The organism is Lacimicrobium alkaliphilum, from assembly GCF_001466725.1.
GTDB lineage: Bacteria > Pseudomonadota > Gammaproteobacteria > Enterobacterales > Alteromonadaceae > Lacimicrobium > Lacimicrobium alkaliphilum_B.
Genome location: NZ_CP013650.1, coordinates 3,512,977 through 3,628,319 on the forward strand (window position 1 = coordinate 3,512,977; position 115,343 = coordinate 3,628,319).

General features: G+C 50.7%; 100 protein-coding genes, 1 other RNA gene and 2 pseudogenes (1 of these 103 running past the window's edge). 36 read left to right on the forward strand and 67 right to left on the reverse strand.

The features are described from left to right. From AT746_RS15895 to AT746_RS15905, 3 genes are all read right to left on the reverse strand, one after another. Positions 1-600 carry the 5' end (the start) of a tetratricopeptide repeat-containing sulfotransferase family protein gene (locus tag AT746_RS15895; RefSeq protein WP_062482227.1) on the reverse strand. The gene continues 1,194 nt to the left of window position 1, outside the view, so 600 of the gene's 1,794 nt are visible here — the first part of the coding sequence; its start codon is at positions 598-600; the stop codon falls past the left edge of the window. Positions 601-614: 14 nt separating this feature from the next. Continuing rightward, complete coding sequence (gene yaaA / locus AT746_RS15900) at positions 615-1,388, reverse strand: peroxide stress protein YaaA (protein ID WP_062482230.1); 774 nt, start codon at positions 1,386-1,388, stop codon at positions 615-617. Positions 1,389-1,807: 419 nt separating this feature from the next. Further along, positions 1,808-2,329 (reverse strand): O-acetyl-ADP-ribose deacetylase, encoded by a 522-nt coding sequence (locus AT746_RS15905; protein ID WP_062482234.1) that lies wholly within the window; start codon positions 2,327-2,329, stop codon positions 1,808-1,810. A 171-nt stretch (positions 2,330-2,500) separates the two neighbouring features. Here AT746_RS15905 and tal point away from each other — a divergent pair, with 171 nt between their 5' ends. After that, the gene (tal, locus tag AT746_RS15910; RefSeq protein WP_062482237.1) at positions 2,501-3,454 is read left to right on the forward strand and encodes a transaldolase; all 954 of its coding nucleotides are present in this window, start codon (positions 2,501-2,503) and stop codon (positions 3,452-3,454) included. A gap of 24 nt (positions 3,455-3,478) precedes the next feature. Beyond that, positions 3,479-5,125 carry a glucose-6-phosphate isomerase gene (pgi, locus tag AT746_RS15915; protein WP_062482240.1) on the forward strand — a complete coding sequence of 549 codons (1,647 nt, stop codon included), beginning with the start codon at positions 3,479-3,481 and terminating at the stop codon, positions 5,123-5,125. Positions 5,126-5,174: 49 nt separating this feature from the next. On the opposite strand, the gene AT746_RS15920 is transcribed toward pgi, so the two are convergent. The 6 genes from AT746_RS15920 to AT746_RS15945 all read right to left on the reverse strand — a co-directional run bounded on the left by AT746_RS15920 (position 5,175) and on the right by AT746_RS15945 (position 10,989). After that, positions 5,175-5,846 carry a hypothetical protein gene (locus AT746_RS15920; protein ID WP_062482245.1) on the reverse strand — a complete coding sequence of 224 codons (672 nt, stop codon included), beginning with the start codon at positions 5,844-5,846 and terminating at the stop codon, positions 5,175-5,177. Between the two features lie 234 nt (positions 5,847-6,080). Beyond that, entirely contained in the window at positions 6,081-7,391 is a 1,311-nt protein-coding gene (locus tag AT746_RS15925; protein WP_062482248.1) for a hypothetical protein, read from the reverse strand. A 95-nt stretch (positions 7,392-7,486) separates the two neighbouring features. Beyond that, positions 7,487-8,323 (reverse strand): peptidylprolyl isomerase, encoded by an 837-nt coding sequence (locus AT746_RS15930; RefSeq protein WP_082633307.1) that lies wholly within the window; start codon positions 8,321-8,323, stop codon positions 7,487-7,489. Positions 8,324-8,646: 323 nt separating this feature from the next. Next, complete coding sequence (locus AT746_RS15935; protein ID WP_062482251.1) at positions 8,647-9,126, reverse strand: NYN domain-containing protein; 480 nt, start codon at positions 9,124-9,126, stop codon at positions 8,647-8,649. Continuing rightward, positions 9,126-9,539: a GNAT family N-acetyltransferase gene (locus AT746_RS15940; RefSeq protein WP_062482254.1), complete on the reverse strand. Its 414-nt coding sequence runs from the start codon at positions 9,537-9,539 to the stop codon at positions 9,126-9,128. The genes AT746_RS15935 and AT746_RS15940 overlap by 1 nt, the downstream gene beginning before the upstream one ends. A 64-nt stretch (positions 9,540-9,603) precedes the next feature. Next, a complete protein-coding gene (locus tag AT746_RS15945) occupies positions 9,604-10,989 on the reverse strand; it encodes an ATP-binding protein (protein WP_062482257.1) in 1,386 nt (461 codons plus the stop codon). Positions 10,990-11,341: 352 nt separating this feature from the next. Here AT746_RS15945 and AT746_RS19695 point away from each other — a divergent pair, with 352 nt between their 5' ends. Further along, positions 11,342-11,518 (forward strand): DUF3545 family protein, encoded by a 177-nt coding sequence (locus AT746_RS19695; RefSeq protein WP_082633308.1) that lies wholly within the window; start codon positions 11,342-11,344, stop codon positions 11,516-11,518. A gap of 157 nt (positions 11,519-11,675) precedes the next feature. Here AT746_RS19695 and ung read toward each other — a convergent pair whose 3' ends face one another. The 5 genes from ung to AT746_RS15970 form a co-directional block, all read right to left on the reverse strand. Then, entirely contained in the window at positions 11,676-12,335 is a 660-nt protein-coding gene (ung, locus tag AT746_RS15950; RefSeq protein WP_062482259.1) for a uracil-DNA glycosylase, read from the reverse strand. Then, a complete protein-coding gene (thrC, locus tag AT746_RS15955; protein ID WP_062482263.1) occupies positions 12,335-13,615 on the reverse strand; it encodes a threonine synthase in 1,281 nt (426 codons plus the stop codon). The genes ung and thrC overlap by 1 nt, the downstream gene beginning before the upstream one ends. Positions 13,616-13,617: 2 nt before the next feature. Next, positions 13,618-14,586, reverse strand: a complete 969-nt coding sequence (gene thrB, locus AT746_RS15960; RefSeq protein WP_062482266.1) for a homoserine kinase — start codon at positions 14,584-14,586, stop codon at positions 13,618-13,620. Then, the gene (thrA, locus tag AT746_RS15965; RefSeq protein WP_062482269.1) at positions 14,586-17,039 is read right to left on the reverse strand and encodes a bifunctional aspartate kinase/homoserine dehydrogenase I; all 2,454 of its coding nucleotides are present in this window, start codon (positions 17,037-17,039) and stop codon (positions 14,586-14,588) included. Before thrA ends, thrB begins: the two co-directional genes overlap by 1 nt. A gap of 195 nt (positions 17,040-17,234) precedes the next feature. Then, entirely contained in the window at positions 17,235-17,639 is a 405-nt protein-coding gene (locus AT746_RS15970) for a response regulator (RefSeq protein WP_062482272.1), read from the reverse strand. Positions 17,640-17,698: 59 nt separating this feature from the next. Between AT746_RS15970 and aceK the strand changes: the two genes are divergently transcribed. Beyond that, the gene (gene aceK / locus AT746_RS15975; RefSeq protein ID WP_420480317.1) at positions 17,699-19,423 is read left to right on the forward strand and encodes a bifunctional isocitrate dehydrogenase kinase/phosphatase; all 1,725 of its coding nucleotides are present in this window, start codon (positions 17,699-17,701) and stop codon (positions 19,421-19,423) included. On the opposite strand, the gene AT746_RS15980 is transcribed toward aceK, so the two are convergent. Further along, positions 19,388-19,783, reverse strand: a complete 396-nt coding sequence (locus tag AT746_RS15980; RefSeq protein ID WP_062482274.1) for an MAPEG family protein — start codon at positions 19,781-19,783, stop codon at positions 19,388-19,390. The two genes, aceK and AT746_RS15980, sit on opposite strands and share 36 nt — an antisense overlap. Before the next feature lie 34 nt (positions 19,784-19,817). Between AT746_RS15980 and AT746_RS15985 the strand changes: the two genes are divergently transcribed. Both AT746_RS15985 and AT746_RS15990 read left to right on the forward strand, forming a co-directional pair. Continuing rightward, positions 19,818-20,723 carry a 1-aminocyclopropane-1-carboxylate deaminase/D-cysteine desulfhydrase gene (locus tag AT746_RS15985; protein WP_062482277.1) on the forward strand — a complete coding sequence of 302 codons (906 nt, stop codon included), beginning with the start codon at positions 19,818-19,820 and terminating at the stop codon, positions 20,721-20,723. Between the two features lie 59 nt (positions 20,724-20,782). Continuing rightward, the gene (locus AT746_RS15990) at positions 20,783-21,580 is read left to right on the forward strand and encodes a hypothetical protein (RefSeq protein ID WP_062482280.1); all 798 of its coding nucleotides are present in this window, start codon (positions 20,783-20,785) and stop codon (positions 21,578-21,580) included. 51 nt (positions 21,581-21,631) lie between these two features. Here AT746_RS15990 and AT746_RS15995 read toward each other — a convergent pair whose 3' ends face one another. From AT746_RS15995 to acnB, 5 genes are all read right to left on the reverse strand, one after another. Further along, complete coding sequence (locus AT746_RS15995; protein ID WP_062482284.1) at positions 21,632-22,000, reverse strand: hypothetical protein; 369 nt, start codon at positions 21,998-22,000, stop codon at positions 21,632-21,634. A 9-nt stretch (positions 22,001-22,009) separates the two neighbouring features. Beyond that, complete coding sequence (locus tag AT746_RS16000; protein ID WP_062482287.1) at positions 22,010-22,360, reverse strand: DUF4870 domain-containing protein; 351 nt, start codon at positions 22,358-22,360, stop codon at positions 22,010-22,012. 145 nt (positions 22,361-22,505) lie between these two features. Further along, positions 22,506-22,940 carry a DUF192 domain-containing protein gene (locus AT746_RS16005; RefSeq protein WP_062482290.1) on the reverse strand — a complete coding sequence of 145 codons (435 nt, stop codon included), beginning with the start codon at positions 22,938-22,940 and terminating at the stop codon, positions 22,506-22,508. 34 nt (positions 22,941-22,974) lie between these two features. Next, a complete protein-coding gene (locus AT746_RS16010) occupies positions 22,975-24,156 on the reverse strand; it encodes a hydroxymethylglutaryl-CoA reductase (protein WP_062482293.1) in 1,182 nt (393 codons plus the stop codon). 362 nt (positions 24,157-24,518) lie between these two features. Next, positions 24,519-27,131 (reverse strand): bifunctional aconitate hydratase 2/2-methylisocitrate dehydratase, encoded by a 2,613-nt coding sequence (acnB, locus tag AT746_RS16015; protein ID WP_062482295.1) that lies wholly within the window; start codon positions 27,129-27,131, stop codon positions 24,519-24,521. Positions 27,132-27,623: 492 nt separating this feature from the next. Between acnB and AT746_RS16020 the strand changes: the two genes are divergently transcribed. The 4 genes from AT746_RS16020 to AT746_RS16035 all read left to right on the forward strand — a co-directional run bounded on the left by AT746_RS16020 (position 27,624) and on the right by AT746_RS16035 (position 32,654). Further along, positions 27,624-30,596 (forward strand): hybrid sensor histidine kinase/response regulator, encoded by a 2,973-nt coding sequence (locus AT746_RS16020; RefSeq protein ID WP_062482299.1) that lies wholly within the window; start codon positions 27,624-27,626, stop codon positions 30,594-30,596. Beyond that, on the forward strand, positions 30,545-31,195 hold the full coding sequence (locus AT746_RS16025) for a response regulator (protein WP_197414277.1): 651 nt from the start codon (positions 30,545-30,547) through the stop codon (positions 31,193-31,195). Before AT746_RS16020 ends, AT746_RS16025 begins: the two co-directional genes overlap by 52 nt. Before the next feature lie 142 nt (positions 31,196-31,337). Next, positions 31,338-32,282, forward strand: coding sequence for a response regulator (locus AT746_RS16030; RefSeq protein ID WP_062482305.1), 945 nt, complete (start codon positions 31,338-31,340; stop codon positions 32,280-32,282). A gap of 15 nt (positions 32,283-32,297) precedes the next feature. Further along, the gene (locus tag AT746_RS16035; protein WP_062482308.1) at positions 32,298-32,654 is read left to right on the forward strand and encodes an Hpt domain-containing protein; all 357 of its coding nucleotides are present in this window, start codon (positions 32,298-32,300) and stop codon (positions 32,652-32,654) included. A 6-nt stretch (positions 32,655-32,660) separates the two neighbouring features. Here AT746_RS16035 and AT746_RS16040 read toward each other — a convergent pair whose 3' ends face one another. The 4 genes from AT746_RS16040 to AT746_RS16055 form a co-directional block, all read right to left on the reverse strand. Beyond that, entirely contained in the window at positions 32,661-34,877 is a 2,217-nt protein-coding gene (locus AT746_RS16040) for an EAL domain-containing protein (RefSeq protein ID WP_062482311.1), read from the reverse strand. After that, positions 34,870-37,566: a PAS domain-containing protein gene (locus AT746_RS16045; protein WP_062482314.1), complete on the reverse strand. Its 2,697-nt coding sequence runs from the start codon at positions 37,564-37,566 to the stop codon at positions 34,870-34,872. Before AT746_RS16045 ends, AT746_RS16040 begins: the two co-directional genes overlap by 8 nt. Before the next feature lie 642 nt (positions 37,567-38,208). Beyond that, entirely contained in the window at positions 38,209-39,045 is an 837-nt protein-coding gene (locus tag AT746_RS16050) for an HDOD domain-containing protein (protein ID WP_062482318.1), read from the reverse strand. Next, positions 39,045-39,299: a DUF1289 domain-containing protein gene (locus AT746_RS16055; protein ID WP_062482321.1), complete on the reverse strand. Its 255-nt coding sequence runs from the start codon at positions 39,297-39,299 to the stop codon at positions 39,045-39,047. Before AT746_RS16055 ends, AT746_RS16050 begins: the two co-directional genes overlap by 1 nt. Before the next feature lie 180 nt (positions 39,300-39,479). Here AT746_RS16055 and AT746_RS16060 point away from each other — a divergent pair, with 180 nt between their 5' ends. Continuing rightward, complete coding sequence (locus AT746_RS16060) at positions 39,480-40,988, forward strand: thymidine phosphorylase family protein (RefSeq protein ID WP_062482324.1); 1,509 nt, start codon at positions 39,480-39,482, stop codon at positions 40,986-40,988. Next, positions 40,985-41,872 (forward strand): ribose-phosphate diphosphokinase, encoded by an 888-nt coding sequence (locus tag AT746_RS16065; protein WP_062482327.1) that lies wholly within the window; start codon positions 40,985-40,987, stop codon positions 41,870-41,872. Before AT746_RS16060 ends, AT746_RS16065 begins: the two co-directional genes overlap by 4 nt. A gap of 35 nt (positions 41,873-41,907) precedes the next feature. Here AT746_RS16065 and AT746_RS16070 read toward each other — a convergent pair whose 3' ends face one another. The 3 genes from AT746_RS16070 to AT746_RS16080 form a co-directional block, all read right to left on the reverse strand. Then, entirely contained in the window at positions 41,908-45,036 is a 3,129-nt protein-coding gene (locus AT746_RS16070) for an efflux RND transporter permease subunit (RefSeq protein WP_062482330.1), read from the reverse strand. Positions 45,037-45,045: 9 nt separating this feature from the next. After that, complete coding sequence (locus tag AT746_RS16075; RefSeq protein WP_062482333.1) at positions 45,046-46,272, reverse strand: efflux RND transporter periplasmic adaptor subunit; 1,227 nt, start codon at positions 46,270-46,272, stop codon at positions 45,046-45,048. Positions 46,273-46,623: 351 nt separating this feature from the next. Then, on the reverse strand, positions 46,624-47,316 hold the full coding sequence (locus AT746_RS16080; protein WP_062482336.1) for a hypothetical protein: 693 nt from the start codon (positions 47,314-47,316) through the stop codon (positions 46,624-46,626). Between the two features lie 193 nt (positions 47,317-47,509). On the opposite strand from AT746_RS16080, the gene AT746_RS16085 reads away from it, so the two are divergent. Next, a complete protein-coding gene (locus AT746_RS16085) occupies positions 47,510-47,908 on the forward strand; it encodes an ExbD/TolR family protein (RefSeq protein ID WP_062482340.1) in 399 nt (132 codons plus the stop codon). A 334-nt stretch (positions 47,909-48,242) separates the two neighbouring features. Here the strand turns inward: AT746_RS16085 and lpdA are convergent, their stop codons facing one another. The 6 genes from lpdA to ampD all read right to left on the reverse strand — a co-directional run bounded on the left by lpdA (position 48,243) and on the right by ampD (position 56,788). Beyond that, complete coding sequence (lpdA, locus tag AT746_RS16090; RefSeq protein ID WP_062482343.1) at positions 48,243-49,664, reverse strand: dihydrolipoyl dehydrogenase; 1,422 nt, start codon at positions 49,662-49,664, stop codon at positions 48,243-48,245. A gap of 235 nt (positions 49,665-49,899) precedes the next feature. Further along, positions 49,900-51,636 (reverse strand): dihydrolipoyllysine-residue acetyltransferase, encoded by a 1,737-nt coding sequence (aceF, locus tag AT746_RS16095; RefSeq protein ID WP_062482346.1) that lies wholly within the window; start codon positions 51,634-51,636, stop codon positions 49,900-49,902. A 20-nt stretch (positions 51,637-51,656) separates the two neighbouring features. Next, positions 51,657-54,329: a pyruvate dehydrogenase (acetyl-transferring), homodimeric type gene (aceE, locus tag AT746_RS16100; RefSeq protein ID WP_062482349.1), complete on the reverse strand. Its 2,673-nt coding sequence runs from the start codon at positions 54,327-54,329 to the stop codon at positions 51,657-51,659. Between the two features lie 86 nt (positions 54,330-54,415). Next, the gene (gene pdhR, locus AT746_RS16105; protein WP_062482352.1) at positions 54,416-55,177 is read right to left on the reverse strand and encodes a pyruvate dehydrogenase complex transcriptional repressor PdhR; all 762 of its coding nucleotides are present in this window, start codon (positions 55,175-55,177) and stop codon (positions 54,416-54,418) included. A gap of 241 nt (positions 55,178-55,418) precedes the next feature. After that, complete coding sequence (gene ampE / locus AT746_RS16110; protein WP_062482355.1) at positions 55,419-56,243, reverse strand: beta-lactamase regulator AmpE; 825 nt, start codon at positions 56,241-56,243, stop codon at positions 55,419-55,421. Then, entirely contained in the window at positions 56,240-56,788 is a 549-nt protein-coding gene (ampD, locus tag AT746_RS16115) for a 1,6-anhydro-N-acetylmuramyl-L-alanine amidase AmpD (protein ID WP_062482358.1), read from the reverse strand. Before ampD ends, ampE begins: the two co-directional genes overlap by 4 nt. A gap of 71 nt (positions 56,789-56,859) precedes the next feature. On the opposite strand from ampD, the gene AT746_RS16120 reads away from it, so the two are divergent. From AT746_RS16120 to yacG, 9 genes are all read left to right on the forward strand, one after another. Next, positions 56,860-57,393 carry a retropepsin-like aspartic protease family protein gene (locus AT746_RS16120; protein WP_231730956.1) on the forward strand — a complete coding sequence of 178 codons (534 nt, stop codon included), beginning with the start codon at positions 56,860-56,862 and terminating at the stop codon, positions 57,391-57,393. Between the two features lie 84 nt (positions 57,394-57,477). Continuing rightward, the gene (gene nadC, locus AT746_RS16125; protein WP_062482361.1) at positions 57,478-58,332 is read left to right on the forward strand and encodes a carboxylating nicotinate-nucleotide diphosphorylase; all 855 of its coding nucleotides are present in this window, start codon (positions 57,478-57,480) and stop codon (positions 58,330-58,332) included. Positions 58,333-58,529: 197 nt separating this feature from the next. After that, positions 58,530-58,943, forward strand: a complete 414-nt coding sequence (locus AT746_RS16130; protein WP_062482364.1) for a pilin — start codon at positions 58,530-58,532, stop codon at positions 58,941-58,943. Positions 58,944-59,033: 90 nt separating this feature from the next. Further along, positions 59,034-60,251: a type II secretion system F family protein gene (locus AT746_RS16135; protein ID WP_062482367.1), complete on the forward strand. Its 1,218-nt coding sequence runs from the start codon at positions 59,034-59,036 to the stop codon at positions 60,249-60,251. 47 nt (positions 60,252-60,298) lie between these two features. Beyond that, complete coding sequence (locus AT746_RS16140) at positions 60,299-60,883, forward strand: hypothetical protein (protein ID WP_062482370.1); 585 nt, start codon at positions 60,299-60,301, stop codon at positions 60,881-60,883. A 22-nt stretch (positions 60,884-60,905) separates the two neighbouring features. After that, entirely contained in the window at positions 60,906-61,778 is an 873-nt protein-coding gene (locus AT746_RS16145; RefSeq protein WP_062482373.1) for a prepilin peptidase, read from the forward strand. Next, complete coding sequence (gene coaE, locus AT746_RS16150; RefSeq protein ID WP_062482376.1) at positions 61,775-62,389, forward strand: dephospho-CoA kinase; 615 nt, start codon at positions 61,775-61,777, stop codon at positions 62,387-62,389. The genes AT746_RS16145 and coaE overlap by 4 nt, the downstream gene beginning before the upstream one ends. A 54-nt stretch (positions 62,390-62,443) precedes the next feature. Further along, positions 62,444-63,196, forward strand: coding sequence for a cell division protein ZapD (zapD, locus tag AT746_RS16155; RefSeq protein ID WP_062482379.1), 753 nt, complete (start codon positions 62,444-62,446; stop codon positions 63,194-63,196). Positions 63,197-63,221: 25 nt separating this feature from the next. Then, on the forward strand, positions 63,222-63,452 hold the full coding sequence (gene yacG / locus AT746_RS16160; RefSeq protein ID WP_062482382.1) for a DNA gyrase inhibitor YacG: 231 nt from the start codon (positions 63,222-63,224) through the stop codon (positions 63,450-63,452). A 985-nt stretch (positions 63,453-64,437) separates the two neighbouring features. Here yacG and dxs read toward each other — a convergent pair. The 3 genes from dxs to xseB are packed head-to-tail and all read right to left on the reverse strand — an operon-like array spanning position 64,438 to position 67,457. Beyond that, entirely contained in the window at positions 64,438-66,306 is a 1,869-nt protein-coding gene (dxs, locus tag AT746_RS16165) for a 1-deoxy-D-xylulose-5-phosphate synthase (RefSeq protein WP_062482384.1), read from the reverse strand. Between the two features lie 9 nt (positions 66,307-66,315). Next, on the reverse strand, positions 66,316-67,212 hold the full coding sequence (gene ispA / locus AT746_RS16170) for a (2E,6E)-farnesyl diphosphate synthase (RefSeq protein WP_062482385.1): 897 nt from the start codon (positions 67,210-67,212) through the stop codon (positions 66,316-66,318). Further along, positions 67,209-67,457 carry an exodeoxyribonuclease VII small subunit gene (xseB, locus tag AT746_RS16175; protein WP_062482387.1) on the reverse strand — a complete coding sequence of 83 codons (249 nt, stop codon included), beginning with the start codon at positions 67,455-67,457 and terminating at the stop codon, positions 67,209-67,211. The genes ispA and xseB overlap by 4 nt, the downstream gene beginning before the upstream one ends. A gap of 375 nt (positions 67,458-67,832) precedes the next feature. Here xseB and pomA point away from each other — a divergent pair, with 375 nt between their 5' ends. From pomA to AT746_RS16195, 4 genes are all read left to right on the forward strand, one after another. Further along, positions 67,833-68,597, forward strand: a complete 765-nt coding sequence (gene pomA, locus AT746_RS16180; RefSeq protein WP_062482388.1) for a flagellar motor protein PomA — start codon at positions 67,833-67,835, stop codon at positions 68,595-68,597. 5 nt (positions 68,598-68,602) lie between these two features. Continuing rightward, entirely contained in the window at positions 68,603-69,535 is a 933-nt protein-coding gene (locus AT746_RS16185) for a flagellar motor protein MotB (protein ID WP_062482390.1), read from the forward strand. A gap of 85 nt (positions 69,536-69,620) precedes the next feature. Continuing rightward, the gene (thiI, locus tag AT746_RS16190) at positions 69,621-71,081 is read left to right on the forward strand and encodes a tRNA uracil 4-sulfurtransferase ThiI (RefSeq protein WP_062482391.1); all 1,461 of its coding nucleotides are present in this window, start codon (positions 69,621-69,623) and stop codon (positions 71,079-71,081) included. Between the two features lie 280 nt (positions 71,082-71,361). After that, positions 71,362-72,420 (forward strand): hypothetical protein, encoded by a 1,059-nt coding sequence (locus tag AT746_RS16195; RefSeq protein WP_062482393.1) that lies wholly within the window; start codon positions 71,362-71,364, stop codon positions 72,418-72,420. Positions 72,421-72,635: 215 nt separating this feature from the next. Here AT746_RS16195 and mutT read toward each other — a convergent pair whose 3' ends face one another. From mutT to AT746_RS16295, 21 genes and pseudogenes are all read right to left on the reverse strand, one after another. Then, positions 72,636-73,046 (reverse strand): 8-oxo-dGTP diphosphatase MutT, encoded by a 411-nt coding sequence (mutT, locus tag AT746_RS16200; protein WP_062484319.1) that lies wholly within the window; start codon positions 73,044-73,046, stop codon positions 72,636-72,638. Between the two features lie 237 nt (positions 73,047-73,283). Then, a pseudogene (locus tag AT746_RS20305) lies at positions 73,284-73,379 on the reverse strand (SEC-C metal-binding domain-containing protein); the annotation flags it as partial. 62 nt (positions 73,380-73,441) lie between these two features. Beyond that, positions 73,442-75,980, reverse strand: a pseudogene (secA, locus tag AT746_RS16205) (preprotein translocase subunit SecA); the annotation flags it as partial. A gap of 275 nt (positions 75,981-76,255) precedes the next feature. Next, positions 76,256-77,164 carry a M23 family metallopeptidase gene (locus AT746_RS16210; protein ID WP_062482399.1) on the reverse strand — a complete coding sequence of 303 codons (909 nt, stop codon included), beginning with the start codon at positions 77,162-77,164 and terminating at the stop codon, positions 76,256-76,258. Between the two features lie 251 nt (positions 77,165-77,415). Further along, the gene (gene lpxC / locus AT746_RS16215) at positions 77,416-78,330 is read right to left on the reverse strand and encodes a UDP-3-O-acyl-N-acetylglucosamine deacetylase (protein WP_062482402.1); all 915 of its coding nucleotides are present in this window, start codon (positions 78,328-78,330) and stop codon (positions 77,416-77,418) included. Between the two features lie 163 nt (positions 78,331-78,493). Further along, on the reverse strand, positions 78,494-79,666 hold the full coding sequence (gene ftsZ / locus AT746_RS16220) for a cell division protein FtsZ (protein WP_062482404.1): 1,173 nt from the start codon (positions 79,664-79,666) through the stop codon (positions 78,494-78,496). 81 nt (positions 79,667-79,747) lie between these two features. After that, positions 79,748-80,977 carry a cell division protein FtsA gene (gene ftsA, locus AT746_RS16225; RefSeq protein WP_062482407.1) on the reverse strand — a complete coding sequence of 410 codons (1,230 nt, stop codon included), beginning with the start codon at positions 80,975-80,977 and terminating at the stop codon, positions 79,748-79,750. 60 nt (positions 80,978-81,037) lie between these two features. Further along, entirely contained in the window at positions 81,038-81,778 is a 741-nt protein-coding gene (locus AT746_RS16230; protein WP_062482409.1) for a cell division protein FtsQ/DivIB, read from the reverse strand. Further along, positions 81,775-82,707, reverse strand: coding sequence for a D-alanine--D-alanine ligase (locus AT746_RS16235; protein WP_062482413.1), 933 nt, complete (start codon positions 82,705-82,707; stop codon positions 81,775-81,777). Before AT746_RS16235 ends, AT746_RS16230 begins: the two co-directional genes overlap by 4 nt. After that, on the reverse strand, positions 82,707-84,158 hold the full coding sequence (gene murC, locus AT746_RS16240; RefSeq protein ID WP_062482415.1) for a UDP-N-acetylmuramate--L-alanine ligase: 1,452 nt from the start codon (positions 84,156-84,158) through the stop codon (positions 82,707-82,709). The genes AT746_RS16235 and murC overlap by 1 nt, the downstream gene beginning before the upstream one ends. Beyond that, positions 84,155-85,237: an undecaprenyldiphospho-muramoylpentapeptide beta-N-acetylglucosaminyltransferase gene (gene murG / locus AT746_RS16245; protein WP_062482418.1), complete on the reverse strand. Its 1,083-nt coding sequence runs from the start codon at positions 85,235-85,237 to the stop codon at positions 84,155-84,157. Before murG ends, murC begins: the two co-directional genes overlap by 4 nt. Beyond that, positions 85,234-86,439, reverse strand: a complete 1,206-nt coding sequence (ftsW, locus tag AT746_RS16250; RefSeq protein ID WP_082633312.1) for a cell division protein FtsW — start codon at positions 86,437-86,439, stop codon at positions 85,234-85,236. The genes murG and ftsW overlap by 4 nt, the downstream gene beginning before the upstream one ends. Then, complete coding sequence (gene murD, locus AT746_RS16255; protein ID WP_062482421.1) at positions 86,436-87,752, reverse strand: UDP-N-acetylmuramoyl-L-alanine--D-glutamate ligase; 1,317 nt, start codon at positions 87,750-87,752, stop codon at positions 86,436-86,438. The genes ftsW and murD overlap by 4 nt, the downstream gene beginning before the upstream one ends. 6 nt (positions 87,753-87,758) lie before the next feature. After that, positions 87,759-88,841, reverse strand: a complete 1,083-nt coding sequence (gene mraY / locus AT746_RS16260; RefSeq protein ID WP_062482423.1) for a phospho-N-acetylmuramoyl-pentapeptide-transferase — start codon at positions 88,839-88,841, stop codon at positions 87,759-87,761. Beyond that, the gene (gene murF, locus AT746_RS16265; protein ID WP_062482426.1) at positions 88,835-90,229 is read right to left on the reverse strand and encodes a UDP-N-acetylmuramoyl-tripeptide--D-alanyl-D-alanine ligase; all 1,395 of its coding nucleotides are present in this window, start codon (positions 90,227-90,229) and stop codon (positions 88,835-88,837) included. Before murF ends, mraY begins: the two co-directional genes overlap by 7 nt. Then, positions 90,226-91,728 carry a UDP-N-acetylmuramoyl-L-alanyl-D-glutamate--2,6-diaminopimelate ligase gene (gene murE, locus AT746_RS16270; protein ID WP_062482429.1) on the reverse strand — a complete coding sequence of 501 codons (1,503 nt, stop codon included), beginning with the start codon at positions 91,726-91,728 and terminating at the stop codon, positions 90,226-90,228. The genes murF and murE overlap by 4 nt, the downstream gene beginning before the upstream one ends. Then, positions 91,718-93,463, reverse strand: a complete 1,746-nt coding sequence (locus tag AT746_RS16275) for a peptidoglycan D,D-transpeptidase FtsI family protein (RefSeq protein ID WP_062482432.1) — start codon at positions 93,461-93,463, stop codon at positions 91,718-91,720. Before AT746_RS16275 ends, murE begins: the two co-directional genes overlap by 11 nt. Next, complete coding sequence (gene ftsL, locus AT746_RS16280; protein WP_062482434.1) at positions 93,460-93,780, reverse strand: cell division protein FtsL; 321 nt, start codon at positions 93,778-93,780, stop codon at positions 93,460-93,462. The genes AT746_RS16275 and ftsL overlap by 4 nt, the downstream gene beginning before the upstream one ends. After that, positions 93,777-94,712, reverse strand: a complete 936-nt coding sequence (rsmH, locus tag AT746_RS16285) for a 16S rRNA (cytosine(1402)-N(4))-methyltransferase RsmH (protein ID WP_062482437.1) — start codon at positions 94,710-94,712, stop codon at positions 93,777-93,779. Before rsmH ends, ftsL begins: the two co-directional genes overlap by 4 nt. Continuing rightward, the gene (gene mraZ / locus AT746_RS16290) at positions 94,712-95,170 is read right to left on the reverse strand and encodes a division/cell wall cluster transcriptional repressor MraZ (protein ID WP_062482440.1); all 459 of its coding nucleotides are present in this window, start codon (positions 95,168-95,170) and stop codon (positions 94,712-94,714) included. The genes rsmH and mraZ overlap by 1 nt, the downstream gene beginning before the upstream one ends. A gap of 320 nt (positions 95,171-95,490) precedes the next feature. Beyond that, positions 95,491-96,270 carry a SapC family protein gene (locus AT746_RS16295; protein ID WP_062482442.1) on the reverse strand — a complete coding sequence of 260 codons (780 nt, stop codon included), beginning with the start codon at positions 96,268-96,270 and terminating at the stop codon, positions 95,491-95,493. A 177-nt stretch (positions 96,271-96,447) separates the two neighbouring features. Here AT746_RS16295 and AT746_RS16300 point away from each other — a divergent pair, with 177 nt between their 5' ends. From AT746_RS16300 to msrQ, 3 genes are all read left to right on the forward strand, one after another. Then, entirely contained in the window at positions 96,448-97,497 is a 1,050-nt protein-coding gene (locus tag AT746_RS16300; protein ID WP_062482444.1) for a PLP-dependent cysteine synthase family protein, read from the forward strand. Between the two features lie 86 nt (positions 97,498-97,583). Further along, complete coding sequence (gene msrP / locus AT746_RS16305; protein WP_062482458.1) at positions 97,584-98,582, forward strand: protein-methionine-sulfoxide reductase catalytic subunit MsrP; 999 nt, start codon at positions 97,584-97,586, stop codon at positions 98,580-98,582. After that, complete coding sequence (gene msrQ / locus AT746_RS16310; RefSeq protein WP_062482461.1) at positions 98,582-99,220, forward strand: protein-methionine-sulfoxide reductase heme-binding subunit MsrQ; 639 nt, start codon at positions 98,582-98,584, stop codon at positions 99,218-99,220. The genes msrP and msrQ overlap by 1 nt, the downstream gene beginning before the upstream one ends. 213 nt (positions 99,221-99,433) lie before the next feature. Here msrQ and AT746_RS16315 read toward each other — a convergent pair whose 3' ends face one another. Together AT746_RS16315 and rnpB are read right to left on the reverse strand one after the other, a co-directional pair. Continuing rightward, positions 99,434-99,829 (reverse strand): DUF3718 domain-containing protein, encoded by a 396-nt coding sequence (locus AT746_RS16315; protein WP_062482464.1) that lies wholly within the window; start codon positions 99,827-99,829, stop codon positions 99,434-99,436. Between the two features lie 373 nt (positions 99,830-100,202). Next, positions 100,203-100,602, reverse strand: an RNA gene (gene rnpB / locus AT746_RS16320) — RNase P RNA component class A. Between the two features lie 164 nt (positions 100,603-100,766). On the opposite strand from rnpB, the gene AT746_RS16325 reads away from it, so the two are divergent. Next, positions 100,767-102,368, forward strand: coding sequence for a methyl-accepting chemotaxis protein (locus AT746_RS16325; RefSeq protein ID WP_062482467.1), 1,602 nt, complete (start codon positions 100,767-100,769; stop codon positions 102,366-102,368). A gap of 120 nt (positions 102,369-102,488) precedes the next feature. Beyond that, positions 102,489-103,940 carry a hypothetical protein gene (locus AT746_RS16330; RefSeq protein WP_062482469.1) on the forward strand — a complete coding sequence of 484 codons (1,452 nt, stop codon included), beginning with the start codon at positions 102,489-102,491 and terminating at the stop codon, positions 103,938-103,940. Between the two features lie 6 nt (positions 103,941-103,946). Here the strand turns inward: AT746_RS16330 and rsmI are convergent, their stop codons facing one another. Beyond that, complete coding sequence (gene rsmI / locus AT746_RS16335; RefSeq protein WP_062482471.1) at positions 103,947-104,804, reverse strand: 16S rRNA (cytidine(1402)-2'-O)-methyltransferase; 858 nt, start codon at positions 104,802-104,804, stop codon at positions 103,947-103,949. A gap of 93 nt (positions 104,805-104,897) precedes the next feature. Between rsmI and AT746_RS16340 the strand changes: the two genes are divergently transcribed. Genes AT746_RS16340 through dolP form a run of 4 tightly spaced genes read left to right on the forward strand, consistent with a single transcriptional unit; the run spans position 104,898 to position 108,198 of the window. Next, positions 104,898-106,685: a penicillin-binding protein activator gene (locus tag AT746_RS16340; protein WP_062482474.1), complete on the forward strand. Its 1,788-nt coding sequence runs from the start codon at positions 104,898-104,900 to the stop codon at positions 106,683-106,685. Next, on the forward strand, positions 106,672-107,031 hold the full coding sequence (locus AT746_RS16345) for a YraN family protein (protein WP_062482476.1): 360 nt from the start codon (positions 106,672-106,674) through the stop codon (positions 107,029-107,031). The genes AT746_RS16340 and AT746_RS16345 overlap by 14 nt, the downstream gene beginning before the upstream one ends. Continuing rightward, positions 107,028-107,624, forward strand: a complete 597-nt coding sequence (locus AT746_RS16350; protein ID WP_062482481.1) for a D-sedoheptulose-7-phosphate isomerase — start codon at positions 107,028-107,030, stop codon at positions 107,622-107,624. The genes AT746_RS16345 and AT746_RS16350 overlap by 4 nt, the downstream gene beginning before the upstream one ends. Position 107,625: 1 nt before the next feature. Further along, positions 107,626-108,198, forward strand: coding sequence for a division/outer membrane stress-associated lipid-binding lipoprotein (dolP, locus tag AT746_RS16355; protein ID WP_231730957.1), 573 nt, complete (start codon positions 107,626-107,628; stop codon positions 108,196-108,198). A gap of 267 nt (positions 108,199-108,465) precedes the next feature. On the opposite strand, the gene AT746_RS16360 is transcribed toward dolP, so the two are convergent. The 7 genes from AT746_RS16360 to rplM form a co-directional block, all read right to left on the reverse strand. Further along, positions 108,466-108,861 (reverse strand): ClpXP protease specificity-enhancing factor, encoded by a 396-nt coding sequence (locus AT746_RS16360; protein WP_197414278.1) that lies wholly within the window; start codon positions 108,859-108,861, stop codon positions 108,466-108,468. Continuing rightward, the gene (gene sspA / locus AT746_RS16365) at positions 108,861-109,493 is read right to left on the reverse strand and encodes a stringent starvation protein SspA (RefSeq protein WP_062482486.1); all 633 of its coding nucleotides are present in this window, start codon (positions 109,491-109,493) and stop codon (positions 108,861-108,863) included. The genes AT746_RS16360 and sspA overlap by 1 nt, the downstream gene beginning before the upstream one ends. A gap of 170 nt (positions 109,494-109,663) precedes the next feature. Continuing rightward, positions 109,664-110,398 carry a cytochrome c1 gene (locus tag AT746_RS16370; protein ID WP_062482490.1) on the reverse strand — a complete coding sequence of 245 codons (735 nt, stop codon included), beginning with the start codon at positions 110,396-110,398 and terminating at the stop codon, positions 109,664-109,666. Beyond that, positions 110,395-111,663 carry a cytochrome b gene (locus AT746_RS16375; RefSeq protein WP_062482493.1) on the reverse strand — a complete coding sequence of 423 codons (1,269 nt, stop codon included), beginning with the start codon at positions 111,661-111,663 and terminating at the stop codon, positions 110,395-110,397. The genes AT746_RS16370 and AT746_RS16375 overlap by 4 nt, the downstream gene beginning before the upstream one ends. 1 nt (position 111,664) lies before the next feature. Further along, the gene (gene petA, locus AT746_RS16380; protein WP_062482497.1) at positions 111,665-112,258 is read right to left on the reverse strand and encodes a ubiquinol-cytochrome c reductase iron-sulfur subunit; all 594 of its coding nucleotides are present in this window, start codon (positions 112,256-112,258) and stop codon (positions 111,665-111,667) included. A gap of 649 nt (positions 112,259-112,907) precedes the next feature. Continuing rightward, complete coding sequence (gene rpsI, locus AT746_RS16385; RefSeq protein ID WP_062482501.1) at positions 112,908-113,300, reverse strand: 30S ribosomal protein S9; 393 nt, start codon at positions 113,298-113,300, stop codon at positions 112,908-112,910. A 13-nt stretch (positions 113,301-113,313) separates the two neighbouring features. After that, positions 113,314-113,742: a 50S ribosomal protein L13 gene (rplM, locus tag AT746_RS16390; protein ID WP_062482505.1), complete on the reverse strand. Its 429-nt coding sequence runs from the start codon at positions 113,740-113,742 to the stop codon at positions 113,314-113,316. A gap of 733 nt (positions 113,743-114,475) precedes the next feature. Here rplM and AT746_RS16395 point away from each other — a divergent pair. Then, the gene (locus AT746_RS16395) at positions 114,476-115,297 is read left to right on the forward strand and encodes an SAM-dependent methyltransferase (protein WP_062482507.1); all 822 of its coding nucleotides are present in this window, start codon (positions 114,476-114,478) and stop codon (positions 115,295-115,297) included. Positions 115,298-115,343 lie beyond the last annotated feature (46 nt).

Genomic DNA, 115,343 nt, shown 5'->3' on the forward strand with positions numbered 1-115,343 from the left:
ACTGAAATGAAACTGTCCCTGCGCTTTCGCCAGCGTGGCCCTGGCCTGCTTTGGCCTGTTGGCCGCCACATCAATGGCCGCCTGCTCAACCAGTTTCTGGGCCTCATCGGCTATCTGATCGGCGACCACCATGGCTTGCTTAAAACGGCTGGCACTTTTGAGAGTGTCGATTTGGCGCACCAGCATGGCATCATCGTTAATACCGCCCTCAATAGCCTTGTGATAATGCTGTGCCGCCCGAATAAACAAGCCCAGCTCAAAATAACAGGTACCAAGATTTCGATGCCATTCCGGGTTGTCACCCTGTTTCAGCGCCTGTTGGAAGTAGCTTGCCGCTTTGCTGTGCTGATTCTGGAACAAATAACAACTGCCAAGATTATTCAGACAGTTGGCGTCATCAGGCTCTAGCTCCAGGGCTGTTTCGAAACACGCCTGAGCACGGGCGAACTCGCCGCGCTGAAACAGGCAGATACCCAGCATTTTATGCAACAGAGGATGTTGCGGGTTAGATTTGAGCTGTTCACTGGCGCCGGCCTCGACTTCAGCCAAACGCCCCTGGGAAAATAACTGCTTAAGCTGCTCCAGCGCCTGTTCGTCCATTGTGTTTCCTGTTGTTATTGTTCGTCACGAATAAAGACCGGGCTTTGTGCACTGGACTGCTCTTCGGCATAGCGATAACCAGCTGTATCAAAGCCCTGCAGATCTTTCACTTCAGTGATCTGATGCTGAATAATATAGCGGGCCATCATACCGCGGGCTTTCTTGGCATAAAAACTGATCACTTTATACTGACCGTTTTTCTGATCTTTAAATACAGGGGTCACAATCACACCATCCAGCTTTGCCGGACGTACGGATTTGAAATATTCATTAGAAGCAAGATTAACCAGTACATTGTCACCCTGAGCCTGTAATGACTGATTCAGTTTCTCGGTGATTTTGTCGCCCCAGAACTGATACAGATCCTTTCCTCTGGCGTTGTCCAGCTTCGTGCCCATTTCCAGCCGATAGGGCTGCATCAGATCAAGTGGCTTGAGCAATCCATATAGCCCGGAGAGAATGCGCAGGTGCTTCTGTGCATAGTCCAGCTGTTTTTCTGACAGACTCTGGGCCTCCAGTCCGGCATACACATCACCGTTAAAGGCCAACAGCGCCTGTTTGGCATTTTTTGCGGAAAAGGGGCGGCTCCAGCTGTGGTAGCGCTCCACATTCAGATGTGCCAGCTTGTCACTGATTTTCATCAGGCTGCCCACCTGCTGCGGTGACAGACCACGGCAGACCTGAATCAGCTCTGCCGCATCATCCAGCATCTCTGGCTGGCTGTGAGATTTAACCGGGGCAGGGGTGTCATAATCGAGATTCTTCGCCGGTGACAGAACAATCAGCATAGTCAAATGGCCTCAGTATCAAAAGCCGCCACTATAGCCAGTTGCAGGCCAGGGCTCAAATCAATTTAGCCGATTGAGGAGATAGTAAAAATATCGAATGAGGTGAGCGGCGATATTTACCGCGAATACGCCACGAACTCTGGCTACACCGTTGTTATCCCCGGTTTTTGATATCGGACATCCAACAGCCTCTGAGAAAAACAAAAATAACCACATAGCCACAGAGAACACGGAGGTATTAACAGTTTAATCCCCTTTACCTCTGTGTCTCTGTGGTGAATATGCTGTTTTCGTGTGGTTCGTGGCAAAAAAGCCTTCAACCGCGAAACTATAATTCCTCTCGCAGAGCCGCTGAGTCGCAGGGATTTTATAGCGTCAACTCTATTCCTCTGCTTCTTTGCGCCTTTGCGAGATCAAATTCAATGCAGTTTCTGGCTGTCCAGTGCCTGCATCAGTGCCTGGTGCACCGGCTTGTCAAAGGCGCAGAAAATCACTTTGCGAATAGACGAATCTTTGCTCAGAAATTGACTGGTAGCGTTTATTGCAATCTCACAGGCCTGTTGAACCGGATAGCCGTATACGCCACAGCTGATGGCGGGAAAGGCAACGGATTTAAGCCCCTGCTCTGCCGCCAGCTTTAATGATTCACGATAGCAACTGGCCAGCAGGTCCGCCTCGCCCTGATCACCACCGTGCCAGATTGGGCCAACGGTATGAATCACATAAGCCGCAGGCAGGTCAAAACCCGGGGTGATTTTTGCCTGCCCGGTTTCGCAGCCGTTAAGGGTACGACAATACTCCAGCAGTTTGGGTCCGGCGGCTCTGTGAATAGCACCATCCACGCCACCGCCGCCGAGCAGACTATTCTTGGCCGCGTTAACAATGGCATCCACTTTCAGTTCTGTAATATCACCCTGTAACAGGGTTATTTTGCCCGACATACGGCCCCCTTTTTGCGTTAAACTATTTGATCATAACAGTACCTGTATCATAACAGCCCCTGAGCCTTACCTTTAAAAGCAAAAATAACAATATCAAAAGCCGGGTTCGGAATAGAGATCGAGACAGTTTTGTAGTAAATTTACACCATTAATCAGGAGAAAATACCAACTATGGCCAACCAACTGGATTCTTTAAAGAAAATAACCACAGTTGTGGCGGATACAGGCGATATTGAGGCAATCAAAAAATATCAGCCAGTGGATGCCACCACTAACCCTTCCCTGTTGTTAAAAGCCGCCGAATTGCCCCAGTACCAGTCACTGATTGAATCTTCCGTGACCTGGGCCAAGCAGCAATCCGGTGATCCAGAGCAGCAGATTATTGATGCCGGCGACATGCTCTCGGTCAGTATCGGCAAGGAAATTGTGCAGATCGTGCCGGGGCGTATTTCCACTGAAGTAGATGCCCGCCTGTCCTTCGATACTCAGGCCACTATGGATAAGGCCCGTAAATTGATCGACCTGTACAGTCAGGCCGGTGTTGGAAAAGACCGTATTCTGATTAAAATTGCCTCCACCTGGGAGGGCATTCGTGCCGCCGAACAGCTGGAGAAAGAAGGCATCAATTGTAATCTGACCCTGCTGTTCAGTTTTGCTCAGGCCAGAGCCTGTGCCGAAGCAGGTGTGTATCTGATTTCGCCCTTTGTGGGCCGCATTCTGGACTGGTACAAAGCCAATACAGACAAAAAAGAATACGCCCCGGCTGAAGATCCCGGTGTGCAGTCGGTAACCGAAATCTATCGCTATTACAAAGACCATGGCTACAACACTGTAGTGATGGGTGCCAGTTTCCGCAATATAGGTGAGATCACAGAACTGGCCGGTTGTGATCGTCTGACCATCAGCCCGGATTTGCTCGGCCAGTTAGAACAGTCCGACGCACCCTTACCGGTAAAACTTCAGGATAAGGGCAAAGTCAAAGAGCCCGGCGAGCGGCTGACTGAAAACCAGTTCCGCTGGATGATGAATGAAGATGCCATGGCCACTGAGAAACTGGCCCACGGCATTCGCAACTTCGCCGCCGACCAGGTGAAACTGGAAACTAAACTGAAAGGCTTTTTTTAAAAGCACTAAAACCAAAGAGACATTATGAACAGCCTGACCCAATCTCCCAGCTGGAAAACACTCCAATCCCTGGCCGCCGAAATCAGCGGCCAGCATATGCGTAACTGGTTTGAACAGGATCCGAAACGGGCCGATAAATTCAGTATCGATGCCTGTGGTATCAGCCTGGATTACTCAAAAAACCTGATCAATCAGCAGGTGATGGAAGGGCTGTTAGCGCTGGCAGACCAGCAACAGGTTGCAACCAAACGTGATGCCATGTTCGCCGGTGAAATCATCAACCACACCGAAGAACGCGCGGTACTGCATACCGCATTGCGTAACTTTTCCGGTAAGCCGGTGATGGTGGAAGGTGTGAATGTGATGCCTGAAGTGCTGGCCACTCAGGATAAAATGCGTGACTTTGTAGAGCGAATTCACGCAGGCGTACACAAAGGCTATACCGGCAAGGCACTGACAGAGATCGTCTGTATCGGTATCGGCGGTTCTTTCCTTGGCCCCAAAATCATGTCGGAAGCCCTTAAACCTTACTGGCATCAGGGCGTGAATGTACATTTTGTGGCCAATGTCGACGGCTGCCATATTCATGATGTGCTTGCAAAGCTCAATCATGAACAAACCCTGGTGGTGATGTCATCCAAATCCTTTACCACTCAGGAAACCCTGCAAAATACTCTCACTGCTAAGGACTGGTTCCTTAAAGCCGGGGGCACACAGCAGGATATCGCCAGCCATTTTATCTGCGTGTCATCCAATATTAAGGCCGCCACTGAATTTGGTATCGCCGAAGAGAATATCTTCCCGATGTGGGACTGGGTTGGCGGGCGCTATTCGCTGTGGTCGGCCATTGGCCTGCCCATCGCCCTGCGCTTAGGTTATGAAAACTATCGGGCACTGCTTGAGGGTGCCTATGAAATGGACTGCCATTTCCAACAGGCACCTGCAGAGCAAAATCTGCCGATAATTATGGCTCTGCTCGGCGTCTGGTATACCAACTTTTTTGGCGCTCAGAGCCATGTATTACTGCCCTACTACCATTATCTGCGCGGCTTTCCTGCCTATGTGCAACAGCTGGATATGGAAAGTAACGGTAAATGTATCGCCGGTGATAAAGAGCAGATTGATTACGCCACCGGCCCTGTGATCTGGGGTAGTGAAGGCACTAATGGCCAGCACAGCTTCCACCAGTTGATTCATCAGGGCAAGGTACTGATCCCGGCTGATTTTATGCTGCCGCTGCGGGTACCGAATCAGGATGACACCCACCACGCCATGCTCGCCTCAAACTGTTTTGGCCAGACTCAGGCGCTGATGCAGGGTAAAACCTTCGAAGAAGCCTATGCCGATCTGGACGGACAGGGCCTCAGCGATGACAAACGCCAGTCTCTGGCCCATCATAAAACCATGCCTGGCAACAAACCCAGCAATACCCTGCTGTTTGAACAGCTGGATCCGAAAACCCTGGGTGCACTGGTAGCCCTTTATGAACACAAAGTCTTTGTACAGGGCGCTATCTGGGGCGTAAATTCCTTCGACCAGTGGGGTGTAGAGCTGGGCAAGGTACTGGGTAATCAGGTGCTGGATAAGATTCAGAACACCACAGAGCCACTGGACTCAGACGCCTCCACCAATGCACTGATTCAACGCTTCAGGCAGGCTCTGGAGAAGTAACCAAGAGATTCACAGAACAAGGGCACTAATCAGTGCCCTTTTTTGTGTATTAGTCAGGATGGTAATCGATATGGTATCCGGCTTTTCTTACAAAGGGACGTAACTGAGGCGACTCAGTGCCAGGTTCGCTCCCCGGCAGAACGATCCAGCCATCACTGGAGATATTCTCAGGGCGGCGCATGGCGTAAATCGTCCCCTGTTCAGATAATTTTCTCAGGGTCTCAGCCGTCAATGAGAGGGTATAGCGGGAATAAAAGCTGCGCTGCATGGCGGCATCGGCTTTAAAGTGACGCCAGGGGGAAACCTGCTGATTGTGATAAATATTACCCACCCGCAACAGAAGTTGTTCTCCATCGACTTCTATTACCCGCAAGCTGGTAAAGGGATACTTCAAATCTGTATCTGTTTTAAGCTCCCGCATATCGGCAAAGTAGAAATCATCCACCTTTGGCTGCGCCAGCATACGCTGCACCCGTTGTTCATCGCTGGCCTGCACTTGCCAGTACCAGAAACCGGCTAACAACAACAGCAGTAACCCCAGATTTTTACTCAGCCAATGCAGCAACCAGGGCACTAAAAATGCCCCCCGATACTGCCACGGCTGGCGCAATGCAAAATGCCAGTCACAGTCCCGGCAACGCCCTTCAGCGCTGAGTGACAGCGCAATTATTGGCAACTCAATCAGCCCAAGCATCACAAAAGGCGCGGTGCCCTTCGCCATCAATGAAGATCTATTACATTCAGGGCAATGGCGCGATGTGTACCAACAGATATTATGCTCTTGTTTGTGTATCAAAGGCACAACGATACTCCTTATGCGTTGTTCATCCCTTTTAGCAGGGCATGCTGCGTGTAGTGCTCTACGAATGTTTCTTGCATCAGAATCAGAAAACAGAAGCCCAGATAGTGCGGCTTCCGCGCAATCAGAAACAGGTTACTGATAACTTTATATAAATCATCTCCGGGGCTCGAAGGGATTTCTGATCTTTAATAATGTTTCTTTATAAGGAGAATTAGCTGCAAAGTCCTCTGCCTTGTCTGGGTTGTTCATCGTCAATCCACGATATACCGCTTTGGATGCTTCCAGCCTTTTTGCCTCATCCTGAATCTGCGCTATCTGACTAATAGCAAAGTCAGGATGCTGAAATACACTACGCCCGATCATAGTCTTCAGGGCGCTGTCTCTGTCACTGATATCAGACTTATCCAGCCAGTTAATACCAGCCTCAGGGTCATTAAAAGCAAAAGCTTCCATAACCTCGTTAATACGCTGCTGATAATCCGCAAGGGTAGTTTGATGAATGTACCAGTCCGCAGCCTCAGCCCTATCCGTCTGATTACCCCTCATCCAGTTCAGCATGACAGTTTGCTGCAGCCGCTCACTGTTTAAGGTACTCGCGGTCAACCAGTGACTTGCACTATGCGGATCCTCCCGTGTCCATTCTGCGAGAATATGCCGTGTGACTTCCTTGCGGTCCTGTAAACGAGCTACATCAATAAGCTCGATATATTCATGACCTTCACTCAGGTTACTGGTAATACCGTGTACGGCTCTTCCTATTTCATTGCGGGACAATGTGAGACTATCGAGCTTGTCCATAGCATCATATCGGTCCTGCGTTGCCAGCCCTTTGAACAAGCTGGAAACCAATCTTCCTCCATAACGGGAATAAGCCTCTTTATTCTTAACAAACCAGTCATAAGCTGACTGTGAGTCCTGTTCTGACCAATCAGACATAATTTCGACAGCGGGAGAGAGCCTAAACAGAGGGTTCTCGACATTTCGGTGCAGATAAGCCATCGCCTCCTGCGGATTGAATTTGCTGTACCGCACTAGTAACATCTCCAGTAAGGCCCGATTTTCACGCGTACCTGCCAGCGGTTCAAATCTCAGCAATGCCTCCAGCAACTGCGTTTCATTCAATTGGCTGATGGCATTGAAAGCTTCACCTAGCTGCCCGTAGTTCGCCTGCTCACCATCTTCAGAAGCAAGAACCTGCTGCAATCGATCAACCAGAGCCTGAACATTAAGATTATCGGCAGACGATTCGCCTTTTAATGTCAGCTGTTCGTTGTCAACCGACAAGATATCGAAAGCAACAACGCTGTCGTTCGCGGATTGTGCAGCAGGAGACCCGGCAAAATGTAACTCAGCGCCAGACTCAGCAGGGGATATGTTGTGACGATCAGGAAAGGGAAAAACTACACCCGCAGTATAAGCAGCAACCAGACTGACAGCCCAGAGAACAAGAGTACGTTTATTCACAACCAAAGACTCCGTTTCGGTATTTTAAACTACTATGACATGAGCTCCAGGCAGGTTCAAATTAGCTCACAAAGATGCCTGCACCGCGCAAATATCTAATGTCTGGCTAACCTGACTCTCGCCGGGTAATAGCAGATATCCAGTTTGCCGTTGCCTTTGTATTTAAAAAACGGGTTGTCCATGCTGCGGCCCTGATCCAGACGGGTTTGCATGGCCTCTGAATCTGTGTGCTGAACCTGCAGTTTTAGCCGCTCTGTTTCGGGGAGTTGACTGGCCAGCTGTGCCGTTAGAATTTTGCCCCGCTGTTCAGGGTTTTCAATCACACCGGAGTTCACCATGGCATCACCTCTTGGCAGTGCCTGAATATATTCCATACCATAAAGCACCCGGCCAAAAACACTCATGTTGCGATCCAGATGGCGCGGCGCCTGGCCAATTACTATGTAGAAATCTGTGGTGGCGCTGTCGGCCTCAATCGAGCGGGCCATGGCCACCGTGCCGGGGCAATGTATCAACCATTGCTGAGAGGTTTTTGGATCACGACCAGCAGCAAAGCCATTAATATAGCCTGTCTGCGGCGCAAAAAAATCCGGCTCCTGCAACAGCTGAAATCCGGAATCTGCAGAGGCTGAACGGGTAAACTCTGCCTTTAGCGGTGCTTTAAATTCAGAGGCCTTATTGCCGGCCATATCCCCGCCCTGGGCCACAAAACCCTCGATGACACGATAGAAATCCAGACCATCATAAAAGCCTTCATCCACCAGTTGCTTAAACTGCTTAACATGCTCGGGCGCCATAAAGGGAGCCAGCTCTATTACCACAGTGCCGGATTCAAGTTGCAGATAAACCAGATTCTCCGGCTCAGGGGTGCGCCATTCACTGGCCTGCGCCAGAGCAGAGAATAAAGAGTAAAGTAACAGGGCGTATTTCATATTGTTGGTCTTTATTGTTATTGACGGGCCATCATACAAAGGGCCTTGGATAAAAACCAGATAAGCACACAACAAACAAAAGGCACTGGATTCCGGCTAACTACATGCCGGAATGACCGTCTGTCATGCCCGAGCGTTGTTATCGGGCATCCAGTGATCTTGGAAGATGCGAAATTAACCACGGAGGCACAAAGAACACAGAGGTAAAATGGTTCAATGTCCTTTATTTCTCCGTGGTCTGTTTTTTTCCCAGAGGCGCAGGAATACCAACAACCTGCTTAGTTCTCCCTCTGCGACTTTGCGCCTCTGCGAGATCATGCTTTTCAGAGCAGCAACTCACCCTCAACAGGAATAAACTGAGTGGCGGCATTGATCAGTGCTGCAGCGGTCAGTTTGGGTACGCCATACACCTCAACCCTGCAGCCATATTTTTGCTGAATTCGCTCCGCTAGTATGGCAAAGTCACCATCGCCGGAGGCCAGCACCACCGTATCCACCTGGTCGGCATAATCCATGGCATCAAGAGTTATCCCCACATCCCAGTCACCTTTGGCGGAGCCGTCGGCGCGCTGGATAAAAGGTTTCAGGCGCAGCTCAAAACCAATGGCGCGCAGGATATTCTGGAACTGGCGCTGTTTTTGATCGCCCCTGTCAATGGCATAGGCAAAGGCCTTTACCACCTTCCGCCCTGCAGTGGCCTGAGCCCAGAACTGGTTGTAATCAAAGTTACGGGAACAGGCATCCCGGGTGGTGTAATACAGATTCTGTACATCGGCCAGAATCAGTACTTTTTCTTCAGCCATCAGAGTTCCTTAATCATAAAATGCTTAGCGCCGGTCAGAGGGTAATGTTGTTGAGTCCATTGCACCTTATAGCCAAGCTTTTCATAAAAGGGCTTAGCCTGAATATCGAGGGTGTCGAGCAGGCAGAACTTGCAGCCGCGGGCTTTGGCTTTACTTTCGATCGCTTTCAGGAGCTGACTGCCTAAGCGCTTGCCCCTCTGGCTTTCATCCACCCACAGGGTTTTAAGCTGCAGCCAGTTACCAAACGATTCACCAGCGGCACCGGCAATAATTTTATTCTGCTCATCACGTATAACCGCAGCAATACTCTGTCGCTGATTCAGCTCCCGGTGAGCGCGGTTAAAATCAACAATCTGTTGATGTAAAAAGTCTGTCAGTTCAGCAGAGGGAGAATCTTCGATTTCTATTTTCATCTTCAGGACTGGATAAAAGCGAGTGGCACAAGCCTAAGGCCTTAAGATAACAGGATGCAAGCAACTATTTATCCAGATGGCAGGGCAGGGTTAAGGTAAAAGTAGTGCCTTGTTGCGGCTGTGACTTGGCATCCAGCGAACCCTTCAGCTTGGCCGTGGCCAGATTGTAACTGATAGACAGACCCAGACCTGAGCCACCTTTACCACGGCGGGTAGTAAAAAAGGGCTGGAAAATATTTTTCAGTATCCCGGCAGACATGCCACTGCCATTGTCCTTAAAGGCAATCACTGCATGCTCATTATTCTGGTGCTGCTGGCGCTGTACTTCGATCAACAGTTCATTTTTGTCATTGTTTTCACTAAAAGCATGCAGGCAGGCGTTATTAGTCAGATTGGTGAGAATCTGGGCCAGGGCACCGGGATAGCTGTACATTGAGATCTTATCCTCAGCGCGCAACCAGTAATTTACCTGATTTTTTTTCAGCATTGGCAATAAGCTCGACATTACCACCTGAATATACTCACCCAACTCAAATCGGGTCAGCGCCAGGCTGTGCTGATCCACTGCGGTTTTCTTAAAGTTCTGCACCAGCTCTGCCGCTCTGTCCAGATTAAGCGTTACCAAGTCCAGGCTTTGATCCATGCTGTCCATATGCTGATCAAGCGCGCTGCGGGTGAGCCGGTTATCGCCTATTTTTGCCCTTAACTGGGTCAGCAAATGCTGACAATGACTGGCGCCGGTCACAGCGATACCTAAAGGCGTATTCACTTCATGGGCAACTCCGGATACCAGACTGCCGAGTGACGCCATTTTTTCATTTTCGATTAGCTGCTTCTGGGCCTGTTTCAGGGAGTCCAGAGTCTGTTCAAGGCTTGAGGTGCGCTCCTGTACCAGTTTTTCCAGTGAGGCATTGGTTTCTTCAAGTTGTCTGGCATAGTCGTTGCGTTCTTTGGCACTGATGGCCCGCCCTACTAAATCGGCCATGGCCGCAGCAAAGCTCTGTTCGTCCTGGCTCCAGATTTTCTCACCGCCTATATGCTCACAACAGACAATGCCCACCATTTTACCGCGGTGGCGTATGGGAACATCCAGCATGGCTCCTATCCCCATAGGCTTTAAGTACACATCAGCAAAGGCTTTTGTAGCAGGATCAGTCAGCGCATCGCAGGCGGCGATTGTACGCTCCGTATCCAGCGCCTTAAAATACTGCGGGAATTTCTTGCGGGTGAGAACGATATTTTCGTCGCGGGTCTGATGGAACAGATCAATGACCAGATTACAGCGAATACCTCCGGCCTGTTTATCCAGCATCCACACACCGGCCCGCTGGATCTGCAGGCCACGCAGCAGTGAGTTGATAATCAGCTCCTCTGCCTGCTGCATGTCACCCAAATCAATAAGCCTGGATTTTGATACTTCCAGTAACAGATTTTCCAGTTCTGTCTGCATCCCCTTGCCACTTCTGTTGTCAGTTCCGACTGGTTATAAGCCAGCCAACATTTTAATCCTAATGCATAGCGAACACTTTGGTAAGGATTTTGCTGTAATTACTACGGCTACATCCCCAAAAGGGTTCGGCAAAGGAGCAAATAATCCCGGATAAAGTGCTCAAACAGAAATAAAGAGTCAATGTCATAAAAGCTTCAAATTTTGTTAATAAAAAGTAAAGAAAGCTGTTCTACTTTAACTTTGCTTATGGTATATCTTGACTGTCGACATGGTGAATCCCGCACACAGAACAGTGCAAACAAGGGACAGCCTGTTGATGCTCGATGCGCTAAAACAACGAAGGAGATCTCACGTGGATCAGTCAGATTTGATGTCTATGCTCGACTTAGAGTCCCGTCCCGTTAAGAACAAAAGCAAAAAACGCAAATGGAGAGAGATCGAAGCCATACAGGATCAATACCGGCTTCGCAAAGAACTGGCAGATATGGACGTACTGCTGGATTATGAATTAAGCGAACTCGATGCCTGACCTTTAACAACGCCCTGCCATGCAGGGCGTTGTTGTTTGTGGTTATAGCCACCAGTCGATAACCGTTTTGTAGCCCGTGATGCAGCGCAGATGAATCCTGGGGATACCCGCAATCCGCTGCGCTCCTTGCAGGCTATGCTGCTGTGGTGACCCGCTTTTAGTCTAAGCGCCAGTCGATAGCAGCCTTACCCTGCTGTTGGAGATAGGTATTGGCCTGGGAAAAGTGCCCACAACCAAGAAAACCTCTGTGCGCAGATAAGGGAGAGGGATGGGGCGCACTGAGCACAAGATGCCGTTGACGGTCCACTATACTGCCCTTTTTTTGTGCATGGCTGCCCCATAAAAGGAATACCACGCCCTGTGTATGGCGGTTAATCTGTTCAATCACCTTATCGGTAAAGGTTTCCCAGCCAATTTTGGCATGAGAGTGGGCCTGCCCCTGCTCTACTGTCAGTACCGTGTTGAGTAGCAACACGCCCTGCTCCGCCCAATGTTGCAGGCAACCATGTTGGGGAACAGTAAATTCAGCAATGTCCCGGGCCAGTTCTTTGTAGATATTGACCAGCGACGGCGGCGGCTTGATACCGGGCTGCACCGAAAAGCACAGGCCATGGGCCTGATTCGGGCCATGGTAAGGGTCCTGGCCGAGAATGACCACTTTAAGATCGGCTAAGGCCGTGTATTTAAAGGCATTAAATACATCCTCACGGGGCGGATAAATGGTTTTACCCGCCTCACGCTCGGCCTGCACAAAACTTAAAATCTTCTGAAAATAGGGCTGCTGCTTTTCTTCACCCAGTAATACCTGCCAGTCCATCAGCCCAAAACCAGTTTATACAGATGCTGTTTCAGCAACTCGTAGTCACAGGCCAGGGTTTCAGACAAGCCTTCTTTACTGGCACATTCTGCCAGTTCAGGCGGCAGGCTGATGGGCTGGCCGAGCACATTTTCCACCGTATCGCGGAATTTGGCCGGATGAGCCGTACCCAGGAAGATGCCGGTCTGACCTGGCTCAAGTACTCTTTCCAGTGCTTTATAAGCCACACCGGCATGGGGTTCACTGACATAACCCAATGTCGCCAGCTGGCGCATAGCCAGTTGAGTATATTGCTCGTCCACAGTATCGGCACTGAGAATGGCCTTATCCAGATAACCAAATTCAAACAACGCCTCGATGCGGGGCCAGTTATTTGGCTGGCTCACATCCATGGCATTAGACAATGTCGCCACCGTCGGATTCGGCGCCCATTCACCGTTTTTAAGATAGCGCGGTACCGTATCGTTAAGATTGGTAGAAGCCACAAAGCGCTCAACCGGCAGGCCCAGTACTTTAGCGAACATGCCCGCAGTCAGATTACCGAAATTACCACTGGGCACAGAGAACACCAGATTAGAACGATCTTCAAGCTGGGCCACGGCTTCGAAGTAATAACAAATCTGCGCCATCAGGCGGCTGATATTAATCGAATTGGCCGAGTTTAAATGCAGTGCCTTGCGTGCCTCATCATCATTAAAGGTGCTCTTAACCAGTTGCTGACACTGATCGAAATCACCCTCAATAGCGACAGTGTGAATATTACCGCCTAAGGTGGTAAACAGCTTTTCCTGCAAGGTACTAATCTTGCCTTCAGGATAGAGGATCACCACCTGAATATTGTCCAGCCCGTGAAAGGCGTGAGCCACAGCGGCACCGGTATCACCTGAAGTCGCGGTCAGTATGGTGATTTTCTCACCCTTAGCCACCTGTGCCAGGCACTGGGCCATAAAGCGTGCACCAAAATCCTTAAACGCCAGTGTCGGGCCGTGGAACAACTCCAGGCAGTACACATTGTCATCGACCTTGGCCAGCGGTGCGGGGAAATTAAACGCCTCGGCGACCATTTCCCCCAGCCTGTCCAGCGGGATTTCGTCGCCAATCAGCCGGTGCAGGATCTGCGTGCTGCGCTCGGCCAGCGGCATTGCCAGTAAATCGTCAATATCGTCAAAGACCGGCAATTGAGCGGGGAAAAACAAGCCCTGATTCTGGCCCAGGCCTTGTTTAACGGCCTGGCTGAAACTGACCTTCTCATCAGGTTGCTTTAAATTGAAAAGTTGCAAACTTACACCTTTTTCGCTGTCGACCCTTGCGGATCCAGTTGACATATATGGCTGAAGCCATCCGCATTCTGAATATAATGCGCGCTCAGCCACTGATTGATTTTTTCAGCCCTGGCCAGATCATCGCAGACCGCGAAAACCGTTGGTCCTGAGCCGGAGATGCCAAAAGCCAGCGCCCCCTGTTGAATGGCGAAGGCTCTGGCCTCGTCAAAACCCGGCAGCAATTTTTTGCGATATGGCTCGGCAATTACGTCCTGCATCATGGCCGCAGCGAGTTTACGATCACCGCTATGCAGGGCGTGTACAAAAACGCCAAGCTGGCGGCCAAAAGTCAGCGTATCTTTAAGTGCCACCTGCTGCGGCAGTATACGGCGGGCTTCGGCGGTAGATACCTTGATGCCGGAATAACAGGCCACCCAGTACCAATCTTCAAATACCGGCAGATTAATGGCTATATTGTCTGCCTGTTCGGCCATCAATACCAGCCCGCCGAGATAACAGGGCGCCACATTATCATAATGCACCGAGCCACTGATCTGACCTTCCAGCTCTCCCATCATCAGCAACATCCGTTGTTGATCAAAGAGCTCGCCGTAAAAGGTGTTCAGCCCGTCCAGTGCCGCCACCACTGAGCTGGCACTGGAGCCAAGACCGCTGCCGATAGGCAGGTTTTTATACAACAGCATGGCGCAGGGCTCAAGCTGATGGCCCTGTTGTTCCGCCTGGTTGTGATAATGGCGATAACACTGGGTGAGTATATTTTCTTCTGAGTCTGCCGGCAGCTTATGAGCGAAAGTCCCTTTAACCTCAAGGCTGAAGGCGCCGGCCGGGTGAATTTTCACCTCATCGCCAAGGCGACTGCCATCTACAGGTTTGAGCGCGGCACCGAGCAAGTCAAAACCAAGGCTGACATTGCCGATGGATGCGGGTGCATAAGCCTGCACCGGGGCGTTGGGCATCGGGGTGTCCATTATTCCTGCTTCCAGGGCATAGTGCGCAGTACATCGGCGAAGACCCCAGCGGCAGTCACCGCCGCACCAGCACCGTAACCGCGGATCACAAAAGGAATAGGCTGATAATAATGGCTGTGAATAGCCAGCGCATTTTCACCGTCTTTTACCACATACAGCGGATGACTGTTATCCACCGCCTGAATCCCCACTTTACAGTGACCTTCTTCAATACTGCCTACATAGCGCAGTACTTTACCCGGATTTTGTTCCAGTTGCTGTTTATACAACTGGTCAAGTTGTGGTAATCGGGAAAGAAATTCCTCCACCGAGCCGGAATCATCAAAATCATCAGGCAGGATGGACTCAATCTCAATATCCTTGAGCTCCAGCTTCAGGCCCGATTCACGGGCCATAATCAGCAGCTTCCTGGCTACATCCATACCGCTTAAATCATCTCGGGGGTCGGGCTCAGTATAGCCTTTCTCCCGGGCAATTTTGGTGGCTTCAGACAGGCTTAACCCCTCTTCCAGCTTACCGAAAATATAGGACAGTGACCCGGACAGTATACCCTCAAAGCGGGTCAGTTCATCACCGGCGTAAAGCAGCTTTTGCAGGTTCTCAATAACCGGCAATCCGGCACCGACCGTGGTTTCATACAGAAACTGACGACGGGTGGACTGGGCTTTTTCTCTGAGCGCAGCGTAAAAATCCATGCCTGCGGTGTTGGCCTTTTTATTCGGCGTTACCACATGAAAGCCCGCTTCCATCATATCCAGATACTGATCGGCAATGGCGGTACTGGTGGTACAGTCAATAATCACCGGGTTGATCAGGCTGTTATCCTGCACAAAGTTTTCCATCACCGCCAGCGAAAAAGGTTGTTGGCGCTGTGCTAACTGATCGCGCCAGCCATTTTTCAGATCAATCCCGCCTGGTTGCAACAGCATGCCTTTACTGTTGGCGATACCGTAAACCTGCAGATTAATATTGCGGCCTAACAGTTGTTGCTGCTGGCGGGCAATCTGCTCAAGCAGTTCACTGCCTACAGTGCCACAACCCACCAGAAAAGCATCTATAGTATGTAAATTCGAGAAAAAATTCTGATGCACCACCTTAACGGCCTCCCTGGCTTTGCGACTTTCAATCACCGCAGAAATAGAACGTTCTGAAGAGCCCTGGGCAATCGCCACAATGTTGACCCGGGCCTGAGCGAGAGAGCTGAAGAAACGGGCAGCCAGCCCCTTAGCTTTGCGCATGCCATCACCGACCAGCGTAACGATGGCCACAGACTCACGCATTTCAATCGGTTCCAGCAACTGATTGGCCAGTTCCAGCACAAAGGCTTCTTCGAGCAGATGCTTGGCACGCTGGGCATCTTTTGCATGTACACAAAAGCTGATGCTGTACTCAGAGGATGACTGGGTGATCAGGCTGATAGAAATATTGGCATTGGAGATCACCTCAAACACCCTGCTGGCCATGCCCACCATGCCTTTCATGCCAGGGCCTGCCACGTTAAACATAGTGATGTCAGACAGGTGCGAAATACCTTTAACGCTGGTCCAGGTGTCACTGGCTTCGGTACTGATCAAGGTGCCCGGTGCTGAAGGATTCAGGGTATTACGGATCAGACAGGGAATATGATACTGAGCGATAGGGCCAATGGTCTTGGGGTGCAACACCTTGGCGCCGAAATAAGACAGCTCCATGGCTTCCTGATAGGTGAGTTTATCCAGCAGTACCGCGCCATCGACCTGGTTAGGGTCGGCGTTATACACCCCGTCCACATCAGTCCAGATCTCACAGCACTGCGCATCGATACAGGCCGCCAGAATAGCCGCCGAGTAATCTGAGCCATTACGTCCCAGCGTAACTTTTTCACCTTTTTCATTGGCCGCTACAAAACCAGGCATAATCAGCATCTGCTCGCCGTTTTTCGGCACATTAGTAAAGCGGGCGCGGCTGGCGGCCACATCGGCGATACTGTCAAGATAGTCGCCCTCTGCCAGCACATATTCCACCGGGTCGATAATCTGATTGCTGACGCCCATGGCGCTGATGATGCCACTGAAAATATTTACGCTGACATATTCACCAATGCTAAGCAGCTTGGCGGTTACGGCATCGGGGCTGCAATGAAGAAGATGAATGCCCTCAAGGCTTTGTTTAAGCTCCAGCAGCTTTTCATCAATCAGAGTGAGCAGGGGCTGATGGTCAAAATTGTCCAGCTCATTGGCGAGATCCTTAACAATGCCGGTCAGGGTCATATTCAGCTTCTCAAACAGCTCCTGCCAGGGGTCACCGGCAACAGCCTGCTCCACCAGCAGCGATAAGGCATTGGTGACTCCTTTGGGCGCCGAGAGGACCACCGCTGCACCTTTCTCAGTATGGGTGTGCAGCACAATGTCTCTGACCCTCAGATAGCGCTCGGCATCGGCTAAGGACGAGCCCCCAAATTTCATCACCTTCATATGCTGCTCCTGTTAGATAAAAAAAAGCCCGCTTCCTTTTGGGTCGCGGGCCTGGTGTTCTGTTCTTTACGCACTAGCCAGCGACCGCCTTAATAAAGGTGGTAATCATCATAATAATGGTGGTGCGGCTGATCGTTTTCATGGGCTTCAATTTGCCGTATAGACGTCTATATGTCAATACGCAATTTATCTGTTTCAGGCATAAGATAGATTTTCTTCCACTTTTTCCCCACAACGGTACAGGCCAAAATCCTGTAATATCTGCTTTAAATGCTGCCCGTTGACCGGCTTGGGAATAAACTCCAGCGCCCCTAATTGAATGACCCGCTCGCGCATCTGTGGCTGTATATCACCGGAGATGACCACCACAAAGACTTCCAGTTTTTCATGGCGGATGGCTTCAAGCACCTCAATCCCATCCATTTCTGGCATGGTCAGATCCAGCAACAACAACCCATAGTGCTGCTCTCTGAGGGCCGCCATAGCCTCGACACCGTTGGTGGCGAACGTCACGCTGGTATCCCAGTCATCAGGCAACGCCTTATTTGCTACCTTGCGTGCCAGCGATGAATCATCACAGATTAAAATTGGAAATCCCATCTGCCGCCTTCCCCTGTTATTCTTGTTTTTATATTGCCACTTGTTTTACTGCCGGAGTGATTTTGTCATCACCAAAGGTTTCTCATCTCGCTTATCAAATCCTCAAGGGCTTTGAAAAGAGCTTCCGCTGGTACAGCCGTATTACCGGTGCAGCCCAGCAGCGCTTTGAACAGGCGCAGTGGGAAGCCGGTCAACTGGCGGTAAAAGAACGCATTGCTATTTACGACCAGAGCCTGAGCGACGTAGTGGCGCAAATCTACCAACAACTGCACCCCCACTTACAGGATAAGCAGTTCTGGCACCAGTTAAAGCATCACTACCTTAAACAATTGGATGACCACCCGCAATTTGAATTAGCCGAAACTTTCTACAATTCTGTGATCGGGCGGCTGTTCCGTCATCAGCAAATCGACGACAATATGATGTTCGTATTACCCAGTCGCTGCTATCTGCCCGGACAGGTTCGTCATAATGTGATCAATACCTTTGATGCCCGGGGTACAATTCGCGCCACCCTGGAAGAAATCATCCGGGCCTATCCTTTTCATATTGAGTATGCCGATAAAGAACAGGACTTAAACCGTCTGGAGCGCTATCTGCGGGAAGCCTTCAGCCCCCGGCAACTGGCCCGTATTCACAGCATAGAAATACTGCAACCGGTATTTTATCGCAGTAAGGCCGCCTATCTGATTGGCCGCATGTGCAGTGACGGTGACGCCATCCCTTTTGTGATGGCATTAATGCTCAACTCCAGGCGACAGTTATATGTGGATACTCTGCTGACCGCCCGCCATGACTTAAGTGTGCTGTTTGGCTTTGCCCGTTCCTATTTTATGGCCGATACCCAATACCCCGCTGAGGTAGTGGCCTTTTTGCAGGAACTGATGCCGAATAAAAAGCACTTCGAGCTGTATATCTCACTGGGTTTTTACAAGCATGGTAAGACCGTATTTTATCGCAATTTCTTGCAGCACCTGAGCCACAGCGATGATCAGTTCGAGGCGGCGCCGGGCATACGCGGGCTGGTAATGGCGGTGTTTCATCTGCCTTCCTATGGCGTGGTATTTAAAGTAATTAAAGACGAATTCCCGGAGAGTAAAAAAATTACCCGCGAGCAGGTTAAAGCCTGCTACAAACTGGTAAAAATGCACGATCGGGTGGGCCGTATGGCGGACACCCATGAGTATGTCAATTTTCGACTGCCCCGGAACCGGGTCAGCCCGGCGCTGCTGGATGAATTGCTGGAGGTGGCAAACAGCAGTATTGAACTGACCGACGATGAGGTGATCATCAGGCACCTTTACATTGAACGTAAGATGACACCGCTGAATATCTATCTGGAGCAGGAGACAGACCCGGATAAAATTCGCCACGCCCTGGACGACCTTGGCCTGTGCATCAAGCAAATTGCCGCGGCCAATATCTTCCCCGGTGATATGCTGCACAAAAATTTTGGCATTACCCGTCACGGCCGGGTCATTTTCTATGACTACGATGAGATCTGCTATATGCACCAGCGGCAGTTCCGCGACTTACCCGTCTCTGATGATCCCTATGCTATAGATACTTTGTCGGTGGGGCCTGATGACGTCTTTCCGCAACAGTTTGAGCATTTTATTGTGGGTAAAAAGCACCTCAAAGAGCAGCTTAAGGCCCTGCATCCAGAGCTGATGGAACCCGATTACTGGCGCAGTATTCAGCGGGAAGTCGCCAGTGGCAAACTTAAAGATGTACTGCCCTACCCGGAATCACAGCGCTTTAATAAGCGCTTCGAACAACAATAATATCGAGCAGGCAAAGCCTGCCAGCCATACCAGACTGCGCAGCTTATCCCAATCCAGCAAATAGAAGATATGATACAGCACTCTGGCCACCACGAAGCTGATCGCCAGCCAGATTGTGTAAGTACTTACTGCCTGCATAACGATTACTAATATTGCGCCGGGGCTGAATAATATCAGTGCCTCAAAGGCGTTCTCATGACCGGCCCGGGCCCGTGCGCCAAGGCCGCTTAAGCTGGCCTGCTGCTGGCGGGGATTTTTATTGTCATATCCGCCGGCTTTAGCCTGCGCAACAGCCAGTGGCGCTTTGGACAGGATGGGTAGTAAGGTGGCAATAAACAGACAAAGCAAAATACTGTACATTGAACTTCCCCAAAAAGAACAGAACACCAGCTTAATGCCAGAACCGCAACAACACCAACTTGAAATTGAACAGATCCTGGATATCAGCCTGCCCTCTGCCGTGCAGCAGCTTAATCCTGACTGGCCGGGCAGTGAACAGGTAGAACTGTATATCAAACGGGATGACCTGATTCACCCTGTGATCAGCGGCAACAAGTGGCGCAAGCTTAAATATGCTCTGACTGAGACAATGGATAATGGCGTTGCTGAAATTATCAGTTTCGGTGGTGGCCACTCCAACCACCTGCATGCACTAGGCTATGCCTGTATGAAACTGAATATTCAGTTAATTGCCCTGGTCCGGGGTGATTACAGCCAGCACCCCACTGAGACGCTTAAGGATTTACAGCGCTGGGGCAGCCAGGTGCATTATCTGGATAAGCTCAGTTATCGCAAACGCAGCGATGCAGATTTTATCGGCAAGTGGCAGGCTGCTCATCCCAACGCTCTGATTATTCCCGAAGGAGGCAGCCAGACACTGGCACTGGCCGGTGTGGGCGAAATTTGCGCAGAACTGACACAACACTTTGATACCATTGTCACACCAGTAGGCAGTGGCGGCACGCTGGCCGGATTGGTCACAGCCAGACCTGAATCTTCACTACTGGGAATTGCGGTGCTTAAGGGCGAGGGTTACCTGGAGCAACTGGTTACAGAATTATTGCCGGAAGGTGCCTGTAATCCGTGGAAAATATTGCATCAGTTTCATTGCGGCGGCTATGCCAGAGTGACAACAGAGCTGACTGAATTTTGCCGGGATTTTCACCTTCAAAGTGGTATTGCGATTGAACCGGTGTACAGTGGCAAGCTGTTCTTTGCGCTGAAACAATTGCTGGCAGAAGGTTATTTCAAACCCGGCAGCAGGATCCTGGCACTGCATACCGGAGGCCTCAGAACCTGACAATTTGGGCTAACATAAGATACAGTCATTAACTTCAACCAAGATTAAAGGGAATCAAGATGAAAAAGCTACTGATCGGCATGGTAATCGTTATCGCATTAATCGCCGCTGGTGTGATGTATATGGCCTCCAATCTGGACGAGCTTATTCGCACACAGATGGAAACACAGGGCAGCAAAGCATTCCAGACCGAGGTAACGGTGGATTCGGTAGCGGTAGCGCTGCGTGAGGGCAGTATCACTATCGCGGGCTTTAATGTTCCTAACCCTCAGGGCTATTCAGATAACAGTGCCTTCAGCCTCGGAGAAATCAGCCTGGATTTGCAGGTTTCCACACAAGAGCCTTATACGGTGGAATCGCTGATAGTGGACAAACCCACGGTGTTGTATGAAGTGGACTCAGCTGGCAAAGCAAACCTGACGGTACTCAAAAATAACCTTCAGGCTATGTTGCCTGAACAACAGCAACGTACCGAAGAAACAGGTCCGTCACCTTTGGTTGCAGTAAAGAATATCAGCGTTCGCGATACCCGGCTTATCATCGATTTTGAGTCTATGGATCTGCAGGGGCTGAATATCGAGGAACTACAACTGGATAAAAAACGCTATGAAGTGACTTTACCTACCTTCAGCTCAGATCCTGTGGGCGTACCCAATGGCCTGCCAGCCGATCAGGTGGGGAAAGCCATCCTCGACAGTATGCTCAGCAACCTGACCCGTCAGGCCAAACAAAAAGCCAAAGACGTGCTGGAAGCCAAGGCTAAAGAAAAGCTGAAAGAAAAAGTGGATGAGAAAAAAGACGAGCTGACAGAGAAGGCCAAGGATAAAATTAAAGATCTGTTTAAAAAGGGCAGTTAAGGGCCAGATATATCTTAAGGCAATCACTCCGGTGGCGATGGCCACCGGATTTCACGACAACTCAGCAATAAACTCTTCCAGCTCACGTTCGTTATTACTGGCCAGCAGAGGAATATCCAGAAGAGGCCGGAAGCTCTGATTAATTCTGTCTTTAAACAAAGGGCCCACTTCACAGGCAATACCAATGCAGCCATGCTGACTGATCAGCTGATAGGTTTCACCCAATGCCTCCATGGCCTCATTGGTCACGGCAGCCACATTTTTTGGGTGCTCAAATAACACCCACCGGTCAAGGGGTTCGGTAGCGGCCAAGACACCACGCTGATATCTGAGTAAGCCCGGCCGGTTAAAACTGCCTACCGGCCAGGTATGTAGCACCTGCCCTTTCAGTTCGAGGCTGTATTCACCGTGTTCCAGCATGGCCGCACTTTATTTAATCAGCCTGAGGGCAAAGGGTACCCGGAAAAACTTACCATCGTGCACTGCAACCGCCCCCATAATGCAAAATACCAGATGGCAAATCGCGATAAGAGGAAACAACAGCGCGCCGACAAGTACAAAGGTCAGGATGGTGGCAGCGATATAAGCCAGCCCGGCGGTGATTGACCAGTTTAAAGACTCTTTAGCCTGATCAAATACATAGGCATCTTCTTTCTTAATCAAATACAGTACCAGACCGGGAATAAACCCAAAGAAAATGGTACCGATCCAGTTTAATAGTGCCAGGTTTTTAGAATCCTGACTGACACCGGCTTCGTCAATTTTCAGAGAATCAGACATATTCACTCCTTGTTATCATTGACACCAGATAATGGTGTTCATCAACTCTATCTGAGATTGCTAAAAAACACTAATAAGACCAGTATCTTGCTCAGAAAAACTTTGTGGCCGGCATAGCTTTTCTCACATTTCGAAGCGCCGCGATTCAGTGTTCGCTACCCGGATCCGGAATCACTTCGAAGCGATCGCCCACCTGAATATTATTGGCCTTAAACCAGCCCTGGTTCATTTCCCATGCATAAACGGCCGGTTGTTCTGAGCCCACCGGGGTCAAATCATGGGGCTGCATAGACTTGATCACCAGTATCTTTCCATCCGCATCGGCAAAGACCACATCCAATGGAATCAGCGTATTCTTCATCCACATAGACAATAGCCTGGGCTCCCGGTACACAAACAGCATGCCGCAGTTGTCGCATAAAGATTCTCTGTGCATCAGGCCTCTGGCTCTGGCCTGTGGGCTTTGTGCCAGTTCCAGGCTTAACTGCTTGTCTGCGACTTTAACCTGCACTTCACCAAATTCAGCGGCCGGTAATGACCACGCCAGCAAAGCAGATAATAACACCAGTATTCGAAACATTTTTGTTACTCGCTTAAATGCTGTACCAATTACATTAAGGCCTGTTGCGACCTAATCTGTCATGACTCGACACCCAATGCCCGGCAATCACCGCACTGGCCAGTGAAATATCGCCGGCCAGAACCGTAGCCGCAACGATCTCTGCCAGCTTGTTAGCCTTGCCTTTACCATAGCAGTCCATCAGATTGAGACATTCTTTTTGTGTCGGCAGACCGGTACCCCCACCATAAGTCGCGACAATCAGTGATGGCAGCGTCACCGACATATACAAATCATCATTGTCCAGCAATTCATGGGATAAATGCCCGGCGTGAGACTCCACTACATTGGCTTCGTCCTGCCCGGTGGCAATAAAGAGTGAGGCAATGCCGTTAGCCGAATGAGGTCCATTATAGGCCGCTCCTGCAATCCTGGCTCCGGTATTAGACATCACCGCCGCTTTGGCCATCAGTCTGGTGTCGGTATGCAACATACGCTTGACCACGTCTTTTTTGAGTACGGCCTCGGCTATCACCCTGCGGCCCCGGGAATGAATCATGTTCAGGTGGGAATGTTTTTTGTCGGTATCCATATTACCTGAGAGCAAATAGTCACAGGGAATCGGCGAATTTTCTTTGATCCACTCACTGGCAATCAGGGTGGCTTTACTGACCATATTCTGTCCCGCCGCATCGCCAGTAGTGTAGTTAAAGCGCAGGTAACGGCTGCGGGCTACTGACCACTGTTCGATATGCATCAGCTTAGCGATACTGCTGGTACTCTCTGCCACTGCTGCAATCTGGGCAAAGTTATCACTTACCCACTGACCAAAATCTCTCGCCTGACGGGCATTTTCAAATAAAAAGGCCGGCGCCCGTTGCATAAACTGCTCGACCACTGTGGTCGTCACCCCGCCACACTCATTTAATACCCGCATACCCCTGCTGTAACTGGCCACCAGCGTACCTTCAGTGGTTGCCAGTGGCACATAGAAGTCACCCTTTGCATGTTCACCATTGATATGCAAAGGCCCGGCAATGCCTACGGGCATCTGCACGATACCGATAAAGTTTTCGATATTACCGGGCAGAACCTGAGGGTCGATGCTGTACTGACCCGTCAGCTCAAGGGGTTCGCCTGTTTGCTGCTGCAGGAATTCACGGCGTTGTTGAGCCGATTCCTGGCTGTAGTCATTTTTTCGATCTCTTGGGATCCTGGGGGCGCGGGATTCATTCATCGTGTGTCCTTTTACTCTTGTGTATGGCAACGGTGACCAATATCTACCTTAGCAAGTTGCTCAGAAGATGCCTAAAGCTATTTGAACAAAGCTTAAGCATTTTCTGCGCCATTAGTATTACAGAGCAATACCAGGCACAAGCAGGGCAAAGAACCAGCCAGAGACAAAAGCAACAGTTCAGATTGCACAATAATAGTGCAAGGGAGGATGAGTGATAATACCAACAGGGTTAAATAATAAAGCCGGGATAAACCCGGCTTTTTCGTTTTCCCCAACTACCGGGGCTGTAGGTGGGGCTTTGGCCCGACAGCAAGATCAGGCATCAAAACCCCAGTCGGGATAAACCCCGACCTGCATAAGGATCAGGCTACGTTCAGCGTGGGAATAATATTTTCTTTAGCCGAGTTTTCCGCCTTCTTAAACTCATCCATGCGGTCGAAGTTCAGATAGCGATAGACATCTGCCGACATAGAGTCAATCTTGCTGGCGTACTGCAGGTACTCTTCGGCGGTTGGAATACGGCCAATAATCGCGCCCACTGCCGCCAGTTCCGCCGAAGTCAGGTATACATTGGCACCATCGCCAAGACGGTTGGGGAAGTTACGGGTCGAAGTGGACAATACCGTACTGCCTGCGGCCACCCGGGCCTGGTTACCCATACAGAGTGAACAACCGGGCATTTCGGTACGCACACCGGCACGGCCATAAATATTGTAGTAACCCTCTTCCATCAGCTGCGCCTGATCCATCTTGGTGGGGGGTGACATCCATAATCTGGTGTTGAGCGGATCTTTGTTCTGCTCCAGCAGTTTACCGGCGGCACGGAAGTGACCAATATTGGTCATACAGGAACCGATAAAGACTTCATCTACATTATCTCCGGCCACTTCAGACAGGGTTTTGGCGTCATCCGGATCATTCGGGCAACAGACGATAGGCTCTTTGATCTCATTCAGATCAATCTCAATCACTTCAGCGTACTCGGCGTCTTTATCGGCACGCATCAGCTGTGGATTGGCCAGCCACTCTTCCATCTTCTGGGCTCGACGCTCCAGCGTACGGGGATCACCGTAGCCTTCGTTGATCATCCAGCGCAACATGGTCACATTAGAGCGCAGGTATTCGGCCACGGATTCTTCCGACAGGTTAATAGTACAACCAGCCGCAGAACGCTCAGCAGAGGCATCCGACAGTTCAAAGGCCTGCTCGGCAGTCAGATGCTCCAGGCCTTCGATTTCCAGAATACGACCGGAAAAAGCGTTTTTCTTACCTTTTTTGGCCACCGTTAACAGGCCGTTTTTGATGCCGTAAAGGGGAATCGCATGCACCAGATCCCGCAAGGTAATGCCGGGCTGCATCTTGCCTTTAAAGCGCACCAGAATGGACTCCGGCATATCCAGCGGCATAACGCCGGTTGCCGCAGCAAAAGCCACCAGGCCGGAACCGGCCGGGAAAGAAATACCCAGCGGGAAGCGGGTGTGAGAATCACCACCTGTACCCACGGTATCGGGCAGCAGCATGCGATTCAGCCAGCTGTGGATAATGCCGTCACCGGGGCGCAGGGATACACCGCCACGGTTCATAATAAAATCGGGCAGCGTGTGCTGAGTATCGATATCCACCGGCTTGGGATAGGCGGCGGTATGACAGAAAGACTGCATGGTCAGATCGGCAGAAAAACCCAGACAGGCCAGATCTTTTAACTCGTCACGGGTCATGGGGCCGGTGGTATCCTGCGAGCCTACGGTGGTCATTCTTGGTTCACAGTAGGTACCGGGGCGAATACCCTCGACGCCACAGGCTTTACCCACCATTTTCTGTGCCAGGGTATAGCCTTTATCGGAATCAGCAGGCTGTTCGGGGGTGCGGAAAAAATCAGCCGGCGGCAAGCCCAGCGATTCACGGGCTTTTTCGGTCAGACCACGACCGATAATCATATTAATACGACCACCCACACGCACTTCATCCAGGATCACCTTGGAGTTGTACTTATACTCGGCCAGTACTTCGCCGGTTTCGTGATTCTTGATCACGCCTTCATGAGGGTAGATGTCGATCACATCGCCCATTTCCATTTTGTCCACATCGGCTTCAAAAACAAGAGCACCGGCATCTTCCATGGTATTGAAGAAAATCGGCGCCACTTTAGAGCCAAAACAGATACCGCCACTGCGTTTGTTCGGCACTCCGGGCATATCTTCACCGAAGTACCAGAGTACCGAGTTAGTGGCAGACTTACGGGAAGAACCGGTACCCACCACGTCGCCGATAAAGGCAACAGGATGGCCCTTGGCTTTTATCTCTTCGATCTGCTTAAGAGGACCGATTTCACCCTGTTTTTCCGGCTTCAGACCGTCACGTTCCATTTTGTACATGGCGCGGGCGTGCAGCGGTATATCAGGGCGCGACCAGGCATCGGGGGCCGGGCTTAAATCATCGGTATTGGTTTCACCTGTGACCTTAAACACAGAAACGGTAATTTTTTCTGCCAGCTCGGGTTTGCTGGTAAACCATTCGGCTTCCGCCCAGGACTGCATAATGTCCTTAGCGTATTGATTACCAGCCTTGGCTTTTTCTTCCACATCATGAAAGGCATCAAACATCAGCAATGTATGCTTGAGTTCTTCGGCTGCCTGTTCTGCCAGATCGTTATTATCCAGCAATTCCACCAGCGGCTCGATATTATAACCACCGTGCATATTGCCCAGCAGTTGCACTGCGGCATCTTTATCGATCAGCGGCGAACTGTCCTGGCCCCGCACGATAGCAGCCAGAAAACCGGCTTTAACATAGGCGGCTTCATCCACACCCGGTGGTACCCGCTCGGAAATCAATTCCAGCAGGAAGTCTTCTTCACCTGCGGGGGGATTTTTCAACAATTCAACCAGGCCGGTAACCTGCTCGGCGTTTAATGGCTTGGGGGGGACACCTTCAGCGGCACGTTCTGCAACGTGTTGACGATATGCTTCTAACACAATGTGGTCCTCTTGATTGGCTGCAACCGAGATCTCAGGTTTGAAATCTCTTTGCAGAGACAGATAACTTAAACCCGGGGATTATAAGTGTTTAAAACGCAAAGTTAAATTTAACCGACCTTTAGATCACTTATAGCCAATATAAATAGCAGTGATGTTGTTTAAAATTTGATAAAAATGGTGAATAAGATAAGAACTATTCTCAATTGTCTGAGAAGACAGGCAGGGATTACTCCCCTGAACCTTGCAAATTGTTGAGCTTCGCGTAGTAAAGATCCCGCTTTTCATCCCGGTATGTAACTTCTATGGCTTTTCCCATCGCTTTTCAGGCCTGCTGCAGCTCACCTTGTTTGTAATAGCTTATCCAATCAATAACACAGCACTGTATGAATTCATATAACAACTGCAATCTCAACAGCCCGGCAAATCTGAAATGGTGTTAGTCTCGGTACTACCTTCAGCTATGCTTTAAGTCTGAAATGCGGGGTAACGATGGACAATAGACAAAACACTGATGCAGAACTGATTCAGTTCCAGAGACTATTTGAGGCTCTTCCGGGTAAGTTCCTGGTGTTGAGTCCACAGCTGGAAATAGTCGCAGTCAGTGATGCCTATCTGAGCGCCACCTTGTCTGAGCGCGCACAGTTGCTGGGGCAGGAACTGTTCCAGGCATTCCCGCATAGCCCTGAAGATAAAGATGCCAGAGCTGTCACAGAGCTCAAAGCTTCTCTGGAGCGTGTCAAAAATTCAGGCACGACTGATGTAATGGCGGTGCAGCGCTATCCCATTCCGCGCCCCAGGGAGCAGGGGGGAGGCTTCGAAGAGCGCTACTGGAGTACGGTAAATAAGCCTGTTACCGATGCTGACGGCAAGCTGCTTTATATTGTCCATCGGGTAGAGGATGTCACCCATCTGGTCAATATGTCCATAACCTCCGGTACTGCATCTGCTGTATTTTCAACTGAGCAGGGGCAGTCGCAGCTTGATATTCTGGTGAACTCGAACGAGCGGAAAAAGGTAAATCTGCAATTAGCCGAGCAGCAGGCAAATCTGCGTATGGCTCAGCGTCTGCTGAATATTGGTATCTGGAAAATGGATCTGGATAACCAGCAATTCAGTTGGTCTGAAAATATTTACACTATGTTTGGCGTCGATCCCGGCAGTTTTAATCCGGACTATGAGTCCTATGTTGCTCTGGTTCATCCTGAAGACAGGCAAATTATGAGGGAGAGGTTCGAGGCCTTTCTGTCTTCAGATGAGAATGAGTTTGAATTCAGACACCGTATTCTCCGTGCTGATGACGCTGTTATTTATACACATGGTGCAGCTCAACTGTCTGTGCAAGACGGGCAACAAATTCTGACCGGCGTGGTGCAGGATATTACTGAGCAGGTCGAGTCCGAAGAGAAACTGCGCCATGCCACTGAATTACTGTGTATCGCCGGTGATAAAGCCAAATTGGGTGGCTGGCGCGTTCAGATCGGAAACGACAAGGTTGAATGGTCAGAGCAAACTGCGGCCATCCATGGGCTGGACGCCGAGCAAAGAATAAATGTTGAGACCGCACTCGACTTTTATGTTCCGGAGCACCGTCCACAAATGGAGCAGGCCTTTGTTCTTTGCATGAATGAAGGCAAACCATTTGATGAAATACTGCAGATTATCAATGCTCAGGGTGAACGAATATGGGTACGCAGTATTGGTGAAGCTGAGTTCGACAAAAAGGGCAATATTATTGCGGTCAGGGGCGCCTTTCAGGATATCTCCGATCTGATTCAGGCAAGGGAACAGGCGACAGAGATGCACAGACGACTCTACAGTACCCTTGAGCATATCAGTGACGCCTTTATCACTCTGGATAATGACTGGCGGTTGCGCTATATCAACGGTCAGGGAGAAAAATTGCTAAGACGCAGGCGTCAGGATCTCACTGGCAAACGCATCTGGGATGAATTCCCCGAAGCGGTCGGTTCAACCTTTCAGCAACAATATGAAAAAGCCCGCCGGGATAATGTCACCGTGCGCTTTATCGAGTTCTTTGCGCCACTGGATACCTGGTTTGAAGTGGTGGCTTACCCCAGCCAGGATGGCTTAGCCGTTTATTTCAGAGATATCACTCAGGAACGCCGCAGCCAGGAGCTATTGCGGCTGCTGGAAACGGCCGTCTCGATTCAGAATGATATTCTTCTTATTACCAGAGCCGAGCCCATTGACGGCCCGGATGGCCCGCAAATCGTCTATGTCAACCCGGCCTTTGAACGCCACACCGGTTACAGCAAAGAAGAAGCTATCGGCAATACGCCGCGCATGCTCCAGGGGCCTGGCACCAGCCGAAAAGAACTGGACAGGATAAAAAAAGCCCTGAGTCAGTGGCAGCCGGTTAAAGCTGAGCTGCTCAATTACAGTAAAAACGGAGAGCCTCTGTGGCTGGAACTGGACATTATGCCACTTGCTGATGAGAAGGGCCGGTATACCCATTGGATATCCGTGGAGCGCAATGTCACAGCCCGCAAAAAAACCGAAGAGCGCATGCGTATCAGTGAGGAGCGCTTCAATCTGATGGCTAAGGCCACCAATGACGTTATCTGGGACTGGGATCTCATCAACGATACAATCTGGTGGAATGAAGGATACCACTCCCTTTTTGGCTACAGCATCTCTGACGATGCCGGTATTGAGTCCTGGTCAGACTATATACACCCCGAAGACAAACAGGCTGTGCTCGACGATATTTATCAGGTTATCGACGGTAACGGAACGAAATGGCAAAGGGAATATCGCTTTGTCTGTGCAAAAAACAAGATTCGTACTGTAGTTGATCGTGGTTTTGTCATTCGGGATAACAAGGGTAAAGCGCTGCGGATGATTGGCAGTATGGTGGATATTACCGAGCGCAAAGAGCTGGACGAAAAATTACGCCAGTCTCAGAAGCTGGAAACCGTTGGCCAGCTTACCGGTGGCGTGGCCCATGACTTTAATAATCTGCTGACCGTGATACTTGGGAACAGCGAGCTGCTGATGGAACAGGTTGATAAGGACGATCCCCGCCATGCCCTTGCTGCCGTGAATGTGACAGCCGCTGAACGGGGTGCTGAACTGACAAATCGTTTGCTGGCTTTTGCCCGCCGCCAGGCGTTGCAGCCCAGGGTCATCAATCTTAATGACCTGATAGCGGGGATGGAAGGTCTGTTACGCCGAAGCCTGAAAGAAAATATCGATATTCAGTTTGTCTATTTTAACCCCTTGTGGCCGGTGGAAGTCGATCCCGGCCAGATGGAAATTGTGTTACTGAACCTGGCGATCAACGCCCGGGATGCAATGGAATGGGGGGCCGCCTTATCATTGAAACCAGCAATACATCCCTGGATCAGAACTATGCACAAGCTTATGAAGAGGTCGATGCCGGCGACTACGTGCTTATTTCGGTGTCAGACAATGGTACCGGCATGGACAAAGAAACCATAGAAAAGGCCTTTGAGCCATTCTTCACAACCAAGGCCATGGGTAAAGGCAGTGGCCTGGGATTAAGTATGGCGTATGGTTTTATCAAGCAATCCGGGGGTCATGCGAGGATCTATTCAGAGCCAGGAAGTGGTACTACCATCAGACTCTACCTGCCGAAAGCTGAATCTGCCATCTTTGCTGCTGCGCCCGATACCGAAGCAACCGAAGTGATTGGCGGAACAGAGCATATTCTGGTGGTAGAGGATGATGAGATGGTAAGAACCCATCTGATTTCGCAACTGCAAAAGCTGGGTTACAGGGTGAGCAGCGCAGAAGACGGCCAGCAGGCCCTGAATATGATTGAGCAAGGCAAAGTAAAAGACATTGATATGCTGTTCACGGACGTGATTATGCCCGGCGGCATCAATGGTGAGGTACTGGCACAGAAGGTCCAGGTGAAACAGCCGCAGATAAAGGTGCTGTTCACCTCTGGTTATACCGAGAATGCCATAGTGCACAATGGCAGGCTTGATAAAGGTGTACAGCTACTCAGTAAACCCTACCGGTTTGAGGAAATGGCAGCCAAGGTGCGCGCAGTGCTGGATGAATCAACTCACTGAAATCAAACCAGGTATATGTCTGCCGCAAAAGGTATGCCTGGACATACCATCGTTCAATTAGTGCTGTTGTCATTATGAGGGCAACAGGCCTACACTCTCACAAGTATTGATTACATCATCATTTAGGGAACCAGGGCGAAGGATGACTAAAACAGATTATCAGGTACTGGTTGTGGATGACGTATATCTTATGTGTCACTTCCTCTACGAGACCCTGACCAAAATAACAGGTTTCAGTTGCAGAACCGCAACTGAATTTGCCAAGGCTGAAGCCATATTAGGGGAAGCGCCCATTGATATGGCCATCATAGATATTCATCTTAAGAGCGAGTCAGGCCTGACCCTGGCAAAGAATATCCGCCGCGGTAAATATGCCTGCCGGCATGATATTCCTATTTTGATTTTTTCCGGCAACACCTTCAAAGAAGAAATTCAGCAATGCCTGGCTTTTGATGTGCAGGATATTCTTGCCAAGCCCTTTTCTGCCGCCTCGCTAAAAGAGCGGGTGAAAAAAAACCAGCTGAAAGAACCCAAAATCAAACCGGCCGAATACTATTGTAAGCTTGAGCCACAAGCCACAAAACATGATCAGAAAGAGGCCCGCAGAGTCAAAGCTGCCATTACCAAAAGTCAGGCCCAAACCAGTACATACCGGCCCAAAGGCGCAGTCAGCGCAACAGAAAGCATAACTGTGGAGACCAGCGTGTTTATTCGCTGGCCGGACGATGCCGAATCGGGTTACCACCAGATAGACAGGCGGCTGAAGTCCATCAGCTTTCAGCTTAGTGCACTGCATTGGGCGGTTTATAACAAAACCTCCTACAAGGATGCCGGCAAAGACATTAAACAGATTCGCCTGGCCTGTGACGATTTATTGCATGTATCCAAACAACTGCGCAGAAAACATGCCTCTGACAGGCTATGGCAGGAATTGGCTGACCGTCTTCAGCAGTTTAAAAAGATACTGTTGGAGAAAGTTGCTGACACAGAGCTCAGTACTGCGCAGCGGGATGACCTGTTCAAAAAAGTGCATGGCAGCTGGATTACTCTTCTCAGTAAACCCATACTGAAGAAAGAGCCGGTATAAAAAGAGGTATTATATATGGCTGATCAGCATGAACCGGTATTTAATATCTGTATATTGCAAAGCCAATATGAAGGCATGTCACCCGGCATGCAAGCCAAAGCACTGCAACTTTTTCTGACTCAGGGTACACAGTACTGTGACGGGATTAACGACTTCGCATCGCAGCCCCGGGATGAGGTGTTTCGCTGTTACCACAGTCTTAAAACCATGTGCGCCATGGTGGGCGCCATGGAACTAAGACAACTGTGCATCCGCTTCGAGAATGCATCGGAGGATGCAGAACGACGAGCCATCTGCGAACAACTGCAACAATCCTGGCTGCAAACAGAGCAGGCCATACAGCAAGCCCTGAAAGAATTTCCAGATAACTGAAATAAATCAGTCCCGCCCCGTCTCACCGCTGGGCTGTCTTTCACTGTCGTTAATCTGTCTTGCCCTTTTTTGGGCTTTGGCGTTTTTCAGACTCACTTCCGCCATTTCGAGCAGCGCGGGAAAATCTTCATCGTCACGGGTATCCGTTGACGCCACTCCCAATGAAAAACTCAGTTCATAGGTGCTGCTGAGTCGCTGATTAAATTCAGCAAGTTGATGGCTCAGACGCTGGATGACTTCTTTGAGCTGTTTCTCACCGGCATCAATAAGCAATATGGCAAATTCGTCTGCACCAAAACGGGCCAGAAGATCGGACTCTCTGACCACTTTACACAACAAACCGGCGAAAGACTGCAGTGCCTTATCCCCCTCTGCATGACCAAACTCGCGATTGATTTGTGTAAAGTTATCCAGATCCAGCAGCATCAGGCTCACCGGCAGACGCAGTTTACGGCACAACTGCAGAGATTCCTGCGCCTGAATCTCGAACCCGGAACGATCCGGAAAGCCTGTCAGATAATCCTGAGTCGCCCTGACATTGGTATGGATCTCTTTTTCCACCAACAGTCCGATATCCTGTAACAACTGCTGTTTTTCCTCTGCTAATTGGCGAGGCTGGGTATCAATAATACATAGCGTACCGATATGCTGGCCGTCACTGGCTCTGAGGGGGGTGCCCGCATAAAAGCGGATATCAGGCGCGCCGGTTACCAGTTCGTTGCTCGCGAACCTGTCATCCCTTTGCGCATCTTCAATCACCAGCGGTCTGTCAGATAAAATGGTATGGGTACAGAAGGATGAGGCTCGTGATGTTTGCCTGGCATCCAGCCCCTGATGTGATTTAAACCACTGTCGGTTCTTATCCACCAGAGAGACTAATGCAATAGGGACATTAAAAAGACGCTTAGCCAGACGGGTATGGCGATCAAACTGTTCTTCTTCGGCGGTGTCCAGCAGCCTGAGCTTGGTCAGCGCATCGGTACGGCGTAAATCCCACTGTTGCAGATGCCGGACAAACCAATCTGCCACATTGTATGATTCAATCGCCCGTGAAATGAAAAAGCCCTGCGCCTGCTGGCAACCAACCCTGTTGAGAAAATCCAGGGTTTGCTGATCCTCAACGCCCTCTGCCGTCACCTGCAAGTTCAGGCTTTGCCCCAGTTCTGCAATGGAGCGTGTCACGGCCCGGGACTCTTCGGAGATCGGCACCGTCATCACAAAAGACTTGTCAATTTTCATCTCTGAAAAGGGCAATCGCACTAACTGCACCATTGATGAAAACCCGGTACCAAAGTCATCAATAGACAGTTTGAAACCCTGCATTCGCAGACGGGTCAGAATATCCAGCGAATAAGATGGCTCTTCCATGGTGCTGGTCTCTGTAAGCTCAAAAATAATCCTGTTTGGCGATATGTCTGCCTGTTCACAGTCTGTGACCAGATTGTCGAACATTGTCCTGTTACCCAGTGAGCGTGCCGATATATTCACAGAAACCGTCAGCTCATTCAGCTTTGTGACTGCGCCAGGTAATGCCCCCCGCTGATAAACCTGCTCCGGCAGATCTTTGAGCCACTGCAAGGCACTGGTAAATACCTGCTCGGTCAGCGTGTCGATCAACTCATGTTGCTCGGCAAGAGGAATAAAGGTATCCGGAGGGATATTCCCCAGCCCCGGCATTTGCAGTCGGGCCAGCGCTTCAAAACCTGATACCAGCCCGCTCTGACAGTTAACCTTAGGCTGGTAGGCAACCCGTATTTGCCGGTCACTCAATGCCTGTCTCAAATCTGCAAGTTCAAACCGCCTGACACTCACTTTCTCAGAAAGATGACTTTTAATCCTGATACCCACCTTTGGGCAACGGTCTAACAGGCTGCGGAACATTTTTGGTGAGAAGGGCTTAGCAAGTGTGCCGACGATATTCAGCCCTTTGTCCTGAGCCGAACGGCTGGCGGCATCCAGTACCCGGCTGCCAACCCCGCTGGTAATAATAATACCGGCCTGACACCCCAGTTTGCCCAGCTCTGCCAGCACCTCCACGCCGTCCATCTGAGGCATGATCAGGTCCAGTGCAATAGCATCGGGGCTCCAGCTAAAGAAGAGATCAAAAAAGCGCTCTGGTGTTGTACAAAGCTCCACATTGAAATCGCAAAACTGAGCGATAGAGGTAATTGTTTGCCCAATAAGCGGATCGTCATCCAATACCAACAGCTTTTTGTCAGACATCTGCCTGCCCCTGCCCTGTTGAGCCTGACAAAGCCATTGCGACTTCTTCCAGCAACTTGTCTCGGCGGTAGGGTTTATGCAGTATCGGTTCTTCCATCTGCTCAGGGTTATTGTCAAAAGCTCCGTCAGCATAGCCTGTTGTTAACAACACACCTACTAGCGGACGAAGCGCTTTAGCGTGCTGCGCAAGCTCCCGGCCATTCATGCCGCCGGGCATCACCACATCGGTAAACAACAAGTCAACCTGAGGATTCTGCTCCAGCAATGTTAATGCTTGCGGGCCATTCTCAGCGGTAATCACCTGATATCCGGCCAGCCTAAGTTGGGCAGAGGCGAATTCCCTGACCAGTTGGTCGTCTTCTGCCAACAGAATCACTCCTTCAGTTTTGGGGCTGTCAGGCCTTAAGGCTTCTGCTTCCGGTTCATCGCGCTCTTCTTCCCTGCTGCGGGGCAAATACATCATAATTTTAGTGCCCTTTTCTGACTCTGATTCAACCGCCACATGGCCACCAGACTGCTTGGTAAAACCAAACACCATACTTAGCCCCAGTCCGGTGCCTTTACCCGCCCCTTTAGTGGTAAAAAAGGGTTCAAAAACCTGTTCCAATATACAGGGATCAATACCAACGCCGGTGTCTGCAACTTCCAGCATGACATAATCCCCTGCTGGCAGTTCATGGTATTTTGAGTTATCGAGGTTGCTGAACTGCAGATTGGTGGTCTTTAAGGTCAGCGTGCCGCCATCAGGCATGGCGTCACGGGCATTGATAACCAGATTAAGCAGTGCTCCTTCCAGTTGCCCCGGGTCAATAAGTGCAGGCCATAATTTATCGTCGAGATCGAAGCGGATATTGATGTGTTCACCCAATGTCCGGCTGATGAGCAATTTAGATTCAAGCAACAAACGATTTATATTGGTGGGCTCGGGCGTCAGTGTCTGTTTGCGCCCAAAAGCCAGCAGTTGCTGTGTCAGGCGACTCCCCTTCAACGATGCTTTTTGTATCAGTTCCGCTAAAGCCAGCAACTCAGGCTGACCATCCAGGACTTCCTGCAACAGATCGGCATTGCCCTGGATCACGGTCAGAAGATTATTAAAATCATGGGCCAGCCCTCCGGTAAGCTGGCCAACAGCTTCCATCCGCTGAGCGTGCTGCAGTTGCAAGGCCATATTGCGCTGCTCGGTAATGTCTCTGAGCATTAAATTAAATCTGTCACCGCTGGGATACAGACTGATACTCAGCCATTTTCCCATGTCATCAAAGTAATGCTCAAAACGAACCGGCTGGTCCATGGTTTCTGCTTCCAGCATATGGGCCTTGGCTTGTGTACCGTTCAATGAAGCGCAGACATTCCAGAGTACTCTGCCATTCATCTCTGCGCTTTGCTGTCCAAGAAGTGTTTCAGCTTCTTTGTTGATATAGGTAACCTGCCAGTTGTGGGTGAGGATCAGAAATCCATCGGGCAACTGATCCAGGGTCTGCTCAAAACGAGTGGCAAGATCCTGAATATTCTGCTGAATCTTTTTCTGAGCCTGAATATCAACCGCACTGCCAAACCATTTAATGGTCTTTCCTGAGGCATCTTTACTGGCGACACTGCGTGAAAGGTACCAGTGATATTCTCCGGATTTATAGCGGATCCTGAACTCATCCTGATATTGCGCGGCATTTTCAGCCACAGCCTGTTGCCATTTCTCTTCTGTTCTCTTCACATCATCAGGATGCACCAGTTGTATCCAGCCATCACCATAAAGCAGTTCATCCATACTGACTCCGGTGAGTTCAGTGACATCCTTACTGAAAAAATCTATTTGTCCTTTGCTATTGGCAGTCCAGACAATCATCGGCATGGCATCGGCCAGTTGCCTGAAGCGCATCTCGCTGGCCAGCAAATCCAGTTCCACATCTTTGTAGCGGCTGATATCCTGCACAGCCCCGTAGATATAGGCTGTGGCCCCCTGTGCTGCCAGCAGTTTCTGACCTGCCAGCCTTACCCATCTGGGTTCCTTGTCACTGCTAAGTATCCTGAGTTCAAGATCGAAGGGTTTGCCATGTTCCATGCATGCGCGGATAGCGTCATTGACCCTGGGTCTGTCCTGGCCATGAAAAAAATTGATCGCCTCTTCCAGAGAAGGACTGTGACCCTTAGGCAAGTTGAGAATTTCGGCTACTTCATCGGACCAGACAACCTGATGACTCTCCAGCGACAATGACCAGCCACCAAACAGAGCGACTTCACCGGCTATATTGAGCAACCTGAGATGGTCCCGCAGTTGATTACGGGAGCGCTGTATAGACTGTCTGACGTTCTGCATATGGGCGATATAACGCACAACCCGGATACTCTGCCAGCCGATAAAGGCCAGGGTGATTACCGCCAGCAGACGATTGGCCCAGATATATCCGATGCCGAAACTCTCCGGAGCCGGGGGGGAAATAAAAGTACCGGCCAGAGTCAGTGCAATCCCCAACGCTGCAGAATAAACAACGAATTTAGGGTTGAGCATCGTCACCGTCAGCAGTATCAACGGCGCATACAGCATCCCATGGGCAAAACCCAGTTGGGTATAGCTGTCCGCCGCAAAAACCACCAACATCAGCAGCAATATAAGCAGATGCCAGACCGGTGAGGCAAACAGCCCCGACCAATGAGAACGAGGTAACCAGGCAGCGGTTAATCTAGAGCCCATATCGCGCTCCCCTTACTGACAGTACATGGGATGGCGCGCATGAGACAGCCAAAACCAGGGTGATTCTCCCGATTATGAACATCTGCCTTACTCGTCCTTTCACACATTATCCTCTGACATTGAGCCATCTCGCCCGCGACCAATCCTTCGTTTGCTGCTGGTCTACAACAACCCCTTTCATCACAGTGCTCATTGATCACCCTGACAATGGATATCTGAGGCTGGACGGAATACCTTTTGATGCCGGCGACAACTCAATAATGATCAACTTGTTCAAACTGTCTGGAATGGACCAAATTATCGGTTCAATACCCGGATTGAATTGACTAAGGGTACTGTATAGCGCGGGACAATAGGCGCCAGCCGGTAAGAAAACAGGAATGTCTGGATATACCTGAGTATAAAAACCCATTCCTCTTCTGATATAAATGGATATGATTACTATAGCCCTTATAGAGGGGCGCAGATATACAGCAGGCGTTAATAAATGGCGGCAGAAACCGCTGGCAACAAATTGTAACACTTACCCTGATAGCAAGGTTTGCAGCAAGACATTAACAACGGTTAAACAAGCCACTTCCATCGGTCAGACCAGAGATCTTTACAAAGAGAAAAGTGGCTCGCTTTTATTGCGAATAGTCCTCAGAAAAGATCCGGATTCATCACTGAGAGGAGTTTATGGGCATCCATCTGGGTAAATTTGAGAATATCCTGTACATCGGCAGATTCAAGTTTCAGTTTTTTCAGCGCCACTGGCGAAAGCAGGTTATCCAGTTTATACCGAGCATCAAGCATATGCAGTGCCAGTCTGACGCAAAGATGACCAATGGCCAGATCTTTGCCACAGGCGGTTTTAACCTCATCGTGCATATGCTCAATGATATAGCTGAACTGATTGGGCAACTGCCATTGTTGCAGGATCATGGCCGAACACTGGGTGTAGGTAAAGCCAAGCAGGCGTTGCTGGCGCTGCCAGGGCAGTTCTTTCTTGTCATATTTGGCACATTCAGCCACCAGTTCAGGTTCCTGGGCTGCTAACACCAGTTCGCTGAGCTGGTGTAATAATCCCGCCACAAAATACTCATCACTGCCTCTGGCCTTACTGACCCGGGCCAATTGTTTAGCAGCAAGACCGGCAAACACACTCTGTTTCCAGAAGCGGCGAACATCCACCGCGTCATTGGCAAAGTGACGGAAAGCAGAACTGGCGGTTTCAGCCAGAGCCAGGTTGTACAGGGCCTCGCCCCCGATGACATTGACGGCCTTGGTGATAGAATTAACCTGCGCAGGAAAGCGGAATAATGCACTATTAGCCAGTTTTAATAACTTCGAGCTTAAGGAAGGGTCCAAAGCGATGACATCGGCAATATCGGCAGCATCGGCACTGGGATCATCAAGCAGACTGCGTATTTTCGAGCAGCTTTGTGGTAAAGCGAATGACTGCCCCGCATACCTGGCTACTTCTTGTGCACTGCGCATTATTCTTCCCCTCCCAAAAACAACCTTCTCTGCTGCATTTCTGCCTGCTCATTTTTTGGCTGTGCAGCCAGTTCTGCCTTGCGCTTACGTCTGTTGCAGGCTTTGATAATTCGCCTTTTTACTTCTGCATCCAGTTGATGCCAGTAAAGCCGTTCATCTCTGGAACGATAGCAACCCAGACAATACCCGGTCTTACCTGACTGGCAGACGCCAATACAGGGGCTGGGAATATCGAAAAACTCAAGTTGCTGCATCCGGATTCATCTGATTGCCAAAAGCCATGTCATTATACGACCTGACAGCGATAAGACATACCCTGTGAGAACAATTGGAATAAACCGGTTGATCCATATCAACCCCCTGATGACGAACAGAGCGCTATACTGCGTTATCAATATGTTAGTTACAGTATGGATTTATGATTATAAAAGCCAATGAAAAAGCGTAATACCCTCAAGGCCACAGATATGGGTATCAATACCCATCACGAGCCGGTCATCTACATGCGTGAAGACTGTGAAATCTGCCAATCGGAGGGTTTCAGCGCCAACTCCAGGTTGCTGCTTGAGTGCGACGGACAGTCGATTATCGCCACCCTTAACATTGTTGATAACCCGGTATTAGCCAAAGGCTATGCCGGATTATCAAAAATCGCCATGCAACGGCTAATGGTTAAAAAAGGAGACATCCTTGATATCAGCCAGGCCCCGGTGGTGTCATCATTAGCAGCGGTCAGGAAAAAGATCTTCGGTAACAGGCTCAGCCCACAGGATCTGCAGGCCATCATCATGGATATTGGTAATCATCGCTACAGCGATATAGAAATTGCCAGCTTTCTGAGTGTCTGTGCCGGCAGCCGCCTGAATATGGACGAGATAACAGGTCTGACCCTGGCCATGGTTAATTCAGGCAAACGCCTGCTCTGGCCGGATCATAAAGAGGTTTTCGATAAACATTGTATCGGAGGCCTGCCGGGTAACCGCACCACCCCTATAGTGGTATCTGTGGTCAGTGCTGGCGGACTGATTATTCCAAAAACATCCTCGCGTGCTATTACCTCTCCAGCCGGTACTGCCGACACCATGGAAACCCTTGCCAATGTAAATTTATCTTTGTCAGATATGCGACGCGTGGTGGCAGAGACAGGCGCCTGTCTCGCCTGGGGCGGTGCGGTTAATTTAAGCCCCACCGATGATTTACTGATCCGTATTGAACGAGCCCTGGATCTGGATGGCGAAGGCCAACTGATTGCCTCGGTGCTGTCAAAAAAGATCGCCGCCGGCTCCACCCATGTGGTTATCGATGTGCCGGTGGGGGAAACAGCTAAAGTCCGCACTCACACCGATGCCGAGCGCCTGATCAGTCTGTTTACCCGCATAGGGCAGGCCTGCGGTCTGACCGTGCGCTGTGTGTTAACCGATGGCAGTCAGCCCATAGGCCGGGGCATCGGCCCTGCACTGGAAGCCACAGACGTACTCGCCGTATTACAGAACGAGACCGATGCACCGCAGGATCTGCGTAACAGGGCCTTATTGTTATCAGCCCATCTGTTTGATCTGGCGCAGCAGTGCGGGCTCGAACAGGGGCTGAGAAAAGCCACTGAGCTGCTCGATAACGGTAATGCCTGGCAGCAATTTCAGCGTATTATCAATACGCAGGGAGAGCTGAAAAAGCCTGTAGCCGCGAAATACCGTCAAACAGAAAAGGCCCCGCGTAACGGCATGATTAATGCTATTGATAACCGCCAACTGGCCAGGCTGGCTAAACTGGCCGGCGCACCATCAAGCCCGGCGGCCGGTTTATACCTGCATACCAGGGTCGGGCAACTGGTTACCACCGACAGCCCGCTGTTTACCCTGCACAGCAACTCACGGGGCGAACTAGACTATGCCATGGCCTATTATCAACAGGCGGATATTTTCAGTATTAAGGAAACCCAATGATGTCATCAGCTCCTGTTTTATTCAGTCTCCCGTCGCACCCACTGGGAGGGGCTCTTTCTGAAGCCTTGCACGGCGAAACCGGCAAACTGGAAACCCGGTTATTCCCCGACGGCGAGAGTTATCTGCGGGTTTGTACCGAAGTGACACAACGGGACTGCATTGTGCTGGCCGATTTATGTCAGCCAAACGATAAATATCTGCCGCTGATATTTCTGACAGAAACATTAAGAGAAATGGGCTGCCGCTCTGTTGGCGTGGTGGTTCCCTATCTCAGCTATATGCGCCAGGATAAGCGTTTTAAACCCGGTGAAGCGGTTACCTCCGGAATCTTTGCCAGTGCCTTATCGGCACATACCGACTGGCTGGTGACCGTTGATCCCCATCTGCACCGTTATCACTCACTGGATCAGATTTACACTGTGCCCTCTGTGGTCGTGCAAGGGGCTCCGGCACTGGCTGACTGGCTAAAGCCACAATCTTCATTATTACTGGTGGGCCCCGATGAGGAGAGTGAGCAATGGGTTGAGGCCATTGCCAAACGCAGCAATCACCCTTATGTGATAGGCAGTAAGCAACGTTTCGGTGATCGGGATGTCAGCATCAGCCTGCCGGATCTGCAGCAGCACAGGCATAAGACTGCGGTGATTATTGATGATGTCATTTCCAGCGGCCAGACCATAATGCAAACCATCAAAGCCTTGCAGCAGCAAGGGTTCAGCAAGATTGAAGGGGCCGCTGTGCATGGCATCTTCTCCAGTCAGTCCGACCAGCTGCTGAAACAAGCCGGTCTTAGCAGGCTGGTCACCTGTAACACTATCCCTCATTCTTCCAATGGCGTGGATATCACGCCATTGTTGGTGCCCGCCATTCAAAGCTGCCTCTGAGCATATTGCCACCATTACTGATGGCAACATCAACATCAGTTGTTGCCATCAGCCACTAAGCGGCGCTCACTTAAATAAAACAACACCGGGATCACCAGCAAGGACACCAGTGGTGCCAGTATCATGCCGCCCAGCATAGGCGCGGCAATGCGCTGCATCACCTCATGGCCGGTGCCTGTGGTCAGCATGATGGGCAGCAGGCTGGCGATCACCGTCAGCACTGTCATGGCCTTAGGCCGGATCCGCTGCACCGCCCCCTCAATAATGGCCTCGTACAGACCACTTAAGGATTTCTGTTGCTGTTCCTGCCAGGCGTGATTCAGATACAGGTACATAATCACCCCGAATTCCGCCACCACACCGGCCAGGGCGATCATTCCCACCACCACCGCAACAGAGAGATTAAACTGCAGATACCAGAGTAACCACAGACTGCCGGTCAGCGCCATCGGCAGGGTCAGCATCACCACCAGGCTCTGCTTCCAGCTGGACAGAGTGATAAACAGCAGGATCAGAACGATCAGCAAGGTCAGCGGAATCAGTTTCGCCAGACTGGTCTCCACCCTTTGCAGTGATTCATACTGACCGGACCAGGATACCGTGTAGCGCGGCGGTAACTGCAACTCTTTATCCAGCAGCGCTCTGGCCTGTTGCAGGTATTCGCCGATGGACACATCCTGAATATCGATAAAGGTCCAGCCAACCGGCCGCGCGTTTTCGCTTTTGATCATCGCAGGGCCCTCCACTATCTCCAGTGCCGCCAGTTTCGACAGCGGAATATAGGCACCCTCCTGCGTGCTGACAGGAAGCTCTCTGAGCTTGTCCAGGTCATCACGCCAGTGCCTGGCAAAGCGCAGGTTGATGGGATAGCGCTCGTTGCCTTTGACCACCTGATCCACTTCCATACCGCCGATGGCATAGCGCACCAGATCATGCAGTTTACTGACACTCATGCCGTACTCTGCCAGGGCATTCAGATCAGGCTCCAGCTCCAGATAACGGCCACCGGCAACCCGTTCAGAATAGACCGATGCGGTGGCTGGCAATTGGTTTAACAGCTTCTCAACCTGCTGACCGATCTGTTCGATCTGCGCCATATCCGGGCCGGATATTTTCAGACCCAGTGGGGTCTTAATACCGGTGGAGAGCATATCAATGCGCGTCTTAATCGGCTGTACCCAGGCATTCGTCAGACCCGGGAACTGAACCTTATTTTGTAATTCCTGCTTCAGCTTTTCCAGCGTCATCCCCTCGCGCCACTGATCCCTGGGTTTAAGCTGGATCGTGGTTTCAAGCATGGTCAGCGGCGCCGGGTCGGTGGCGGTCTCTGCTCTGCCCACTTTGCCGAATACCGTTTTCACTTCCGGAAGTTGTTTGATCAACCTGTCTGTCTGCTGCAAAAGCTGAGCGGCTTTACCGGCACTCACCCCCGGCAGCGTGGTAGGCATATAGAGTAAATCACCCTCATCGATCTGCGGCATAAACTCTTTGCCCAGATGTGTCAGCGGATAATAACCGGAGGCCGTCAGCAGCACAGCAAGTAACAGGGTCAGTTTGGGAAAGGCCAGCGCCCCACGTAAAACCGGTCGGTACAGTGCAATCAGTGAGCGGGACAGCAGATTGCGGTGCTCAGGGACGATATTACCCCGTACCCAGTAGCCGAGCAGCACAGGTACCAGCGTGACCGCCAGCAAGGCCGAGGCGGCCATGGCGAATGATTTGGTCAGTGCCAGCGGGGTAAACAACCGGCCTTCCTGCCCTTGCAGAGCAAATACCGGGAAGAAACTGACCGTGATAATCAACAGGGTCAGAAACAACGCCGGGCCCACCTGTTGTGACGCCTGGATCACCAGTTGCCAGTGCTCCGGTTTATCCGGTTTGCGGCCGTGTTTTTCGGTAAATTTCTCCAGAGTCTTATGCAGGTTTTCGATCATCACAATGGCGGCATCCACCAGCGCACCGATGGCAATGGCAATGCCCCCAAGGCTCATGATATTGGCGCTGATACCCAGCATTTTCATCAGCAAGAACGCCATCAGCAAAGCCAGTGGCAGCACAATGATGGCTACCAGCGTCGAGCCCAGGTGCCATAAAAATACCAGTAACACCACCGATACAATGGCCATCTCCATGATCAGCTTGTCAGACAGGTTGTCTACCGAACGCTGGATAAAATCAGAGCGGTCATAGGTGGTCACTACCTCCACGCCTTCTGGCAGGGACGAAGAAAGCTGTTTCAGCTTGTCTTTGACTTTAGCAATCACCTCGCGGGCATTTTCGCCACTGCGCATCACCACAATGCCGCCGACTACCTCACCCTCACCATCGAGTTCGGCGATCCCCCGGCGCAGTGAGGGCCCCAGCCGAATCTCGGCCACATCCTTAAGTTGCAGCGGAATACGGGCGTTGTTTCGCTTGCCTAAAGGAATGTTTTCAAAATCCTCTAATTCGGTCAGATAGCCTTTGGCCCTGAGCATATATTCGGCTTCGGCCATCTCAATACTGGCGCCACCGGCCTCAGCGTTATTGCTACGTATGGCTTCAAGCACATCATTCACAGACAGCTGATAGCTGGCCAGCCTGAGCGGGTCCAGCACTATCTGGTAGGTCTGAGTCATGCCGCCTACCGTGGCCACTTCTGACACCCCGGCCACCGACTGCAGTTCCTGTTTTAAAAACCAGTCCTGCAGGCTCTTCAGTTGGGCCAGATTCAGACTATTACTGCTGTCTTTAAGGGCATACTGATACACCCAGCCCACACCGGAGGCATCTGGCCCCAATTGTGGCTGCACCGATGGGGGAAGCTGAGAAGCGGCCTGATTCAGGTACTCCAGTACCCGGGAGCGGGCCCAATAGATATCCGTACCGTCTTCAAAGATGAGATACAGATAAGAATCGCCGTAAAAGGAAAAACCGCGCACGGTTTTGGCCCCCGGCACCGCCATCATAATATTGGCCAGCGGATATGTGACCTGCTGTTCCACTAATTGCGGACTCTGACCGGGGTAAGGGGTCTTAATGATCACCTGTACATCGGACAGATCGGGGATCGCATCCACATTCAGGCTGCGCATGGCCTGCCAACCGGCAACCGCCAGTGCGGCCATCATCAGCAATACCAGTGCGCGCTGACGCACACAAAAAGCAATAAGCCTGGCTAACATATTGCCTCCTTAATGACCGGCATGAGGGTCGGCATCAATGCGACCCAGTCCACCAGCGAGACTGGCTTCGGAGTCCAGCAGGAACTGCCCGGAGGTGACCACCTGCTCACCTTCTGACAGTCCATGCAGAATTTCGGTTTTACCCTGGGCCTGCATACCGGTTTCTACCCTGCGCACCACAAACTCGTTATCATCGGTCTGCACCACCACCCGATCTGAATCTGCGCCGCGAATCACCGCCGATGAACTGACCACCAGCACATCTCTTAGTGGCCCGCCAAAAATCTCAACCCTGGCGGTCATTCCGGCCTTGATCCGTTTAAGGGGGTTATCCAGTTTCAGTCTGACTTTCAGGCTGCGGGTAACGGGATCCAGTTGTGGGTAGATATAATCGATGGTGGCCTCGGCATCATGTATGCCGATGCCGGAAAAGTGAATACTGGCAGGACGACCTTCTTCGAGCCAGTCAAACTGGTTCTCAAACACATCGGCAATCACCCACAGCTTGGTCAGATCGGCAATGGCGATCATTTCCATATCCGGGGTCACGTACATGCCATGGCGCACATTAAGTTCGGTGATCACGCCGGAGCGCTGGGCGTAAAAGGGCACGGTATACAGTGACTGCCTTGTTTTCTCGAGCTGCCTGATTACCTCATCATCAATACCGAGCAATTTCAGTCGCAGGCGCCCCTGTTGCAACATGCGCTGCTGACTCTGACCACCTCCATTATTCAGCACCTGCAGGTAATCATCCTGTGCCACCACCAGCTCAGGGGAGTACAAAGTAAATAACAGCTCGCCCTTTTCGACCGGCTCACCTACCGCATGAGGGGTCAGTGATTCCAGCCAGCCGGATACCCTGGGATGAATATGGCTGATATCAGCTTCATCGAAGGTGGCCGTGCCCAGGGTCTGGATATATTTCCATAAATCATCCCGACTAACGGACTCTGTCACCAGTGACATGGCCTGCTGCATCTCACCACTGACGCTAACCACCGGGTTATCACCGTCTGCTGCCGCGGAGCGGGTAACCGGCTCAAGATCCATACCACAAATGGGGCAACTGCCCGGGTGATCTTTAATGATATGACTGTGCATAGGGCAGACGTAAACCACCTGCCCGGTAACAGGGTCCTGTGTGGCAGTTTGCTCAGACTGAGCCGCAACCAACGGAACAGATTGTATTGTTAAGGCCAACACCCACAATAGTGCTGCGATGATAGATTTCATTTTTTACTCCTGAAAGAAAAACCACTGGAAAAGGGATTTACTTTCAGTGTCTGGGTGGCCGGAATGGTCCCGATGGAGTGGAATTTAATGGCAGATAGCCGGAGGGCTCATAACCTGATGAAGGGATTGATGGGAAAACCACGAACCCGGAGTGCAAAACGGCGGCACAGCTGATAGCACACTGACAACCGCTGTTATCACAACAACCAGTTTGTTTGTCAGAAGCATCGTCGTTATCACAGCAATCATGGGCCATCATCATGCTCTGACTATCGTCCACAGGCATAGCCTGACTGACCGGGGCGAACACACCCGATATCATAATCAGAGCAAGCAAATAGACCAATAGTTTCAACGGACCCGGTGCCTCAATTTACGCCAGTTAGGTTTAACCAGACTGTGATACAGCAATATAAACCCGCTCAGAGTAAACAACCAGGCCGCAATTGCCAAGCTAATCAGCAAAGGATTATTAAAATCAGTGCGATCTTCAAAGTCGAGTATATGCAGCATCCAGAAAAAATCGAATATCCGCCACAGATCCGAGCGCACTCTGAGCACGCCTGCTGAATAGGGCTGCAGGTAAAAGCTGGTGTTAATCCAGTCATCAAAATCCACCCGGTACAGCGGTCCTTGTAGCCCTCTTACCTCACCAGGTAACTGCTCCAGCAAGGTGACCGATTTCACTGCGCCCTGTCCCAGATACTGTTGTTGTGCACCTTCTTTGGCCTGCTCTTCAGTGATCATTGGCAATGGCTGACCGGTGCCCGGATGCAGAAAGTGCGTATTCCCTTCAAAATCACTCGCCTGCAAAGCCAGTTGATCCGGACGTTGTACCCATTGCCAGGCCCGCCACCGGGAAAAATCCAGGCTCACACTTTGGGGCTGCTCGCTTAAAGCTCCTTGTTGGCGTTCAATCAGATGATTGCCACGCACCAACTCCAGCGGAATGACACTCATCACTACACCACCGCTGATCCACAGCAATACCTGTACACCCAGAATAAGTCCTGCCCATTTATGCCATTTGCGCCAGAATTTCATCGCCTACCATCCGCCATTACATCGCAGTTTTTTCAGATCACCCTTGTCAATTAAGGACTAAAGGGGTATAAATCCCGATTATCTTTACGTTTAATTTACCTAAAGTCGATACTGATCCTGATTTTTGTTCAGGGTTGCTCTGTAAAACACACCAGAGACTGGCTTTAAACTGGTTATTGAAGGAAATCCAAGTATGAAGAAAAAGCACGGTTCAGAGTCAGAAGACGCAAGCATAGATATGACCCCGATGCTCGACATCGTATTCATCATGTTGATCTTCTTTATCGTGACCACCTCCTTCGTGAAGGAAAAGGGGCTTATCGTTAATCGTCCGGATGATCAGCAGCAAACCAATAAGCCAAGCAAGAACGTTTCTATCCGCATTGATGAGAACGGTTTTATCTATATGAATAACCGTCAAATTGATATTAAGCGTGTGGAAGCTAACGTGCAGACCTTTCTGGCCGAGAATAACACCGACTCTGCGGTAGTTCAGGCTGCAGAAAAAACCAAGCATGGTGTCGTGGTCGAAGTGTTGAATCAGATCACCAGAGCAGGCGTACCCAAACTTTCTGTAGTAGTAAAAAACTAGCACAACGCCATAAAGAACATCGATAGCCCGGGCACAGCCCGGGCTTTTTTATGCCTTTTCTAATTCTAACGCACTAGCAAAGCAAATAACCTAGCTGTCCCTGCAGATATGACACACCGTCCCTGGTGTGCCAGTTACCTTTGCATTGGCTCGAAGGGACGAGAGACATAAAAGACAGGGAGGTCGATGTCTCGTTTAGTAACTTACAATAGTCAGATATATTTAACTGACATGCATTAGTCATTGCCCAGGCTTTTTTATATGCGCATAAAAAATGCCAGTCAGTATTACCTGACTGGCATTAATAGTCTGCTCTGCTAAATCAGAGTTTGATTTACTTTTTCTTGGCCTTAGGGTTAGGCATATCAGTAATGCTGCCTTCGTAAATCTCAGAAGCCAGACCAATAGACTCATTCAATGTGGGGTGAGCATGAATGGTCAGCGCCACATCTTCGGCATCGGCACCCATTTCGATTGCCAGACCGATTTCACCCAGCATTTCACCAGCGTTAATGCCTATGATGGCTCCGCCAACTACACGACCGGTGTCTTTCTCAAAGATCATTTTGGTCATGCCCTCTGTGCGGCTCGACGCGATGGCACGGCCGGAAGCTGCCCAGGGGAAGGTGGCGGTTTCAACGTCCACGCCTTTTTCTTTGGCTTCTTTTTCGGTCAGTCCCACCCAGGCAATTTCCGGGTCGGTGTAGGCCACCGAAGGAATACCACGGGGATCAAAGTAATGCTTCTGACCGGCAATCACCTCGGCAGCTACATGGCCTTCATGCACCGCTTTGTGCGCCAGCATGGGCTGGCCGACCAGGTCGCCGATGGCATAAATATGCTCCACATTGGTCTTCATCTGTTTATCAACGCTGATAAAGCCTTTGTCATCGACCTTAACACCGGCTTTATCGGCATCGACCACACCACCATTAGGCTTACGGCCTACAGCTACCAATACTTTGTCGTAGCGTACCGGCTCATCAGGCGCCTGTTTGCCTTCAAAGGTGACATACAGGCCGTCTTTTTTGGCTTCTACATTGGTGACCTTGGTTTCCAGCATCACATTAAACTTGTCTTTGACGTATTTCTGGTAAATCTTGATCACATCTTTGTCTGCCGCCGGAATCAGCTGATCAAGAAACTCCACCACGTCAACCTGTGAGCCAAGGGCTTTATACACGGTGCCCATTTCCAGGCCGATAATACCGCCGCCCAGTACCAGCATCTTCTCAGGAATATCTTTCATTTCCAGCGCGCCGGTAGAATCGATAACTCTGTCATCATCTTTAGGAATAAAGGGCAGAGAAACCGGCTCTGAGCCCGCAGCAATAATGGCGTTATCAAACTTGATGGTGGTCTTGCCGTCTTTTCCATCCACTTCCAGGGTGTTGGCACCGGTAAACTTGCCATAGCCCTGAATGTGCTTAACTTTACGCATCTTTGACATGCCCGCCAGTCCTTTGGTCAACTGGCCAACAACGCTGTCTTTCCAGCTGCGGACTTTGTCCAGATCGATTTTCGGCTCACCGAAACTGACCCCATGATCGGCCATTTCTCTGGCGTCATCGATGACTTTGGCCACATGCAGCAAGGCCTTGGAAGGAATACAACCGACATTCAGACAAACGCCACCAAGGGTATCCCGGGCGTCAACGATGACGGTTTCAATGCCTAAATCCGCAGCGCGAAAAGCGGCGGAATACCCACCTGGTCCGGCTCCCAGCACCACCAGTTGTGTTTTAATTTCGCTCATTTGTGACCTCTATCATTCAGGGGTAAAAATTCGTTGTTTTGTTTTAGGATACAGACGGGCGAATTCTACCTAGCCCGCCGGGCAGAAGCAAAAAAACGACCGTAACCATTATATGCGTCTGTGGTTTATCCTCTCCCGCAATCCGTTTCACTCCTTGACGGGCTACGTAATCCCTATGGAAGAGGTAGCCCGGATGCAGCGAAGCGAAATCCGGGATCAGCATTATTTCTCGTGTCTACAACAGCATCTCTCTGATATCGCCCATTACACGGCTCAGATGCACCGCAAAGCGCGCTGCCACGGCACCGTCGATCACCCGGTGATCATAAGACAGCGACAAGGGCAACATTAGACGAGGCTCAAAGTCTTTACCATTCCACTTTGGTTTCATCTCGCTCTTGGATACACCAAGTATGGCTACATCCGGAGCATTGACGATAGGCGTAAAGGCGGTACCGCCTATGCCACCCAGGCTGGAGATAGTAAAACAGCTACCCTGCATATCGGCCGCCTTAAGCTTACCGTCGCGGGCCTTGCCGCTGATTTCCATCAACTCTTCAGACAGCTCATAAATGCCTTTCTTATCCACGTCCCGTACTACCGGTACAACAAGCCCCCCCGGGGTGTCTACGGCAATACCAATGTGGTAATACTTCTTCTGAATCAGGCTTTCACCGGACTCAGACAACGACGTATTAAATACCGGGTAGGCTTTCAGGGCATCGGCGGCGGCTTTCATAATAAACACCAGCGGCGTGATCTTGACCCCGAGTTTTTTCTTCTCAGCGATTTGATTCTGCTGTTTGCGGAACGCTTCCACCTCGGTGATATCCGCCTCTTCAAACTGGGTAACATGAGGGATGGTCACCCAGTTACGATGCAGATTGGGCCCGGAGATCTTCTGGATCCGGGTCAGTGGTACTTCTTCCACCTCACCAAATTTAGAGAAATCCACTTTAGGCGGTGCCAGTACCTGCAATCCGCCACTGCCACTACCGACAGAAGAGCCCGGCGTCATCTTCGGCCGCGACAGCTCATATTTCACATAAGACTGCACATCTTCCTTAACAATCCGTCCTTTGCGGCCGCTGCCGCTAACCTGACTCAGATCCACACCAAATTCCCGGGCCACTCGGCGCACCGCGGGCGAGGCATGTACTGTACCTGTTTTCGGCTTATCTCCGGCTGAAGGATGATGCGGCACCGGCGGTGGTTTTGGTGCGCCGGAAGAGGAGCTCTTCGGTGCAGATTCTGTTGCTTCAGAGCTGGCCGGTTCTTTCTCTTTGCTTTCAGTCTGTTCAGACTCTGGCTCTTCAGCAGTGGCATCATCACCGGCTTGCTGAGTTTCAATCAGGGCAATCAGTGTGCCCTGGCTGACCTTATCGCCGTTTGATACTTTAAGCTCTTTGACCACACCAGCAAAAGGCGCAGGCACATCCATAGTGGCCTTGTCGGTTTCCAGGGTAATCAGGCCGGTTTCTGCTTCTACCTCATCGCCCACAGCCACCAGCACATCGATAACATCCACTTCGCCGTCGTCACCGATATCCGGCACCTGCACTTCCTTGACGACTTTTTCGCCGCCGGAGGATTTTGGCTTGTCTTGCTTCTCAGCTTTTTCAGACTTATTGGCTTCGGTCTCGTTATCCTGGCTTTCCTCTGCTGAAGATTCAGAAGACGGTTGTTCTTCGTCAGTCTCTTTCTCATCGGCATCATCGGCGCTGCTGTCGCCATCACTGGCTTCAACTTTCAGAATAAGCTTATCCTGAGCCACCTTGTCACCCACCTGGACCAGGATTTCTGAGACTTTTCCGGAGAATGGCGCCGGAATATCCATGCTCGCCTTATCGCTCTCAACGGTGATCAGCGATTGCTCTGCTTCGATTTCATCACCGACCTCAACACAGAGCTCAATGACTTCAACTTCTTCCCCGCCTACATCGGGGACCAGTACATCTTTAATATTTGACATTCTGATTCTCTCCTCGCCGATCAGGCGTATAGCGGGTTGAGCTTATCGACATCGATAGAAAACATCTTAATGGCCTCAGCCACCCGTTTTTTATCGATGGCGCCGGATTTCGCCAGTTCATGCAAGCTGGCCACTACAATATAGCCGGCATCTACCTCGAAGTGACGGCGCAGATTCGCCCGACTGTCTGAACGGCCAAAGCCATCAGTACCCAGCACTTTATAGGGGCCGGGAACAAAGGCGCGAACCTGATCAGCATAGGATTTAATATAATCCGTGGCGGCGATAACAGGTCCGTCAACACCTTCACTCAGAACTTGTGTGATAAAGGGCACCTGTTCTTCTTTACCCGGATTGAGCATATTGTGACGCTCACAGTCCAGGCCATCACGGGCCAGCTCATTGAAAGAGGTCACGCTGTAAACTTCAGAGCTGATACCAAACTTGTCTTTAAGCAGTTTTGCCGCTTCACGAACCTGCAACAGGATAGTGCCTGAGCCCAGCAGCTTGACGCTTTGCTTGGTCTTAGTGGCCTTAACCTGATCCAGTTTGTAAATGCCCCTGATGATGCCTTCTTCAATACCTTTTGGCATTTGCGGCTGTACGTAGTTCTCGTTCATTACGGTGAGGTAATAGAACACATTCTCCTGCTCTTCGAACATCCGGCGCATGCCGTCCTGTACAATCACCGCGATTTCATAACCATAAGTGGGATCGTAGCTGACACAGTTAGGAATCAGCCCCGCCTGGCTGTGGCTGTGGCCATCCTGATGCTGCAGGCCCTCACCGTTGAGGGTGGTACGCCCTGCGGTACCGCCGACCAGAAAGCCCCGGCACTGACTATCGCCAGCGGCCCAGGCCAGATCGCCCACACGCTGAAAACCAAACATGGAGTAGTAGATATACACCGGTATCATCGGCAGATCATTGTTGGAATAAGAGGTTCCCGCAGCCAGCCATGAGGCCATGGCACCGAGTTCATTGATCCCTTCCTGCAACACCTGGCCTTTTTTGTCTTCACGGTAATAGGCCACCTGGTCGGCATCCTGTGGCTCATATTTCTGTCCGTGATGGGAATAGATCCCCACCTGGCGGAACAACCCTTCCATACCAAAGGTGCGAGCCTCATCTGGAATAATGGGTACCACGCGCTGGCCTACCTGCTTATCTTTAAGCATGGCGGTCAATACCCGCACAAAGGCCATTGTGGTGGAGATTTCCCGTTCACCAGAGCCCTTGGTGACCGCTTCAAAAGCCTTCATAGCCGGAGCCGGCAAGTTTTCAGTGGCCTTGGGGCGGCGCACAGGCATATAGCCTTTGAGGGCTTCGCGGCGTTCACGCAGGTACTTCATTTCCGAGCTGTCTTTATCAAAACGGAAATAAGGCAGCTCTTCCAGTTTGTCGTCACTGACAGGAATATTAAATCTGTCGCGGTATTGTTTTACCGCAGTCATATCCATTTTCTTGACCTGGTGGGCAATATTCTTACCTTCACCGGCGGCGCCCATACCATAGCCTTTTACGGTTTTGGCAAGAATGACCTGCGGGCGACCTTTGGTCTCAACCGCACGCTTATAGGCGGCATACACCTTAACCGGATCATGACCGCCACGGTTCAGGCGCCAGATGTCTTCATCGGACATATTGGCAACCATTTCTTTGAGTTCCGGGTACTTACCAAAGAAATTATCGCGGGTGTATTTGCCGCCCTTGGCTTTATAGTTCTGATACTCACCGTCCACGGTTTCATTCATCAGATCGATCAGCTTGCCTTTGGTATCGCGGGCCAGCAGTGGATCCCAGTAACGCCCCCAGATCACCTTAAACACTTCCCAGCCAGCGCCGCGGAAGGTACCTTCCAGTTCCTGGATAATCTTACCGTTACCCCTTACCGGGCCGTCCAGACGTTGCAGATTACAGTTGATCACAAAGGTCAGGTTATCCAGGCTTTCACGGGCGGCCAGACCAATAGCGCCGAGGCTTTCCGGCTCATCACATTCACCGTCACCGAGGAAACACCAGACCCGCTGATTGGAGCAATCTTTTATGCCTCGGTCTGTCAGGTACTTAAGAAAACGAGCAGTATAGATGGCCTGAATTGGCCCTAAGCCCATAGACACAGTAGGGAACTGCCAGAATTCCGGCATCAGCTTGGGATGTGGATACGAAGACAGGCCTTTGCCGTCTACTTCCTGACGAAATCCATCCAACTGATTTTCTGACAGACGGCCCTCAATGTAAGCCCGAGAGTATATGCCCGGAGACACATGGCCCTGGATATACAGAAAATCACCACCATCCTGCTCATTCGGCGCGCGGAAAAAATGATTGAAGCCCACATCGTAAAGCATGGCAGAAGAAGCAAAGCTGGAGATATGACCGCCCAGCTCAAGATTCTTTTTCGACGCCCGCAGCACCATCATCAGGGCGTTCCAGCGAATAGCACTGCGGATCCGGGCCTCAATGCTCTGATCCCCTGGCATAGTCGGCTCCTGACCGGCAGGAATAGTATTCACGTAGGCCGTAGTGGCGGTATAAGGTAAGTGGGCACCGTTACGACGAGCCTTCTCGATCAGGGATTCAAGCAGGAAATGGGCACGATCCGTACCTTCTGTTTCCAGTACCGCCTCGAGTGACTCGAGCCATTCTTGTGTTTCCTGTGGATCCACGTCTGGCTTCATCTGTTCTGCCATAGCGCTTTCCTTTATCTGGTTAGTGAATTCTGACTACGGATGCCTGTTTATCAGGGCTCCGCTACTGTTCTGTTTCTGTTTCATGATTACTGTGGCAATTCAATACGACGCAGCGAACGCTGCAAATTGCTGTTTTGCCGGTTTATGTTGAGCAAGGTTTCTTCAATAAAAGCCAGATGCTCGTTACTGGCCAGTCTGGCCTGTTCCGGATCACTGGCCACTATCGCATCCAGTATTCTTACCCTTTGCCTGTTCATCTGTTCACTGACATCCGGGTCAGCACATAAGACTTCAAGGTTTCGTCGAATGTTATCTTCCAATAAAGGTAACAAACCACGGAAAATATGCAGCATTACCATATTGTGTGAGGCCTGGATCATTTGCTGGTAAAAACTGCTTAAGGCCTTCGCCTGCGCCGCCTGATTCTCCGGCTCCTGCTGTTGCAGTTTCTGTACGGCTTTGTACGCCTGCTGAATCTCCTGCTTCTGCGACTCTGTGCCTCTGAGTGCTGCGTAATAGGCCGCCATTCCTTCAAGGGCCAGACGAAACTCAAGCAGATCAAACTGAGATTCAGGCCGCGAGGCAATCAGTTCCAGCAAAGGCGCATTTTCTAAAAGCGCCAGCTCCGATTGCACAAAGGTGCCACCTCCCTGCCTTCTGTAGACCAGACCTTTGGCTTCCAGCTTTTGAATCGCTTCGCGCAGAGACGGCCTTGATACCGCAAACTTCTCAGCCAGTTCACGCTCTGCGGGCAATCGTTGCCCGGCAGTCAGATTACCGTCGAGGATCATGGACTCAATTTGTTCCATAATCACATCGGACAACTTTTTAGCGCGAATTCGTTGCATTGACTGAACCTGAAGCCGAAAAAATCAAAATGGTAATACCAATTAACCTATTAGCTTAGTGCAAAATAATTCAAAGGTAAAATAAAGATTCAGTATAGAAAACAGCAACCACATTCCATCAACGCAGTGACCGAAGCTGCGAAGCGTCTCCGGAGCTGGTCAGACCAAATGCAGAAAAGCTGACTAATTATTCACGAGCCAGACATCAGCAGGGGAGAATACGGAGTCAGCACCCCGGGTATCAGCGCACCACCCCGGCCAGGGTCAGTACCGCAACAACGACCAACAACGCCATCATATTGCGTTTCACCAGCCTGACCATAGTGCAGGGCTCTTCTGTACATTCAATTCCCTCTGGTTCAACGTATTCGGCGGCCTGCGCCACTTCTGTAACTATTTTACGGGCCGGTGCATCGCCGCGCCCCAGGTATTCGAGCCAGATGTTCAGGCCTCTCGAAAAATGCCCCACCACCAGCAGACCCAGGGTATGAACACGGGCCGGCACCCAGTCAATAATCTCCATCACTTTTTGCCATTGAGATTGCTGAGCATGTTCGCGCTCAAGCAGATATCTGAGTACAGATGAAGATAAAACGTAAAGCAATGCACCCGCTGCACCAAACACCACAAACCAGATGGCCACAGCCGCGTAATGACGATAATTCACCCACACCAGACACTGCCCGAAGGTGTTGCCCGAATCACAGGGGTAACCCAGTTGCTCTGCATATAATACCGACGCTTCGGTGTCGCCCCGGGATGCTGCCTGCAAATAGCCTTTGTAACTCTGGCGCAGGCCCGGACAACCTATACAAACCATCAGTACCGCGGTATCGACGATAAAGGTAATAAAAAATGCATCCAGCTGGTAAAGAGCAAACCACAGCACCAGCGCAGGGATCAGTACAATGGCCAACAACAGTTGCAGAGAGATTTCCGCTGTAAGGATGTCTCGTTTCTCCAGCCACTTCGTATAACGGCTGATATAATAATCCGACTGCCAGTAAGACGTTTTACTGGTTGCTCTTTCAATGGCCAGCACCAGCAATAAACTGATCAGTGTCATAATATTTCCCTTAATTGCTTTCTGAAACCGGGCCAGTCAAAAGCCGGGCCGGGATCGGTTTTCCTGCCGGGTGCAATATCACAGTGGCCGATAATGCGCCCCAAAGTAATCTGAGGATAAGTCTGCATGATATCACCCGTCAATGTCAGTAAGGATCTGTACTGGTCGGTGCTGTATGGCTGTGTATCGGTGCCCTCAAGCTCTATACCTATGCTGAAGTCATTACAGGCGCTGCGCCCCTGAAAACAGGATAGCCCCGCATGCCATGCCCGCATACCGGTTGGTACATACTGAATCAGACTGCCGTCGCGGCGAATCAGAAAATGGCTGGAAACCTTAAGCCCCTCCAGCCCCCTGAAATAAGGATGAGCTGCACAATCCAGCGTACCGGTAAAAAGCTGATTGATATAAGGACCGCCAAACTCACCCGGCGGCAGGGAAATATTATGTATTACCAGCAGGCTCACTTCCCCATCCGGGCGCTGATCACAATGGAGTGAGGGGTGTTTCAGGGCTGAGCTATGCCAGCCGGGTGCATCAAACATACAATAGATGAACTTAATCAGTGATTTTGGATACTATATCAGCAGACATTCCTTTTTCAGATGGAAATCCCATGCCAGAGCCGACAAAAGACCCAACCAATCAGAAACTCGGTCGCTGGATGTGGGTAATGGCCTGGCTGTGCGCCCTGGTGCTGTTAACCCTGTTTTTCGACAAACAGCTTGCCAGGCAGTTTAACCCCAATCCCGAACCGATCAGTTATCAACAAGGCCAGGCCACTGAGGTTAAACTTAAACGCAACCGACAGGGCCATTACGTAGCCAGTGGCTTAATCAACCGCCAGCCTGTGGTGTTTTTGCTGGATACCGGTGCCACACAGGTGTCGGTGCCTATGCATCTGGCCGAGCGCCTGAATTTACAACCAGGTGCAGTGCAAAGGGTGATGACCGCTAACGGCAGTGTTAATGTGGCGAAAACCCGTATTGATACCTTGCAACTGGGGGATCTGACCTTGCGGGATCTGGATGCCAACCTGAATCCGGGAATGCAATCCGATGCCATATTGCTGGGCATGAGTGCACTGAAACAACTGGATTTTCGCCAATCCGGAGAATGGCTATATCTGACACCTGCCACTACCTATTAAAGCTCAACCTCAGCAGGCCAATCTGCCTCCGCTTAGGGTATACTCTGCCATCTATTGAGACTCAGCAAAATCGGTGGATAATCTATGCTGCAACTGGAACAAGAAATAAAGCGCGCCGTCGCCGCTGCGCTGGATGAAGATCTGGGCTATCAGACTGCGCTGCAGGGGGATATTACCGCTAACCTCATCCCTGAAACCCATAGGGTTAAGGCCAGGGTCATCTGCAGGCAGGATGCTGTGATTGCCGGTCAGGCCTGGGTTGATGAAGTGTTCCGTCAGTTAGGCGATAAGGTCCAGGTCAACTGGCAGGTAAAAGATGGTGACCGCGTCAAGGCAAACGCCACATTATTTGAATTGTGTGGGCCTGCCCGCACCCTGCTGACCGGTGAGCGCACCGCGCTGAATTTTTTGCAGACGCTTTCAGCCACGGCGACCACAGTGGCCGATTATGCCAAAGTGCTAAGCGGTACGAACACCAAAATACTGGATACCCGTAAAACCCTGCCCGGAATGCGCGCCGCACAAAAATACGCAGTGCGCTGTGGCGGTGGCGTCAATCATCGTATGGGTTTGTTCGACGCCTTTTTGATTAAAGAAAACCATATTCTTGCCTGTGGCTCTATTACCAAGGCTGTGGCCACCGCCCGTAAACAGCATCCCGACAAACAGGTGGAAGTGGAAGTAGAGAACCTTAATGAACTGGAGCAAGGTCTTGCCGCTGGTGCCGATATTCTGATGCTGGATAACTTTACCCTGGCGGATATCAAAGAAGCGGTTATACGTAACAAGGGCCAGGCGAAACTGGAAGTCTCCGGTAATGTGACCCTCGACACCCTGCCAGAACTGGCGCAAACCGGGGTGGACTATATCTCCTGTGGGGCATTGACCAAGGATATCCGCGCTATCGATCTGTCACTGCGTATTATCAACGACAACTGATGGGTGGCAGTGAGAGGCTGAGCGGACAGGTCTGGAATCAAGACTCAGGTATTAAACCCAATACTTGTCCCAAAGCAAAAGGGGCCTATACTGACTCTGGAGAAACAAATCAGGTCAGTACATTTTGTCATCTGGCTTGACTATGGTTCCTGTCAGCAAACTTTAAAGCATCAATAAAGATGCACTGGAGATAAACGATGAAAACTCAGATGACTAACAACAAGGGTTTTACCCTGATTGAATTGATGATTGTAGTGGCCATTATCGGTATTTTGGCTGCTATTGCTCTGCCCGCATATCAGAATTATACCGAGAAAGCCCGCTTTGCAGAAGTAACAAATGCGACTCAGGCCGCCAAATCAGCGGTAGAGATTTGCTTCCAAATGGGCAACCCTCTGGCTGATTGTAACGGTGGCGCCAATGGTATCCCAGCCGACATTGCTGCTGGTGCTGGTATTCCTGGCGTATCAACAGCAGCCGGTGTAGTTACAGGTGTAAAACCGACTGATTCAAATATTACTGGTACCGGCTCTTACGAGTTAACACCTAATCCCACTGGTAACGGTAATCTGCGTTGGGACATCGTATGTGACCCAGCTACTTTATGCTAAAACTTAATTAGCATAGTAATAAAAGCCCAGTCTATGCTGGGCTTTTTTGTCTGAGCTTAGGCAACAGGTTTAACTAGCGGAAATCGAATTATGGCAAAAGCAAAATCGCTGGATATTTTTGTCTGGCAGGGTAAAAACCGTAAAGGTCAGCAGGTAAAAGGCGAGATCAGCGCCAAGTCTATGACCGAGGCCCGCAATCTGCTAAGACGACAGGGGGTTTCCGCCACTAAGGTAAAAAAATTTTCCAAACCCTTATTTGGTAAAGGTTCGGCCAAAATCAATGCCGAAGATATCTGTATCGTTTCCCGTCAGATTGCCACCATGCTCGGCGCCGGTGTCACTCTGATCCAGACCATAGATATGATCGCCGAAGGCCACTCAAAGGCCAGTATGCGCAAGATGCTGACCGATATCGGCAATGAGGTCAAAGCCGGGAATCCGCTCTCTTATGCCCTGCGCAAACACCCGGATCATTTTGAGGATCTCTACTGCGACCTGGTGGAAACCGGTGAGCAGTCCGGTGCCCTGGAAACCATTTATGATCGTATCGCCACCTATAAAGAAAAAGCCGAGGCATTAAAATCCAAGATTAAAAAGGCCATGTTCTACCCTATCGCAGTCATTGTGGTGGCCTTTATCGTCACCACCGTACTATTGATATTTGTGGTACCCCAATTCGAGGAGATCTTCAGCAGCTTTGGCGCCGAGCTGCCGGCCTTTACTCAGTTTGTATTAGGTATCTCCCGTTTTGTACAGAACAACGGGTTGTATATTGCCGCCGCCATGTTTGTGGGCGCCATACTCTTTGCCCGGGCCTATAAAAAATCGCGGCCACTGAGAGATAAGATTGACAAGAAAATCCTTAAGGTTCCGGTTATCGGCGAGATCCTGAAAAAAGCCTCCATTGCCCGCTTTACCCGCACCCTGGCTACCACTTTTGCTGCCGGTGTGCCTTTGATTGGTGCGCTGGAGTCCGCCGCCGGTGCGGCCGGTAATGCGGTATTCAGAGATGCTATATTGCATATCCGCAAGGAAGTGGCCGGTGGTATGCCGATGAACGTGGCCATGCGTGCCACTGCGGTATTCCCGGATATGGTGACGCAGATGATTGCCATCGGCGAAGAATCCGGCGCCGTCGACGAGATGCTAAGCAAAATTGCCACTATCTATGAGCGTGAAGTGGACGATATGGTAGATGGCCTCACCAGCCTGCTCGAACCCATGATTATGGCAGTGCTCGGGGTGGTTATCGGTGGCCTGATCGTGGCCATGTACCTGCCTATCTTCCAGATGGGTAATGTGGTTTAATCTCCTGCACTTTTATCTGTAAGAGAATAAAAATGCTAAGAAAATTAATGGTCTTACTTGTATTAGCGGGTACGAGCGTGGGTCTGCAGGCCAATATAGTACAACCGGCACCGCTGGTGTCTATCCCAACCCAGGATGCGTTTTTTGACAAGCTTAAGGCCCATTGCGGTAAGGCCTATGCCGGTAAAGTTACCGTAGACACGCCATCACAGCCGGGCTTTGAAGGCCCGCTGATCATGCACGTGCGCAACTGTGAGGCGCACCAGTTACACATTCCTTTTCATGTGGGAGACGATCATTCCCGTACCTGGATTTTAACCAAAACCGGCTCTGGCATCAGTCTCAAGCACGACCATCGTAAGCAGGACGGCAGCCATGATACTTCGACCATGTACGGCGGACATACCACAGATGCCGGCTGGGACAATGTGCAGTCTTTTCCTGCCGATCAGTATTCCAAAGAGCTTTTTGTCACACAGGGTATACCCCAGTCCAACACCAATATCTGGCAGATGTATATTTATCCTGAGCGTTTTACCTACCGGCTTATCCGCGAAGGGCGTGAGTTCCGGGTTGACTTTGATCTGAGCAAACCTGTTGATTTGCCGCCGGTGCCCTGGGGCTACGAATAAGCGACCAACACAGGCTGATAATATGAACGATATGATGCTGTTGCTGGGCGATTCTCCCGCTGTTCTGATCGGTTTCACCCTGGTGCTGGGGTTGATGGTGGGCAGTTTTTTAAATGTGGTGATCCACAGACTGCCGATTATGATGGAGCGCAGCTGGAAGCAGGAATATCAAAGCTATTTTGATCCTGAAAAAAGTCCTGAACAAAGCCGTTTTAACCTGATTAAACCGGATTCACAATGTCCGGTATGCCAGCATAAGATAAGGGCCTGGGAAAATATCCCGCTGCTGAGCTGGATATGGCTTAAGGGTAAGTGCAGCCAGTGTAAAACGCCCATTTCTGCCCGTTATCCCCTGGTGGAATTACTGACTGGCCTTATCAGCGGCTTACTGGCATGGCATTTTGGCTTTGGCTGGCCTTTGCTGGCAGCACTGATATTCAGCTGGCTGCTTATAGCCATGACCTTTATCGATCTGGATCGCATGTTATTGCCGGATCAACTGACCCTGCCTCTGCTTTGGCTGGGGCTGCTATTAAGTACTCAGCATGTTTTTGTGTCCCCCGTTGAGGCGATTATCGGTGCTGCCGCCGGTTACCTGAGTCTGTGGTCGGTTTACTGGGGGTTTAAATTACTTACCGGTAAGGAGGGCATGGGCTATGGCGATTTTAAATTACTGGCGGCGCTGGGTGCCTGGGTGGGCTGGCAATATCTGCCAATGATTATTCTGTTGTCCTCTTTTGTCGGCGCGATTCTGGGTCTCATCCTGTTATCCGTGCAGGGCAAAGACAAAGGTCAGGCCATCCCCTTTGGTCCTTATCTGGCCGTGGCCGGATGGGTGACTTTCCTGTATGGAGAACAACTAAGCGACATATACTGGTCCTGGATGCTGGCATGAGCCACTTGTTGGTTGGGCTGACCGGCGGTATTGGCAGCGGCAAAACTCAGGTTTCCGACCTGTTTGCTGCACTGGGCGTCAGCGTGATTGACGCCGATATCCTCGCCCGTGAACTGGTAGCGCCCGGTATGCCGGCTTTAAAGGCGATCAGGCAAAAATTCGGCGACGCTGTGCTGGATAACAATGGGGAGCTTAATCGCCGCCAACTCAGAGAGAGGGTATTTTCTGATCCTGAGCAAAAAGCCTGGCTGGATAATCTGCTGCACCCGCTTATTCGCCACGAATTGATCAAACAAGCCAGAGAAGCCCCTTCTGAGTATGCTATCCTTGCCGTACCCTTGTTGGTTGAAAACCAACTGAATAAGCTGACAGACAGAACGCTGGTGATAGATGTAGAGCCACAAAGGCAGCTTGAAAGGGTTGTAAGCCGTGATCGGGTCAGTGAACAGCAGGTACGCAATATCATCAGTCATCAGGCCAGCCGCGAAGATCGCCTGGCTGTCGCTGACGATGTGATCGACAACAATGGTGAGATTAGCCAGTTAGCGCCTCAGGTGCAGAAATTACACGAAAAATACCTGAAACTGGCTAAAATCAATCTAAAAGCTTGAATTACTAAAGCTTTTACGTTGTAGTTCCTCTAATGGCATCAATGAGGTAATCGAATGAACCAGGCTGTTTTTGAATTTCCGCTCAACGAAAAGGTGCGCACCTATCTGCGTCTTGAGCAGCTATTCAGACAGCTTAGCCAGGCTGATAGCGCTCAGGAAGACTGGCAGTACGTTAAGTTTATTGAATCTCTGTTTACCCTGCTGGATCTGGCCGAACGTGTTGATGTACGCAATGATTTGCTGAAAGACATTGATTTACATGAGAAAAATCTCGATCACTGGGCGCAGCACCCGAATATCGATATGAACGCATTAAAACAGGCCAAAGACAACGTTGCAGGTCTGCGTGATGCATTAAAAAATGCCAAGAAGTTTGGTTCTGCACTCAAAGAAGAAAAGTTTCTGATGTCCATCCGCCAACGCTTTTTTATTCCCGGTGGCGCCTGCAGTTTTGATTTACCCAACCTGCATTATTGGCTGCGTCAGTCACAGCAGTATAAACAACAGATTTTACAGGGCTGGCTGAGTGAGTTTTCACTGATGAAGCGGGCCATTGAGCTGACCCTGTCATTCTTGCGCGAGCGTGGTCGCTTTGAGCAGGTAGAAGCTGAAAAAGGTTTCTATCAGGGTGTTGCCGATGATAAAAACGAAATGATTCGTGTCTATTGCCAGACCGATCAGGGTTACTTTCCTACCCTCAGCGGCAATAAATACCGCTATGCCATACGTTTTATGTTTTTCAATCCCGAAGAAGCCGGTCAGGTGGCCATGGAATCCATGGTCAGTTTTAAGCTGGCCTGTTGCTGATTTAATCCCGGATCGATAGAAGCCAATGAAAGTAAATTGTCCAACTTGTGAAAAAGCCGTGGAGTGGGGAGAAATGAGTCCCTACCGGCCCTTTTGCAGTAAAAAATGCCAGCTCATCGACCTTGGCGAATGGGCCAACGAAGAAAAGGCCATTCCGGTCAAAAGCCCACAGGACCAGGCCGCCGCCAATATGGATATTGAAGATATCGAGGCCATGCTGAGCGAGCAGGAACAAGACTTTTTTAAGCCCTCCTGAGCTCCCGCCTCTGCAGGAAAAGCCTTTTTACCACAGAGGCATAGAGAAGAGCAGTACCATGTAGGATCCAATTTATTGGACTAACTCAGGATATTTGTCGAATAAATTCGACACTACAATTCCGCGTCTAAGCGAAATTAAACAAACTAAAGCCCGGGATCTCGCAGAGGCGCGGAGGTCGCAAAGAAAAGCATAAGCCGGCTCTGTCTTTTTTTCGTGAGTTTAGTGTTCTTCGTGGTTGAAGCTTTTCACCACGGAGCCATAGGCGACAGGGCCTTATAGCCCCAACTCCGTGTCCCTCTGCGTCTTTGCGCCTCTGCGAGATGAAATTGATTCGGGAAGTATGGAAAACACGAAAAAGATACTTCTCACCGCGGGGACGCAGAGTTCAACAGATTAAATCCTTGCTAACACCTCCGTGTTCTCTGCGACTCTGCGGTAAAACTGCTTTTTGTTGATGTTTTGCGTGTGAGGCGAGAGTATCCCGGATTCCGCTTCGCTTCATCCAGGCTACATGACTTATGATCCGCAGAGGGTCATTCCCGCATGGTGTTAGCGGGAATCCAGTGCCTTTCTGTGAGCAATTGATTTTTTCAGTTTTCAACACCTCTGCGAAATCCAACAAAGAAAAGCCCGGGATCTCGCAGAGGCGCGGAGGTCGCAAAGGAAAGCATAAACCGGCTCTGTCTTTTTTTCGTGAGTTTAGTGTTCTTCGTGGTTGAAGCTTTTTTCTCACCAAAGGCAGGAACGTATATTTTTTTACCGAGGAGCCATTGAGGCGACAGGGCCCTATAGGGCCAACTCCGTGTCCCTCTGCGTCTTTGCGCCTCTGCGAGATGAAATTGATTCGGGAAGTATGGAAAACACGAAAAAGATACTTCTCACCGCGGGGACGCAGAGTTCAACAGATTAAATCCTTGCTAACACCTCCGTGTCCTTTGTGACTCTGTGGTGAATATTTCTTCTTGTGTGGCTGGGTGGGTGGTCAGGGCTTTTCCACAAAGTTGCGGATTTGCTCAATAATCCCCGCACCATCAATTTTCAGTTCTGCATACATCTGCTGCTGAGTGCCCTGCATAATAAACTGATCCGGCAGACCCAGGCAGAGCAACTGATTGTCCTGCTTCTGCCGGTGCAGAGATTCACCCACAGCACTGCCTGCCCCTCCCATAACAGCGCCGTCTTCCAGAGTCACCAGGGTAGTGTGATCTTTAGCTATCTGATGCAACAACTCTTCATCAAGGGGCTTAACAAATTTCATATCCACCAGGGTAGCGTCGATCTCTTCGGCCGCTTCCCTGGCACCGGGCAGTAAGGTGCCAAAATTAAGGATGGCGATATTGCTGCCCTTACGGACTATCTCGCCCTTGCCCAGTGGCAACGCGGTCATATCCTGCTGAACCTCGGCACCACAGCCCTGCCCGCGCGGATAGCGCACCGCAGCAGGCTGATTGAGTTGATAGCCTGTGTACAGCATTTGCCTGCACTGGTTCTCGTCGCTGGGGGTCATAATGACCATATTCGGCACACAGCGCATAAAAGGGATATCAAAGGCACCCTGATGTGTGGGGCCGTCTGCGCCGACTATTCCTGCGCGGTCAATGGCCAGCAACACTGGCAGGTTCTGCAGGGCGATATCATGGATAAGCTGGTCATAAGCCCGCTGCAAAAAGGTGGAGTAAATCGCCACCACGGGCTTGAGACCATCTTTGGCCAGACCTGCGGCAAAGGTCAGGGCATGTTGCTCAGCGATGGCCACATCGAAATATTGCGCAGGAAAGCGCTGGGAAAACTCTACCATCCCGGAGCCTTCACGCATGGCTGGCGTAATCGCCATAAGCTTTTTATCCTGCCCAGCCATATCACACAGCCAGTTACCGAATATTTTTGAAAAGGTCGGGCCGGATGCCTTGGCCTTCGGAAGGGTTTTTTCACTGGGGTCGAATTTCGGCACCGCGTGGTAATTTATCGGATCCTGTTCTGCACTCTCGTACCCTTTGCCCTTCTTAGTGACGATATGCAACAAATTTGGGCCGCTGAGTTTGCGCATGTTGCGCAGGGTGTCCACCAGACCATTCACATCATGGCCATCTATAGGGCCGATATAGTTGATCCCCAGTTCTTCAAAGATGGTACCAGGCACCACCATGCCCTTAATATGCTCCTCGGCACGGCTGGCAAACTCCTTGATCGGTGGCACATTGCTGAGCAGCTTTTTGCCTCCATCACGAATAGAGTTGAAGAAGCGTCCGGTAAGCAAACGGGCCAGATGGCTGTTCAGTGCACCGACATTTTCAGAAATAGACATTTCATTGTCATTAAGTACCAGCAACAGATCCTTGTCCATGTCACCGGCATGATTCATGGCCTCAAAGGCCATTCCCGCGGTTAGTGCACCATCGCCGATTACGGCAACAATTTTTCGATCTTTGCCCTCTTTCTCTGCCGCCACCGCCATCCCCAGGGCGGCACTGATAGAAGTAGAAGAGTGGCCCACTGCGAAGGTGTCATATTCACTTTCGGGTGGCCATGGAAAAGGGTGAAGACCATCCTTCTGGCGAATGCTGGACATCCGCTCTCGCCGACCGGTAACAATTTTATGGGGATAGGCCTGATGGCCCACATCCCAGATCAGGCGATCAAAAGGGGTGTTATACACATAATGTAAAGCCACGGTCAGCTCAACCGTACCCAGGCCAGAGGCAAAGTGACCACTGCTCTGACTGACACTGGCAAGCAGATACTGACGCAATTCATTGGCAAACTGACGTAATTTTTCCTGCGGTAATTTTCGCAACTGTGCAGGATCATCTGCCAGCGACAGCGTCGGGTAATGAGCTAAATCCAGAGTCATGTGGTTTTTCTAATGGTTACGATGAATGATGTAGTCCGCAAAGGACGCCAGTGAAGAGGTATTGTAGGGCAAAGCGTCTAAGGCTTGAAGTGCTTCTTGATAAAGACGCTCTGTCAGGGATTTAGCCCCTTCCAGTCCCAGTAACGCCGGGTAGGTACTCTTTTTCATCAATACATCTGAGCCCTGTGGCTTACCCAGGGTTTGGGTATCGGCTGTGATATCCAGAATATCGTCCTGTACCTGAAATGCCAGTCCTATGGCGCCGGCATATTCCGCCAGTCTCGCTACCTGATCAGGCTCGAGCTGAGCCATTGCCGCTGGCATCAATAATGCCGCCTCCAGTAAGGCTCCGGTTTTGCTCCTGTGCAGGGCTTCGAGCTCGGTGACCGACACAGCCTTGTCGGTCGCTGCCAGATCCAGAGCCTGACCACCACACATGCCTCTGTACCCCGATGCTTTAGCCAGAATGCTGATCACAGCAGACCGATAATCTGCCTTTCCCTGCTGTAGTGGCATACTGGCAAGAATTTCGAAAGCCATGGCCTGCAATGCATCCCCGGCCAGGATCGCTGACGCCTCATCAAAAGCCACGTGACAGGTTGGCTTTCCACGGCGCAGTTCGTCATTGTCCATGGCCGGCAAATCATCATGAATTAAGGAATAGGTATGGATACATTCCAGCGCCATGGCCGGGGCATCAAGCGCATCGGGCTTGAGTTCCAGCATTCGCCCGCAGGCATAAACCAGCGCCGGACGAACCCTTTTTCCGCCATTCAGCAACGCATAGGCCATGGCGTCTTTCAGCCTTGGGGCCAGCGCGGGTAGCTGCTGTAACTGGTGTTCGAGGCCAGTATTTACCCTTTGCTGGTATTGCTCAAACTCCTCGTGCCAGCCTGAATGCGTCACTTGGGCGGCTCTTCTGAGAAAGGTACCAGCTCAGATTGCCCCTGTTGTTGAAGTAACTGCTGAACTTTCTGTTCGGCCTGACGCAGACGGTTCTGACTGAGCCTGGTGAGTTCCACGCCCCGCTCAAATTGCTGCAAAGCCTGTTCCAGGGGCAGCTCGCCCTGCTCCATCTGCTCAACGATCTGCTCCAACTCTTTCAGAGCTTCTTCAAAGCTCAGATTTTCACTTTTTTTGCGGCTTGTCATAGGAAGAAGTTACTGTCATTACTGTGCTAAAAGGATTCCGCTCAAACGGGCCTGAGACGAGTCTGGCACCTTACCCGAGGGGATATGAAGGGTCAAACACTTTGTCATAGACACTAAGCCTGAGTAACGTAAATATGCGGGTTTAAGCGGGAGTTACCGGATACTTTAAGGCTACTCAGGTATAAACGCTTCAGGATTATTTCTGAGTGTCGATAAATTGGTGAAATAACTCAACTACTTATCCTGTCTGCAAAGGACAGAATAAGTGCTTGCCAGGCTTGTTGCCAGGCCATGAAATAAGGCAATATGTAATCTATAGCTGTTGTCTTACAGGTTCTGGAAGATTAGATAACCAGGGTTTTAGGGGAGAAAAGTGTGGATTTAGCAACCCTGATCGGCATGTTAGGGGCCATGGGCTTTATCGTTATGGCCATGGTGCTCGGTGGCGATATCATGATGTTTGTCAACGTGCCCTCCATTCTGATTGTGTTTGGCGGTTCCATTTTTGTGGTCATGAGCTCCTATACCCTGGGTCAGTTCTTCGCTGCCGGGAAAATTGCCGCCAAAGCTTTTATGTTCAGGATTGAATCACCGGAAGAGCTGATTGAGAAGATTGTTGAAATGGCCGATTCAGCCCGTAAAGGTGGCTTTCTGGCCCTTGAAGAAGCGGAAATCAACAACGGGTTTATGCAGAAAGGTGTGGATATGCTGGTGGATGGCCACGATGTAGATGTGGTCAGGGGGACGCTGGCAAAAGATATTTCCATGACCACAGAACGGCATGAATTCGGCGCTTCTATATTCAAAACACTGGGCGATGTGGCCCCCGCTATGGGCATGATCGGTACCCTCATCGGTCTGGTCGCCATGCTTTCGAATATGGATGATCCTAAAGCCATAGGCCCGGCGATGGCGGTCGCCCTGCTGACGACCCTTTACGGTGCCTTCTTCGCTAATGTCATTGCCATTCCTATTGCCAATAAACTGACCAACCGCGCAGAGCAGGAAAAACTCAACCAGAGCGTGGTACTGGATGGAATTCTCGGCATCGCCGATGGTCAGAACCCAAGAGTGATCGAAGGTCTTCTGAAGAACTATCTTGCCGCCAATAAGCGCAATGCCGGTGAACCGGATGAGTAAATAGCATGGCTGAACAACAGCAGGAATGTCCAAAATGTCCACCACCCGGGCTGCCGGCCTGGATGGCGACCTTTGCTGATCTGATGTCATTACTGATGTGCTTTTTCGTGCTATTGCTGGCCTTTTCCGAAATGGATGTTCTTAAGTTCAAACAGATTGCCGGTTCAATGAAGTTTGCCTTCGGTGTACAGAACAAAATTGAAGTCAAAGATATTCCCAAAGGCACCAGTGTGATAGCGATGGAGTTCCGTCCCGGCAAGCCTGACCCCACTCCGATTGAGAATATCCAGCAACAGACCATTGAGATGACCCAACAAATGCTGGAATTTGAAGCCGGTGAGGAAGACTCCGCCGGAGGCCGGCAGAAATTGCGCGGCACTCAGCGAGGCGGAAAATCGCAACAAACGGCACAAGCCACTCCAAGTGCAGCCGCGTCGCAGTCCGCCAGCGAACAGAGCAGCGAACAAATGAAGAAGATTGCCCAGGAACTAGAGCAGCAGATCATGGACGGCGCAATTGAAATGGAATCGCTGGGGCAACAGATAACCATCAGAATAAAAGAGAATGGTGCCTTCTCCGCAGGCTCTGCCTTTTTACAGCCCCAGTTTGTTCCGGTATTACGCAAAGTCGGCAGACTGTTGGTGGATATCCCTGGCACCATCGAAGTGTCCGGCCACAGCGATGATCAACAGATCTCCAACGAGCTTTACCGTTCCAACTGGGATCTCTCTGCCCAGAGGGCCGTTGCGGTCGCTGAAGCCATGCGCGGCGCAGAGGGCTTTGACGAGTCGCGCATGTCGGTGGTAGGGATGGCGGACACCCGTCCGCTTGGAGACAACAACACGGCACAAGGGCGAAGCCAGAACCGACGGGTGGAAATTACCATCAATCAGGGCGAAGCCATGGAGGCAGGGCCGATTTCTATTGTCGAACCCTGATCGTTAATACCCTATCCACCCTGATTGGGTATCCAGATCAGTTTTGCTATAATCCGCGCACTTTACTGTCCGGCCCATCATCGATATGAAGTTTATTCTCAAACTGCACCCCGAAATCACCATAAAAAGTGATTCGGTCAGGCGGCGCTTTACCCGCATTCTGGAATCCAATATCCGCAATCTTTTTAAGCCCTATGATTTCAGGATCGCCTTGTGGAATCGCTGGGACAAGCTGATTCTGGAAGCCAAAACCACTGCTCCTGATGAGCTGGCGCAGGTGCTGGACCAGCTCAAACGCATTCCGGGTATCGAACAATGCCTGCAGGTACAGCAAAGCGACTATCAGGATCTACATGATATCTATCTGCAGGTCAAAGCGGTCTGGGGCGATAAGCTCAGTGGTAAACGCTTTGCGGTAAAGGTTCGCCGCCGCGGTAAACACGAATTCACCTCCATGGATGTCGCCCGCTATGTGGGTGGCGGCCTGAATCAGCATTGCGACACCGCAGGCGTGGATCTGACCAATCCGCAAGTGCTGATAGAACTGGAAGTAGACAAAGATCAACTGCTAATCATCAATGACAGATTCAGGTGCCTTGGCGGTATGCCGCTGCCAACCCAGGAAGATGTGGTTTCACTGATTTCCGGAGGCTTCGACTCTGGCGTATCCAGCTATCAGATGATCCGTCGCGGTGCCCGCACCCATTACTGTTTCTTTAATCTGGGCGGTAGCGAACACGAAATTGCGGTAAAACAGGTGGCCTGCTATTTGTGGCAGCGCTTTGGCGCCTCCCACAAGGTTAAGTTTATCAGCGTTAACTTTGAGCCCGTGGTGGCGCAAATACTCGAGCGTGTTGATAACGGCCTGATGGGGGTGGTGTTAAAACGCCTGATGCTGCAGGCAGCCACCATAGTAGCTGACAACCTGGCGGTATCGACACTGGTTACCGGAGAAGCCATGGGGCAGGTGTCCAGTCAGACACTCTCTAATCTGGCCGTCATCGACCGGGCAACCGACAAACTGGTACTCAGACCCCTTATCTGTATGGATAAATCTGAAATCATTAGCCTGGCCAGAGACATCGGCACCGAGGATCTGAGCAAAAGCATCCCCGAATATTGCGGCGTGATTTCCAATCGCCCCACGGTAAAAGCAGATTTGGAACAAGTCGAGCAGCAACAGGCATTGATCGATCAGGGACTGATAGAGAGCGTTGTGCGAGCCGCAGACGTGCTGGATATTCGTCGTATCGTTAAAGAAGCCGATGAGGAAGTCAGGGAAGTGGAAACCACTCAGTCTCTGCCTGATGATGCAGTGATACTGGATATTCGCAGCCCTGAAGAAGAAGAGCGATCGCCCCTGCATGTTGAAGACTCAGAGGTTAAACGGCTGCCCTTCTACCGCCTTTCCAGCCAGTTTGCCGGCCTTGATCAGCAACGACACTACTACCTTTACTGTGACCGTGGCGTCATGAGCAGAATGCAGGCCTTGCTGCTGCATGAACAAGGCTATACGGATGTTAAGGTCTATCGGCCTAAGGCGTGAAGCAGTTCTGGCTCAATTGATATGGCAATTGCCATCGCTCACAGCGGTCCTGACGCTTTTAGCTTGTCGGGAGTAACCGAATCTAACCTTCAGCTTTGTGTCAGTTGCGGAATTTTAATTTGGATCGATCCTTTTTATTTTTAGGATCGTGATAGTTACTAAGGCTGTGCACTATGCAAGATCTGCCCACGAGTGACTTTGTTTACCTAATGCACTGTAAACTAGTGCGGTTTCTGGTATAAAAGATTTCACAAGTAGAAACTTTAGAGCCTGTGCCTACATGCAAATCAATGAAATTCATGAGTTATCTTTATGGTATCTAGATCAGATTCAAGGGCAGAAAATAGATACGTTGCTTCAAGCGTGTATGAATCGGTTAAAGAATAACGCCACTCCCAAAACTGCTTCCATTCCTGCATTTAACAAAGATAAAGATGCCGTACTGAGTGCTCTTAATAACGTAGACTACACCCCACTAACTAACAATCAGAGAAAATGTTTACGCCAGTTAAATGTAAGTTCAATCGTGTTGGAAGGGGCAACAAAAGAATTCACTTTACTTTTTAACATGCACGTCAATGACACAAATTTTGTAATTTCCACTTTAGACAGATATTTAAAGTCTTTGAAAACGGCGGCACAAGCATTTTCGCAAGCAAAAACTGCTCTCCCTGTTATTGTTCCTAGCGAGTTTATCAGGCCCTTTGAAGTTCCAGAGGGTAAAGTCTTAACTCGCTTAACTTTTCATAATGAAGCTTCAATAAATAATCTAGTTGAATTCAATGATTGGGCAAAGCGTTGGCACTTAATTGCTCGTGGATTTTCTATTGCTATAGACCAACCTGTAGAAGACTTTGAAGTTGTAAATGCTGATAGAGGTTCATTTATTCTGGACTTATTAGCAGGTGCTGCAGCTATGAAGTTAATTTGTGAATCTTTGAAGGCTTTGACTGATTTAGCAGTCTCTTTAACCGACTTAAAAACTAAGCTTGAAAACGTAAAAGATTGTAAAGAGTTATTCCCCAAAGAAGAGTTTGAAACTTTATTGGAAACTGCTGAAAGGCGCTTGGAGAAGAAAGAAGATGAAATAGTTGAGAGTGTAGTTAAGACCCTTCAAGAGAAAGGGTTTGTAAAAAATGACACTGCGATCAATGATTTATCTAGGGCGATAAAGGAAATACATAAATTCAATTCTTTGGGTGGCTCTATGACTTGTCTAGCAAGCAAAGATGATGAGTTTAGTGCGGAAACAGTACAACAACTCAATGAATCGTATAAGTTGTTGCAGGATGGTACAGAAATAAGGCTTTTAGAAGATAAGCAAGCGGACGAAGAGTAGTTGAAAATGAACACAGTCTCTCTTCGAAGGAATAAAAAGGGTCGGGAATAAAAAGGGTCGTATCCAAATAATAATTCCGCACTTTTCACCAGAGCGGCCGGGATGGTATATCGTAAGCTTTGAGTTTCAGGGACGAAACTAAAGAGCGCCCAGGGAAGGGTTCACAGCGTCTTGCGATATGCCATACCGGCAGCTGATGACCAACTGATATAAAGTTACTTTTCCTGACCTCTGCTGCCTGAGTTTATCAGCAGTTTTTCTATAATCGCCTGGTTGGCATCGGGGAAGGGGTAGTCTGGCAATGCGGTTAACGGCGCCCATTGTCCCTGCTGGCCTTCACGGCCATGAGGCTCTCCCGTAAAGTCCTTAACCAGAAATACCTCGAGACGAACAGCTTTATCACCATAGTCGTGCTCTATCTGCATAAAGGGTTCGCTGGCACTAACGGTGATGCCGGTTTCTTCATGCAGCTCACGAGCCAGTGCCTGTTGTGCGGTCTCGCCCTGCTCACATTTACCGCCGGGGAATTCCCACTTTCCGCCCTGATGCAGGTTCTCGTCTCTCAGGGTAATAAAGACCTTGTCCTTTTGAAGGATAACGCCAACGGCGACCCTTACGAGCTTGATTGTCATAGTCAAATCCCAAATATAGCCAGGTCAGCCACCCTCTCGCATTACAGCCGCAGCATACTCTGCTGTGAAAGTATTTGTAGCAGGGATGCTACAACTAATCCTCCGGGGAAGGATGCACGGCGTCTTTCACAGCAGGATATAATGCGGCTTTACGTATAGGGTCTTAGCAACTGAACATCCATAAGTAAAAATAAAGGCCGGATTTACCGGCCTTATACGAAATACACTTTGTTATGAAAGCTTACCGTGGCATTGCTTGTATTTTTTGCCCGAGCCACAAGGACAGGGGTCATTACGTCCTACTTTCTGCCCTTCGCGGAATTGCGTCTGTGGCGTACCGGCCTCACCCTGACTATCACCGGGGTGACGTTCAGTCTGATTTTCCTGGCTCTTACGGCGCTGTTCATCTACGGCTTCCACATCAGACTCGGCTCTGACCTGAACCTTACTCAGTACGCTGATCACCTCGATTTTCAGATTTTCCAGCATTTCCGTAAACAGCTCAAAGGACTCGCGCTTATATTCCTGCTTGGGATTTTTCTGGGCATAACCGCGAAGGTGAATACCCTGACGCAGATGATCCATGGCAGCCAGATGTTCTTTCCAGTGACTGTCCAGGCTCTGCAGCATAATGGCTTTTTCGAACTGGCGCAGTACAGGCGCTCCAACCATTTCTTCTTTAGCTTTGTAAGCCTTGGCGATCGACTCCTGAATACGTTCGCGCAACACCTCTTCATAGAGCTTATCGTCTTCATCCAGCCATTGCTGAATGGGCAGATCGACCAGAAAGTCTGACTTCAGACGCTCTTCCAGCCCTTGCACTTCCCACATTTCAGCCAGTGACTGCGGCGGAATATACTGACTGATCACCGTGTCCACCACATCATCACGAATCGCTTCTATGGTTTCACTGATATCAGACTCATTCAGCAAGTCGTTGCGCTGCTCGTAGATCACCTTACGCTGATCATTGGCAACATCATCAAATTCCAGTAATTGCTTACGAATATCGAAGTTACGGGCCTCAACCTTACGCTGAGCGTTTTCGATGGCCTTGGTCACCCAGGGATGTTCAATGGCTTCGCCCCGCTCCATCCCCAGACGCTTCATCATGTTAGCCATGCGATCGGAGGCAAAGATACGCATCAGCGAGTCTTCCAGTGACAGGTAAAAGCGGGATGAACCAGGATCACCCTGACGACCAGCACGACCACGCAACTGGTTATCAATACGACGGGATTCATGACGCTCGGTGCCGATAATATGCAGGCCACCGGCTTCAATCACTTTATCGTGCTCTTCCCGCCACTCTTTCTCAATACGCTCTACGGTACCGGGTTTGGGATCCTTGATCTTGTCCAGTTCAGCCTGCCAGTTACCACCAAGCACAATGTCTGTACCACGACCCGCCATGTTAGTCGCGATGGTCACAGCACCTGGCCGCCCGGCCTGAGCAATGATATCGGCTTCCTGCTCATGGAACTTGGCATTCAGTACCTTGTGAGGAATCTTGCTCTTTTTAAGCACTGTGGAGAGCAGCTCAGAGTTTTCAATAGAAATGGTACCCACCAATACCGGACGGCCCTTTTTCACACACTCTTTGATATCGTCAATAATAGCTTCGTACTTTTCTTCAGCCGTCAGGTAAATCAAATCTGCACGATCATCGCGGATCATAGGTTTGTTGGTGGGGATAACCACAGTTTCCAGACCGTAGATGGACTGAAATTCAAAGGCCTCGGTATCTGCGGTACCTGTCATTCCCGCCAGTTTGTCATACAGGCGGAAATAATTCTGGAAGGTAATAGAGGCCAGAGTCTGGTTTTCATGTTGGATCTTGACCCCTTCTTTGGCTTCAACGGCCTGGTGCAGGCCTTCAGACCAGCGACGGCCTTCCATGGTCCGGCCGGTGTGCTCATCAACAATGATGATCTCACCTTCCTTGACAATGTAATCGACGTCACGCTGAAACAGCTTATGCGCCCTTAAAGCCGCGTTGACATGGTGCATCAGCGAGATATTCGCGGCCGCATACAGAGATTCGCCTTCAGGCAACAGGCCATTCTTGTGCATGATTTCTTCCACGTGCACCTGGCCGCGCTCAGTCAGATGAATCTGCTTGGCTTTCTCATCGATAGTGAAATCACCGTCACCCTCTTTACCTTCCTCGTCTTCTTTTTCCTGCAATTGCAGTTCAGGAATAATGGCATTAACCCGTTGATACAATTCAGAGCTGTCATCGGCCTGACCGGAGATGATCAGCGGCGTTCTGGCCTCATCGATCAGAATAGAGTCAACCTCGTCCACAACTGCATAATGCAGAGGCCGCTGAACCCGGTCATCGGGACTGAACGCCATATTGTCACGCAGATAATCGAAGCCGAACTCATTATTGGTGCCGTAAGTAATATCCGCCGCATAAGCGGCTTTCTTCTGCTCATGAGACATACCAGGCACATTACAGCCCACCGTAAGACCCAGGAATTCAAATAAGGGACGATTCCACTCGGCGTCCCGGCGGGCCAGATAATCGTTGACTGTAATCACATGCACGCCTTTACCTGTAACGCCATTAAGATAGGCAGGTAAAGTCGCGGTCAGGGTCTTACCCTCACCGGTCCGCATCTCGGATATTTTGCCATCATGAAGCACCATGCCGCCAACCAGCTGTACATCAAAATGACGCATCTTGAACACACGTTTGCTGGCTTCGCGAACCACGGCAAAGGCTTCAGGAAGAATGTCTTCACTGCTTTGCCCCTGACTCAGGCGTTCTTTAAATTCGGTGGTTTTCTGTTTGAGTTGCTCATCGCTGAGCGCCTCGTATTCAGGCTCCATCTGATTGATGACTTCGACCACTTTACGCAGCTTTTTAATTGTTCTGTCGTTACGGCTACCAAATATCTTTGTAAAAATGCTCGAAAACATGGATTTACGGCTTCCAATTATCTAAATTCAATTATCGATTCTGCACTATGGATAGCGTCAAACAACAGTGCAAAACCCCTCATTTTCAGTTAGCCCGCATGCCGAATCTGCCTCACGGACGAGACAAACACCAGGAAACGCCCGGAGCGTTTCAGGACAGCTTTAGCTTCCCCCGCGCAGCGGGTTTGTCTCACGGATGAGACAAACAAAACAATCGGCCTTAAGCCGATTGTGCAAATATCAAACAGGAGTCAGACTCCGGGGATATCAGGTCATTAACCCTTTCGGTATACGAATGGCAATGGATCGATCTGCTTCCCTTTCTTTATTACCTCGTAATGTACATGGGGTCCTGTTGAGCGCCCGGTGGAGCCCATCACAGCAATGACCTGCCCTTTGGTCACCACATCCCCTACCTGTACCTCGATTTCTTTATTATGGGCATAGCGTGTGACAAGGCCATTGCCATGCTCCACTTCCACCAGATTGCCATAACCATAACGCTCACCGGCCCAGGTTACCAGCCCGGCACCGGTGACAACCACCGCATCTCCCTCACTGCCAGCAAAATCCACCCCTTTATGCATGGCCGGCATGCCTGAGAAGGGATCTTTCCTGACTCCATAATAGGAGGACAGCCAGCCAGATTGTATAGGGCGGCCAGCAATCGCGCTCTGCTCTTCTATATGGTGATGCCGTAATACAGATTCAAGCACCTGCAATTGCTTAGTTTTATTGTCCAGTTGCGCCAGCATCTCATCCATACGACGAATAAGGTTATCAGCAGAGGCCAAATCCAGATCGGCCACTTCATGGGTAGGGCCACCGGTTGCGGGCAGATCGGAAAAGTTGAATTCCTGTGCGTTAAGGCTGGATTCCGCCACCAGCTTTTCACCCAGAGCATTGAGTCTGAGCAGCTGGCCCTGCATTTCACCCATTTTGACCAGCATACCGGTCAATTGTTGTTCAGTGGTTTGCTTCAGTTGTTCCACTTCCTGTTTTTGCTGTTGCAGGCCAGTCTGAGTGTAAACAACCCGCTCGGCACCGTCAGACAGGGGATCGGTTGTTCTGGCTGCAATAAAGGTCAGTGCCAGCGTCACCACCAGAGCGGCAAGCATTTGCCGACGACTTAAGCTGAAGCGAAAGCGTGTTTTATTCGTTCTGATTACCAGCGTTAAACTCATTGCTACCCTTGATGTTACGCCCCAACAGCGCCGGAAATTACTTATCGCCCGTCATTCCGGGCCGTTCACATTGTTTTGATTCTAAACTGTGTTGATCCTAAAAAAAAGTTTGTCTGCAGTTTGAGTTCATAACCTTGTGCCTGGATCTATACGACCCGCTCTGTGGCTACTCTCTGTGCAATAACGTAACGCATATAATGTGCCAGAAACAATAATGCCGCTGTAAGCGGCATTATGAATCAGGATATGGGTTATCCGGCCATCACCGGTGAGCCAAACTGAATCGGCAGTTTGTCTTCAGACTCATAGCTGACATATTCCCAGCAATCCCGCTGAGCCAACAATTGATTGAGCAGTTTGTTATTCAGACCATGGCCTGACTTGTATGCACAGAGTTCGCCGATAATAGCGTGACCACCAAGATACAGATCACCGATGGCATCAAGGATCTTATGCTTGAGAAACTCATCTTCGTAGCGCAGACCTTCCTGATTTAAGACTCGGTAATCGTCCAGAGCTACAGCATTTTCCATGCTGCCGCCTAAGGCCAGATCATGGGCGTGCATATATTCCAGATCTTTCATAAAGCCAAAGGTACGGGCCCGGCTGACTTCATCAATATAGGAGGAGGTGTCAAAATCCATCACCATGTGCTGGCGGGTCTGGCTGATCACCGGATGTTCGAAGTCAATTCTGAAATCCACCCTGAAACCATTATGAGGCCTGAGTTCGGCCCACTTTTCACCGTCTTCTACGCGCACGGTTCTGGTTACCCGGATAAACTTCTTGGCAACGTTTTGCTCTTCAATCCCGGCAGACTGCAACAAAAAAACAAAAGGACTGGCGCTGCCATCCATGATAGGCAACTCATTAGCGTCCACTTCGACGATAATGTTATCCACGCCCATACCGGCAAGGGCCGAGGACAAATGCTCTACCGTGGAAATACTGGTACCGTCATCATTACTAAGGCAAGTGCACAACATCGTATCCCCTACCGCATCGGCACGGGCTGGTATATCCACAAAAGGCTCCAGGTCAACGCGACGGAACACGATTCCTGTGTTCGCCGGCGCGGGTCGGAGAGTCATGGTGACCTTGTCACCTTTATGCAGACCTATTCCTGTGACCTGTACAGATTGTTTCAGAGTACGTTGTTTGATCATCTTGCTATAGCTCAATAATTAACCAGCATGCAAAAGGGCGCGTATTTTAGTGGTTTGACCACCATTTGTCAAAAATTCCTGATTGGCTAAGTTACAGAAAACTCTGAACTTATTTGCCAATATGAAATTTGTGTGACAACAAATCACCAAAAAGGTGCACCCTTTAATCCGCCTGCTTGCGTAAAAAGGCCGGAATATCCAGATATTCCAGGTCATTGTTTTGTTCGGCTTTTTCCTCTGATTGGGTCATCGAAGCCGTCTTCTCCTGAGGCTGAGCCGCTTTCTCAGCTGCGCCTGCAGACTGCAGTTTAAAGTCATTGGCTTCATTACCATAACGCCCTGAGCTGCGATTGCTCACCAGCGAAATTTCCGGCTTGCGTTCGGCACCGATGCCGGTGGCCACCAGGGTTACCCGTAATTCGTCTGACATTTCCATATCAATAACGGTTCCCACTACCACGGTGGCATTTTCAGAGGCGAAGGCTTTTATCGCGTTGCCCACGGTTTCAAACTCGTCGATGGCAAAATCAGGGCCAGCGGTAATATTCACCAGAATGCCGCGGGCGCCTGAGAGATCGATGTCTTCCAGCAGCGGACAGGCAATGGCAGCTTCTGCCGCTTCCTCAGCGCGATCTTCACCACGGGCCACGCCATTACCCATCATCGCCATGCCCATCTCGGACATAACGGTTCGTACGTCAGCAAAGTCCACATTGATCAGGCCCGGACGGGTAATCAGTTCGGCGATGCCCTGTACCGCACCACGCAGTACATCATTTGCGGCACTGAATGCCTGTAACAGTGGCGTACCACGGCCCATCACTTTCAGTAGTTTTTCATTAGGGATAGTGATCAGTGAGTCCACATATTTGGACAGCTCATCAATACCCTGCTCAGCAAACTCAATACGTTTACGTCCTTCAAAAGGAAAGGGTTTGGTCACTACCGCAACGGTAAGAATACCCATTTCCTTGGCAATACGGGCCACCTCAGGAGCTGCACCTGTACCTGTACCGCCACCCATGCCTGCGGTAATAAACACCATATCAGCGCCCTGCAGGCACTCCTGAATGGTCTCGCTGTCTTCTTCAGCGGCCTGGCGGCCTATGGCCGGGTTGGCGCCTGCTCCCAGACCCTTGGTCACTCCAGAGCCGATCTGTAAGGTGACATTGGCCTTGGAGCTTCTCAGCACCTGGGCGTCTGTATTGACGGCGATAAACTCAACCCCTTCAATATTATGGGCGAGCATATGCTCGACAGCGTTGCCGCCGCCACCGCCTACACCTATGACTTTTATTACTGCTTCTTCGTTATGACTGTCCATTAATTCAAACATACTCTCTCTCCGGTTTTGTCCTTAACAACACCTGACCCTGTACCGGGCCAGATCCCGCTAAACTTATCATTCAAAAGGTGCTCAGAACTCACCCTTAAACCAACTCTGTACCCTGTGCCAAATGCCCTGCGAGGCCTTTTGTTGGGCCAGTTGTCTGGCCCGCCAATGCTCTTTCCCGTATTGCAATAACCCGATCACTGTGGCGAAGGTGGCATCCTCCACATACTCCGACAAGCCTTTAATATTAAGGGGTTGCCCCACTCTGACCGGCATCTGAAAAATCTCCTCAGCAAACTCAACCGCGCCTTCCATTTTCGCTGTGCCACCAGTGAGCACGATACCGGCAGCGATCTGTTCTTCCAGACCGCTGTTCCGGATCTGTTCATGTACCAGCTCAAACAACTCCTGATAACGCGGCTCAATCACCTCCGCCAGTGTATGTCTGGACATGGCTCTGGGCGGACGTCCGCCAACGCTGGGCACTTCAATGCTCTCTTCCATGCTGACCATGTCTTTGAGGGCACAGGCGTAATTAATTTTGATCTCTTCGGCGTGGCTTAAAGGCGTGCGGAAGATTTTTGCGATATCACTGGTAATCTGGTTACCTGCCACCGGGATAACTGCCGTATGGCGGATGGCACCATCGGTGTAGATCACAATATCGATGGTGCCACCACCGATATCCACCACACAGACACCCAGTTCCTTCTCATCATCGGTAAGCACCGCATAACTGGACGCCAGCGCAGAGAAAATAAGCTGATCATCATTCAGCTCACAGCGCTCCACACATTTGACCAGGTTCTTGGCCATATCATCGGCACAGGTGATGATATGCGCTTCCGCCTCCATTCTGACCCCTGACATACCAACGGGATTCTTGATCCCCTCCTGCACATCAATGGTGAATTCCTGTGGCAACACATGCAATAACCGTCTTTCCGCCGCGATGGGAACAGAGCGGGCTGCATGGATCACATTGTCCACATCTTCCTGGGTCACTTCCTTGTTATTGATCGGCACCATGCCATTTTCATTCTGACACTGCACATGGCGACCGGATATAGACATAAATACCGAGGATACCCGGCAATCGGCCATCAGCTCCATTTCATTGATGGCGCTTTGTACCGACTGCACCACCAGGTTCAGATCATTGACCCCGCCTTTGTCCATGCCCCGGGCCGCATGGGTACCAACACCCACAACGCTGATGCCACCATCATCGAGGATTTCCCCGACCACAGCCTTGACCTGACTGGTGCCAATGTCCAGCCCTACGATTAAATTGCGATCCGTTACCTTAGACACCTGTCGGCTCCATAATTACTGCTTTGATTTTCCGCTTCGATACTAACCACATCATCATTTTCAGCTCTGCTGTTCATCCGGCTCTTTCCAGCCTACGGCAAGACCTGTGTCATAACGCAGGTCAACATATTCGGGCTTACGCTGCCCCTGCATCAGCAGGGGATAGATATCCACAAAACGCTGCAATCTGTCGATAAACTCACTGCGTCCGAGATTCAGTTCCAGCTCATTATTTAACTTCACATGCCAGGCAAACCGCTCTGTCAGAACCAGTTCGCTAATGCTGAAACCACTTTGCTGCAACAAAGCCAGCATCGCTCGATATCCGTCCAGAGCCGCCTCTTCGCTGCCCTGGGGGCCAAACAAGTCGGGCAGTTCAAGGCCTTGAGGCAATCTTGCAACAAAGCTCTCCGCCCGTTCATTCAGCAGCATGTCTTCATTCCAGCGTGCCACTGCAACCTGTTCAACCAGATGTACATGTAAATTATTCGGCCAGTCTTTACGCACCGATGCCCGGTAAACCCAGGGCAGCGCCTCTATATCGGCTCTGGCCTGTCTGACATCCAGCTGGAAAAAACTGCCGGGCTGATTAGTCCTGACAGCTCTGTTCACATCCTGTTCAGAGATATACTTAAAGTCACCGCTTAAGCGGATTTCCTTAACCGGCAGTTTTTGTTCATCCTCCAGCCAGGCATTCAGTTGATAGAACCCATAACCCAGGGCTGCCAGCACTGTGGCCAGAAAGACTAACCCCAGCCACAGGCTGAGTTGTTTTCTCTCCCTCACCACCAGTTGGGTCATCTGCACTCCTTACTGGTTTGCAAAATCGACAGTGATAATTGCCCGAAATCAATTCCGGCTTGCCGGGCCGCCATGGGTACCAGACTCTTCTGTGTCATCCCGGGCACAGTATTGGCTTCAAGCAAATAAAAATTACCCTCAGTATCCTGCATAAAATCAACTCTGCCCCAGCCACTTCCGCCCACAGCTTTAAACGCCTGTTGGGCGAGGTCTGCCAATCTCAGCTCCAGCTCGTCAGACAGTCCGCCGGGACAAAAATACTCGGTGCTGGATGCCTGATACTTGGCTTCATAATCGTAAAAGTCCCGGGGAGTTTGCATTCGAATCGAAGGGAGCGCCTGGCCCTGAAGCAGACTGACGGTAAACTCACGCCCCTGAATATAACGCTCAAGCAAAACTTCATTGTCATATTCAAAGGCCGCAGTCACAGCCTGACGGAGTGCATCGGCAGAGGTGACTTTGGCCATACCAATGCTGGAACCCTCTCGGGCAGGTTTAACCATGACGGTTCCGCCCAACCGCGCAATTATATCTTCACAACCTGCCGCTTCAAAGGTGGATTTTTCTGCCACCACAAAGGCCGATGTTGGCAAATCCAGGCTCTGCCATAGCTGTTTGCTGCGAATTTTATCCATTGCCAATGCGGAACCCAACACCCCTGAGCCGGTATAAGGCAAACCCAGTAATTGCAGCGCGCCCTGCATGCTGCCATCTTCACCACCCCGTCCATGCAGCATGATAAGCACCCTGTCGAACTGCTCGTCGAGCAACACAGAAAGGGGCTGCTCTGCCGGGTCAAAAGCATGAGCATCGACGCCAGCCTTTAACAGCGCCTGTAATACCGCCGTCCCTGATTTCAGAGACACGTCCCGCTCTGCGGAGTTACCACCGAACATCACCGCCACTTTTCCGAATTCAGAGACCTGCATCAGTTGCTCTCCCCGGATGTTTGCATCTGACTGATATTTAACTGCAGCGACTGAAGCCTTTTCGCCAGATTGCCAATGTTGCCTGCTCCCTGGGTCATGACCAGATCATTGTCTTCAATGACATCGGCGAGTACCCCGGGCAATTCTCCTACATCCGCCACGTAAACGGGTTCAATCTGTCCCCGCTGACGAATAGAACGGCACAGTGATTTGCTGTCTACGCCTTCTACAGGCGCTTCACCTGCCGGATAGATTTCCAGCAGCAACAACACATCTACCTGTGACAATACCCGCACAAAGTCTTCATACAGATCCCGGGTGCGGGTATATCGATGAGGCTGATAAGCCATTACCAGACGGCGATCAGGCCAGTTGCTGCGGGCCGTGGCAATCGTGGCCTCGACTTCTGTGGGGTGGTGGCCGTAATCGTCCACCAGAATCGCCTTCCCTTTGCCGGTATCATATTCCCCAAGATATTCGAAGCGCCGTCCAATGCCCTCGAAAGAGGATAACGCCTCGACAATAGCCTGTTGTTCCAGGCCTTCTTCCAGCGCCACAGTGATGGCGGCCAGCGCATTGAGGACATTATGTTTCCCCGGCAGACCCAGCCTGACTTCAAAGTCATGACCGTTGTTAGTCTGCACCCTGAAGAGGCTGTGATTAAAACCATGACGAACATCCGTTGCACGCACATCCCGCTGCTCAGAAAAACCATAGGTCAGTGTCTGTCGGCCGATTCTGGGCAACAAATCCATGACCACAGGATCATCCCCGCACACCACTGCTAATCCATAGAAGGGCAGGTTATGCAAAAAGTCGATGTAGGTATCCAGCATGCGCTGGAAATCGCCCTCGTAGGTACCCATATGATCTGCTTCAATATTGGTCACCACCGACACCATAGGCTGTAAATGCAAAAAGGAGGCATCACTCTCATCGGCTTCGGCAATCAGATAGCGACTACTGCCAAGCCGGGCATTGGTGCCTGCACTGTTAAGCAAACCACCTATCACAAAGGTCGGATCCTTGCCTGCATGAGCGAAGATAGTAGCCAGTAAACTGGTGGTAGTGGTTTTTCCATGGGTACCAGCCACGGCAATTCCATGGCGAAAACGCATTAACTCTGCCAGCATCTCGGCGCGGCGGATAACGGGTATACGTTTTGCTCTGGCGGCCTGAATTTCAGGGTTTTCAGGGTCGATGGCGCTGGACACGACCACCACATCCACGCCCTGAATATTATCCTGCTGATGGCCAATAAAAACCCTGGCACCTTTTTTCTGCAGGCGGGCGGTCATGGCACTGGCCTGCAGATCAGAACCCGATATCTGGTAGCCCTCGTTGAGCAATACCTCTGCAATTCCACCCATACCGGCACCACCGATACCGATAAAATGAATGCATTTAATCCGGCGCATCTCCGGCACTGCATAGGATGCCTGGACTGTCATAACTTCTGCTCCACTATAAACCGACAACATTCTGCTACCTGAGCGGTAGCATCCGGACGAGCAACCTTTTGTGCTGCTATGGCCATGGCTTTCAGGCTGGCCGGATCACTAATTAACTGCTGCAATCTGAGCCTGAATTCTTCACCACTCAGAGTATCCTGAGGGGCCAGTATGGCGGCTCCGGCCTCAACCAGCACCCGGGCATTTTTGCTCTGATGATCATCCACCGCGTGGGGCAGAGGTACAAAAACCGCAGGCAGACCCGCCAGTGCCACCTCTGATACTGTCAGCGCACCAGCCCGACAGATAATCAAATCCGCCCAGGCGAAAGCACCGGCCATATCGGTAATAAATTCCTCTATCTGCCAGTGTTGCTCCCCGTTCATTTTTGACTGATATTGTTGTTCCACTTCCTCACGATTACCCTTGCCGCACTGATGCCGGATATCCAGGCCGGACAAAGTTGCAAAGATGCCGGGCAAGGATTGATTGAGCACCCGGGCGCCCAGACTACCGCCTACAACCAGCACTCTGACTCTGTCTTCCTTAACCAGATTGCGCCGTTCAATTGTGGAAAAGTCGGCCCGCACCGGATTGCCCACCCATTGATATTTATCATCGGGCTGGACACCAAAGGCACCTTCAAAACCCATCAGCACTTTGCTGGCAAGGTGACTGAGCAACTTGTTCGTCATTCCCGGCACCGCGTTCTGTTCATGGATCACCAGCGGCACGCCGCTTAACCAGGCCGCGACTCCGCCGGGACCGCTGGCAAAGCCTCCCATGCCAAGCACCAGATCCGGCTGACATTGACGCAAAGCCTTGCGTGCCTGCCAGACTGCCCTGAGTATCTGAAAGGGCGCGGCCAATAACCGCAACATTCCATTACCCCTGACTCCCTGTACCGACAAATAGGCAATCGGATACCCGGCTCTGGGCACCAAATCAGCTTCCAGCCGCGCGGCCGTGCCGAGCCAATGGATTCGCCAGCCAAGTCCTCTCAGATAGTCCGCTACTGCCAGGCCAGGGAAAATATGCCCGCCGGTACCACCAGCCATGATCATCAGGGTAGGCGTCATTTGCCCCTCCCTTTCTTTCTCTCTTCACTGATCGCCTGCACACCATCCATACGTAATTCAAAATCGATGCGTACCAGGATAGCTACCGCTACACACATCAGAATAAGGCTGTTACCGCCATAGCTGACTAAAGGTAACGTCAACCCTTTTGTCGGAAGAAGCCCTGCGCTGGCCCCGACATTAACGGTGGTCTGAAAGGCAAACCATATGCCGATGGAATGGGCGAGATAGCCTTCGAAAGGTCGCTCCTGTTGTAACGCAAGATTACCCAGTCTGAGTGCTTTAAGTACCAACATCATCAACAGCGCCAATACCGCACAGACACCGACAAAGCCAAGTTCTTCGGCAAGAATCGCCATAATAAAATCAGTATGAGCCTCTGGAAGGTACTCCAGCTTTTGCAAGCTGTTACCCAGTCCCTGACCAAACAAGTCACCCCGGCCATAGGCCATTAAAGACTGGGTCAACTGATAACCACTACCGAAGGGATCGGCCCAGGGGTCCAGAAAGGCCGTGATACGTCTGAGCCGGTATTCTTCAAACATAATCAACGCCACCACCGCGCTGAGGCCACTTAACAGCAAGCCAAAGAACTGCCACAACCTGGCTCCGGCAAGAAAAAGTAACCCGACAGTAGTAGCAAACATCACTACCACAGTGCCTAAATCCGGTTGCATCAGCAAAAGCAGAGCAAGGAAAAACAACACGGCCAGCGGCTTGATAAAGCCTTTCAGGTTCTCTGTGACTTCTTCATAGCGACGCACCAGATAACCAGCCAGATAGCAGAAGAAAAATAACTTGGCTGGTTCTGCAGCCTGTATTGTCAATGGACCAATGGCCAGCCAACGCGTGGCACCATTGACCGTACGACCGGCCACCAGCACAGCAACCAGTAGCAACAGAGATAACAGTAATAAATAGACATTGCTGGCCTGCCACCAGCGCATCGGGATCTGTAGTGTCACCAGTGCAGCAATGACAGCCAATACCAGGTAGATACCGTGGCGAATCGCAAAATGAAACGGATTATCAAATAACCTGGCCGCAGTCGGCATGGATGCTGAGGTGACCACCATCAGTCCGATACTCATCAGCGCCAGTGCAATCAAAAGCAGTCCTAAATCATAAGGCCTCATGCCCCGCGCACTGTGACGAAGCTGGAACAAGCGCTGCAAATGATTAGCCGTTGTTGCTACGGTCATACCAGCGCCTCCACTGCCTGAGCAAAAACCTGTCCCCGATGCTGATAGTTATCAAACATATCCAGACTGGCACAGGCCGGTGACAGCAGCACCATATCACCGGCTTGCGTCAGAGAATCAGCCGCAGCAACAGCTGCCTGCATGCTCGCCACTCTCAGCGCACCGGGTTTCATTGTGGCAATTTGCTCTGCATCCTTACCCAGACATATCAGTTTGTCGACTGCCTGCAATGCTGGTTGCAACTGATTAAAATCAGCTCCTTTACCATCACCACCGGCAATCAGCAGCAACTGCCCTTTGACCTGCGGGCGTAACCCGGCAATGGCCGCTTCTGTGGCACCAATATTGGTTCCTTTGGAATCATTAATCCAAACCACTCCCCGGTGTTCGCGAACTTTTTCACAGCGATGGGGAAGCCCTTTAAAGTTCTGGACTGCTGATCTTATACCTTCTTCACTTGCACCTGCAGCGAATGCCAGTGCGGCGGCAGCCTGAATATTCAGCAGGTTGTGCTGTCCCACCAGTTGACACTGTTCAAAATTCAGCAGCGCCTCACCGTCCCGGGTGATTAACTGACTATGAACCTGATAACCAAAGCCCTCTCTGGCCTCGGATAAACCAAAGCTCAACTGTGACACTTCAGCACCACTGCCTGATTCGGGCAGGGTCAGTGGATCATCCCGGTTAACCACCTGCAAGGCCGCATTTTTGTATATGCGTAACTTAGCCTGGCGGTAAGCCTGCAAATCCGCGTAACGATCGAGATGGTCGGGGCTGATATTTAATACGGTGGCGGCCAGCATTGGCAGAGAGTCCAGAGTCTCCAGCTGGAAACTGGAGAGTTCCAGCACTGCAATGTCATAATCCTGCTCCAGTAACTCCAGCACTGGTGTGCCGATATTACCGCCACAGACAGCCCTGATACCACTGGCTTCAAGCATGGCTGCGGTCAGTTCTGTAACCGTACTCTTACCATTGGAGCCGGTAATGCCAAGCACCGGCCGCTGATTAAAGCGCGCAAAGAGTTCCACATCGCCGATGACTTCGATGCCTGCTTTTAGAGCCTGCTGAATGGCGGGTTCAGCCAGAGAAACGCCGGGGCTGAGTATAATCAGCTGTGCCCGGCACAACAGACTGGCGTCGAAAGCCCCAAGATGTACTTCCACCTTTTCAGGCAATTGGGTGTTGAGCTCAGAGCGGCTGTCAAAAGCCATCACCCCGGCACCGCGGGCACACAGAAAACGCACACAGGCGTGCCCGGTCAGTCCGAGACCGACCACCGCTACCTGTTTATTTTCCAGTACCCTTTGCATTCGTTACTACCTGAGTTTCAGTGTGGCCAGCCCGATCAGCACCAGGATCAGGGAAATAATCCAGAAGCGCACGATGACCCGGGGCTCCGGCCAGCCTTTAAGTTCATAATGATGATGGATAGGCGCCATACGAAAAATCCGTTCACCTCTTAGCTTGTAAGAGCCCACCTGCAAAATCACCGACAGCGCTTCAATCACAAAGACTCCGCCCATTATCAGCAGCACCAGCTCCTGGCGCACCAGCACTGCAAGAATGCCAAGGGCGCCGCCCAATGCCAGAGAGCCCACATCCCCCATAAACACCATGGCCGGATAGGTGTTAAACCATAAGAAGCCTAAACCTGCTCCCACTATGGCAGTGCAGATGATCACCAGTTCACTGGTCAGCGGAATAAAAGGAATATTCAGATAACCGGAAAAATTCACATTACCGGTTACATAAGCAAATACCGCAAAAGCACCGGCCACCAGAATAGTCGGCACAATGGCCAGGCCGTCCAGCCCATCGGTCAGATTGACCGCATTGCTGGTGCCCACCAGCACAAAATAGGTCAGCACAATATATAGCAACCCTAATTGCGGCATCACATCCTTAAAGAAAGGCACGATCAGCGCCGTCTCCGGGGCCTGCTGAGCGTTGCTGTACAAATAGAACGCCACCACCAGGGCAACCAGTGATAACCAGAAGTATTTCCAGCGGGCTATCAGACCCGTGGCGTCCTTGCGTACGACTTTACGATAGTCGTCGACGAAACCAATCAGGCCGTAACTGAGGATCACAAACAACGATACCAGTACATAGCGATTGCTCAGGTCGGCCCACAATAAGGTGCTACAGAGAATGGTGGCGACGATTAATACGCCGCCCATAGTTGGTGTTCCGGATTTGGATAAATGCGACTCCGGTCCGTCATCACGCACTGTCTGACCAATCTGTAGTTTCTGCAACCAGCGAATCATTACCGGGCCCAGCATCACAGACAAAATCAAAGCCGTCAGGGTACTGAGTATCGCCCTGAAGGTCAGATAAGAGAAAACATTAAAACCTGTGTAGAACTGTTGCAGCCAGTCCGTCAACCAGATCAACATGCAATGCGCTCCCGCAGACGTTCAAGCTTTCCCAGCTTGGATGCCTCGATCAACTCTACCATTTGTTCCATGCGGGCACTTCGGGAGCCCTTGATAAGGATGCTGATGTCCCGTTGCTCGCCCTGCAGTTGCTGCTGCAGATATTCCAGCAGCACCGCCTTATCGGTAAAGTGCTTGCCAGCCTGAGCAAACTGATCACTGGCCTGTTGACTGAGGACACCTATGCTGAACAGGTGATCAATGCCTTTTTCTCTGGCGTACTGACCGACTTCTTCATGATAAAACCTGGCCTTTTCGCCCAACTCAGCCATATCCCCCAGTATCAGTACTCTGCGGCCACTGAAGCTGGCCAGCAGATCGATAGCAGCCCGGGTTGAGGCCACGTTGGCATTGTAACTGTCATCAATCAGCCGGACCTGATTGGTCAGCTGGCGGATATTCAACCGGCCTGACACATTGCTCATTTGCAGCAAACCCATTTTTACATCTTCCAGGGTGGCAGCGACCTCTATGGCCAGTGCCGCAGCACAGAGCGCATTAGATACATTGTGCATGCCCGGTACCACCAGAGAGATATCCACTGTTCCCAGCGGCGTGTGCATCTCAAACTGAGCACAGCCATCCATACCCAGGATCACGTCCTCGGCATAGAAATCGCCCTGGTGTTCGGAGAAGGTCTGAATACGCTTGTCATGCAGCTTACCCTGCCAGAATGACATAAACTGACTGTCGGCATTGAGCACAGCCAGTCCTTTTTCGGGTAAGCCTTTAAAAATCTCGCTTTTGGCTCTGGCGACACCGAGCAGGCTGCCAAATCCTTCCAGATGCGCCGCCGCCGCGTTAACAATAGTGGCGGCATCAGGCTTTGTCAGTGAAGTGGTATAGGCAATTTCACCCAAATGATTCGCCCCCATTTCCACCACAGCGAAATCATGCTCGCTGGTAAGGTTGAGTAAGGTCAGGGGTACGCCAATCTCATTATTAAAGTTACCTTTTGTGGCCAGCACTTTGCCTTTTCGGGATAAAATGCAGGCAACCATCTCCTTGACCGTGGTTTTGCCACTGCTGCCGGTGATGCCCACCACTTTGACTTTAGCCAGCTGACGAATAGCCCCGGCCAGTTGCCCCAGCGCCTGACGGGTATCATCTACCAGAATGTAAGGAAGGGAGGTCTCCAGCGGACGGGACAGAATAAGCGCGCTGGCGCCTTTTTGTTCGGCCTGCTGCACAAAACCGTGACCATCAAAATTCGGCCCGGTCAGCGCCACAAACAGATCCCCGGCTTGCAACTGGCGGGTGTCGGTACTGACACCGGCAACAGTCAGATTGTCTCCCTGCAGAGGGCTGTGTAGTTGTTGGGCGATCCATTCGAGTGTCACCGGAATCATGCGCTGTTCCCCTTGATCAATGTGGCTGCAAATTCACGTTCGTTATAATTAATTTTTTGATTGCCTATCATCTGATAGGGTTCGTGGCCCTTGCCGGCGAGCAGAATCAGATCGCCCTCTGTGGCCTGTGCAAACAGCTGGCGTATGGCTTTTTTGCGATCCAGTTCCAGCAACGCTTTTTCAGGTCGCTGCATACCACCGAGAATATCCTCAGCAATCCACTGCGGGTCTTCTGAGCGACTGTTATCATTAGTGACCATCACCACATCGGCACCGGCCTCGGCAACCTGGCCCATCAAAGGGCGTTTGCCTTTGTCGCGGTCACCGCCGCAACCAAACAAACAATAAAGTTTGCCCCTGGCGTGCTGGCGCAGCGCTCCCAGAGCCTGTTCCAGCGCATCCGGTGTATGGGCATAATCCACCACCAGGGCACCATGTCCTGCCTGATGGAAAACCTCCAGACGCCCCGGCACCGGAACCAGTTGTGGTACAGCCGCCAGCACCTTATCCAGCTCGCTGCCCAGTACCAGCTGTGTTGCCATAGCACCCAGCAGGTTGAGTACATTGAATTGTCCCATCAGGGGCGATAACACCTTGCCTTCACCCCAACTGCTTTGAATATGGATCTCCGTACCCTGCGGCAGATACTCTGCCTTCGCTGCAACAACATATTGATGCTCAGGATGACGGGGTTGCTGCAGACCATAAAACACGCTTTGCAGACGATTTCTGCCCAGCGCCAGCCAGTTGTCACTCTCAGGGTCCTGCTGATTCAGTACCATGGCCTGCAAACCCGGCTGATTCAGCAACAACCTTTTGGCTGCCGCATACTGATTCATATCGCCGTGATAATCCAGATGATCACGGGTCAGATTGGTAAACACCGCCACGTCGGTCTTGATACTGGCAATTCTGTGCTGTACCAGTGCATGGGATGACGCCTCCAGCGCTATCAGATCCGCCCCCTGGTGATGCATATCGCTGAGCAGCTTGTGCATGCTGATGGCATCCGGTGTGGTGTTAGGCACTTCCTGCAACTGCCCCTCCATGCCCGCCCCCAGGGTGCCGATAGTACCTGCCTTGCTGCCCATAATCCGGGTTAGCTGAGCGATCAACTGCACTGTTGAGGTCTTGCCATTAGTGCCAGTGACAGCCGCCACTTTTAATTTATTGGCAGGGTGTTGGTAAAATTCGGCGGCTAATGCTGAAAGACATTCATTCAGCCGGTAAAAGTGCACGATTAACGACTGTTCGCGCATTTCCATTTGTCCATGCTGTTGCGGTTGATCCGCCTGCGCCAGTATCGCCTTGGCGCCCAGGCTCACGGCCTGGGGAATAAAATCACGGCCATCCAGTTGGTGGCCCTTTACGGCAACAAAAAGGTTGTGGATGGCAACATCGCGACTGTCGAGCACAACCCGGGCGACGGGAATAGCCGGCGCTTCGATTCCGAATGGCAGCAGCAAGCTGCGCAGATCCACAGCGTTGCTAAGAGTCATGATTCAGCCCCCCTGTGATGGCAGCCAGCGAAGACACAGCCTTGTCATCGGGTGGAATATTCAGCATCTGCAGGGCACCGGACATGATCCTGGCAAACGTGGGTGCAGCCGTATCCCCGGCATAGTAGAGATCGCCACCTGGTTCATTGATCAATACCACAACCACTAACTCCGGATCGGATACCGGCGCCAGGCCAGCAAATATATTGACATATTCTTCACCGTAGCCTCCCGCCACCGCTTTGCGGCTGGTGCCTGTTTTACCTGCAACCCGATAACCATGGATCTGAGCTTTGGGTGCAGTACCGCCGTCCATCACCACGGTTTCAAGCATTTGTACCATGGCCCGGGAATACTCCGGTGAGAGCACCGATTCGGCTTGCGGCTCTGGTCCGGTATCGATCACTCTTAAGGGGAGTTTATAGCCATCATTGGCAATGATGCTGTACATCCGTGCCAATTGCAGAGTAGTCACCGACAGGCCATAGCCAAAAGACAGGGTTGCCAGTTCAAAATCGGACCAGCGGCGGCGTTCATGAAAGATACCGCCGCTTTCACCGAGCAGATTGGTACCCGTATCCCCCACCAGTCCGAGCTGGTAGTAGTTGTCAATAAAGTGATTCTTGGGCACCGACAACGCCAGTTTTGTGGTTCCCATATTGCTGGATTTTGTGATCACTCCGGTCAGGTCAAGCTTGCCGTGATTTTTACCGTCCTGCACCATGCTGCCGCCGATCCGCATCCAACCGGGAGAGGTGTCCAGGGTGTCATTCAGTTTTACTGTGCCAAATTCCAGCGCCGCCAGAACAGCCAGAGGTTTTGCCGTTGAGCCCGGTTCGAAGGTATCGGTGATAGCCCTGTTACGTATTCTGTGAGCCGAGACATTGCTGCGGTTATTAGGGTTAAAGGAGGGGCTGTTGACCATGGCCAGAATATCTCCTGATTTTACGTCAACCACCACCGCTGAGCCGGAGGCCGCCTTGTACGTACCCACCGCCAGTTTAAGCTCTTTGTAGGCCAGGGCCTGAATCCGCTGATCAATAGTCAGCTGTAAATCCTTGCCCGCCTGACCTTCGATCTGCTCAAGTATTTCAACCTGTCGTCCCTTGGCATCACGACGAATCTGGCGGGAGCCGGGTGTGCCGGTCAGCCAGTCATTGTAAAGGCGTTCAATACCTTCGATTCCCTTATCATCCACATCGGTCATACCGATAAGCTGGGCAGTCGTTTCTCCTGCCGGATAATAACGGCGCGACTCCCCACGCAGGTATACACCGGGCAGATCCAGTTTTTCTACATATTCGGCCATAGCCGAGGAAACCTGGCGCTGAATGTAGACAAAACGTTTCTCCGGATCGCTTAAGCGGCTGGTGATTTGCGGTAATTCCTGCCCCAGCACGTCAGCCAGTGCCTGCCAGCGACGACTGTCTGTAAAGCCACCGTTGGCGTGAATCACCTTGGGATCGGCGTAAATTGCCCGCACCGGCACACTAACGGCCAGTTCTTCACCATTGCGATCAGTAATAATCCCCCTATGGGCCCGGGTAATGCGTACACGCTTGGTACGGTTGTCTCCCTGCTGGATCAGCGAATCAGGCTCGATCACCTGAATATAGGCAGCCCTTGCTACCAATGCAGAAAATACGCCGATAACCACAGTGACAACCAGAATAAAACGCCACTCCACCAATCTGGGGCGAAGGTTCTGTTTCGCGTGAGTACGTCGGGCGCTCATTTGATCCTCACCACGATTTCGTCTTGCGGCTGTGGCCGGCGCATGTTCAGCTCTTTGGCAGCCAGTGATTCGAGACGGTTATGTTCTGTCAGGGCGCTTTGCTCCAATACCAGGTGGCGCCATTCAACATCAAGTTGATCACGCTGCTGCATCAGTTGCTCATGACCAATCGCCAGTTGTCTGTTGTGATGGGCACTGAGAATCACGGCCAGGGCGCTGAGCACAACCATTAAAAACAACAAAACCCGCCCGGGGTGGCGAGTCAGATCTGTCCAGATAAGACTGATAAGATTGAAGTGAGGAGTGGCGCTGTTCATAGTTTTTCCGCCACCCTGAGCACAGAGCTGCGAGCCCTGTTATTGATCTCAAGTTCAGCCGCAGAGGGCATGATTGCCTTTCCCACCAATTTCATTGCCTTGCTGGCATTGAGTTCAGCTTCGGTGATAGGAAATCCGGCCGGTACCTGCTTGCCACGGCTTTGCTCGCGCATAAAACGCTTTACCAGCCTATCTTCCAGCGAATGAAAGCTGATTACCGCCAGTCTGCCTCCGGGCCTGAGTGCCGCAAGAGCGGCTTTGAGGACCTGCTTTACTTCATCGAGTTCACTGTTAACGTAAATTCTGATGGCCTGAAAGCTGCGGGTGGCCGGATGTTTATGTTTGTCACGAAAAGGTACCGCTTCATCGATCAGCTCCGCCAGTTGCACCGTGCGGGTAATAGGCGTGATATCACGGGTGCTAAGGATGGCATGGGCAATACGCCTGGCGAAACGCTCTTCACCAAACTCTTTGAGAACCTGAACGATATCTTCCAGATCCGCCACAGCCAGCCAGTCTGCTGCGCTGATCCCGCGGGTCGTATCCATACGCATATCCAGTGGCCCATCACGCATAAAACTGAAACCACGCTGTGCATCATCCAGTTGCGGCGATGACACGCCCAGATCCAACAATACGCCGTCCAGCTTTCCGGTCACCTCTAAGCTGTCGGTGACGGACAACAGCCGGGAAAAAGGACTATGGATGATCTCAAAACGTGGGTCATCTGCGAGACTGGCAGCGGCTTCTATGGCAGCAGGGTCCCTGTCCAGTGCAATCAGTCGTCCCTGCTCACCGAGGCACTGCAATAATGCACGGGAATGTCCTCCACGACCAAAGGTGGCGTCGAGATAAATGCCGTCGGGTTTTACCGCCAGTGCCTGCAAAGATTCCTGCAGCAACACCGGTTGATGAAGTTGATTTACAGACATTACAAGGAGAAATCCTGCAGTCTCTCGGTTAATTCGAAGCCGCCCTGCTGCTCAGTATCAATATCCTGATGAATCTGTTGTTGCCAGATTTCAGCATCCCACAATTCAAACTTATTCAGTTGCCCTACCAGCATCAGTTGTTTTTCCAGTTTGGCATGCTGACGCAACGGCCCGGATAACAGGAATCGCCCGTTGCTGTCCATGGTCCCTTCAAGGGCATAACCCAGCAGCAGTCGCTGTAATCGACGTTCATGAGGATTCATACTGGAGAGACGGCTGAGCTTTAGTTCTATTTCTTCCCATTCGGAAAGTGGGTAAAGCAGCAAACAGGGTTGTTGTATATCGATAGTACACACCAACTGTCCCTGACAATCATCCAGCAACGCCTGGCGGTAACGGGTTGGAACCGTTACACGTCCTTTACTGTCCAGATTGATTGCATTAGCGCCGCGGAACATTCCCCTAGCCTTCTTATTAAAATTGTTTTTTCCACTTTTTGCCACTTTTACCCACAGATGACAGTTTAGGTACCACCACCGTCCAGTGTCAAGGAATAAAAAACCAATACAACCGGGTCTGCAAACCCTGAAAAACAGGGCTTTGACGGAACTGATTGATAAGGTGGAAAAAAGTGGAAAAAGAAGCAGGTAAAAAGGATCAGATGCGCAAATCAAAAACCCTGGCGCGGGCAAAGTGCTGAACTTTTATAGCGGCTATCACTGGGCGTGTAAGGGGGGTCGGGATAGAAAAAGGCAGCCACAGGGGCTGCCCGAGTTTTTTAGTTGGCTTTGGCGGGCTGTTCTGCTGTTGCCGCCTGAGCGGTATCTTTTGGCAATATCTGTATCGCCGCAATAGGTTGCTCACTTTTCTGCGACAACTGAACCAGCTTGTTTAATTGTCCCATAGAGCCAAGCATTGCGTACATGGCGCCGAGGAACCCATTACGATGCAACTTCAGTACTTGCTCATCTTCCAGTTTCATCAGTTTTTCTTCACTGATGCTATGTAAACCTACCAACTGGCGTTGCTCACCGCTGGCATAGCGGATGCCCAGACGCAGTTCCTCGATCAAATCAAGCTCGGTGAGCGTTTTAACAAATTCCTGAGTCAGATTTTCACTGTTGACCAATTCCGACATCAGCTTCTGGCGGCTTTCCATATACTCTGACACCGAGCCGTCATCATTAAACAGTGCAATGCCTTCCTTTTCATTAACCAGGTCGCTGTCTTTATCAATAAAGATCGACAACTGCTCACCATTGGGACGCACATCAAAGGGATAGCGCTGAAGATTCAAAGGCGCGTAATGGCTCTGCCAGCCTTCTGGTGAATAATACAGATTCACCCCTTCAACCAAACCGTACAGGCCGGTGCAATGATAGCGGTCGGCCGCTTCATCTTTTACCAGTACCAGCGGCACACTGCTGGCTGCGCGGGCAAATTCACGGATAGAAACACCAACCAGATGAGAACTCTTGCTGTGTGCAAGGCTGGGATCCTGCTTTATTTTTATATTTTTATGCGCTTCTTTATCCAGTAAAACGTAATTTCGTGCCATCTTAAGGTCTCTTTTTAATAATGTTACTTCTATGTGGCGGCAAGTTTCCCCGATTTCAATACCAATGTCACCCCTGCTCAGGAATTGATCATTGAAAGGTCACAGTAATAGCCTTGCTTTTACCTCCTCAGAGGATTAGTTTGCCACATAGAGCTTAAGACTCAACAAGGAGCATTTATGAGCAGAGCCTGGGCCAACAATGCCATCGAATGTATACAGGCTGATTTTCAGCGTTCTTCTGATACTCATCTGATCAAACTGGAACTTGATGCTTTTAAGAACATTGATTTCTATCTTAAAGATGAAAGTACCCACCCTACCGGCAGCCTTAAACACAGACTGGCCCGCTCTTTGTACCTATATGGACTGACCAACGGCTGGATCCGCCAGGACAGCACCATTATTGAATCCTCTTCAGGCAGCACCGCGGTATCCGAAGCCTATTTCGCCCGGCTGCTCGGACTGCCCTTTATCGCGGTGATGCCCAAAAACACCGCCACCAGAAAGATCCAGCAGATCGAATTCTATGGCGGGAAGTGCCACTTTGTAGATAAAAGTGATCAGATTTATGCCGAGTCACAGCGCCTGGCAGAAGATCTTAAGGGCCACTATATGGATCAGTTTACCTTTGCCGAGCGCGCAACAGACTGGCGGGGCAATAACAACATCGCCTGCAGCATGTTCGAACAGATGCACTATGAACGGTTTCCGGTGCCCGAGTGGGTTGTAATGAGCGCAGGTACCGGCGGTACCAGCGCCACTATTGGCCGCTACATCCGCTACAAGTGCTTTAACACTAAATTACTGGTGGTAGACCCTGATAATTCCGTTTTTTACCCATTTTATCAGACCGGCGATGATCGTCTTACCTCCTGCGGCAGTAAAATAGAAGGCATAGGACGACCAAGAGTGGAGCCCTCATTCGTTCCCTCTGTGGTGGATGAAATGCTGCAGGTGCCAGACGGAGCCAGCATCGCCACCATGTTATGGCTGGAGTCCTTGCTGGGCCGGAAAGTGGGCCCTTCTACCGGCACCAATATGTGGGGAGCACTGCAAAAAGCACAACTGATGAAAGCTTCGGGCAAGTCCGGTTCCATTGTGACCTTGTTGTGCGACAGCGGTGAACGTTATCTTGACACCTATTACAATTCTCAATGGGTTGAGAGCAATATCGGCAATACCACTGCCCATGAAGAGCAGTTAAAGGACATCATTAACGCGGTATAAAAGAAAGCAAATCCCGCTTCAACCTGTCCTTATTGATATCGCCCCTCTTCAACACCTGATGTGTTAATAAATACAGGAAGGCAAACATGCTGATTAAAGTACCCAAAGCGAGCCAGTGTAGTGAAAATCAGGTAACCGATGAAGCCATTTACCTTAAGCGACGACAGTTGCTGAAGCAGATGGGCTTTATCGGCGCCGGAGCGTTATTAGCGGGCAGCCCTGGTGCCCATGCCATCAACCTTTTTGGTGATGATGACGAAACGGCGTTTAACACCCGGAAGTTAACCTATAGTCAGCAGGACAGCGCCCAGACCCTGACGCCTGAGTCCAAAGTCATCAGTCACAACAATTTCTATGAATTTGGCACCGACAAAACCGATCCCAAAGAGAATGCCCAGGGTCTGAAAGTAGACCCCTGGCAATTGCGCGTTGATGGTCTGGTGGAAAAGCCTTTCACTCTTGGCTTTGAAGATCTTTTCAGCAGTTTCGAACTTCAGGAGCGCATCTACAGGTTGCGCTGTGTAGAGGCCTGGTCGATGGTGATTCCATGGATCGGCATACCGCTGCAATCTCTGCTCAAAAGAGCCGCTCCCCTGAGCAAGGGCAAATATGTTGCCTTTGAGACACTCTATGATCCTGAGCAAATGCCCGGTCAGCGTAATCCCTTTATCGGTGGTGGTATAGATTATCCCTATGTAGAGGGACTCAGACTGGATGAGGCCATGCATCCGCTGACCATACTGGCCGTAGGACTCTACGGCAAGAGCCTTCCGCCGCAAAATGGTGCGCCCGTCAGGTTAGTGGTACCGTGGAAATACGGTTTTAAAAGCATTAAGTCCATCGTCAGTATCAGACTTGTGGAAAAACAGCCGCCCACCAGCTGGAATTTGCTGGCGGCCAATGAGTATGGGTTTTACGCCAACGTCAATCCCAATGTGGATCACCCTCGCTGGAGTCAGGCCCGGGAACGCCGGATCACTAAAGGGGGCTTATTTTCCTCTAACAGGATCGATACCCAGCTGTTTAACGGCTATGACGAAGTGGCGCCGCTGTATCGGGGCATGGATCTGAAACGCTTCTATTGATGGTTTCCCGTATTCATTTCAGACCGTGGCAGATACTGGGCCTGAAACTGCTGATTCATAGCCTTTGTATTGGCTGGGCAGGCATAACCTATTATCAGGCTGTAACAGACCAACTCGGTGGCGATCCGGTTAAGGCAATACTGCATTTTACCGGTATCAGCGCCTTCAACCTGCTGTTAATGTCCTTATGCATGTCGCCGCTGGCAAAATACTTCAGACAGGCACAGTTTATTCGCTTCAGGCGTTTGCTTGGCCTGTATGCCTTTTTCTATGCGGTGCTGCATCTGCTTAGCTATTTGTTGTTTGAGCTGCAACTGGAATGGGGCATGCTGATATCGGAGATTATCAAGCGCCCGTATATCACGGTGGGCATGAGCGCATGGCTGATTTTGCTGGCCCTGAGTATAACCTCAACACAGGCCATGCAGCGAAAGCTCGGAAGGCGATGGCAACGGCTGCACAACTGGATTTATCTGGCTGCCTGCCTGATTGCCCTGCACTACATCTGGTCAGTCAAATCGGATATTGTCCAGCCCGCACTCTACATCGCCATGCTGGCAGTACTTTTGGGGTTGAGAAAAGATAAACTGCTGAAACCCTTACAAGGCATCTGGCGAAAAATCAGCACCAGAGCATAAAAAAAGCCCCGCAGTGGCGGGGCTTTGAAGGGATTGGACAATTCACTCTCCCGAATTAAGAGGCGTCAAGACCTTCAGAAGAGTGATGTCCAATTCGGTGGCCAGGGGAAGTCTCGCCTGGCTTATTGTTGGAAACCTGAAGATTTTGCTGACACTGTGTGTCTGCCAATTAATTCTGTAATAAAACAGCTGACCACGAAGGTCAGCATGAAATTAACTGATTCTTGAGAGAAGTTCTTTACCAATTTCACTGGAAATATGGCCGTTTGCTTCAGCCCAATCTTTGAGGGCCATACCGTCTTTTTCAGCAGTGGAGAGATCGGTCTTGCTCATGCGTTTAATCATGTAAACACCGGACTCGACAGAGCCACTTTCCATTGCATAACGAATCAGGCTGCTGCCACCACAGCTGATACCGCCGTAGTAATCACCGAGACGCAACTTGTAATCGTCCTGCACGGCCTTGAGCTTTTTACGCAACTCTGATTTATCATCGTTTTTGACGATGGTGCAGATGTTAGCCAGATCATCATTGATGTCTGCCTGGCTGACAGGGGAAAATACAACAAAGGACAAACTGGTTAACAATGCGATAGCTGACTTTTTCATTTCGGTGCCTCTTAACTTTAGATGGTGTAGTCGGTCTTGACGCAGAGAAGATTACGCCATTGCGCAGAGAGCCGATAGAGGCTTGCCAGTACCTTAGTATGACTTTTGATACCTAACGTTACAGGCACAAGAATATGAGGACACTGAGCGGACCGAAGCTCAGAGTGCGTTCGCTTCAGCCCCGGCTGCGCCACTGCTTATGCTGCCCGTTTATCCGATTGCAATAAAGCGCTGGAATGAAAAAATAAAGATGCAGAAGAGGCTCCAACATGGCTTGTGATTTAGGCAGGCCACGATGTCCGGTCAGCCAGCACAAAGAGGTGCCGACCTTGAAAGATAAGGCATAAGGGCAGAATTGCCCATTCGCTAAAAAAAGGGGAGCTGGCCGATAAGCCGGGTTCTGTCTAAGACAATCATTCATCTAGGTCAGTAATCGCTCACTGACTCAAGCAACCTACCCGGTTCCGACGCGGGCCGCGCCAAGGAACCCTATTTGGTCTTGCTCCGGGTGGAGTTTACCATGCCACAAACTGTTACCAGTTGCGCGGTGCGCTCTTACCGCACCCTTTCACCCTTACCGCCCGGCGAGCCGGGGTTGGCGGTCTGCTCTCTGCTGCACTTGTCGTCGGCTTGCGCCGCCCAGGCGTTACCTGGCACCCTGCCCTATGGAGCCCGGACTTTCCTCCCCCCGACCACCTAATTGCATGAAAGCCAATATTCATGGCTTATACCGTGCAATTAGGTGGTCGGGCGGCGATTGTCTGGCCAGCTCCGGCGGCGATTCTACCTGCTTTACCTGACAAAAACTATGGGAACAGGTAGATTAGCGTAATTGGTATCACAAACAAAAAAGATAGTGAAAGATAGTCAAGTTCCGCCGATACTAGTATCTGAACACTCATTGGATACAAACACTCATTAGGGAGTAGCTAAGACAATGAATCTGGTGCAAAAACTTATAGCCGCGTTCGGCTTTATCGTACTGGTGATGATCATCCTCACCGTCTCCGTCTCCGTCAGCCTGACCGGCATGCGGGATGCCAACAACCTCACTAATCACACCATGCAGATCATGAACGATGCCGATGATATCGTTAAACATCTGTTGAGTATTGATAGCGGTCAGCGCGGCTATGTGATCACCAACAACAAAGATTTTTTGCTGCCTTATGATGAGGGCAAGGCCGGTGTAGAGAAAAACATGAAGTCGCTGCGCCAGCTTGTATCAGACAACCCACAACAATTAAAGCGCCTGGATGAGGTCAGAGAAATCTATGAGGACTGGCTTGAAAACGCCATCGACCCTGCTATCCAGCTCAGAGCAATAGGTCTGGAACAGGCCTCTAATTTTATTGCACGGGGTGAAGGCAAAGACAGGATGGAGAACCTTCAGGGGGTTCTGGATGAATTTATCGCCACCGAACAGGGCGTACTGACACAGCGCTCTGAAGACGCCGCAGATGCATCGGTGACCACGCAGGTGGCCGCCATTCTGGGGGGTATTCTGGTAATTCTGGTAGCGGCCGGCGCAGCCTGGTTGTTCAGCCGTCAGTTAAAACAGCGTCTTGATATCGCTATGCAGGTCACCACAGATGTGGCCGACGGCAAGCTGGATACCCGCATTGATGACAGCGGCAATGATGAGATTGCCGAGTTACTTTCAGCAATGAATCACATGCAGACTCAGTTGCGGCAGATGATGCAGCAAATAGGCACCGCTTCCACAGAGCTTAATGACGCCAGCCAGTCTGTCTCCAGTACCGCAGAGCAACTTTCTGTTTCCTCTGATGAACAATCAAACTCCAGCGACTCAATTGCCGCCTCAATTCAGGAACTGAGTGAAAGTATCCGGCATGTTTCGGAGAATGCCCAGGAAGCCAGCAACATCGCGACAGAATCCGGCTCCAGTGCCGAGCAGAGTGCCCAGATCATGGAGAAAATGGTCGCTGCTATGAAGCGGATTAACGATGTGGTGAGGGATGCCTCTGCACAAGTGGTAGAGCTGGGTAAACAATCTGAACAAATCAGCTCTATTGTCAATGTGATTAAATCCATTGCCGACCAGACCAACCTGCTGGCACTGAATGCAGCAATCGAAGCGGCCAGGGCCGGCGAACAGGGGCGCGGATTCTCGGTGGTCGCCGATGAAGTTCGTACCCTGGCTCAACGCACCAGCGAGTCTACCGATGAGATAGAAACCATGGTAGGCCGTATTCAGCAAGGTACTCAGGGTACGGTTCAGCAGATGGAACGGGGCGTCAAGGAAGTTGAAGAAGGGGTTGAACTGGCCGATCAGACGGGTATTGCAATCCGCGAAATCAGAGAAAGTTTCGACCGCGTGTTGAATGTGGTTCAGGATATCAGCAATGCCCTCAGGGAACAGAATCAGGCCAGCGACGAAGTAGCCAAACACGTAGAACGCTTCTCGGCTATGACAGAGCAGAACAAGGAAGCTACCCAGCATACCAGCAGCACCGCTCATCAACTGCAGACTCTGGCCGGACAGCTGGGCAAAGCAGTCAGCCGCTTCAGATACTAGGTATCCCGCAGACTGTATAAGCAGTCCAGCCGATAACTATCAGGTTATCGGCTGTAGCGGATATCTCTGCTAAGCTATTGGGTCGTTATTTTATCAATCAGTCAGGAATAGTACGGCACTATGAGTGAAACCGTAGGCGAGAGCCGCTACACCAAGGAGTTGCGCACCCTGGTGAGCAAAATACATGATGCCACTCCCATCAAAGACTCCCTGTATGAGCAGACCACAGAGTACTTTGCCTGCCAGGCTGGTGAAGACGAAAAGCTAATCCAACTAAACAGTCAGTTACAGGCTGCCAGTCAGACAGACAGCAAAAATGCCGAACAACGGCAGAAAAAGGCCCAGAGTAACCTCAAAGATTATCAGCTACAGCTTAAAAAGGGTCGTATAGAACGGCTCCACAATCTGCTTAAAATCTGTGATCAGATACTGCACCTGGCGACAGGTAAGGACGAGCAGGACAGTCAACGCAACTGCGCTCGCCTGTTAGGTACATTGTTACTGATAACCCCTACCGAGAACCGCAAGGTTGGCCTGTTTAACCAGCGTACGAAACACCTTTATAAGGCCGTATTGAGCCTGCTGCTGCTCGAGCGCATGGTAGCAGATAACCAAATCAGCAATCAGTATGTGCTTAAACACGCAGAGCACCGCATCAGGTCGCCCAAGGACAAAGACGAAGCCAGCCAGTGTCCCTATCGTAATCATGTGTTGGTGCCCTTACTGATGACGGCTCTGATGCAGGATATAGGTCAGTATCACCCCGATGCACAGCGTATTCTCAAGGGTCCGAATGGCGATCTGGATGAGTTCAGAGTGCTGGAAAAAGAGCAACGTCTTAGTCTGCTGAAAATAAGTTACCAGCAAACATTGTCTTATCTGAAAGCCGGTCTGGGAAAAAATGCCTATGTGGGCAATTCAAAACAGGAGCGGGACGACTTCAATCAGAATGAAGATGAAAAGCTGAAGTTTATCTTTACGCTTTTAAAGTCATCGTTAGATCCACAACAATCCATTGGTAACCTGCTTAAAGTTCCTCAGGTTTATACCTCGGTGGTGCTGTCTACCAAAGCAATTTATGATTATGACTCCCTGCCCAAAGCCGCAATGGTGCTGGAAAAAGCCGCAGAGAAAGGGGCCCTGAACAAAATAGCCGTTGATAGTTTCGTGCGCATTGTGGGTTATTTCCCTCAGGGCTTCGGCGTCACCTATATTCCCAAGGACTCTGATCGCCGCGATCTGGACAGGTATGAATATGCCATTGTCACAGGATTATATCCCGATAATCCTCAGATACCGAATTGCAGGACAGCCACCAAGAATCTGGCTTTCACTCAGTTCGGTCATAGCCTGCGCATAGGTCAGGAGAATAACCTCTACTACCCCCAGGCCCGAAAAAAACTGGAACGCATGAGCAAAGAACGGCTGCTGGAGATCCTGAGTAAACTGGTATCCAATTTTGAAGAACGTAAAGAACTCGACTTACTGCCCAAATGCTGGCATCCCTATACCTATTTCTCTTTCGCCAAGCATCAGAATCTGTGGAATAAGAAAACCACCAAGACCAACTGATCGCGGCTATTCCCCCTGCAACTGCAAGCCCAACTGATATAACGCATTCTTCTTCAGTTTGTAATGGCCAGCGGTAATAGCCGCCGCCTTTTTCAGCGGCAGCTCCTGCATTAAAGTGGTCAGTAGCGTTATGGCTTCACCGGGAATAGTATCCTTACTGTTTGTCTCAGGGCCTACCATCAGTACAAATTCACCTTTCTGATGTACCGGATCTGCCTGCAACCACTGAGCAATCTCAGCAGCGGGGCCGGTCCGGAATGTTTCAAAGGTCTTGGTCAGCTCTTTAGCCAGAGCAAGCTGCCGGTCGGCGCCCAGTTCTTCAATCAACAGCAGAACCGAATCCAGAATTCGCCTTGGCGACTCATAAAAAACTGCAGTACCCCGGGCACTCTTCAGCATGGCCAGTTGCTCACGGCGTGCCATTTCTTTGACCGGCAAAAAACCGAAAAAGGTAAACTGATCCGTCGGCAGTCCTGAAGCACTTAAGGCGGTTATCAATGCACAGGCACCAGGCACGGGTATCACCCTGATATTATTGCGCCGACACAGATTCACCAACTGGTAACCAGGATCACTGATTAGCGGAGTGCCGGCATCGCTAATCAGAGCAATATCCAGCCCCTCACTCAGTTTCATCAACAGCTGTTGGGCACGCTGAGTCTCATTATGATCATGCAGCGACAACAATCGGGCTGAGATATTATAATGATCAAGCAGCCCCTTGCTGTGTCGGGTATCCTCGGCGGCAATCACAGCCACCTGCTGAAGAACCTGTAATCCTCTGTGACTGATATCTGCAAGATTGCCTATTGGTGTGGCCACCACATATAAGGTACCGGCAGCCGGCGCAGTTTCTGTGCTCACGTGTTAAGCCTTTGATTGTGTTCCCGGGAGCCACATCATAAACTAGCGGTACTGATATTTCGCCAGGAAGTTTTAAGGCTGCCAATGCTCAACATGCGCAAACTGACAATATTAATCGCCGTACTGCTGCTCACGGCATGTGCTACGGCGCCGGATGTCAGCGACAAAGGCGTCGATACGCGTTACAGGACGGTGCCAGAGATACCTGCCGAACGAACCGCTGAACAGCTTTATGCGCAGGCCAGACAAGCCCCGCTGCACCAGCAGCCTTTGTTGCTGTTACAGGCCGTCATGGTCTGGCAACAGCAGGGTGACTGCCAGAGTGCGTTAAAGGTCCTGCAACCCCTTATACCAGAGCTCAGGGATGCGACACAAAGAGATCAGGCCAGGTTAATTCGCAGCCAGTGCCTGCTGGAACTGGACAAACCGGCCCTGGCAAGCGCCAGCCTGGAAAAAGTCAGCAACAATATTCATATCCTGCCTGCACGACTTAAGCTCAGCGCTGAGTTAGCCGAATATCATCGCCAGTATCTGAATGCTGCCCGCAGTCACGCCGAGTTAATCAGTCTGGATCCTTCCCGGGCCGAGTCCGGATACCGGAAAATATGGCAACTACTGGAACAAGTCGATAATAAAGATCTCCCTGAGGTGGCGGCACAGCCTGGTTATCTGGCCCCCTGGCTCGAACTGGCCCGGATTACCCGGACCGTGCCTGGGGTTGAGCTGAGCCAGCGAATTAATTTATGGCAACAACAATACCCGGATTATTCCCTCCCTGAACCTGTACAGCAAATGCTGCAGCAAGCCCATTATCAGCCACAGAATATTGCCGTGATTTTGCCCTTATCCGGGCGTCTGGCAAATCAGGGCCAGGCTCTCAAAGAAGGTATACTTGCTGCGTATTTTGACACCAGTCAGCCGCGCGAACACAAAACACAGCTGACCTTCTACGATTCGGTAGTACTGGATGAAACAGAAATCCAGACTCTGGCGCTGCAACATGATTTTGTATTAGGGCCGCTAATCAGGGAAAACATTCCTGCAATCCTTTCGCAGTTACCTCAATCAACTCCTGCATTGTTGTTAAACCGGCTTGAGCAGGAAGAAGTATCGCCACACCGCTATTTCTATTCTCTGGCGCCGGAGGATGAAGCGGAACAACTGGCCAGTTACCTGTATGCTAATGGTTACAGAAGGCCAGTGTTGATCAGTGCAAAACGGCAGCTGTTTGAGCGGATGGCAGAACATTTTATGCGCCGTTGGCAAACGCTGGACAAGAGCGAGCCTTCTCTGATGACGTTCACTGACAATAAGTCCATGCGCGATGCTGTGGATAGCTTGCTGGACATTCAACAGAGTGAACGTCGTATCAATCAACTGCAGCGTCTGGTGAACAAGGAAATACACAGCTTTGCCCGTAACCGGAGGGACGTGGATGCGATTGTGGTATTCTCTAATCCGGCGCAAACCGAATTACTTAACCCGATGATAGAATCCAGCATCAGTCCCTTTGCCAGCATTGTTCCGGTGTTTGCCAGTAGCCGAAGCTTCAGCAAGGAACTGGGCAACAACAGCCTCAGAGATTTGCGTAATCTGATGTTTGTGGACATGCCGTGGATGTTGCCCGGCACCAATGCACAGATTAAGGAAAGGGTTAATCAACTCTGGCCTGACCGTAACGACAGCCAGAGTCGCCTGTTTGCAATGGGATATGATGCTTATCAGTTAGTTCCTGAGCTGACCACCCTACACTACATCAAAGGCAGACAATTACAGGGGCTGACGGGGCAACTGAGCATGGACAGGCAGCAGCGTATCGTTCGCCGCTTGCCCTTCGGAAAAATTGAACAGGACAAGGTCATTTCGCTTGCCGGGGATTAAACAACGTCTTTCCGGACTGCTCGGAAGAAGCGCTGAGAGCCGGGCCTGTAAATACTTAACGGCTCAGGGACTGCACCTTATTACCGCAAACTATCGTTGCAAAACAGGCGAAATCGATTTGATTATGCAGGATAAGGACGAACTCGTTTTTGTGGAAGTTAAATATCGTACCGGCGTCCGATATGGCCACCCGGCTGAATACTTTGATACCAATAAACGGAGGAAATTTGAATCAGCACTGCTTCATTATATGCAGCACAAAGGATTAAACCCTGCCTTTGTTCCCCATAGAATAGACCTTATTGCCATTACCGGCGGGCAGATCCAGTGGACAAAACACCTATGATTGACAGTATCAGAGATAACTTCACCGAGAGCATACAAACCAAAATTGCTGCCATTGAAGTTTTACCCGAAGCCATTGAACGGGCAACCTACATGATGGTACAGGCGCTTATCGCCGGGCATAAGATTTTGTGCTGCGGCAGTGGCGCTTCGGCCATGGACGCACAACAATTCGCCGCCCTGTTGCTCAACAGGTTTGAGGGCGACAGACCCAGCCTGCCGGCTCTGGTGCTGTCCTGTGATGCTGCAACCATCACCTCAACGACAAACGACATGAGTTATACCGAGGTTTTTTCCAAACAAGTCAGAGCCCTGGGCCACGGCAGTGACATTCTGCTGGCTATTTCATCCGACGGTAATTCGCGTAATATTATTATGGCAATGGAAGCCGCATTGAGTCGTGATATGACCATTATCGCACTGACCGGTAAAGACGGCGGCGAAATGGCCGGCTTGCTGGGACCCAATGATATGGAAATCAGGGTACCATCAAATAAAACTCAGAGAATTCAGGAAGTGCATCAACTGGTCATTCACACCCTTTGTGATGGTATTGATGATTGTCTGTTCCCCGAACATAACGGAGGTGATTAAGGTGAAACGAACAACAACGCTGGCCACGATATTGGTGAGTGTCATGCTGCTTCAGGGCTGCGCTGCTGTCGTAGTGGGCGCCGGAGTCGGTGCCGCTGCCGTGGCCCATGACAGAAGAACTGTGGGTACTCAACTGGACGACAAAACGCTGGCATCCCGGATCAGCAGCGCCCTGTCTGAGAATGCCAGTATTAAGCAACATGCAAATATCAATGCCCATGTTTTCAATGGTACAACCTTGCTTGTGGGGCAGGCACCCAATGATGATCTTAAGCGTCAGGCTCAGCGAATAACCGAAGCCCAGCCCCATGTCAGCAAACTGCACAATCAGATTCGAATTGGCAGCCCGACGGCAACCTCGACCCGAAGCCATGATATCTGGCTGGCTACCAAAGTGCGCAGCAAGCTGTTGACTGACAAGTCAGTGGACGGACTACATATCAAAGTCATAGTGGAAGATTCCGAGGTCTTTCTGATGGGCCTGGTTACCCGCCAGGAGTCTAATATGGCGGTTGAAGTAACCCGTAATATTGAAGGCGTGGCACGGGTGGTGAAGGCCTTTGAGTACCTTTGAATGATGAGTGATGAGTGATGAGTGATGAGTGATGAATTATTGTCGCCCGGGCTGTTTACCACTGCGAAAAAAGTACAAAAAAAGATTTCAGCGCTGAGTAGTAAAAGCGGACTGCGCCTTTGCTAGATTCAATATAACCACAGAGACACAGAGAGCACTAAGAACTACAAGACCAATGCCCTAAAACCTTTGTGACCTCCGTGACTCCGTGAAATAGTTCTTTTCGTGCTTTTCGTGTGGTTAGTGGTGAATATTGCCGTTTTGGCGTTATTTCACCACTTTAAGTTGTGGCTTGCCTTTAGAAGGTGGTGGCTCACTGGGTGGCGGCGTATTATCCGGGTCTTCGTCTTCCTGAGTGAAGATGGTACCGGCACCGTTTTCTCTGGCATAGATGGCCATTACTGCCGCCATAGGTATGGTCAGGCGTCTTGCCACACCACCAAAACGGGCATCAAAGGTGACATCCAGATTACTCAGTTGCAGCTTGCCACAGGCTGAAGGTGAGATATTCAGCACAATCTGACCATCCCGCACATGCTCCTGAGGCACCTGCGTCCCCTCAACGGTGGCATCCACCACCAGATGAGGGGTCAGATCGTTATCCAGAATCCATTCATGGAATGCACGCAGCAAATAAGGCTTGTTCGAGGTCATTGCAGCCATCAGAGAGGGTTATGGATTTCGCGTTCCTGATCCGTCAGCGAAGCCTTAAACGAAGGACGCTCAAAAATACGGTTCATATAATTTTTCACATCCTTGGCACCATTACCACTAAGTTCAATACCCAGTGCCGGCAAACGCCATAACAGCGGTGCCAGGTAGCAATCCATCAGGCTGAATTCTTCACTCATAAAGTATGGGTTGTCGGCAAACAGCGGCGCCAGCGCCAGAATACCTTCGCGTAAGTCATTACGGGCGGTTTCTATATCACCTTCTTTTCTCATAATGCGATCAGCAATACTGTACCAGTCCTGCTCAATACGGTGCATCATCAAACGGCTCTGGCCCCGGGAAACCGGGTACACCGGCATCAGCGGCGGATGGGGGAAGCGCTCGTCCAGATACTCCATGATAATATGCGAGCGATACAATACCAGTTCACGATCAACCAGAGTCGGCAGGGTACCGTATGGGTTCAGCTCGAGCAGATCTTCCGGCAGGCTGGCCGGATCAACAAAGCTGATTTCTACCCCTACACCTTTCTCCGCCAGTACGATACGTACCTGGTGACTGTAGATATCCAGCGTATCTGAGAACAATGCCATAATCGAACGCTTATTGGTGGCAACGGCCATTCACACTCCTCCAAAACCCAAATATAACGGATCTGCTGTGACGCAAACCCATTTCATAAAACGATAAAAAGGGCAGTGTCAACGTGCACACTGCCCTTAAACCCAAGTGACATTAAACTGCTAATCGGGTATTAAGACGATTTCACCATTATACCTGAAAATCTGGCCATTTAGTGCACATCCCGCCAATATTCTTTTTTCAGCAGATAGGCGAACACAAAGAACACCAGAATAAAGGTAATAACCCAGCGGCCAATGCCTTCGGCTTCAAGTCTGGAGGGTTCGCCCAGATAGACCATAAAGTTAACCAAATCCAGTACTGCCTGGTCGTACTCCTCGGGGCTCAGGGTGCCGGAGCCGTCAGACTTAATGCCGACGTAGACTTCCTTCATCTCACCGTCAATCAGACGCTCTTCATGACTGTCATAAGGGACACCCTGCAACTCCTGCAGCGCATGAGGCATGCCCACATCCGGAAACACCTTGTTATTGACACCAAAGGGGCGGTTCTCGTCCACATAAAAGGTACGCAGATAGGTGTATAACCAGTCAGCACCGCGAACCCGGGCCACCAGCGTCAGATCCGGCACTGCTGTACCAAACCATTTTTCGGCGGACGCTTTAGGCATCGCACCTTTCATGTAATCACCCACCTTTTCACCAGTGAATTGCAGGTTTTCCTGCCCCAGTTCAAGCGGTACACCGATATCTTCGAAGGTGCGCTGATAACGCTGATACTGGGCCTGATGACAGCCCATACAATAATTCATAAAAATCTGCGCCCCGCGCTGTAAAGATGCCTGATCAGTCAGATCATACTCGGCCTTGTCCAGCGGGTAATTGCTGCCAGCGGCAAACACCAGTGAAGGAACTAAAAAGCTCAGCAATACGACAAGTTTTCTCATTTGCTAATCCTCTCTGGCAGTGGCTTGGTTTTCTCGTTCTTACTGTACAGCCATAGCAAGGCAAAGAAGCCGAAGTACAGGAAGGTGCAGATTTGCGAGGCTGTGATCTTCCAGGGTTCCTGTGGCGTGCCACCCAGATATCCTAAGAAGACAAATACCGCGGCAAAGACCAGCAGATTGTATCTGTGGATGCCACTGCGATAGCGCCAGGACTTAACCCTGCCTCTGTCGATCCAGGGCAGCAACACCAGCATGATAATAGCGGCAAACATGGCGATAACACCGCCGAGCTTATCCGGTACTGCCTTCAGAATCGCGTAGAAGGGAGTGAAATACCAGACCGGGAAAATATGTTCTGGTGTTTTCAGAGGGTTAGCATGTTCGAAGTTCGGATGCTCAAGGAAATAGCCGCCCATCTCCGGATTAAAGAACAACACATAGGCAAAGCCCAACAGGAAGATGGTAAAAGCCACCAGATCTTTAAGCACGATATGCGGAAAGAAAGGCACTACGTCATCAACAATGTCGTATTTGTTGGTGTAGTACTCGTGCATTTTCCATTTGGTTTTCTCTTCTTCTTTGAGTGAGCCTTTCTTGCGTTTCACTTCTACCCCATCAGGGTTATTGGAACCCACTTCATGCAGGGCCACAATGTGCAGGAAAACCAGAATCACAATCACCAATGGTAAAGCGATAACATGCAAGGCAAAGAAGCGGTTCAGAGTAGCACCGGAGATCACATAGTCGCCCTGGATCCAGATCACCAGATCTTCACCGATAACCGGAATAGCGCCAAACAGCGACACGATAACCTGTGCACCCCAATAGGACATTTGCCCCCAGGGCAGTACATAGCCCATAAAGGCTTCTGCCATCAGCGCCAGGTAGATAAACATCCCGAATACCCACAACAACTCTCTGGGCTTCTGGTAGGAGCCATAGATCATACCGCGGAACATATGCATATAGACCACGATAAAGAAGGCCGATGCGCCGGTAGAGTGCATATAGCGCAGAATATAACCGTACTCCACTTCACGCATGATGTATTCCACAGAAGCGAAAGCACGCTCTGCGGAAGGTTCAAAACTCATGGTCAGCCAGATACCGGTAACAATTTGGTTAATCAGTACGATGGTGGCCAGAAAACCGAACACGTACCAGAAGTTCATGTTTTTCGGAGCCGGATATTCCGCGGCGTGCATCTTGGCCACGCGCATCATGGGTATTCTGTATTCAATCCAATCGAGCAGTTTATTTGACATCTCAGGCTGCCCCCTCTTCTGAACCAATCAGTATGGTGTTGTCGTCGATGTAATAATACGGCGGTATCACCAGATTCAAAGGTGCAGGCACACCCTGGAACACCCGGCCAGCCATATCAAACTTGGAGCCGTGGCAAGGACAGAAGAATCCTTCAGGTACACCTTCCACCTGCTCAGCGAAGGCACCGTTTTTCAGGTGCTGAGGCGAACACCCCAGGTGCGTACAGATGCCCAGGGTCACCAGATATTCTTCTTTTAACGAGCGATAACGGTTCTTGGCAAACTCTGGCTGTTGAGGCTCTTCGGAGTTGGGATCCCGTAACTGATCTTCATGAGCGGCCAGAGATTCCAGCGTTTCAGGGGTGCGACGGACGATCCAGACAGGTTTACTGCGCCATTCAACACGCAACATCTGACCTGGCTCAATTTTACTGATATCGGCTTCCACATCCGCCCCGGCTGCCTTGGCTTTGGCACTGGGATTCCAGGAAGCGATAAAAGGCACTGCGGCACCCACCACTCCGACACCGCCTACTACCGAGGTGGCAATAGTCAGAAATCGGCGCCGCCCATTATCTACTGGCGCATTACTCATCCACTTTACTCCAAAGGTTGGATTATGTGCTTTCCCGGTCAATTGTCTTATTTTTAAGTGCGCAATTGTGACAGGAAAGTCTGAGGTTATGATTTTAGCCGGAAATGATAAAAGAAAACCCCTTTAAAACACAAGGAAATGATGGCTAAAACAACAGATTAGTTTGTTTGTGAGATTAAATAGAGAAAAGCATTAGATCTCGCAGGGGCGCAAAGTCGCAGAGAATTAGTATCAGTCAGACCGCAGCCTGAGTGAGACATCTAAAAAGTGATTTCACCACGAATAACGCGAATACGTACAACAGTAAATGGTATACAGACAGCCACAGGGAACGCAGAGCAGTAACTCCCGGCACCGGGCTGTAGGTCGGACTTTAGCCCGACAAAACCCAAACATCATCTGTCGGGCCAGAGCTTAACCTGCAGGCCCATAAAAAAACCCGGCAAAAGCCGGGTTTTTAAATAACAACAAGGTTGTTTTAACCTGGATTCCGCAGTTGCGCGCGAGGTGAGAGTGCATCTATCTGATTTGGATGGCGTAATGAAAAAATTCGTGGTCACCTTGTTGGTGGTGAGACTTTTTTTCATATAGCCAGACGAATCAAGGAGATGTGCTATCGCCCGTGGGCCAACTGCCGAGTTCAGGTTTATTAACGCTTGGAGAACTGAGGGCGTTTGCGTGCTTTGTGCAGACCCACTTTCTTCCGTTCCACTTCACGTGCATCACGGGTTACAAAGCCAGCTTTACGCAACGCGGGGCGCAGGGCCTCGTCGTATTCCATCAGTGCACGGGTAATACCGTGACGAATAGCGCCTGCCTGACCGCTGATACCACCACCAGATACAGTGATGTACAGATCAAACTTATCAGTCATCTCCAGCAGTTCCAGAGGCTGACGAACCACCATGCGGGCGGTTTCACGACCAAAGAACTCTTCCAGAGAAAGACTGTTAACTGTTACTTTGCCACTGCCGGGGCGAATAAATACGCGAGCAGTGGAGCTTTTGCGACGGCCAGTGCCGTAATATTGATTATCTGCCATTACTCAATGCTCCTTAAATATCCAGAACCTGTGGCTGCTGAGCGGCATGAACATGCTCAGAACCAGCGTAGACCTTCATTTTGCGGAACATCGCGCGGCCCAGAGGACCTTTTGGCAACATACCTTTAACCGCTCTTTCGATGATCAGCTCAGGCTTGTGAGCCTGCAGCTTTTCGAAAGTGGTCTCTTTCAGCCCACCAACGTAGCCTGAATACGAATAGTACATTTTGTTCTGAGTCTTGTTTCCGGTGACCCGAACTTTTTCTGCGTTGATGACCACGATGTAATCACCTGTGTCCACATGAGGTGTATACTCAGGCTTATGCTTACCGCGCAGACGACGGGCTATTTCAGTGGCCAAGCGTCCAAGGGTCTTGTCTGTGGCATCAACCACAAACCAGTCACGTTTTACCGTTTCCGGTTTAGCAACAAAGGTTTTCATTTCTCGTTACCCAAAATTTCAATATGTAGTTACTAATGCACTTGCGGTTTGGCTTTCACCACCAACAAGGCTGCTTAACTGAGTAAATTGCCCCTTCGAGCATCTCAGTTGTCCCGCTTTCCCACAAGCGGCTGTCGTGTAACTGGGCAGGGCGCGCATTATACAGCAGTAAAAAATAAACGCGAGGATAAATTTTATGCATATTTGATTGAGGAGAGAGGGGGGAAGAGAGAAGAAGAGGCGGAAAACCCTCAGTTTCCGGTCATGCCCGGATGTCGTTGTCGGGCATTCAGCAGCCTTTGAATATTCAGATACGTCCCCAGCAGCATTGAGAAATCAAAGGTGCAGGACAGACCCAGCGACTTTATTATAAAAAAGCAAAACTAACCACAGAGTCACAGAGAACACGGAGAACTGCAGGGCCCATACCTTAAAACCTCTGTGACTCTGTGGTTAAAATTTCTTTTTCGGGCTTTTAATGTAGTTCGTAGTAAAAAAACCGAAATCTCTATTGCAAATCATTCTCACTTGCAATAAATTAAGGTTGCACTACTCCTCAAGTCTACTGGTCTTTCTTGGGAGTCATACCAATTCCTATAATTGGTACTTACCGGGCGGGTTCTCCATGGCCCGCCCGGTTTTTTATCTGGGTCATCCTTCACTGTTGCGCCTGTGGTGATTATTTCTTATTCTTCACCAATGGGATAATGGGTGTAATAGTAGGATCGTTGCTGTGGATGCAAAAAAAGGACGCCTGACAATCGCTGGCTGTGGTCTGCACCCAGGGCATATGACACTGGAAACCCAGAGCCTTATTCAGACAGCAGAATCCGTATTACTGGTGGCTCCCAACCCCTTATCTATCCAGCATATCCGCCAGCTCAACCCACACACCGAACACCTTGGCCGCTTTTATAATATGGGTTATTCCCGGCCGGAGATTTACCGTCAGATGGCGCTGTATATTATTGCTCTCGTACATCAGGGAAGGTCGGTTTGCGTGGTCTTCTATGGTCACCCCGGTGTGTTTGTCTCATCCACCCGCATGGCCAGCCGGGTACTGGCCGAGCAAGGCTATCCGGTGACCATGTTACCGGGGATCTCAGCCGATGCCTGTCTGTATGCCGATTTAGGGCTGGATCCTGCCGATACCGGCTGTCAGAGCTATGAATCCACCCGCTTTTTACTCACCCGCAGAGAAATCGACAGCAGCGCGGCGCTGATTTTATGGCAACTGGGGCTGACCGGCGAGCACAGCATGGATAAATTCGAACCGGGTCAGCAGGGCCTGGCGGCCTTAAGCCGGTTGCTGCAACAAAGCTACCCGGCAGAACATATGCTGTGTTTATACGAGGCCCCCACCCTGCCCGGATTTGAGCCCCGCAAGGACTGGATTGCGCTGGCCGATTTGGCAAAGGCCGATGTGAATACCATAACCACACTCTATGTGCCGGCCTGCCGCGAGCCCACCTTCGCCGAAGAGCGATTAGGATGGCTGGGCCTGACTGAGGCCGACATCAGCCACTGGGATGAGTACGAAGAGATAACGATATAAAACGAGTTGCAATCAGGCAACCAACAATGGCAATAAGAGGGAATAA

What these genes read in the sequence shown, in the direction of transcription:
- ftsZ (WP_062482404.1), bottom strand. Translation starts at nt 79,666, where the DNA reads ATGTTTGAATTAATGGACAGTCATAACGAAGAAGCAGTAATAAAAGTC.
- rplM (WP_062482505.1), bottom strand. Translation starts at nt 113,742, where the DNA reads ATGAAAACCTTTGTTGCTAAACCGGAAACGGTAAAACGTGACTGGTTT.
- yaaA (WP_062482230.1), bottom strand. Translation starts at nt 1,388, where the DNA reads ATGCTGATTGTTCTGTCACCGGCGAAGAATCTCGATTATGACACCCCT.
- AT746_RS16000 (WP_062482287.1), bottom strand. Translation starts at nt 22,360, where the DNA reads ATGTCTGATTCTCTGAAAATTGACGAAGCCGGTGTCAGTCAGGATTCT.
- AT746_RS16350 (WP_062482481.1), top strand. Translation starts at nt 107,028, where the DNA reads ATGATTGACAGTATCAGAGATAACTTCACCGAGAGCATACAAACCAAA.
- AT746_RS16325 (WP_062482467.1), top strand. Translation starts at nt 100,767, where the DNA reads ATGAATCTGGTGCAAAAACTTATAGCCGCGTTCGGCTTTATCGTACTG.
- lpdA (WP_062482343.1), bottom strand. Translation starts at nt 49,664, where the DNA reads ATGAGCGAAATTAAAACACAACTGGTGGTGCTGGGAGCCGGACCAGGT.
- AT746_RS15980 (WP_062482274.1), bottom strand. Translation starts at nt 19,783, where the DNA reads ATGTACAGTATTTTGCTTTGTCTGTTTATTGCCACCTTACTACCCATC.
- xseB (WP_062482387.1), bottom strand. Translation starts at nt 67,457, where the DNA reads ATGACAAGCCGCAAAAAAAGTGAAAATCTGAGCTTTGAAGAAGCTCTG.
- AT746_RS16010 (WP_062482293.1), bottom strand. Translation starts at nt 24,156, where the DNA reads ATGAATGAATCCCGCGCCCCCAGGATCCCAAGAGATCGAAAAAATGAC.
- AT746_RS16145 (WP_062482373.1), top strand. Translation starts at nt 60,906, where the DNA reads ATGAACGATATGATGCTGTTGCTGGGCGATTCTCCCGCTGTTCTGATC.
- yacG (WP_062482382.1), top strand. Translation starts at nt 63,222, where the DNA reads ATGAAAGTAAATTGTCCAACTTGTGAAAAAGCCGTGGAGTGGGGAGAA.
- AT746_RS16330 (WP_062482469.1), top strand. Translation starts at nt 102,489, where the DNA reads ATGAGTGAAACCGTAGGCGAGAGCCGCTACACCAAGGAGTTGCGCACC.
- msrP (WP_062482458.1), top strand. Translation starts at nt 97,584, where the DNA reads ATGCTGATTAAAGTACCCAAAGCGAGCCAGTGTAGTGAAAATCAGGTA.
- AT746_RS16030 (WP_062482305.1), top strand. Translation starts at nt 31,338, where the DNA reads ATGACTAAAACAGATTATCAGGTACTGGTTGTGGATGACGTATATCTT.
- ampD (WP_062482358.1), bottom strand. Translation starts at nt 56,788, where the DNA reads ATGTTTGATGCACCCGGCTGGCATAGCTCAGCCCTGAAACACCCCTCA.
- AT746_RS16235 (WP_062482413.1), bottom strand. Translation starts at nt 82,707, where the DNA reads ATGCAGGTCTCTGAATTCGGAAAAGTGGCGGTGATGTTCGGTGGTAAC.
- ftsL (WP_062482434.1), bottom strand. Translation starts at nt 93,780, where the DNA reads ATGAACAGCGCCACTCCTCACTTCAATCTTATCAGTCTTATCTGGACA.
- AT746_RS16120 (WP_231730956.1), top strand. Translation starts at nt 56,860, where the DNA reads ATGCCAGAGCCGACAAAAGACCCAACCAATCAGAAACTCGGTCGCTGG.
- AT746_RS16300 (WP_062482444.1), top strand. Translation starts at nt 96,448, where the DNA reads ATGAGCAGAGCCTGGGCCAACAATGCCATCGAATGTATACAGGCTGAT.
- AT746_RS16065 (WP_062482327.1), top strand. Translation starts at nt 40,985, where the DNA reads ATGATGTCATCAGCTCCTGTTTTATTCAGTCTCCCGTCGCACCCACTG.
- AT746_RS15930 (WP_082633307.1), bottom strand. Translation starts at nt 8,323, where the DNA reads ATGAAATACGCCCTGTTACTTTACTCTTTATTCTCTGCTCTGGCGCAG.
- AT746_RS16060 (WP_062482324.1), top strand. Translation starts at nt 39,480, where the DNA reads ATGAAAAAGCGTAATACCCTCAAGGCCACAGATATGGGTATCAATACC.
- murG (WP_062482418.1), bottom strand. Translation starts at nt 85,237, where the DNA reads ATGACGCCTACCCTGATGATCATGGCTGGTGGTACCGGCGGGCATATT.
- AT746_RS15970 (WP_062482272.1), bottom strand. Translation starts at nt 17,639, where the DNA reads ATGGGATTTCCAATTTTAATCTGTGATGATTCATCGCTGGCACGCAAG.
- tal (WP_062482237.1), top strand. Translation starts at nt 2,501, where the DNA reads ATGGCCAACCAACTGGATTCTTTAAAGAAAATAACCACAGTTGTGGCG.
- AT746_RS16210 (WP_062482399.1), bottom strand. Translation starts at nt 77,164, where the DNA reads ATGAGTTTAACGCTGGTAATCAGAACGAATAAAACACGCTTTCGCTTC.
- AT746_RS15985 (WP_062482277.1), top strand. Translation starts at nt 19,818, where the DNA reads ATGCCAGAACCGCAACAACACCAACTTGAAATTGAACAGATCCTGGAT.
- AT746_RS16045 (WP_062482314.1), bottom strand. Translation starts at nt 37,566, where the DNA reads ATGGGCTCTAGATTAACCGCTGCCTGGTTACCTCGTTCTCATTGGTCG.
- AT746_RS16005 (WP_062482290.1), bottom strand. Translation starts at nt 22,940, where the DNA reads ATGTTTCGAATACTGGTGTTATTATCTGCTTTGCTGGCGTGGTCATTA.
- AT746_RS16050 (WP_062482318.1), bottom strand. Translation starts at nt 39,045, where the DNA reads ATGCGCAGTGCACAAGAAGTAGCCAGGTATGCGGGGCAGTCATTCGCT.
- AT746_RS16080 (WP_062482336.1), bottom strand. Translation starts at nt 47,316, where the DNA reads ATGAAATTCTGGCGCAAATGGCATAAATGGGCAGGACTTATTCTGGGT.
- AT746_RS16195 (WP_062482393.1), top strand. Translation starts at nt 71,362, where the DNA reads ATGCAAATCAATGAAATTCATGAGTTATCTTTATGGTATCTAGATCAG.
- ung (WP_062482259.1), bottom strand. Translation starts at nt 12,335, where the DNA reads ATGGACTGGCAGGTATTACTGGGTGAAGAAAAGCAGCAGCCCTATTTT.
- murE (WP_062482429.1), bottom strand. Translation starts at nt 91,728, where the DNA reads ATGACTCTTAGCAACGCTGTGGATCTGCGCAGCTTGCTGCTGCCATTC.
- ampE (WP_062482355.1), bottom strand. Translation starts at nt 56,243, where the DNA reads ATGACACTGATCAGTTTATTGCTGGTGCTGGCCATTGAAAGAGCAACC.
- AT746_RS15995 (WP_062482284.1), bottom strand. Translation starts at nt 22,000, where the DNA reads ATGCTGGAACACGGTGAATACAGCCTCGAACTGAAAGGGCAGGTGCTA.
- AT746_RS16370 (WP_062482490.1), bottom strand. Translation starts at nt 110,398, where the DNA reads ATGAGAAAACTTGTCGTATTGCTGAGCTTTTTAGTTCCTTCACTGGTG.
- zapD (WP_062482379.1), top strand. Translation starts at nt 62,444, where the DNA reads ATGAACCAGGCTGTTTTTGAATTTCCGCTCAACGAAAAGGTGCGCACC.
- AT746_RS16075 (WP_062482333.1), bottom strand. Translation starts at nt 46,272, where the DNA reads ATGAAATCTATCATCGCAGCACTATTGTGGGTGTTGGCCTTAACAATA.
- aceE (WP_062482349.1), bottom strand. Translation starts at nt 54,329, where the DNA reads ATGGCAGAACAGATGAAGCCAGACGTGGATCCACAGGAAACACAAGAA.
- thrB (WP_062482266.1), bottom strand. Translation starts at nt 14,586, where the DNA reads ATGGACACCCCGATGCCCAACGCCCCGGTGCAGGCTTATGCACCCGCA.
- rsmH (WP_062482437.1), bottom strand. Translation starts at nt 94,712, where the DNA reads ATGTCTGTAAATCAACTTCATCAACCGGTGTTGCTGCAGGAATCTTTG.
- AT746_RS16140 (WP_062482370.1), top strand. Translation starts at nt 60,299, where the DNA reads ATGGTCTTACTTGTATTAGCGGGTACGAGCGTGGGTCTGCAGGCCAAT.
- AT746_RS15935 (WP_062482251.1), bottom strand. Translation starts at nt 9,126, where the DNA reads ATGGCTGAAGAAAAAGTACTGATTCTGGCCGATGTACAGAATCTGTAT.
- AT746_RS16020 (WP_062482299.1), top strand. Translation starts at nt 27,624, where the DNA reads ATGGACAATAGACAAAACACTGATGCAGAACTGATTCAGTTCCAGAGA.
- AT746_RS16070 (WP_062482330.1), bottom strand. Translation starts at nt 45,036, where the DNA reads ATGTTAGCCAGGCTTATTGCTTTTTGTGTGCGTCAGCGCGCACTGGTA.
- AT746_RS16230 (WP_062482409.1), bottom strand. Translation starts at nt 81,778, where the DNA reads ATGACCCAACTGGTGGTGAGGGAGAGAAAACAACTCAGCCTGTGGCTG.
- AT746_RS16295 (WP_062482442.1), bottom strand. Translation starts at nt 96,270, where the DNA reads ATGGCACGAAATTACGTTTTACTGGATAAAGAAGCGCATAAAAATATA.
- AT746_RS16360 (WP_197414278.1), bottom strand. Translation starts at nt 108,861, where the DNA reads ATGGCTGCAATGACCTCGAACAAGCCTTATTTGCTGCGTGCATTCCAT.
- AT746_RS16055 (WP_062482321.1), bottom strand. Translation starts at nt 39,299, where the DNA reads ATGCAGCAACTTGAGTTTTTCGATATTCCCAGCCCCTGTATTGGCGTC.
- msrQ (WP_062482461.1), top strand. Translation starts at nt 98,582, where the DNA reads ATGGTTTCCCGTATTCATTTCAGACCGTGGCAGATACTGGGCCTGAAA.
- coaE (WP_062482376.1), top strand. Translation starts at nt 61,775, where the DNA reads ATGAGCCACTTGTTGGTTGGGCTGACCGGCGGTATTGGCAGCGGCAAA.
- AT746_RS16185 (WP_062482390.1), top strand. Translation starts at nt 68,603, where the DNA reads ATGGCTGAACAACAGCAGGAATGTCCAAAATGTCCACCACCCGGGCTG.
- lpxC (WP_062482402.1), bottom strand. Translation starts at nt 78,330, where the DNA reads ATGATCAAACAACGTACTCTGAAACAATCTGTACAGGTCACAGGAATA.
- AT746_RS15940 (WP_062482254.1), bottom strand. Translation starts at nt 9,539, where the DNA reads ATGAAAATAGAAATCGAAGATTCTCCCTCTGCTGAACTGACAGACTTT.
- murD (WP_062482421.1), bottom strand. Translation starts at nt 87,752, where the DNA reads ATGCAAAGGGTACTGGAAAATAAACAGGTAGCGGTGGTCGGTCTCGGA.
- mraZ (WP_062482440.1), bottom strand. Translation starts at nt 95,170, where the DNA reads ATGTTCCGCGGCGCTAATGCAATCAATCTGGACAGTAAAGGACGTGTA.
- mraY (WP_062482423.1), bottom strand. Translation starts at nt 88,841, where the DNA reads ATGTTGATCTGGTTGACGGACTGGCTGCAACAGTTCTACACAGGTTTT.
- rpsI (WP_062482501.1), bottom strand. Translation starts at nt 113,300, where the DNA reads ATGGCAGATAATCAATATTACGGCACTGGCCGTCGCAAAAGCTCCACT.
- AT746_RS16375 (WP_062482493.1), bottom strand. Translation starts at nt 111,663, where the DNA reads ATGTCAAATAAACTGCTCGATTGGATTGAATACAGAATACCCATGATG.
- dxs (WP_062482384.1), bottom strand. Translation starts at nt 66,306, where the DNA reads ATGACTCTGGATTTAGCTCATTACCCGACGCTGTCGCTGGCAGATGAT.
- AT746_RS16275 (WP_062482432.1), bottom strand. Translation starts at nt 93,463, where the DNA reads ATGAGCGCCCGACGTACTCACGCGAAACAGAACCTTCGCCCCAGATTG.
- AT746_RS16085 (WP_062482340.1), top strand. Translation starts at nt 47,510, where the DNA reads ATGAAGAAAAAGCACGGTTCAGAGTCAGAAGACGCAAGCATAGATATG.
- AT746_RS16040 (WP_062482311.1), bottom strand. Translation starts at nt 34,877, where the DNA reads ATGTCTGACAAAAAGCTGTTGGTATTGGATGACGATCCGCTTATTGGG.
- AT746_RS16135 (WP_062482367.1), top strand. Translation starts at nt 59,034, where the DNA reads ATGGCAAAAGCAAAATCGCTGGATATTTTTGTCTGGCAGGGTAAAAAC.
- pgi (WP_062482240.1), top strand. Translation starts at nt 3,479, where the DNA reads ATGAACAGCCTGACCCAATCTCCCAGCTGGAAAACACTCCAATCCCTG.
- pdhR (WP_062482352.1), bottom strand. Translation starts at nt 55,177, where the DNA reads ATGCAACGAATTCGCGCTAAAAAGTTGTCCGATGTGATTATGGAACAA.
- AT746_RS16340 (WP_062482474.1), top strand. Translation starts at nt 104,898, where the DNA reads ATGCGCAAACTGACAATATTAATCGCCGTACTGCTGCTCACGGCATGT.
- murF (WP_062482426.1), bottom strand. Translation starts at nt 90,229, where the DNA reads ATGATTCCGGTGACACTCGAATGGATCGCCCAACAACTACACAGCCCT.
- petA (WP_062482497.1), bottom strand. Translation starts at nt 112,258, where the DNA reads ATGAGTAATGCGCCAGTAGATAATGGGCGGCGCCGATTTCTGACTATT.
- ftsW (WP_082633312.1), bottom strand. Translation starts at nt 86,439, where the DNA reads ATGACCGTAGCAACAACGGCTAATCATTTGCAGCGCTTGTTCCAGCTT.
- AT746_RS15920 (WP_062482245.1), bottom strand. Translation starts at nt 5,846, where the DNA reads ATGGCGAAGGGCACCGCGCCTTTTGTGATGCTTGGGCTGATTGAGTTG.
- AT746_RS15990 (WP_062482280.1), top strand. Translation starts at nt 20,783, where the DNA reads ATGAAAAAGCTACTGATCGGCATGGTAATCGTTATCGCATTAATCGCC.
- AT746_RS16130 (WP_062482364.1), top strand. Translation starts at nt 58,530, where the DNA reads ATGAAAACTCAGATGACTAACAACAAGGGTTTTACCCTGATTGAATTG.
- aceF (WP_062482346.1), bottom strand. Translation starts at nt 51,636, where the DNA reads ATGTCAAATATTAAAGATGTACTGGTCCCCGATGTAGGCGGGGAAGAA.
- thrA (WP_062482269.1), bottom strand. Translation starts at nt 17,039, where the DNA reads ATGAAGGTGATGAAATTTGGGGGCTCGTCCTTAGCCGATGCCGAGCGC.
- thiI (WP_062482391.1), top strand. Translation starts at nt 69,621, where the DNA reads ATGAAGTTTATTCTCAAACTGCACCCCGAAATCACCATAAAAAGTGAT.
- sspA (WP_062482486.1), bottom strand. Translation starts at nt 109,493, where the DNA reads ATGGCCGTTGCCACCAATAAGCGTTCGATTATGGCATTGTTCTCAGAT.
- AT746_RS15945 (WP_062482257.1), bottom strand. Translation starts at nt 10,989, where the DNA reads ATGCAGACAGAACTGGAAAATCTGTTACTGGAAGTATCAAAATCCAGG.
- AT746_RS16035 (WP_062482308.1), top strand. Translation starts at nt 32,298, where the DNA reads ATGGCTGATCAGCATGAACCGGTATTTAATATCTGTATATTGCAAAGC.
- murC (WP_062482415.1), bottom strand. Translation starts at nt 84,158, where the DNA reads ATGACAGTCCAGGCATCCTATGCAGTGCCGGAGATGCGCCGGATTAAA.
- AT746_RS16315 (WP_062482464.1), bottom strand. Translation starts at nt 99,829, where the DNA reads ATGAAAAAGTCAGCTATCGCATTGTTAACCAGTTTGTCCTTTGTTGTA.
- nadC (WP_062482361.1), top strand. Translation starts at nt 57,478, where the DNA reads ATGCTGCAACTGGAACAAGAAATAAAGCGCGCCGTCGCCGCTGCGCTG.
- AT746_RS15905 (WP_062482234.1), bottom strand. Translation starts at nt 2,329, where the DNA reads ATGTCGGGCAAAATAACCCTGTTACAGGGTGATATTACAGAACTGAAA.